103 protein-coding genes and 1 rRNA gene (1 of these 104 cut by a window edge) are annotated in these 113,035 nt (G+C 74.3%); 32 read left to right on the top strand and 72 right to left on the bottom strand.

Features of this window, described 5'->3' with window-relative positions:
- A protein-coding gene (locus AQJ30_RS18335; RefSeq protein ID WP_067235754.1) for an acyl-CoA dehydrogenase family protein crosses the window boundary here: on the bottom strand, nt 1-189 show its 5' end (the start). It extends 963 nt beyond the left edge of the window; 189 of the gene's 1,152 nt are visible here — the first part of the coding sequence; it begins with the start codon at nt 187-189; the stop codon falls past the left edge of the window.
- Nucleotides 190-292: 103 nt separating this feature from the next.
- Here AQJ30_RS18335 and AQJ30_RS18330 point away from each other — a divergent pair, with 103 nt between their 5' ends.
- From AQJ30_RS18330 to AQJ30_RS18320, 3 genes are all read left to right on the top strand, one after another.
- Nucleotides 293-934: a TetR/AcrR family transcriptional regulator gene (locus tag AQJ30_RS18330; protein WP_067235752.1), complete on the top strand. Its 642-nt coding sequence runs from the start codon at nt 293-295 to the stop codon at nt 932-934.
- A 94-nt stretch (nt 935-1,028) separates the two neighbouring features.
- Complete coding sequence (locus AQJ30_RS18325; RefSeq protein WP_067235075.1) at nt 1,029-1,739, top strand: ArsR/SmtB family transcription factor; 711 nt, start codon at nt 1,029-1,031, stop codon at nt 1,737-1,739.
- Nucleotides 1,740-1,975: 236 nt separating this feature from the next.
- Entirely contained in the window at nt 1,976-2,908 is a 933-nt protein-coding gene (locus AQJ30_RS18320; protein WP_067235070.1) for a DMT family transporter, read from the top strand.
- A 6-nt stretch (nt 2,909-2,914) separates the two neighbouring features.
- Here the strand turns inward: AQJ30_RS18320 and AQJ30_RS18315 are convergent, their stop codons facing one another.
- From AQJ30_RS18315 to AQJ30_RS18270, 10 genes are all read right to left on the bottom strand, one after another.
- Nucleotides 2,915-3,997 carry a Zn-dependent alcohol dehydrogenase gene (locus AQJ30_RS18315; protein ID WP_067235069.1) on the bottom strand — a complete coding sequence of 361 codons (1,083 nt, stop codon included), beginning with the start codon at nt 3,995-3,997 and terminating at the stop codon, nt 2,915-2,917.
- Between the two features lie 15 nt (nt 3,998-4,012).
- Nucleotides 4,013-5,401 carry an aldehyde dehydrogenase family protein gene (locus tag AQJ30_RS18310; protein ID WP_067235067.1) on the bottom strand — a complete coding sequence of 463 codons (1,389 nt, stop codon included), beginning with the start codon at nt 5,399-5,401 and terminating at the stop codon, nt 4,013-4,015.
- Between the two features lie 100 nt (nt 5,402-5,501).
- Entirely contained in the window at nt 5,502-6,839 is a 1,338-nt protein-coding gene (locus AQJ30_RS18305; protein ID WP_067235066.1) for an ABC transporter ATP-binding protein, read from the bottom strand.
- Nucleotides 6,840-7,067: 228 nt separating this feature from the next.
- Nucleotides 7,068-7,988 (bottom strand): class F sortase, encoded by a 921-nt coding sequence (locus AQJ30_RS38740; protein ID WP_079084134.1) that lies wholly within the window; start codon nt 7,986-7,988, stop codon nt 7,068-7,070.
- The gene (locus AQJ30_RS18295; protein WP_067235065.1) at nt 7,975-8,628 is read right to left on the bottom strand and encodes a hypothetical protein; all 654 of its coding nucleotides are present in this window, start codon (nt 8,626-8,628) and stop codon (nt 7,975-7,977) included. Before AQJ30_RS18295 ends, AQJ30_RS38740 begins: the two co-directional genes overlap by 14 nt.
- A gap of 102 nt (nt 8,629-8,730) precedes the next feature.
- Nucleotides 8,731-9,963, bottom strand: coding sequence for an MFS transporter (locus tag AQJ30_RS18290; protein WP_067235063.1), 1,233 nt, complete (start codon nt 9,961-9,963; stop codon nt 8,731-8,733).
- A gap of 67 nt (nt 9,964-10,030) precedes the next feature.
- Nucleotides 10,031-11,479, bottom strand: coding sequence for a CitMHS family transporter (locus tag AQJ30_RS18285; protein WP_067235062.1), 1,449 nt, complete (start codon nt 11,477-11,479; stop codon nt 10,031-10,033).
- A gap of 124 nt (nt 11,480-11,603) precedes the next feature.
- Nucleotides 11,604-13,868, bottom strand: coding sequence for a molybdopterin oxidoreductase family protein (locus tag AQJ30_RS18280; protein ID WP_067235059.1), 2,265 nt, complete (start codon nt 13,866-13,868; stop codon nt 11,604-11,606).
- A 195-nt stretch (nt 13,869-14,063) separates the two neighbouring features.
- A complete protein-coding gene (locus AQJ30_RS18275) occupies nt 14,064-14,699 on the bottom strand; it encodes a TetR/AcrR family transcriptional regulator (protein ID WP_067235057.1) in 636 nt (211 codons plus the stop codon).
- Entirely contained in the window at nt 14,696-15,274 is a 579-nt protein-coding gene (locus AQJ30_RS18270; RefSeq protein WP_067235055.1) for a hypothetical protein, read from the bottom strand. The genes AQJ30_RS18275 and AQJ30_RS18270 overlap by 4 nt, the downstream gene beginning before the upstream one ends.
- Nucleotides 15,275-15,440: 166 nt before the next feature.
- On the opposite strand from AQJ30_RS18270, the gene hmgA reads away from it, so the two are divergent.
- From hmgA to AQJ30_RS18250, 4 genes are all read left to right on the top strand, one after another.
- The gene (gene hmgA / locus AQJ30_RS18265) at nt 15,441-16,802 is read left to right on the top strand and encodes a homogentisate 1,2-dioxygenase (protein ID WP_067235047.1); all 1,362 of its coding nucleotides are present in this window, start codon (nt 15,441-15,443) and stop codon (nt 16,800-16,802) included.
- Between the two features lie 49 nt (nt 16,803-16,851).
- Nucleotides 16,852-17,598 carry a GntR family transcriptional regulator gene (locus tag AQJ30_RS18260; RefSeq protein ID WP_067235044.1) on the top strand — a complete coding sequence of 249 codons (747 nt, stop codon included), beginning with the start codon at nt 16,852-16,854 and terminating at the stop codon, nt 17,596-17,598.
- Between the two features lie 71 nt (nt 17,599-17,669).
- Nucleotides 17,670-18,821 carry a type ISP restriction/modification enzyme gene (locus tag AQJ30_RS18255; RefSeq protein WP_067235041.1) on the top strand — a complete coding sequence of 384 codons (1,152 nt, stop codon included), beginning with the start codon at nt 17,670-17,672 and terminating at the stop codon, nt 18,819-18,821.
- Nucleotides 18,822-18,879: 58 nt separating this feature from the next.
- A complete protein-coding gene (locus AQJ30_RS18250) occupies nt 18,880-20,142 on the top strand; it encodes a CaiB/BaiF CoA transferase family protein (RefSeq protein ID WP_245726985.1) in 1,263 nt (420 codons plus the stop codon).
- A gap of 10 nt (nt 20,143-20,152) precedes the next feature.
- On the opposite strand, the gene AQJ30_RS18245 is transcribed toward AQJ30_RS18250, so the two are convergent.
- The 3 genes from AQJ30_RS18245 to AQJ30_RS18235 form a co-directional block, all read right to left on the bottom strand.
- Complete coding sequence (locus AQJ30_RS18245; protein ID WP_067235038.1) at nt 20,153-20,428, bottom strand: hypothetical protein; 276 nt, start codon at nt 20,426-20,428, stop codon at nt 20,153-20,155.
- A gap of 126 nt (nt 20,429-20,554) precedes the next feature.
- Nucleotides 20,555-21,364 carry an anti-sigma factor gene (locus AQJ30_RS18240; protein ID WP_067235036.1) on the bottom strand — a complete coding sequence of 270 codons (810 nt, stop codon included), beginning with the start codon at nt 21,362-21,364 and terminating at the stop codon, nt 20,555-20,557.
- The gene (locus tag AQJ30_RS18235; protein WP_067235035.1) at nt 21,361-21,903 is read right to left on the bottom strand and encodes a sigma-70 family RNA polymerase sigma factor; all 543 of its coding nucleotides are present in this window, start codon (nt 21,901-21,903) and stop codon (nt 21,361-21,363) included. The genes AQJ30_RS18240 and AQJ30_RS18235 overlap by 4 nt, the downstream gene beginning before the upstream one ends.
- A gap of 207 nt (nt 21,904-22,110) precedes the next feature.
- Between AQJ30_RS18235 and AQJ30_RS18230 the strand changes: the two genes are divergently transcribed.
- The 4 genes from AQJ30_RS18230 to AQJ30_RS18215 all read left to right on the top strand — a co-directional run bounded on the left by AQJ30_RS18230 (nt 22,111) and on the right by AQJ30_RS18215 (nt 28,945).
- Complete coding sequence (locus AQJ30_RS18230) at nt 22,111-23,625, top strand: DUF4331 domain-containing protein (RefSeq protein WP_079084133.1); 1,515 nt, start codon at nt 22,111-22,113, stop codon at nt 23,623-23,625.
- A gap of 356 nt (nt 23,626-23,981) precedes the next feature.
- Nucleotides 23,982-25,532 (top strand): tetratricopeptide repeat protein, encoded by a 1,551-nt coding sequence (locus AQJ30_RS18225; protein WP_425424155.1) that lies wholly within the window; start codon nt 23,982-23,984, stop codon nt 25,530-25,532.
- A complete protein-coding gene (locus AQJ30_RS18220; protein WP_067235030.1) occupies nt 25,529-27,190 on the top strand; it encodes a nickel transporter in 1,662 nt (553 codons plus the stop codon). Before AQJ30_RS18225 ends, AQJ30_RS18220 begins: the two co-directional genes overlap by 4 nt.
- A 15-nt stretch (nt 27,191-27,205) precedes the next feature.
- The gene (locus AQJ30_RS18215) at nt 27,206-28,945 is read left to right on the top strand and encodes a serine/threonine-protein kinase (protein ID WP_079084132.1); all 1,740 of its coding nucleotides are present in this window, start codon (nt 27,206-27,208) and stop codon (nt 28,943-28,945) included.
- On the opposite strand, the gene AQJ30_RS18210 is transcribed toward AQJ30_RS18215, so the two are convergent.
- On the bottom strand, nt 28,915-29,721 hold the full coding sequence (locus AQJ30_RS18210) for an SGNH/GDSL hydrolase family protein (RefSeq protein WP_067235028.1): 807 nt from the start codon (nt 29,719-29,721) through the stop codon (nt 28,915-28,917). The two genes, AQJ30_RS18215 and AQJ30_RS18210, sit on opposite strands and share 31 nt — an antisense overlap.
- Nucleotides 29,722-29,930: 209 nt before the next feature.
- Between AQJ30_RS18210 and AQJ30_RS18205 the strand changes: the two genes are divergently transcribed.
- Both AQJ30_RS18205 and AQJ30_RS18200 read left to right on the top strand, forming a co-directional pair.
- Nucleotides 29,931-31,025: a DUF5925 domain-containing protein gene (locus AQJ30_RS18205; RefSeq protein ID WP_067235747.1), complete on the top strand. Its 1,095-nt coding sequence runs from the start codon at nt 29,931-29,933 to the stop codon at nt 31,023-31,025.
- Between the two features lie 16 nt (nt 31,026-31,041).
- Complete coding sequence (locus AQJ30_RS18200) at nt 31,042-31,809, top strand: DUF72 domain-containing protein (RefSeq protein WP_067235025.1); 768 nt, start codon at nt 31,042-31,044, stop codon at nt 31,807-31,809.
- 44 nt (nt 31,810-31,853) lie between these two features.
- Here AQJ30_RS18200 and AQJ30_RS18195 read toward each other — a convergent pair whose 3' ends face one another.
- Nucleotides 31,854-32,225, bottom strand: coding sequence for a GntR family transcriptional regulator (locus tag AQJ30_RS18195; RefSeq protein ID WP_067235022.1), 372 nt, complete (start codon nt 32,223-32,225; stop codon nt 31,854-31,856).
- A gap of 71 nt (nt 32,226-32,296) precedes the next feature.
- Here AQJ30_RS18195 and AQJ30_RS18190 point away from each other — a divergent pair, with 71 nt between their 5' ends.
- Together AQJ30_RS18190 and AQJ30_RS18185 are read left to right on the top strand one after the other, a co-directional pair.
- Entirely contained in the window at nt 32,297-33,226 is a 930-nt protein-coding gene (locus AQJ30_RS18190) for a GNAT family N-acetyltransferase (RefSeq protein ID WP_067235019.1), read from the top strand.
- Nucleotides 33,207-33,707, top strand: a complete 501-nt coding sequence (locus AQJ30_RS18185) for a ribonuclease FAU-1 family protein (protein WP_067235017.1) — start codon at nt 33,207-33,209, stop codon at nt 33,705-33,707. Before AQJ30_RS18190 ends, AQJ30_RS18185 begins: the two co-directional genes overlap by 20 nt.
- A gap of 25 nt (nt 33,708-33,732) precedes the next feature.
- On the opposite strand, the gene AQJ30_RS18180 is transcribed toward AQJ30_RS18185, so the two are convergent.
- A complete protein-coding gene (locus tag AQJ30_RS18180; RefSeq protein WP_067235015.1) occupies nt 33,733-34,347 on the bottom strand; it encodes a class I SAM-dependent methyltransferase in 615 nt (204 codons plus the stop codon).
- Between the two features lie 139 nt (nt 34,348-34,486).
- Here AQJ30_RS18180 and AQJ30_RS39835 point away from each other — a divergent pair, with 139 nt between their 5' ends.
- Complete coding sequence (locus AQJ30_RS39835) at nt 34,487-34,621, top strand: hypothetical protein (RefSeq protein ID WP_107119619.1); 135 nt, start codon at nt 34,487-34,489, stop codon at nt 34,619-34,621.
- A 15-nt stretch (nt 34,622-34,636) separates the two neighbouring features.
- Here AQJ30_RS39835 and AQJ30_RS18175 read toward each other — a convergent pair whose 3' ends face one another.
- Entirely contained in the window at nt 34,637-35,086 is a 450-nt protein-coding gene (locus AQJ30_RS18175; protein ID WP_067235013.1) for a GNAT family N-acetyltransferase, read from the bottom strand.
- A 168-nt stretch (nt 35,087-35,254) separates the two neighbouring features.
- Here AQJ30_RS18175 and AQJ30_RS18170 point away from each other — a divergent pair, with 168 nt between their 5' ends.
- Nucleotides 35,255-36,352: a lytic polysaccharide monooxygenase auxiliary activity family 9 protein gene (locus AQJ30_RS18170; protein WP_067235010.1), complete on the top strand. Its 1,098-nt coding sequence runs from the start codon at nt 35,255-35,257 to the stop codon at nt 36,350-36,352.
- A gap of 123 nt (nt 36,353-36,475) precedes the next feature.
- On the opposite strand, the gene AQJ30_RS18165 is transcribed toward AQJ30_RS18170, so the two are convergent.
- Nucleotides 36,476-37,339: an esterase/lipase family protein gene (locus AQJ30_RS18165; protein ID WP_067235009.1), complete on the bottom strand. Its 864-nt coding sequence runs from the start codon at nt 37,337-37,339 to the stop codon at nt 36,476-36,478.
- A gap of 200 nt (nt 37,340-37,539) precedes the next feature.
- Nucleotides 37,540-37,986 carry a MarR family winged helix-turn-helix transcriptional regulator gene (locus AQJ30_RS18160; RefSeq protein ID WP_067235005.1) on the bottom strand — a complete coding sequence of 149 codons (447 nt, stop codon included), beginning with the start codon at nt 37,984-37,986 and terminating at the stop codon, nt 37,540-37,542.
- Nucleotides 37,987-38,079: 93 nt separating this feature from the next.
- Between AQJ30_RS18160 and AQJ30_RS18155 the strand changes: the two genes are divergently transcribed.
- Nucleotides 38,080-38,454 carry a cupin domain-containing protein gene (locus AQJ30_RS18155; RefSeq protein ID WP_067235004.1) on the top strand — a complete coding sequence of 125 codons (375 nt, stop codon included), beginning with the start codon at nt 38,080-38,082 and terminating at the stop codon, nt 38,452-38,454.
- A 47-nt stretch (nt 38,455-38,501) separates the two neighbouring features.
- Here AQJ30_RS18155 and AQJ30_RS18150 read toward each other — a convergent pair whose 3' ends face one another.
- Entirely contained in the window at nt 38,502-39,476 is a 975-nt protein-coding gene (locus AQJ30_RS18150; protein ID WP_067235002.1) for a DNA polymerase Y family protein, read from the bottom strand.
- Nucleotides 39,473-43,114, bottom strand: a complete 3,642-nt coding sequence (locus AQJ30_RS18145; RefSeq protein WP_067235000.1) for a DNA polymerase III subunit alpha — start codon at nt 43,112-43,114, stop codon at nt 39,473-39,475. Before AQJ30_RS18145 ends, AQJ30_RS18150 begins: the two co-directional genes overlap by 4 nt.
- A 154-nt stretch (nt 43,115-43,268) precedes the next feature.
- Here AQJ30_RS18145 and AQJ30_RS18140 point away from each other — a divergent pair, with 154 nt between their 5' ends.
- Nucleotides 43,269-44,351 carry a DUF3533 domain-containing protein gene (locus AQJ30_RS18140; protein WP_067234997.1) on the top strand — a complete coding sequence of 361 codons (1,083 nt, stop codon included), beginning with the start codon at nt 43,269-43,271 and terminating at the stop codon, nt 44,349-44,351.
- 1 nt (nt 44,352) lies between these two features.
- On the opposite strand, the gene AQJ30_RS18135 is transcribed toward AQJ30_RS18140, so the two are convergent.
- The 7 genes from AQJ30_RS18135 to AQJ30_RS18105 form a co-directional block, all read right to left on the bottom strand.
- Entirely contained in the window at nt 44,353-45,153 is an 801-nt protein-coding gene (locus tag AQJ30_RS18135) for a slipin family protein (RefSeq protein WP_067234991.1), read from the bottom strand.
- Nucleotides 45,154-45,320: 167 nt separating this feature from the next.
- Nucleotides 45,321-46,223 carry a S1 family peptidase gene (locus AQJ30_RS18130; protein WP_067234989.1) on the bottom strand — a complete coding sequence of 301 codons (903 nt, stop codon included), beginning with the start codon at nt 46,221-46,223 and terminating at the stop codon, nt 45,321-45,323.
- 245 nt (nt 46,224-46,468) lie between these two features.
- Complete coding sequence (locus tag AQJ30_RS18125) at nt 46,469-47,251, bottom strand: DUF1684 domain-containing protein (protein ID WP_067234987.1); 783 nt, start codon at nt 47,249-47,251, stop codon at nt 46,469-46,471.
- A gap of 125 nt (nt 47,252-47,376) precedes the next feature.
- Nucleotides 47,377-48,216 carry an LLM class flavin-dependent oxidoreductase gene (locus AQJ30_RS18120; RefSeq protein WP_079084131.1) on the bottom strand — a complete coding sequence of 280 codons (840 nt, stop codon included), beginning with the start codon at nt 48,214-48,216 and terminating at the stop codon, nt 47,377-47,379.
- 2 nt (nt 48,217-48,218) lie between these two features.
- Nucleotides 48,219-48,980, bottom strand: a complete 762-nt coding sequence (locus AQJ30_RS18115) for an amino acid ABC transporter ATP-binding protein (protein ID WP_067234986.1) — start codon at nt 48,978-48,980, stop codon at nt 48,219-48,221.
- A 36-nt stretch (nt 48,981-49,016) separates the two neighbouring features.
- Nucleotides 49,017-50,780, bottom strand: a complete 1,764-nt coding sequence (locus AQJ30_RS18110; protein WP_067234984.1) for an FAD/NAD(P)-binding protein — start codon at nt 50,778-50,780, stop codon at nt 49,017-49,019.
- Nucleotides 50,777-51,640 carry an amino acid ABC transporter permease gene (locus AQJ30_RS18105; RefSeq protein WP_067234981.1) on the bottom strand — a complete coding sequence of 288 codons (864 nt, stop codon included), beginning with the start codon at nt 51,638-51,640 and terminating at the stop codon, nt 50,777-50,779. Before AQJ30_RS18105 ends, AQJ30_RS18110 begins: the two co-directional genes overlap by 4 nt.
- 518 nt (nt 51,641-52,158) lie before the next feature.
- Between AQJ30_RS18105 and AQJ30_RS18100 the strand changes: the two genes are divergently transcribed.
- Nucleotides 52,159-53,115, top strand: a complete 957-nt coding sequence (locus tag AQJ30_RS18100) for an ABC transporter substrate-binding protein (protein ID WP_067234980.1) — start codon at nt 52,159-52,161, stop codon at nt 53,113-53,115.
- A 34-nt stretch (nt 53,116-53,149) separates the two neighbouring features.
- Here AQJ30_RS18100 and AQJ30_RS18095 read toward each other — a convergent pair whose 3' ends face one another.
- Nucleotides 53,150-54,355 carry a DUF5685 family protein gene (locus AQJ30_RS18095; RefSeq protein ID WP_067234977.1) on the bottom strand — a complete coding sequence of 402 codons (1,206 nt, stop codon included), beginning with the start codon at nt 54,353-54,355 and terminating at the stop codon, nt 53,150-53,152.
- A 323-nt stretch (nt 54,356-54,678) separates the two neighbouring features.
- Here AQJ30_RS18095 and AQJ30_RS18090 point away from each other — a divergent pair, with 323 nt between their 5' ends.
- Complete coding sequence (locus AQJ30_RS18090; RefSeq protein ID WP_067234976.1) at nt 54,679-55,116, top strand: cell division protein SepF; 438 nt, start codon at nt 54,679-54,681, stop codon at nt 55,114-55,116.
- 37 nt (nt 55,117-55,153) lie between these two features.
- Here AQJ30_RS18090 and AQJ30_RS18085 read toward each other — a convergent pair whose 3' ends face one another.
- Nucleotides 55,154-56,347, bottom strand: a complete 1,194-nt coding sequence (locus AQJ30_RS18085; RefSeq protein ID WP_067234969.1) for an acyl-CoA dehydrogenase family protein — start codon at nt 56,345-56,347, stop codon at nt 55,154-55,156.
- A 211-nt stretch (nt 56,348-56,558) separates the two neighbouring features.
- Nucleotides 56,559-58,166, bottom strand: a complete 1,608-nt coding sequence (locus tag AQJ30_RS18080) for an MFS transporter (protein WP_067234966.1) — start codon at nt 58,164-58,166, stop codon at nt 56,559-56,561.
- Between the two features lie 300 nt (nt 58,167-58,466).
- Between AQJ30_RS18080 and AQJ30_RS18075 the strand changes: the two genes are divergently transcribed.
- Entirely contained in the window at nt 58,467-59,612 is a 1,146-nt protein-coding gene (locus tag AQJ30_RS18075) for a mannosyltransferase family protein (RefSeq protein ID WP_067234964.1), read from the top strand.
- A 205-nt stretch (nt 59,613-59,817) separates the two neighbouring features.
- Nucleotides 59,818-60,852, top strand: coding sequence for a phosphatase PAP2 family protein (locus AQJ30_RS18070; RefSeq protein ID WP_067234962.1), 1,035 nt, complete (start codon nt 59,818-59,820; stop codon nt 60,850-60,852).
- Between the two features lie 119 nt (nt 60,853-60,971).
- On the opposite strand, the gene AQJ30_RS18065 is transcribed toward AQJ30_RS18070, so the two are convergent.
- From AQJ30_RS18065 to AQJ30_RS18055, 3 genes are all read right to left on the bottom strand, one after another.
- Complete coding sequence (locus tag AQJ30_RS18065; protein ID WP_067234961.1) at nt 60,972-61,187, bottom strand: I78 family peptidase inhibitor; 216 nt, start codon at nt 61,185-61,187, stop codon at nt 60,972-60,974.
- Nucleotides 61,188-61,556: 369 nt separating this feature from the next.
- Nucleotides 61,557-62,561 (bottom strand): helix-turn-helix transcriptional regulator, encoded by a 1,005-nt coding sequence (locus AQJ30_RS18060; RefSeq protein WP_067234959.1) that lies wholly within the window; start codon nt 62,559-62,561, stop codon nt 61,557-61,559.
- 128 nt (nt 62,562-62,689) lie between these two features.
- Nucleotides 62,690-63,412, bottom strand: coding sequence for a LysM peptidoglycan-binding domain-containing protein (locus AQJ30_RS18055; RefSeq protein ID WP_067235742.1), 723 nt, complete (start codon nt 63,410-63,412; stop codon nt 62,690-62,692).
- 518 nt (nt 63,413-63,930) lie between these two features.
- Between AQJ30_RS18055 and AQJ30_RS18050 the strand changes: the two genes are divergently transcribed.
- The gene (locus AQJ30_RS18050) at nt 63,931-64,713 is read left to right on the top strand and encodes a hypothetical protein (protein ID WP_067234957.1); all 783 of its coding nucleotides are present in this window, start codon (nt 63,931-63,933) and stop codon (nt 64,711-64,713) included.
- Nucleotides 64,714-64,780: 67 nt separating this feature from the next.
- Nucleotides 64,781-65,203 (top strand): hypothetical protein, encoded by a 423-nt coding sequence (locus AQJ30_RS18045; RefSeq protein ID WP_067234956.1) that lies wholly within the window; start codon nt 64,781-64,783, stop codon nt 65,201-65,203.
- A gap of 109 nt (nt 65,204-65,312) precedes the next feature.
- Here the strand turns inward: AQJ30_RS18045 and der are convergent, their stop codons facing one another.
- From der to aroH, 5 genes are all read right to left on the bottom strand, one after another.
- Nucleotides 65,313-66,794 carry a ribosome biogenesis GTPase Der gene (gene der / locus AQJ30_RS18040; protein WP_067234953.1) on the bottom strand — a complete coding sequence of 494 codons (1,482 nt, stop codon included), beginning with the start codon at nt 66,792-66,794 and terminating at the stop codon, nt 65,313-65,315.
- An 83-nt stretch (nt 66,795-66,877) separates the two neighbouring features.
- On the bottom strand, nt 66,878-67,465 hold the full coding sequence (locus AQJ30_RS18035; RefSeq protein WP_079084153.1) for a lysophospholipid acyltransferase family protein: 588 nt from the start codon (nt 67,463-67,465) through the stop codon (nt 66,878-66,880).
- Between the two features lie 62 nt (nt 67,466-67,527).
- Entirely contained in the window at nt 67,528-68,217 is a 690-nt protein-coding gene (gene cmk, locus AQJ30_RS18030; protein ID WP_067234949.1) for a (d)CMP kinase, read from the bottom strand.
- 113 nt (nt 68,218-68,330) lie between these two features.
- The gene (locus AQJ30_RS18025) at nt 68,331-69,416 is read right to left on the bottom strand and encodes a prephenate dehydrogenase (RefSeq protein WP_067234946.1); all 1,086 of its coding nucleotides are present in this window, start codon (nt 69,414-69,416) and stop codon (nt 68,331-68,333) included.
- Complete coding sequence (gene aroH, locus AQJ30_RS18020; RefSeq protein WP_067234944.1) at nt 69,413-69,775, bottom strand: chorismate mutase; 363 nt, start codon at nt 69,773-69,775, stop codon at nt 69,413-69,415. Before aroH ends, AQJ30_RS18025 begins: the two co-directional genes overlap by 4 nt.
- A 425-nt stretch (nt 69,776-70,200) precedes the next feature.
- Here aroH and AQJ30_RS40130 point away from each other — a divergent pair, with 425 nt between their 5' ends.
- Nucleotides 70,201-70,455 carry a Rieske (2Fe-2S) protein gene (locus AQJ30_RS40130; protein ID WP_425424152.1) on the top strand — a complete coding sequence of 85 codons (255 nt, stop codon included), beginning with the start codon at nt 70,201-70,203 and terminating at the stop codon, nt 70,453-70,455.
- A 26-nt stretch (nt 70,456-70,481) separates the two neighbouring features.
- Here AQJ30_RS40130 and AQJ30_RS18010 read toward each other — a convergent pair whose 3' ends face one another.
- The 11 genes from AQJ30_RS18010 to AQJ30_RS17960 all read right to left on the bottom strand — a co-directional run bounded on the left by AQJ30_RS18010 (nt 70,482) and on the right by AQJ30_RS17960 (nt 83,376).
- Entirely contained in the window at nt 70,482-71,507 is a 1,026-nt protein-coding gene (locus AQJ30_RS18010) for an ADP-ribosylglycohydrolase family protein (RefSeq protein ID WP_067234939.1), read from the bottom strand.
- Nucleotides 71,504-72,268, bottom strand: a complete 765-nt coding sequence (locus tag AQJ30_RS18005) for an NUDIX hydrolase (RefSeq protein ID WP_245726983.1) — start codon at nt 72,266-72,268, stop codon at nt 71,504-71,506. Before AQJ30_RS18005 ends, AQJ30_RS18010 begins: the two co-directional genes overlap by 4 nt.
- 60 nt (nt 72,269-72,328) lie before the next feature.
- The gene (locus tag AQJ30_RS18000; RefSeq protein WP_067234936.1) at nt 72,329-73,450 is read right to left on the bottom strand and encodes a pseudouridine synthase; all 1,122 of its coding nucleotides are present in this window, start codon (nt 73,448-73,450) and stop codon (nt 72,329-72,331) included.
- A 12-nt stretch (nt 73,451-73,462) separates the two neighbouring features.
- Nucleotides 73,463-74,125: an SMC-Scp complex subunit ScpB gene (scpB, locus tag AQJ30_RS17995; protein WP_067234934.1), complete on the bottom strand. Its 663-nt coding sequence runs from the start codon at nt 74,123-74,125 to the stop codon at nt 73,463-73,465.
- Complete coding sequence (locus tag AQJ30_RS17990; protein WP_067234932.1) at nt 74,122-75,231, bottom strand: segregation and condensation protein A; 1,110 nt, start codon at nt 75,229-75,231, stop codon at nt 74,122-74,124. The genes scpB and AQJ30_RS17990 overlap by 4 nt, the downstream gene beginning before the upstream one ends.
- 18 nt (nt 75,232-75,249) lie before the next feature.
- Nucleotides 75,250-75,846, bottom strand: a complete 597-nt coding sequence (locus tag AQJ30_RS17985) for a hypothetical protein (protein ID WP_079084130.1) — start codon at nt 75,844-75,846, stop codon at nt 75,250-75,252.
- Complete coding sequence (locus AQJ30_RS17980; protein WP_079084129.1) at nt 75,831-76,967, bottom strand: ParA family protein; 1,137 nt, start codon at nt 76,965-76,967, stop codon at nt 75,831-75,833. Before AQJ30_RS17980 ends, AQJ30_RS17985 begins: the two co-directional genes overlap by 16 nt.
- A 401-nt stretch (nt 76,968-77,368) precedes the next feature.
- Complete coding sequence (gene ald / locus AQJ30_RS17975) at nt 77,369-78,493, bottom strand: alanine dehydrogenase (protein WP_067234926.1); 1,125 nt, start codon at nt 78,491-78,493, stop codon at nt 77,369-77,371.
- 134 nt (nt 78,494-78,627) lie between these two features.
- Nucleotides 78,628-80,712 (bottom strand): tetratricopeptide repeat protein, encoded by a 2,085-nt coding sequence (locus AQJ30_RS17970; RefSeq protein WP_067234924.1) that lies wholly within the window; start codon nt 80,710-80,712, stop codon nt 78,628-78,630.
- A 257-nt stretch (nt 80,713-80,969) separates the two neighbouring features.
- On the bottom strand, nt 80,970-81,596 hold the full coding sequence (locus AQJ30_RS17965) for an NUDIX domain-containing protein (protein WP_067234922.1): 627 nt from the start codon (nt 81,594-81,596) through the stop codon (nt 80,970-80,972).
- A 91-nt stretch (nt 81,597-81,687) separates the two neighbouring features.
- Nucleotides 81,688-83,376, bottom strand: coding sequence for a CTP synthase (locus AQJ30_RS17960; protein ID WP_067234920.1), 1,689 nt, complete (start codon nt 83,374-83,376; stop codon nt 81,688-81,690).
- 496 nt (nt 83,377-83,872) lie between these two features.
- On the opposite strand from AQJ30_RS17960, the gene AQJ30_RS17955 reads away from it, so the two are divergent.
- Both AQJ30_RS17955 and AQJ30_RS17950 read left to right on the top strand, forming a co-directional pair.
- Nucleotides 83,873-85,675 carry a glycoside hydrolase family 15 protein gene (locus AQJ30_RS17955; protein ID WP_067234919.1) on the top strand — a complete coding sequence of 601 codons (1,803 nt, stop codon included), beginning with the start codon at nt 83,873-83,875 and terminating at the stop codon, nt 85,673-85,675.
- Between the two features lie 152 nt (nt 85,676-85,827).
- Nucleotides 85,828-87,471 (top strand): PucR family transcriptional regulator, encoded by a 1,644-nt coding sequence (locus AQJ30_RS17950; RefSeq protein ID WP_067234917.1) that lies wholly within the window; start codon nt 85,828-85,830, stop codon nt 87,469-87,471.
- 15 nt (nt 87,472-87,486) lie between these two features.
- On the opposite strand, the gene AQJ30_RS17945 is transcribed toward AQJ30_RS17950, so the two are convergent.
- From AQJ30_RS17945 to AQJ30_RS17905, 9 genes are all read right to left on the bottom strand, one after another.
- Nucleotides 87,487-88,623, bottom strand: coding sequence for a glycosyltransferase family 4 protein (locus AQJ30_RS17945; RefSeq protein WP_067234915.1), 1,137 nt, complete (start codon nt 88,621-88,623; stop codon nt 87,487-87,489).
- Between the two features lie 406 nt (nt 88,624-89,029).
- The gene (locus AQJ30_RS17940) at nt 89,030-90,058 is read right to left on the bottom strand and encodes an ACP S-malonyltransferase (RefSeq protein ID WP_079084128.1); all 1,029 of its coding nucleotides are present in this window, start codon (nt 90,056-90,058) and stop codon (nt 89,030-89,032) included.
- Nucleotides 90,059-90,247: 189 nt separating this feature from the next.
- Nucleotides 90,248-91,009, bottom strand: a complete 762-nt coding sequence (locus tag AQJ30_RS17935; protein WP_067234914.1) for an alpha/beta hydrolase — start codon at nt 91,007-91,009, stop codon at nt 90,248-90,250.
- Nucleotides 91,006-92,343 (bottom strand): beta-ketoacyl-[acyl-carrier-protein] synthase family protein, encoded by a 1,338-nt coding sequence (locus AQJ30_RS17930; protein WP_067234912.1) that lies wholly within the window; start codon nt 92,341-92,343, stop codon nt 91,006-91,008. The genes AQJ30_RS17935 and AQJ30_RS17930 overlap by 4 nt, the downstream gene beginning before the upstream one ends.
- Nucleotides 92,340-93,680, bottom strand: a complete 1,341-nt coding sequence (locus AQJ30_RS17925; protein WP_067234910.1) for a beta-ketoacyl synthase N-terminal-like domain-containing protein — start codon at nt 93,678-93,680, stop codon at nt 92,340-92,342. The genes AQJ30_RS17930 and AQJ30_RS17925 overlap by 4 nt, the downstream gene beginning before the upstream one ends.
- Nucleotides 93,670-94,476 carry an SDR family NAD(P)-dependent oxidoreductase gene (locus tag AQJ30_RS17920; RefSeq protein WP_067234908.1) on the bottom strand — a complete coding sequence of 269 codons (807 nt, stop codon included), beginning with the start codon at nt 94,474-94,476 and terminating at the stop codon, nt 93,670-93,672. The genes AQJ30_RS17925 and AQJ30_RS17920 overlap by 11 nt, the downstream gene beginning before the upstream one ends.
- On the bottom strand, nt 94,473-94,946 hold the full coding sequence (locus AQJ30_RS17915) for a MaoC family dehydratase (protein WP_067234906.1): 474 nt from the start codon (nt 94,944-94,946) through the stop codon (nt 94,473-94,475). The genes AQJ30_RS17920 and AQJ30_RS17915 overlap by 4 nt, the downstream gene beginning before the upstream one ends.
- Nucleotides 94,947-94,986: 40 nt before the next feature.
- Entirely contained in the window at nt 94,987-95,757 is a 771-nt protein-coding gene (locus AQJ30_RS17910) for an SDR family NAD(P)-dependent oxidoreductase (RefSeq protein ID WP_067234904.1), read from the bottom strand.
- Entirely contained in the window at nt 95,750-96,019 is a 270-nt protein-coding gene (locus AQJ30_RS17905) for a phosphopantetheine-binding protein (protein WP_067234896.1), read from the bottom strand. The genes AQJ30_RS17910 and AQJ30_RS17905 overlap by 8 nt, the downstream gene beginning before the upstream one ends.
- A gap of 349 nt (nt 96,020-96,368) precedes the next feature.
- On the opposite strand from AQJ30_RS17905, the gene AQJ30_RS17900 reads away from it, so the two are divergent.
- A complete protein-coding gene (locus AQJ30_RS17900) occupies nt 96,369-96,983 on the top strand; it encodes a helix-turn-helix domain-containing protein (RefSeq protein ID WP_159052342.1) in 615 nt (204 codons plus the stop codon).
- Between the two features lie 201 nt (nt 96,984-97,184).
- On the opposite strand, the gene AQJ30_RS17895 is transcribed toward AQJ30_RS17900, so the two are convergent.
- Nucleotides 97,185-98,513: an alpha-amylase family protein gene (locus tag AQJ30_RS17895; protein ID WP_067234875.1), complete on the bottom strand. Its 1,329-nt coding sequence runs from the start codon at nt 98,511-98,513 to the stop codon at nt 97,185-97,187.
- An 11-nt stretch (nt 98,514-98,524) separates the two neighbouring features.
- The gene (locus tag AQJ30_RS17890; protein WP_067235736.1) at nt 98,525-99,010 is read right to left on the bottom strand and encodes a MarR family winged helix-turn-helix transcriptional regulator; all 486 of its coding nucleotides are present in this window, start codon (nt 99,008-99,010) and stop codon (nt 98,525-98,527) included.
- Nucleotides 99,011-99,103: 93 nt separating this feature from the next.
- Here AQJ30_RS17890 and AQJ30_RS39830 point away from each other — a divergent pair, with 93 nt between their 5' ends.
- A complete protein-coding gene (locus AQJ30_RS39830) occupies nt 99,104-100,705 on the top strand; it encodes an FUSC family protein (RefSeq protein ID WP_067234860.1) in 1,602 nt (533 codons plus the stop codon).
- 117 nt (nt 100,706-100,822) lie between these two features.
- On the opposite strand, the gene recN is transcribed toward AQJ30_RS39830, so the two are convergent.
- The 4 genes from recN to AQJ30_RS17865 all read right to left on the bottom strand — a co-directional run bounded on the left by recN (nt 100,823) and on the right by AQJ30_RS17865 (nt 104,674).
- Nucleotides 100,823-102,550: a DNA repair protein RecN gene (gene recN, locus AQJ30_RS17880; RefSeq protein WP_067235733.1), complete on the bottom strand. Its 1,728-nt coding sequence runs from the start codon at nt 102,548-102,550 to the stop codon at nt 100,823-100,825.
- A 120-nt stretch (nt 102,551-102,670) separates the two neighbouring features.
- Nucleotides 102,671-103,576: an NAD kinase gene (locus tag AQJ30_RS17875; RefSeq protein WP_067234859.1), complete on the bottom strand. Its 906-nt coding sequence runs from the start codon at nt 103,574-103,576 to the stop codon at nt 102,671-102,673.
- On the bottom strand, nt 103,573-104,388 hold the full coding sequence (locus tag AQJ30_RS17870) for a TlyA family RNA methyltransferase (RefSeq protein ID WP_067234857.1): 816 nt from the start codon (nt 104,386-104,388) through the stop codon (nt 103,573-103,575). The genes AQJ30_RS17875 and AQJ30_RS17870 overlap by 4 nt, the downstream gene beginning before the upstream one ends.
- A gap of 7 nt (nt 104,389-104,395) precedes the next feature.
- Complete coding sequence (locus tag AQJ30_RS17865; protein WP_067234855.1) at nt 104,396-104,674, bottom strand: hypothetical protein; 279 nt, start codon at nt 104,672-104,674, stop codon at nt 104,396-104,398.
- 42 nt (nt 104,675-104,716) lie between these two features.
- Here AQJ30_RS17865 and AQJ30_RS17860 point away from each other — a divergent pair, with 42 nt between their 5' ends.
- Nucleotides 104,717-105,064, top strand: a complete 348-nt coding sequence (locus AQJ30_RS17860; RefSeq protein ID WP_067234854.1) for an SCP2 sterol-binding domain-containing protein — start codon at nt 104,717-104,719, stop codon at nt 105,062-105,064.
- 6 nt (nt 105,065-105,070) lie between these two features.
- Here AQJ30_RS17860 and AQJ30_RS17855 read toward each other — a convergent pair whose 3' ends face one another.
- From AQJ30_RS17855 to AQJ30_RS17840, 4 genes are all read right to left on the bottom strand, one after another.
- Entirely contained in the window at nt 105,071-105,937 is an 867-nt protein-coding gene (locus AQJ30_RS17855) for an ABC transporter ATP-binding protein (RefSeq protein WP_079084126.1), read from the bottom strand.
- Nucleotides 105,934-107,007, bottom strand: coding sequence for a FecCD family ABC transporter permease (locus AQJ30_RS17850; RefSeq protein ID WP_391881981.1), 1,074 nt, complete (start codon nt 107,005-107,007; stop codon nt 105,934-105,936). Before AQJ30_RS17850 ends, AQJ30_RS17855 begins: the two co-directional genes overlap by 4 nt.
- Nucleotides 107,004-108,047: a FecCD family ABC transporter permease gene (locus AQJ30_RS17845; RefSeq protein ID WP_067234850.1), complete on the bottom strand. Its 1,044-nt coding sequence runs from the start codon at nt 108,045-108,047 to the stop codon at nt 107,004-107,006. The genes AQJ30_RS17850 and AQJ30_RS17845 overlap by 4 nt, the downstream gene beginning before the upstream one ends.
- A gap of 105 nt (nt 108,048-108,152) precedes the next feature.
- Entirely contained in the window at nt 108,153-109,181 is a 1,029-nt protein-coding gene (locus AQJ30_RS17840) for an HAD-IIA family hydrolase (RefSeq protein ID WP_067234848.1), read from the bottom strand.
- A 71-nt stretch (nt 109,182-109,252) separates the two neighbouring features.
- Here AQJ30_RS17840 and AQJ30_RS17835 point away from each other — a divergent pair, with 71 nt between their 5' ends.
- On the top strand, nt 109,253-110,542 hold the full coding sequence (locus AQJ30_RS17835; protein ID WP_067234846.1) for a DUF1015 family protein: 1,290 nt from the start codon (nt 109,253-109,255) through the stop codon (nt 110,540-110,542).
- 85 nt (nt 110,543-110,627) lie between these two features.
- Here the strand turns inward: AQJ30_RS17835 and AQJ30_RS17830 are convergent, their stop codons facing one another.
- Together AQJ30_RS17830 and rrf are read right to left on the bottom strand one after the other, a co-directional pair.
- Nucleotides 110,628-111,488, bottom strand: a complete 861-nt coding sequence (locus tag AQJ30_RS17830) for a tetratricopeptide repeat protein (RefSeq protein ID WP_211279015.1) — start codon at nt 111,486-111,488, stop codon at nt 110,628-110,630.
- Nucleotides 111,489-112,835: 1,347 nt separating this feature from the next.
- Nucleotides 112,836-112,952, bottom strand: a 5S ribosomal RNA gene (gene rrf, locus AQJ30_RS17820).
- Nucleotides 112,953-113,035: the final 83 nt, after the last annotated feature.

Below are 113,035 nucleotides of genomic sequence, written 5' to 3'. Positions count from 1 at the left end.
GCCCGAGCCGCCGTACTCCTCGTCGATCGTCAGGCCGAGGAAGCCGACCTCGCCGAGCTTCTTCACGATCGACCGGTCGACGTCCTCCGCCCGGTCCCAGGCGAGGGCGTGCGGGGCGACCTCGCGTTCCACGAAGTCCCGGGCGAGCTGCCGCACGGCGGTCTGCTCCTCGCTGAGCTCCAGGTTCACCACGAGATCACCCCACAGATGTCGGACCGGACGCCGGACCTTGAAAACCGTACCTTTAAATTAGCACTGCTAGTTTCCGGTGTGCAGCCCTACTATGTGCGCCATGGCCCGACCGCGCAAGCCCTTGCTGAGCACCGACCGGATCGTCGAGACGGCCCGGGAACTCGTGGACGCGGAGGGGCTGGCGGCCGTCTCCACCCGGCGGCTCGCCGCCGAGCTCGGGGTGAGCGGGCCCTCGCTGTACAACCACTTCCGCACCAAGGACGAGATCCTGGAGGCGGTCGCGGACTCGGTCAGCGCGCAGGTCGACCTGTCGATGTTCGAGGACGGCCGGGACTGGCGGACCGCGCTGCACGACTGGGCCGTCTCCTACCGCAGCGCGCTGCGCGACCACCCCAACATCGTCCCGGTGCTCGCGCGCGGCCCCGGGCGGCGCCCGGCCGCGCTGCGGCTCGCCGACGCCGTGTACGGGGCGATGGTCGACGCGGGCTGGCCGGCCGCGCAGGCGACCTCCATCGGGGCGCTGATGCGGTACTTCATCATGGGCTCCGCGCTCGGCTCGTTCGCCGGGGGCTTCGTGGAGGACCCGAGCGCCTACGACCCCGCCGACTACCCGCACCTCGGGCAGGCCCACCTCCTCGCCGAGCAGCAGGAGAAGATCGACGAGCGGGCCTTCGAGACGGGGCTGACCGCGCTGCTGGACGGGCTCGCGGCGCAGTACGAGCAGGTCGCGCGGGGGCGGTGAGGCCGGCCGCGTCCCGCGGGGCTCGTGGGGTCGGCCGCGTGCCGGTGCGCACGCTTCGGTGGGCGCCGAAGTGTCCGTGCGCGATGCTGGGCCCATGACCACCAGGGACCCCAGGGCGCCGGGACTCGCCGCGCTCGCCGGGCTGATCGCCGACGGGACGCGGGCCGCGTGCCTGCTCGCGCTGCTGGACGGGCGGGCCTGGACGGCGGGTGAGCTGGCCCGGCACGCGGGCGTCGCCGCCTCCACGCTCAGCGAGCACCTGAGCCGGCTCGTCGCCGGCGGGCTGCTCGCCGAGGAGCGGCAGGGGCGGCACCGCTACGTGCGGCTCGCCGACGCACGTGTCGCCCAGCTCGTGGAGGACCTGGCCGCGCAGGTCGCGCCCGGGGCGGCGGTCCGGCCGCGGACGCTGCGCGCGGCGAGCGCCGGGTCGGCGATGGCGCGGGGCCGCACCTGCTACGACCACCTCGCCGGGCGGCTCGGCATCGCGGTGACCGACGCGCTCACCGAGCGGGGGCTGTTGCGGCAGGACACGGGGTTCGCGCTGACGGACGCGGGGGTGGAGTGGTTCGGGCGGGCGGGCATCGCGCTGGACCGGACCGGGCGGCGGCCGCTGGCCCGCGGGTGCCTCGACTGGACGGAGCGGCGGCCGCACCTGGCGGGGGTGGCGGGGGCGGCGCTGTGCCGGCACGTGCTGGAGGTGGGGTGGTGCGTGCGGGTGGGGTCGGAGCGGGCGGTCGTGGTGACGGCGGCCGGGGAGCGGGGGCTGGGGGCGTTGTTGGGGTTGTCGGTCGAGGGGTTGCGGTGAGGAGGGGTGGGGGTGCGAGGTGTGGTGGCGGGTCGTCGGGTGCGGGTGCGTGGGGGCTGGTCGCGCAGTTCCCCGCGCCCCTGGGGTGGGTCGGCCTCAGCCCTGTCGCACACGACCCCGCGCCCCTGGGGTGGGTCGACTTCAGCCCTGTCGCGCAGGACTCCGCGCCCCTGCTCCGTCCTTCTTGTCCGATGTCCGCCGGGATCGAGGCGTTCCGATGTCTACCCTTCGGGAGCATGATGCGCAGCCAGTCCGATCGGGCCCGGGTCCTCGCGGCGGGGGCCGCCTGTGTCACCGTCGTGGCCTGGGCCTCCGCCTTCGTGTCGATCCGGAGTGCGGGCGGTGCCTACTCCCCCGGTGCGCTGGCGCTCGGCAGGCTGGTGTCGGGGGCCGCGGTGCTGGGCGTGCTGTGGGCCGTGCGGCGGGAAGGGCTGCCGCCGAGGTCCGCGTGGCGGGGCGTCCTGCTGTCCGGGGTGCTGTGGTTCGGTTTCTACATGGTCGCCCTCAACTGGGGCGAGCAGCAGGTCGACGCGGGGACGGCCGCGCTGGTGGTGAACGTCGGACCGCTGCTGATCGCCCTGCTCGGGGCCCGGCTGCTCGGCGACCCGATGCCGCCGCGGCTGCTGGCGGGGATGGCCGTGTCGTTCGCCGGGGCGGTGACCGTCGGGCTGTCGATGTCGAGCGGGGGCGGGTCCTCCGTGTTCGGCGTGGTGCTGTGCCTGCTGGCCGCCGTCGCCTACGCGTCCGGTGTGGTGGCGCAGAAGCCCGCCCTGGCGACGGCGAGCGCCCTGCAGGTGACGACGTTCGGGTGCCTGGTCGGGGCCGTGGCCTGTCTGCCGTTCGCCGGGCAACTGGTGCACGAAGCGGCGAAGGCGCCGGTGTCCGCCACCCTCAACATGGTCTACCTGGGCGTCTTCCCCACCGCCCTCGCCTTCACCACGTGGGCCTACGCCCTGGCGCGCACCACGGCCGCCCGGATGGGTGCGACCACCTATGCCGTGCCGGCCCTCGTCGTGCTGATGTCGTGGCTGGCGCTGGGCGAGGTGCCCGGGGTGCTCACGCTGGCGGGCGGGGCGCTGTGCCTGGCGGGTGTGGCGGTGTCCCGGTCGCGGCGTCGGACGCGGGAGCGGGCCGCGGCGCCGGAGCCGCGGCCCGAGAAGGTCACGTGAGCGACGTCAGAAGACGACCAGGGCCCTGCCGCCCTTGCCCGCGAGCATGTGGTCGAACGCCGTGGGGATGTCGTCCAGGGTGATGCGCTCGGTGACCAGTGAGGCCAGGTCCAGGCGGCCCTCGCGGATGTGGGTGGCCAGGACCGGGAGGTCGGCGGCCGGGTCGGAGTTGCCGTAGACGCAGCCGGAGAGGGTGCGGCCCCAGTGGAAGAGTTCCAGGGCGTTGAAGGTGACCTGCTGGTCGGTGCCGCCGATCCCGACGACCGTGGTGCGGCCGCCGCGCCGGGTGGACTCCCAGGCGGTGCGGATGGTGACGGCGCGGCCCACGCACTCCACGGCGACGTCGACGCCCTGCTTGCCGGTGAGGGCGCGGATCTCGCGGGCGGTGTCGGAGGAGGCCACGAGGTAGTCCGTGGCGCCGGCCGCCCGGGCCAGTTCCTCCTTCTCCGGGGAGACGTCGACGGCGACGATCTTGGAGGCGCCCGCGATCCGGGCGGCCTGGAGGGCCGCGAGGCCGACCCCGCCGACACCGAAGACGGCCACCGTCTCGCCCTCGCGGACCCGCGCCGAGTGGTGGACGGCGCCGTAGCCGGTGAGGACGGCGCAGCCGAGGAGGGCCGCGTCGGTGAGGGGGATGCCCTCGGGCAGGGGCAGGAGGCAGGAGACGGGGACGACGGTCTCCTCGGCGAACGCGGCCACGTTGAGGCCGGGGTGGAGGTCGGTGCCGTCCACGGTCCGGGCGTACACGTCGGCGGCGCCGCTGAGCGCGTTGGCGCACAGCCAGACCTCGCCGAGGCCGCAGGCGTGGCAGCGGCCACAGGAGGGCGCCCAGTTGAGGACGACCCCGTCGCCCGGGGCGAAGCCGGTGACGCCCTCGCCGACGGCGACGACGGTGCCCGCGCCCTCGTGCCCGAGGACGGCCGGGACGGGCACCTTCAGGGTGCCGTTGGCCAGTGAGAGGTCGGAGTGGCAGACCCCGGCGGCGGCCAGGCGGACCCGGACCCGGCCGGGGCCCGGTGCGGGCAGCTCGATCCGGGTGACGTCCAGCGGGGCGCCGATGGCGGGCAGGACGGCGGCACGTACGGCCATGTCTGGTGGACTCCCTTAAAACTGGAGGGACTTGGTCTGCAGGTACTCGGCGAGCCCGTGGGCCCCGAGTTCCCGGCCGACGCCCGACTGCTTGTACCCGCCGAAGGGCGCGAGGGGGTTGAAGCGGCCGCCGTTGACGTCGACCTGCCCGGTGTCCATGCGGCGGGCGAAGGCCACGGCCTCGGCATCGTCACCGGCCCAGACCGCGCCGGCGAGGCCGTAGACCGTGCCGTTGGCGATGCGCAGGGCGTCCTCCTCGTCCTCGTAGCGCAGGACGGACAGGACGGGGCCGAAGATCTCCTCCTGGGCGATCGTCATCTCCGGGGTGACGTCGGCGAAGACGGTGGGGCTGACGAAGTAGCCGCGCTCGCGCGGGGGTTCGGCGCCGCCCGCGACGAGCCGGGCGCCCTCGGCGACACCCTTCTCGATGTAACCGCGCACCCGGGCCTGCTGCTTGGCGTTGACCAGCGGGCCGATGCGGTCGCCGTACTTGGCGGCGGCCGTGCGCGCCAGCTCGACCGCCTCGTCGTACTGGTCGCGGTGGACCAGCATACGGGTCCAGGCGCTGCACGTCTGGCCGGAGTTGGACATCACGTTGGCGACGCCGACGTTGACCGCCTTGGCGAGGTCGGCGCTCGGCAGGATGACGTTGGCGGACTTGCCGCCGAGTTCCAGCGCGACCTTCTTGATCGCGGCGCCCGCGGTCGCGGCGATGGTCCGGCCGACGGCCGTGGAGCCGGTGAAGCTGACCAGGTCCACCCCGGGGTGCTCGGCGAGGGCCTGTCCGGCGACCGGGCCGAGGCCGGTGACCAGGTTGAACACGCCGGCCGGCACCCCGGCGTCGTGGACGCACTCGGCGAAGAGCTGGGCGACCAGCGGGGTGTCCTCGGCGGGCTTGAGGACGACCGTGCAGCCGGCCGCGAGGGCGGGGGCGACCTTCGCGACGACCTGGTGGAGCGGGTAGTTCCAGGGCGTGATGGCGGCGACCACGCCCACCGGCTCGTGGAAGACGGTCGAGTTGCCGACCTTCTCCTCGAAGGCGTGGCGGGCGGCCAGGTCGGCGTAGGAGCCCGCGACGGCGATCGGGACGGCCGCGTGGACCGCCTGGGAGAAGGCCAGGGGCGCGCCGAGTTCGGCGGTGACCGTCTCGGCGATCTCGCCCTTGCGGGCCGCCAGCGCGTCCCGCAGCGCGGACAGCCGGGCGGCCCGTTCGGCGGGGGCGGTGGCCGCCCAGCCGGGCAGGGCGGCGCGGGCGGCCCGTACGGCCGCGTCGACGTCCTCGGCGCCGGCCGCCGGGACCCGGGCGATCACCTGCTCGTCCACGGGGTCGACGACGTCGATCACCTCCCCGCTCAGCGCCGGGCGCCAGGCGCCGTCGAGGTAGATGCCGTCGTGTGCCTTCATCGCGTTCCCTCCGGGCGGTCCTCGTCGTCCGACCCCAAACTAGCGGTGTTAGTTTTCTGGCACCAGGGGTGACCGGGGCGCGGACGGGCACGCGTCCGCATCACTCTTCCAGATCGGGGAGCCTCGCGGGGGTGGGGCAGATGCGCTCGCCGTGCTGGTCGAAGACGAACAGGTGGGCGACGTCGACCAGCAGCGGCACCTGCATGCCGTGGCGCAGGTCCAGGTCGGGTGTGGTGCGCACCACCAGGTCGCCGGGGAGCCGGACGTCGGCGGCGGCCGGGGCCGGGTCCGGCTCGGGGGGCTCGTCCAGGACCACCACGGGGCCGGCCCGCAGGCTGCCCGCGCGCTCGCGCAGCCGGTCCAGCACCGAACCGTCGCGGCGCCGTCGGCGGGACGGCCGCGACGCCGGCCGGGGCGCCTCCAGCTCGGGGACGACGGCGGGGCGCGAGCCGGTGTTGAAGTGGACCAGTGCCTCGTGGCCCTGGAACTCCACGTGCTCGACCAGCCCGGTGATCAGCGTCTCGCCGGGCCGCGCGGTGGAGGCTTCGGCGATGCGGACGGCCTCCGAGCGCAGGCCGACGATCACCTCCCGGCCCTGCTGCACGCGCAGCAGCTTGTGGTCGACCGACAGCGGCTCGGGCAGCCGCAGCGCCTGCTTGCCGAGGCTGATGGTCATGGCGCCGTCGAGCGGGGCGCGGACCACGCCGCGCAGCAGGTTGATGCGGGGGGTGCCGATGAAGGCGGCGACGAAGATGTTGCGCGGCAGGGCGTAGACCTCGCGGGGGCTGCCGACCTGCTGCAGGACGCCGCCGCGCAGGACCGCCACCCGGTGGCCGAGGGACATGGCCTCGGCCTGGTCGTGGGTGACGTAGACCGTGGTGACGCCGAGGTCCCGGGTGAGGTGGGCGATCTCGGCGCGCAGGTGGTTGCGCAGCTTGGCGTCCAGGTTGGACAGCGGCTCGTCCATCAGGAAGGCCGAGGGGTGGCGGGCGATGGCCCGGCCCATGGCGACGCGCTGCCGTTCCCCGCCGGAGAGCTGGGCCGGGAACCGGTCGAGCAGGTCCTCGATGCCGAGCATGCGGGCGGTGGCGTCCACCCGGGGGGCCGGGTCGGCGCCGGGGGCCTCGATGCGCAGCGGGAAGCCGATGTTGTCCCGGCTGCTCATGGAGGGGTACAGCGCGAAGTTCTGGAAGACCATCGCCATGTCACGGGCGGACGGCAGCAGTTCGTTGGCGGATTCGCCGTCCAGCAGCAGTTCGCCCTCGGTGATCTCCTCGAGGCCGGCGATCATGCGCAGGACGGTCGACTTGCCGCAGCCGGAGGGGCCCAGCAGGACCAGGAACTCCCCGGGTTCGATGTGCAGGGTGAGCCGGTCCACCACGCGGACGCCCTTGGCGTAGACCTTGCTCACGTCGTGCAGAGAGATGGCGCGTGTCATGAGAGTCGTCCCCGATCCAAACGACAGACCCTTGGTGCTCCGCGGTCTGGGCCGCCCCGTGCGGGTCGTACGAGGCGTACGAGTCACGGAAGTTAACGGACTGTGCGCGGCCGGGGAAGAGACGGGACGAGGAATCGGGCGGTCCCGTCCGAGGGATGAGAAAGCGGACGCCCGGGTTCTGCCGTGCCGGGGCGGTGGGGGCGGTGCGGGACCGTCCCCACCGTCCGGTCATCTGACGGCGGTCAGGTGGGCGAACACCACCACGTTGCTGGTGTAGCCGGTGCGCCGGGTGAACAGGCCCCCGCAGGTGATCACCCGCAGTTCGGCCCGCTCGGACGCGCCGTAGACCTCCTTGTCGGGGAACCCGGACTTGTCGAACACCCGCACCCGGTCCACCGTGTAGACGGCCGTACGCCCGTCCGCGCGCCCGACCTCGATGTGGTTGCCGGGCTTCACCTCGGCCAGTGCGGCGAAGACGGCGGGGCCCGTCCGGGTGTCGCGGTGGCCGACGGCGATGGCGGTGCCCGGTTCGCCGGGTGTGGGACCGGCCCGGTACCAGCCGACGAGCTTGGGCCGGTCGACCGGCGGGGTCGACAGCTGCCGGTGGTCGTCGAGCCGCAGGCCGATGACGGGCGCCCGGATGCCCAGTGCGGGGACGCCGAAGGTGGTCGGCCGGGAGGCGGGCAGCGGGGTCGCGGGGGGCTTGCCCGCGGCCTTGGCGTCCGTCCGCCCCGTGCCGCCCGCCGTGCGGCCGCCCGCCGCGCTGCCGGACGGGGCGGGGCGGGACGGGGCGGCGGACCCGGCGCTCGCGCCGGTCCCGGGCCGGGACGCGGACGGGACCGGGGAGGGGCTCGCCGACCCGGCCGGGGAGCGGCTCGCCGCGGCGCCCCGCGTGGGGGTCGGCGCGCCGCTCCGGGTGGGTGTCGCGCCGCCGCCCTCGCCGTCGGTCTTCCCGGGGAGCGGGTCCCCGCGGGCGTCGGTGCGGCCGGGGGCGGCCGCGGCGGCCGCCCGCTGGGGCGCGGACGGCCGGTCGTCACCCCCGCACCGCACCCCCACCGTCACCAGGACGACCGTCAGGACGGCCGTCCTGGTGAGGCGGTAGGCACGCGTCCGGTGCCACGGCCTGCGTCTGCGCCTAGGCCGCACCATGGGTGCGCCGGCGCGTCTTGCGGACGTACAGGGCGGCGCCGACCGCTACGACACCGACACCCGCCGCGGCGGCCACCGGGCTGTAGGCGGCCGCCGTGTCGACGAGGCCGCCACCGCCCGCGTGCACCCCGCCCTTGGGGCCGTCCTGCTCGCCCTGGCCCCAGCCCGCGTCGCCCTGCTTGTCCTGGATCTCCCCGGGGCCCTGCTCGCCCTCGCGCTTGCCGTCGTGGCAGTTGACCCGGAAGACCTTCTCCTTGGGGACGCCCGCGACGATCCACGTGATCTTGTACTGGCCGTCGGCCAGCCCCAGCGGGTCGGTGTGCCCGGCGCCGCCCGCGAGCGGGATGGTGCCGGTGACGGTGGCGGCGGTGGGCAGCGGGGGCTGCGCGAGGATCGTGTAGGCGATGGTGGGCAGCGTGTCGAAGTTGACCGCGTCCAGGTAGAAGCGGCAGACCAGCGGGTCGTCCTTGGAGACGCCGAAGGGGACGTGCTCCCGGTGGACCCGGATGTCGCCGGCCTCGCCCTGGGCGACGGCGGCGGGGGCCGCGAGGAACGTCGCACCGGAGGCCGTGAGGGCGGTGAGGAGGACGGCGGCACCGACGCGGGAGCCGTGCGGGCGGGGAAGTGTCAGGGTGGGCATGCATTCCTCCGAGTCAGGACGATTTTCATACAAATCGCTCTTTCGCCTCGGACTCTCTGCCATGCACCCCCGCGCGTCGCGGCAGCGACACACGGCACGCCGTCAGATATCGCTCGTGCGGCGCAGTCCAGGCCGCCGGCGCCCCTCCCCCGCCCCGTCCGGCCGCGGGACGGCCCCCGGTGCGCGCAGCGCCACCCCCGCCGACAGGAGCAGCAGTGCCCCGAGCAGCACGAACGGCGCCGCCACACCCGCGAGACCGGCGACCAGGCCCGCGCCCGCGGGGGCCGCGACCTGCCCGAGCCGGTTTCCGGTCAAGCGCAGCGCGAGGGCGGTCGAGCGGGCGGCCTCGGGCGCGGCCCGCACGACCGTCGTCATCGACAACGGCTGCCCCACCCCCAGGCAGAAGCCCAGCACCGCGAGCATCGCGCCCAGGGCCCACACCGGCACGGGCAGCGCGACGCCCGCGCACAGCAGGGCCGCCAGGGCGCAGGTCACCACCAGCAGCGCGGTGCGGCCCAGCAGCCGCAGCAGGGGGGTCAGCACCAGGCGGCAGGCGATCGAGGCCGCCGCCCGCACGCTCAGCAGGACGCCGACCACCGACGGGGCGATGCCCCGGTGCTCGCCGACCACCGCCAGGTAGGCGGTGAGGACGTCCGTCGCGGACAGCACCGACAGGCTCACCAGGATGCCCGCGGGCACGCCCCGGGTGCGCAGGATGCGCCCCACCGGGACCCGACTCCCGCCTCCAGTGCGGGACTTGGCCGCCGCCTCGTCCTCGATGCGCCACAGCGAGGTGAACGCCGCCGCCGCGCCGGCCCCCGCGACCAGCAGGGCGAGCGCGCTGCCGCCCGCCCGGTCCGGCCCGCCGATCAGCGCGCCCGCCGCGACCGGGCCGGCCAGCTGCCCGAGGGAGGCGCCGATGGTGAAGTACCCGAAGTTGCGGTCCTGTTCGTGCGGCGCGGACTGCCGCGCGACCAGCGATTGGGCACCGATCACGAAGCAGAGGTGGCCCAGGCCCATCACCCCGCTCCACAGGGCCATCGTGGCGAGGGAGCCGGCGAGGCCGCTGAGCGCGCAGCCGCCCGCGACGAGGACCACGCCCAGCGGCAGCAGGGGCGCGCACCGGCCGTGGTCGGTGCGCCGGCCCAGCGGGACCGCCGCGAACAGCGGGAACAGGGCGTAGACACCGGCGATGACGCCGACCGCCCGCTCGTCGGCACCCAGCGCGAGCGCCCGGTAGGAGACGGCGGGCCGGGCCATCGAGACCGCCCCCTGCGCGCAGCCGAAGGCGATGACGAGGCGGAGCAGCCAGCCGCGGTTCCCACCGGGCGCCATGGTTCTTCCTCCGTGGGGTGGTCTCCGTGGGGTGGTCCAAGGAGTCCGGGGCTGTTCGGGAGGCGCGTCAGACGATGCCGAACAGCACGGCCGCGCCGAGCACCACGAGCGAGGTCAGCGCCGCCCACTTCACCACGAACCGGGTGTGGTCGCCGAACTCGACCTTGGCCATGCCGACCAGGACGTAGACGGCCGGGACGAGCGGGCTGGACATGTGCAGCGGCTGGCCGACGATCGAGGCACGGGCCACCTCGACGGCGGGGACGCCGTGCGCCTGGCCCGCCTCGGCCAGCACCGGCAGGATGCCGAAGTAGAAGCCGTCGTTGGACATGAAGTACGTCAGCGGGATGCTCAGCACGCCGGTCACCACGGCCATGTGCGGTCCGAGACCGGCGGGGATGTTGTCGACCAGCCACGTCGCCATGTGGTCGACCATGCCGGTGCCCTGGAGGACGCCGGTGAAGACGGCGGCGGCGAAGACCATGCCGGAGACGTTGAGCACGTTCTCGGCGTGCGCGGCGATGCGGGCCTTCTGGTCGGGCATGTGCGGGTAGTTGACGGTCAGGGCGAGCGCGGCGCCGAGCAGGAACAGCACCGGGATCGGCAGCCACTCCATGATCATGGCGGTGAGCAGCGCGACGGTGAGCACGGCGTTGAACCAGTACAACCGGGGGCGCAGGGTGGCGCGGTGGGGGTCGAGGCCCTGGAAGGCGTCGTCCTCCGGCTGCCCGGACTCGTCGGACCCGTCGGCCGGGTGCGCGCCGGGGCCGGAGCCCGCGGCGGGGCCACCTGCACCGGAGCCCTTCGCGGTACCGCCGGCGCCGGACCCGGCACCGACCAGCACCGTCTCCGTCACCGGCTCCTGCTCCGTCTCCTCCACCAGGACGTCGTCCAGCGTCAGCACGCCGAGCCGCGTGCGCTCGCGGCGGCCGAGGACGTACGAGAGCGCGAGGACGAACAGCAGGCCCATGGCGAGGGCGGGGATCATCGGCACGAAGATGTCACCGGCGTCGAGCTTGAGCGCGGTGGCGGCGCGGGCGGTCGGGCCGCCCCACGGGAGCGTGTTCATCACGCCGTTGGCCATGGCGGCGACGCCCGTCATCACCACCAGGCTCATCTTCAGGCGCTTGTACAGCGGGTACATCGCCGAGACGGTGATCATGAAGGTGGTGGAGCCGTCGCCGTCCAGGGAGACGATCGCGGCGAGCACCGCGGTGCCGACCACGATCCGCAGCGGGTCGGCCCTGCAGAACTTCAGGATGCCCCGTACGACCGGGTCGAAGAGGCCGACGTCGATCATCACACCGAAGTAGACGATCGCGAACATGAGCATCGCCGCGGTCGGGGCGAGCCCGGTGACGCCGTCGAGGACGTAGTCACCGAGCCGGGCGCCCTTGCCGACGAACACGCAGAAGAGCGCGGGTATGAGCACGAGCGCCGCGATCGGCGACATCTTCTTCAGCATGATCAGGACCAGGAAGGTCGCGATCATGGCGAAGCCGAGGAGGGTCAGCATGAGTGGATACCTAACGTTCGCCCTTGAACATCCCACCTGGGGGTCGGCGGTGCGTTGACGTTAGGACCCGTCGTCCAGCGTCAGCAAGACGTCGACGTGCGAGCAATAAGCGCAAAACCGCTGGTCACGGCTTTGTGCTGCTCAGCGCGCCGACCTTTTCGGCCACCGGGACCACCTCGACCGGGAAGCCGTTGAGGACCGCGTTGCCCGACAGCGGGTCCAGCAGGCTGCCGTCGAGGAGCTGGTTGACGTTGACGCCGGGGTCGGTGGAGGCGTGGCCGAGCCGGGTGCCGGGGCGGTCGTGGCCCCAGCCGTGCGGCAGGCTCACCACCCCGGGCCGCACGTCCTCGGTGACCTCCGCGGGGGCGGTCACCTCTCCCCCGGCGCCCCGGACGCGCACCGGCTGCCCGTCGCGCACGCCGAGCCGCGCGGCGTCGTCGGGGTGGACGTGCAGGGTGCAGCGGTTCGAACCGCCGGTCAGGGCCGGGACGTTGTGCAGCCAGCTGTTGTTGGAGCGCAGGTGGCGGCGGCCGACGAGGACCAGCGCGGCGGGGCTCGCGGTGAGGGCCTGCCGCAGCCGGGGCAGGTCGGCGGCGATCGGCTCCGGCAGCAGCTCGACCTTGCCGCTGACGGTCCTCAAGGGCTGGGGCAGGCGCGGGCGCAGCGGTCCGAGGTCGATGCCGTGCGGGTGCTCCAGCAGCCGGGCGAGGGTCAGTCCGTCCGGCCGTGCGCCGAAGCCGTCGCCGTAGGGGCCGAGGCGCAGCATCAGGTCGAGCCGGCGCTCGGGGCCGTCCTCGCCGGTGAGCGCGGCGGCGAGCTCCTTCGGGTCGCGGCCGTGGACCGGGGAGTGCGGGTCCTGGACGGCCCGGCCGAGGGTCTGGGCGACGACCGTGTCGTCGACGGCCGCGGGGTCGGCGCCGTGCAGGCCGGTGACGGCCAGGACCAGCCGGGCCATGATCTCGGTCTCGGCCATGCGGCCGGGCGCGAGCGGGACGGCGGGGCGGTTGTAGCGGACCTGGTGGCGCACCGCGAGGGTGTTGAACGCGAAGTCGTGGTGCGGGGCCTGCGAGGGCGGCGGCGGGGGCAGCACGACGTGGGCGTGGCGGGAGGTCTCGTTGAGGTACGGGTCGACGCTGACCATGAACTCCAGGGAGTCCAGGGCCTTGTCGAGCCGGTCGCCGTCGGGCGCGGACAGCACCGGGTTGGCGGCGACGGCGATCAGGGCACGGATCGGCTCGCCCTCCTCGGTCGCGGTGTCGATCTCCTCGGCGAGGGCGGACAGCGGCAACTCGCCCTTGGCCTCGGGGTGCCGGCTGACCCGGGAGTGCCAGCGGCCGAGGGCGAAGCCGCGGCCGGGTCCCGCGGGCCGCGGGGTGCGGTCGGTGGCGGCCTGCGGGAAGAGCGCGCCGCCGGGCCGGTCGAGGTTGCCGGTGAGGATGTTGAGCACGTCCACGAGCCAGCTGGCGAGCGTGCCGTGCGGCACGGTGCAGCTGCCGATGCGGCCGTAGACGGCGGCGGTGGGCGCGGCGGCGAGTTCGCGGGCCAGGGCCCGGACGGTGTCCGCGTCGACGTCGCAGGCGGCGGCCACGCCCTCGGGGGTGAAGTCCCGCAGGGCGGCGCGGAGTTCGTCGAGGCCCTGGACGTGCGGCGCCAGCTCGCCCAGCCGTACCAGGTCCTCGTCGAACAGCACGTGGGCCATGGCGGCGAGCAGCAGCGCGTCGGCGCCGGGGCGGATGGTGACGTGCCGGTCGGCGAGGCGCGCGGTGCGGGTGCGGCGCGGGTCGATCACGGTGAGGGTGCCGCCGCGGGCCCGGAGCGCCTTGAGCCGGCCGGGGAAGTCGGGCGCGGTGCACAGACTGCCGTTGGACTCCAGCGGGTTGGCGCCGATCAGGAGCAGGTGGTCGGTGCGGTCGAGGTCCGGTACCGGGATGGCGTTGGCGTCGCCGAACAGCAGGCCGCTGGAGACGTGCTTGGGCATCTGGTCGAGCGTGGAGGCGGTGAACAGGCTGCGGGTGCCGAGGCCGGCGAGCAGCACCGGCGGGTAGAGGGCACCGGCCACGGTGTGGACGTTGGGGTTGCCGAGGACCACGCCGACGGCGTGCGGCCCGTGCCGTTCGACGACCGGGCGCAATCCGGCGGCGACGGCGTCGAACGCCTCCTGCCAGGTCGCCTCCCGCAGCTCGCCGTCCCGCCGGACGAGGGGGCCGCCCAGCCGGTCGGGGTCCCCGTCGACGGCGGGGAAGGCGGCGCCCTTGGGGCACAGGAAGCCCTTGCTGAAGACGTCCTCGCGGTCGCCCCGGGCACCGGTGACCCGGCTCCCCTCGACGGTCAGGGTCAGCCCGCAGGTGGCCTCGCACAGGGGGCAGATTCGCAGGGCGGTGCGGGACACGGGTCCTCCCGGTGGGGCGCGACGACGGTGGGCGCTACGGCGGTTACGGCGGGCACGGTGGTCGCGGCGGGCACGACGACCGGGGCCGGGCGCCCGCGGCGGCGGAACCGGCGTCGGCGCCTGGCGCGAGCATACCGACCGGTATGCATGGGCGACAGCCCCCCGGCGCCGGGCCTGCGCGGGCCCGGCGTCCGGTCAGCCTTCCGCCCGCGGGCCCTCCAGCGCGCCCTCCAGGTACGCCCGCAGCAGCGCCCGCATCTCCGCGATGACCTTCTCGTCGCCCTCCGGGTCCATGCGGAAGGCCAGGTGGATGAGGGTGTCGGCGGTCTCCACGGCGACCAGGAAGGTGCGGCGCAGGTCGTCGTCGACCGCGCGGTCGAGGTAGCCGGAGAGCAGGGCGGCGAGACGGTCGGCGACCCGGGTGTTGGGCTCGGCCTGGCGGGAGCCGACCGGGATCTGGTTGCCGAAGTCCACCAGGGAGAAGCCGGGCGCGGTGCGCTTCATCGCCAGGTACTCGTCGAGCACCGCGTCCATCGCGGCCCGCCAGTCCGCGCCGCCGGACGCCGTCAGCCGTTCGGTGACCCGCTCCGACCAGTGCTCCAGGTTGCGCTGGGCCAGCGCGTCGGCCATCTGCCGCTTGTTGCCGAAGAAGCGGTAGACCGAGCCGATCGGGACACCGGCGCGCTGGGCCACGGCACGGGTGCTCAGGTCGTCGTAGCCGACCTCGTCGAGCAGGGCGGCGCAGGCGTCCAGGATCCGGGTCAGGCGTTCGGCGCTGCGTCGCTGCACGGGGGCGCGACGCAGGGGGGTCGCTGGGGGCACGGCGTTCATGATGCCGGTCCGCCGGGCGCCGGCGCACCCTGTCCCGACGCGGTGATGTCCGCCGTCCGCTCCACCGGCTTGCCGTCCACCGCCCAGCCCGTGCCGTCGTCGGCGTAGAGCCGTGCGGTGACGTGGTGGGTGCCGTGCGGGAGGTAGCCGGCCGGGATGCGGTGGGCGGGGGTGCGCAGGTCGGCGACCGGGGCGTGGTCCACGTAGAGGCGGGCGAAGCCGCGGCCGGCGACGGCGCGGGCGGGGGTGCCCGGCGGCGAGAGGCGGAAGTGGCGCAGGGTCAGCCGGACGTCCCAGCTGCCGTCGGTGTCCGGCTGCACCTCGATGCCGACCTCGGGCGCCCGGGCGCCGTCGACCTGGCGGTAGTGCCGGCCGTCCTCGTCGGTGTCCTCCAGGACCTTGCCGACGGGCGCGGTGGACTCGCCGGCCCCCTGGCTCCCGGGGCTCGGCCGGCTTCCTCGGCTCTCCTGGCGGCCCTGCTGGTCGGTGTGCCCACCGGAGTCGCAGCCCACGGATCCGGTCAGGAGCAGGACACAGACCGCGAGCGCGGCGGGGAGGGCGCGCGTCCACGACATGCGGGCGAGCCTAGAACACGGGTCCGACAGCCCGGATCCGCCTGAAGTCGGGTTCTCGGCGGCCGGTGATCGTCCTCGCAGAGGAGGAGGGCGGCGGCCCTTGCGCGCCGGAAATCGCAATCCTATGGTGTGGCACAGGAATCGGATCGCAAGGGAGCGAGCGACGATGAGCGATGGGGGCACCCCCGGCGCGGGCGGGCCGGAGCACGGGGACGCGCGCAAGGCCGCCGAGGGGCTGACGTACCTGTCCGGCTTCGGCAACGAGCACTCCTCCGAGGCGGTGCCCGGCGCCCTGCCCGAGGGCCGCAACTCGCCGCAGCGCGCCCCGCTCGGGCTGTACGCGGAGCAGCTGAGCGGCACGGCGTTCACCGAGCCGCGGGCGCACAACCGCCGCTCGTGGCTGTACCGCATCCGGCCCTCCGCGGCGCACCCGGCGTTCACCCGCACCGGCAACGGCGCGCTGCGCACGGCGCCGTTCACCGAGACGGTGCCGGACCCCAACCGGCTGCGCTGGGACCCGATGCCCGAACCGCCGCGCGGCACCGACTTCCTGGCCGGCCTGTGGACCCTCGGCGGCAACGGCGACGTCACCCAGCGCACCGGCATGGCCGTGCACCTGTACCACGCCGACACCTCGATGGAGCGCGTCTTCAGCGACGCCGACGGCGAGCTGCTGATCGTCCCCGAGCGCGGCGGGCTGCTGCTGCGCACCGAGTTCGGCCTGCTGCACGCCGAACCGGGCCACGTGGCGCTGGTCCCGCGCGGGGTCCGCTTCCGGGTGGAGCTGCTGGACGCGACGGCCCGCGGCTACGTGTGCGAGAACTACGGCGCCCCGTTCCGCCTGCCCGACCTCGGCCCGATCGGCGCCAACGGCCTCGCCAACCCGCGGGACTTCCACGCGCCGGTCGCCGCGTACGAGGACGTCGAGGGGCCGGTGGAGGTGGTCAACAAGTACTGCGGCAACCTCTGGACGGCCACCTACGAGCACTCGCCGCTGGACGTCGTCGCCTGGCACGGCAACCACGTGCCGTACGTGTACGACCTGCACCGCTTCAACGTCATCGGGACGATCTCGTACGACCACCCGGACCCGTCGATCTTCACGGTGCTGACCTCGCCGTCGGACACCCCGGGGCTGGCCGGCGTCGACTTCGTGGTGTTCGCGCCGCGCTGGCTGGTCGGCGAGGACACCTTCCGGCCGCCGTACTTCCACCGCAACGTGATGAGCGAGTACATGGGGCTGGTCGAGGGCGCCTACGACGCGAAGACCGCCGGGAAGGGCGGGTTCGTGCCCGGCGGCGGCTCGCTGCACACCATGATGTCGGCGCACGGCCCGGACCGGGAGACCTTCGACCGGGCGAGCGCGGCCGAGCTGCGGCCGCAGAAGGTCGACGACGGGCTGGCGTTCATGTTCGAGACGCGCTGGCCGATCACCCTCACCGGGCAGGCGGCCGGCGCCGACCACCTCCAGCCGCGCTACGACGACGTCTGGCAGGGCCTGGAGCGGCACTTCCGCCCGGGGCCGTAGGGGGTGTCTGCCGCTTGCGCCGGGGATGCGCTCCCGGTACGGATGGCCCGTGACCTCCTTCGCCCCGGACTCGATCGTCCTGAACCGCAAGCTGCCGCTCTGGTACCAGGTGTCGCAGTCGCTGCGCGCCTCGATACTCGGGCGCTCGCCCCAGGACCCGCTGCGGCTGCCCACCGAGGAGCAGCTGGCGGAGCACTACGGGGTGAGCGTGCTGACCATGCGCCAGGCGCTGAAGGAGCTGGAGGACGAGGGGCTGATCTCCCGGCACCGCCGCCGGGGCACCTTCATCGAGCCGGACGCGCGGCGCGGGGCCCCGGTCCGCCTCCTCGGCTCGGTCGACGCGATCGTGGCCCAGCAGTCCGGCATGGTCACGACCCTGCTGGGCCACGGCACCGCCCCGCTGCCGCCCGAGATCGCCGAGTACTACCCGGACCTGGCCGAGGCGGCGACGTACCACCGGCTGCGCGGCGACGAGAAGACCGGCGAGCCGACCAACCACGCCCGCAACTGGGTGCGTCCCGAACTCGCCGGCCGCATCGACCCGGAGGACCTGCTGCGCTGGCCGATGACCAAGGTGCTGCGGGACGTCGTCGGGGCGGACATCGGCCGGATCACGGACACGGTCGAGGCCCGGCTCGCCGACCCGGAGACGGCCCGGCTGCTCGCGGTGCCGCTGCTGAGCCCGATCCTGCACTACACGGGCGTGACGTACGACGCGGACGGCCGGGTGCTGGACGTGGTCGTCATCCACTACCGGGGGGACCGGTTCTCCTTCACGGTGACGCTGGAGGCGTGACCCGGGCCGCCGCCGCGGGCGGTCGTGGAGTGCTCCCGCGCCCCGCCGGGGGCGGGGCCCCCTGCCGTACGATGCGGTGCGTGACGCACGACGACGCTCCGCTGCTCGCGGACCTCATGCCGTGGTCCGTCGCACCGCCGCGGCTCGGCCGGGGCTGGCCGGCGGCCCCCGACGCGGCGTCCCTGAGGGCCCGTTGGGACGCCCTGCTGAAGGCCGCCGGACCCGACCGCGCGGCGCTGTTCGAGCCGACCCGCTCCCGCACGCTCCACTCGGCGGTGGGACAGCTGCCGGGCCGGTCCACCGGCACCGAACCCCTCGCGCGGGCCACCGGCCCCTGTCCGGAGCCGGTACGGGTGCTGCTCGCCCCCTTCGACGAGCAGTGGCTGATCCCCGACCACCGGCTGATCGACACCGCCCGGCCGGAGTTGTGGCGGGTGGCCGACGACCGGCAGGTGTTCCTGGTGGAGCACGGCGACGCGCTGCTCGCCACCTCGCACCTGCCGCTGCTGCGGCCCGGCCGGGTACACCCGCTGTACCGGCGGCCCGGCGGCTCCGAACCCAACCTGGCGCCGGGCCTGCTGGACCACCTCACCGCGCGCCTCGGGCGGCGGCCCGACCCGGCGGACGTGCCGGCCTGGATCCTCGCCACGGCCCGCCCCGGCTCGCCCCGCCGCGTGCCGCTCACCGCCGATGCCGAGGTGTGGGCCGCGGGCGTCGCCCTCGGCCACCGCGTCCTGTGGCTGATGCGCCGCGACGGCGACCGCCCCCGGCTGCCGGGCGGCCGCCGCCCCTACGTCCGCGCCCCGCTCCCGCCGCGCCCGGCGACCGTGCGCTACGACCGCGAGGAGGAGGCCCTGTACCTCGACGAGGGCCGCATCTCCCCGGTGCCGCCCGAGGCGTGGGACCACGAGACGGGCGGGGTGCGGGTCCTCGAGCAGTGGCTGGCCGCCCGGACGGCACCGGCGCCCGCCGGCACCCTGGCCGCGCTCCGGCCGTCGGCCTGGCCGCAGCACTGGACGTCCGAACTGCTGGAGCTGATCACGGTCCTGGCCCTGCTGGCCGAACTGCGCCCGCAGGTGGCGGAGATCGAGGTGACCGACCCGGTCACGGCCGCGGAGCTGACGGCGGCCGGCGTCCTGCCCGTCCCGGAGCGGGCCCACCGCCCGGCGTCGGTCCTGGACCACCAGGAGGAAGGCCCGGCGGGCCAGTTCACCCTGCTGTGAGGGGGGCCGGGCGGACCGCTGCTGACAAACGCCCCGGCCGGGGGCCATGATCCACCCCATGGACACCGACACCCCCGCCGACGAGCCGTTCGCCCAGGCCCACACACACGCCTCCGCCGGGTCCGGCCCCGCCACGGAGCCGCTGCCCCTGGAGGGCATCACCGTCGTCGCCGTCGAGCAGGCGGTGGCGGCCCCCTTCGCCACCCGGCAGCTCGCCGACCTCGGCGCGCGGGTCGTCAAGGTGGAGCGCATCGACGGCGGCGACTTCGCGCGGGGCTACGACACCGCCGCGGGCGGCCTGGCCTCGCACTTCGTGTGGTGCAACCGCGGCAAGGAGTCCGTCGCGCTGGACCTGAAGGACCCGCGCGGCCTCGCCGTCGTCCGGCGGCTCGTCGCGGGCGCGGACGTGTTCGTGCAGAACCTCGCCCAGGGCGCGGCGGCCCGGCTCGGCCTGGACGCGGCCACGCTGTGCGCGGCCCACCCGCGGCTGGTCGCCGTCGACATCTCCGGCTACGGCCCGTCGGGCCCGTACGCGCACAAGCGGGCGTACGACATGCTCGTGCAGTGCGAGGCGGGTCTGGTGTCGGTGACCGGGACGCCGGAGCAGCCGGTGAAGGCGGGCATCCCGGCGGCGGACATCGCGGCGGCCATGTACGCCTTCTCGGGGGTGCTGGCGGCGCTGGTGCGGCGCGGAGTGACCGGGCGGGGCGGCCCGGTGGAGGTGTCGATGCTGGACGCGCTCACGGAGTGGATGGGCCACCCCCTGCACCACACGATGCACGGGGGCGCCGCCCCGGCGCGCACCGGCCTCGCGCACGCGGTGATCGCGCCCTACGACGCCTACCCCACCGCGGACGGCGGGCGGGTGCTGCTGTCGGTGCAGAACGACCGGGAGTGGCGGCGGCTGGCGGAACAGGTGCTGGAGCGGCCCGAGGCCGGGACGGACCCGGCGTTCGCGACCAACGCGGCGCGGGTGGCCCACCGGGAGCGCACCGACGCCCTGGTGGGCCGGGCGCTGGGCGCGCTCGGCACCGACGAGGCGCTGGCGCGGCTGGAGGGCGCGGGCATCGCGTGCGCGCGCCTGCGGGACCTGCACGAGGTGGCGGAGCACCCGCAGCTCGCGGCCCGTGAGCGGTGGCGACGGGTGGGGACGCCGGTCGGGCCGCTGCGGGCACTCCTGCCACCGATCACCTTGCCGGGTGGGCGGGCACGGATGGGTGACGTGCCCGCGCTCGGGGAGCACACCGGAGCGGTGCTGCGCGCCGTGGGGATGACGGACGACGAGATCGCAGCACTGCGCCGGGACGGCGTGGCCGCCTGAGCGCGGGCGGTCAGTGCCGGTGGCCGCCGAACAGCGAGCGACGCAGTCGGCGCAGCGGGGCGAACAGTGAGACGCGGCTCACCCTCCTGCCCCGGTCGCTGCGCTGGTGCGGCCGGTCGCGTGCGGTCAGTTCCCGCATCAGTGACGTCGCCTCGAGGGTCTCCCGCTGCGGTATGGCGGGCCCCGCGAGCACCGAGAGGTGGCGGTCGAGCCGCGAGCTGGTCGCGCTGCTCCCGCAGGTGATCGCAGGGACCCTCGCCCTGCTGTGCATCGTTATCTGTTCCATGTCACTCCCCACCCGTACGAGTCCACCCGGCCCGGGCAGGTTAACCCTATCGCTCCCCGGGGGCACGCGTGTATCACGGTCCCAGGATTCACCTTCCCCGCAAGGGGGTTGACGACTCCTTTCCGGTCACTCTCCGAATCCAACCGATTCCAGGGCGAGTTGGACAACTGGCTGGCTGGTGGGCTGTGGTGATCCCCCGTCGGGTTCGACGGTCACAGCGAGTGAGGTGGCCGAGGTGTCGAGACCGGTCGCGACCAAGGGCGTGTCGCCCTCGAACAGGCCCAGGGAACGGGGCGGCGCGGCGGGGCGCATCAGCCACAGCTGGTGCACCTTGCCGCCCGGCAGGGCGCCGTACCCGCTCAGCGTGACGACCGCCCGGCCCTCCGACGCGGAGGCGATCACGCCGATGCCGCGGCCCTGCGCGTCGCGGCCGGCCGTCGCGCGGGCGTCCGGGGCGGCCAGAACGTGGGCGATCTCACGTGCCCGGGCCTGGGCCGCATCCAGGTCGTCCCGGGTGCGGTCCGCCTGTACGGCGAAGAGCGAGGCGACCACCAGGGCCGCGGCGGCGGTCGCCGTGGCGAACGGCACGAACAGCGGGCGGGACCGGGCGGCGCGGGCGCGCGGCGGCGGCTGCGTCCCCCAGACGTGCGGCGGGAGTTGGGGCGCGCGCTCGCGCACCGGTGCGGCGGACTCCTGCGGGGTGACCCGTACGGCGGCGAGCACCCGGTCGCGCAGCGCGGCCGGCGGCGGCGCGGCCGTCGACCAGGCGAGCCGGACGGCGTCCTCGGACAGCGCCCGCACCTCGGCGGCGCACCGCTCGCAGGCCCGCAGGTGGCGTTCGAAGCGGCGCCGCTCGTCGGGTTCGAGGGCGTCCAGCGCGTAGGGCGCGGCCAGCGAGTGCAGGTCCTCGCGGCGCAGTCGGCCGAGCAGGCTCATGCGGCACCTCCCAGGCAGTTGCGCAGCCGCGTGAGTCCGTCGCGCATCCGCGTCTTGACGGTGCCCAGCGGCAGCGAGAGCCGCTCGGCCACTTCACGGTACGTATAGCCGTCGTAGTAGGCGAGGGTGACGGACTGCCGTTGCAGGGCGGTCAGCCGGTCCAGGCAGCGGCGCACCCGCTCCCGCTCCAGGCCCGCCTCGACCTCCTCGGTGACGTGGTCGAAGGCGGGGTGGTGGGCCCGCTGGGCCTCGCGCTGCTCGCGTTCGCCGGCCGCGCGGGCGCTGCGCACCCGGTCGACGGCGCGGCGGTGGGCGACGGTGAGGACCCAGGACAGGGCGCTGCCCCGGCCGGGGTCGTAGCGGCCGGCGGTGCGCCAGCACTCCAGCAGCACCTCCTGGGCCACCTCCTCCGACTGCGCCGGGTCGCGCACCACGCGGCGCACGAGGCCGAACACCGGCCCGGACACCAGTGCGTAGAGCCGCTCGAACGCCGTGTGGTCACCTCCCGCCACGAGCACCAGGAGCTCGTCCGCCTCCATGCGGTCCCCCTCTCCGCGGCCGCATCCGGCCCGTCCCGTCACACCAGGCATTCGCAACGCACACACCTCCGGACGGTGTTACGGATCGGCGGCCCCGAAAAGCGGGTCGGAGGCGGCCGGGAAAAAATTTTCCGAGCCGACCAATCCGCTCCCGCCGCCCCTCCGAATGCCCGGTCAGACAGGCAAGTCGGCTCTGAGGACGGACCCATGACACCTATATCCAGGAGCGGCACGGGACGCGCGGGCGTCGCGACCCTCATCTGCGGGGCGCTGGCCGCCGGGACGCTCGCAGCAGCCGGCGTGGCCACGCTGGCCCCCGGGGAGGCGGCCGCCTCCAGCCACCGGGAGGCCCCGCTGATCTCGGGGACCCCGCAGTACGACAACACGGACCTCTACGCGTTCGTCAGCCCGGACCACCCGGACACCACGACGATCGTCGCGAACTGGATCCCGTTCGAGGAGCCCGCGGGCGGCCCGAACTTCTTCCCGTTCGCCGAGGACGCGCAGTACGACATCCACGTCGACAACAACGGCGACGCCCAGGGCGACCTGCTGTTCCGCTACACGTTCAAGACGCACGTGAAGAACAAGAAGACGTTTCTGTACAACACCGGGGCGGTCGAGAGCCTGGACGACCCGGACCTCAACGTGACGCAGACCTACGACCTCGAACTGGTCAAGCTGAAGGGCCGCAAGGAGGTGCACCGCACCAAGCTCGCGGACGACGTGCCGGTGGCGCCGTCGAACGTCGGCAAGGCGTCCATGCCGGACTACCGCAAGCTGCGCGACCAGGCGGTGTACCACCTCCCCAACGGCGCCAAGTCCTTCGCCGGCCAGGCCGACGACCCGTTCTTCCTGGACCTGCGGGTGTTCGACCTGCTGTACGGGGGTGACCTCTCCGAGGTCGGCAACGACACCCTCAAGGGCTACAACGTCAACTCGATCGCCCTGCAGCTGCCGACGGACCTGATCACCGAGTCGTCGCACCAGCCGGTGGTGGGCATCTGGTCCACCACCCAGCGCAGGAACGCGCAGGGCTACTACACGCAGGTCTCTCGCCTGGGCAACCCGTTGGTCAACGAGGTCGTCAACCCGCTGAAGGACAAGGACACGTTCAACGCGTCCACGCCCCGGGACGACGCGCGGTTCCTGAAGAACGTCACCAACCCCGAGCTGCCCAAGCTCATCGAGGCGATTTACAAGATCAAGGCCCCGACCGAGCCGCGCAACGACCTCGTCGACGTGTTCCTCAAGGGCGTCAAGGGCCTCAACCAGCCGCCGTACGTGACGCCGGCCGAGGAACTGCGCCTGAACACCTCCGTCAAGCCGACGATGCACCCCAAGCGGCTCGGCGTCCTCGACGGCGACAACGCGGGCTTCCCCAACGGCCGCCGGCTCACCGACGACGTGATCGACGCCTCGCTCCAGGTCGTCGAGGGCGAACTGGTCGGTTCGAAGAACGACTTGGGCGACGCCGTCGACAAGAACGACAAGGACTTCGAGAAGTCCTTCCCCTACGTCGCCCTGCCGACCGAGGGTTCGCGCGGCTCGACCGCCAAGACCGACGCCGCCGTCCGCAGCCAGCTCGGCGACGCCCTCACCGGCTCCTCCACCTCGGACACCCCGCTGATCGCCGCGTCCGCCGGTGCCGGAGCGGCGGGCATCCTCCTCGTCGGCGGCGGCCTGCTGTGGTGGCGCCGTACGCGGGGCCGCGCGTACTAGACCGCACCCCGGGGCCGGTCCCGACCGGCCCCCGCGAACCGGGCCGGGGAGCCTCCTGCACCTCCCCGGCCCCTCGTCCGGCGCGGCCCGCGCGATCCTCCATCCCCCACGGCGCGGGCCGCGCCACCGAGCGACTGCAGGCAGGCAAGGCAGATCCAGGAGAGGGCGGAGAGGGCATGGCCCCCGAGATGAACGACGGCGGGACGCACTCCGGGCGACGACCGGTACGGCCGACCGCTGCGGACGCCACGGACGTCGCGGACGCCGCGACGGAGGGGGCGCCGACAGCGGCACCCGCACCCGGGGCGGACGCTGGTGCGACGGAGCGCGGGGCGGACGCCGACGTGGAGACGCCCATGGTGGCAGGGACGGAGGGGATGGACGAGACGGACGGGACGGACACCGGCGCCAACACGCCGCCCGCGCAGGTGAGTCACCCCGGGCCGGACCCAGCCCCGGCGCCCGACGCCCCCGCTGTCGATCCGCGGGTCGCCGCCGTGCGGCGGGTCGGGGCCGCGGGGCGGCGGTGGCGGGCCGTGCAGCTCGGTGCCTGTGCCGCCCTGCTGGCCGTGGCGATGACCGCCGGGGCCGTCGCGGTCGGGGCCCTGCGGGACGGCGGGGGCCGGGCCGTGGCCACGTCGGCGGCCGTGTCGCCGGGGCTGCTCGCCGGCGGCGACCTGGACGCCGGGGTCACCTCGCTCCAGGCCCACCTGCGCACCCAGCCACGGGACTTCGGCAGCTGGGCCACCCTCGGGCTCGCCTACGTCGAGCAGGCCCGCACCCAGGGCGACCCCTCCCGGTACCCGCAGGCCCGCAAGGCGTTCGACACCTCCCTCTCCCTGCGCGCCGACAACGACCAGGCGCTCGCCGGCCTGGCCGCCCTCGCCGCCGCCCGGCACGACTTCCGGGGCGCCCTGACCGACGCCGACCGGGCCCTGGAGCGGAACCCCTACAACGAGCGCGCCCTGTGCACCCGCATCGACGCCCTCGTCGAACTCGGCCGCTACGCCGACGCGTCGAAGGCGGCCGGGACCGCCGACGCCCGTCGCCCCGGCATCCCGGTGTTCACCCGCTACGCCTACGCGCACGAGCTGCGCGGGGACGTCACCACCGCCCGCCGCGTCCTCACCCAGGCGCTCGACGGGGCCACCGGCCCCGGCGACATCGCCTACGTCGCCACCCAGCTCGGCCAACTCGCCTGGAACCAGGGCGACTACCCCACCGCCCTCGCCCACTACGCCCGCGCCCTCGCCGCCGACGACGGCTACCTGCCCGCGCTGGAGGGCCGCGCCCGCGCCCAGGCGGCGAGCGGCCGGCGGGAGGAAGCCGTCAAGGGGCTGGAGGCGGTCGTCGCCCGGTACCCGCTGCCCGGCCCGCTGGTGGCCCTCGGGGAGCTGTACGAGGCCCGTGGCGCGGCCGGTGACGCGGACCGGGCCCGCGACCAGTACGCGCTGGTCGACGCCTGGACCGACCTCGCCCGCGCCAACGGCGTCGACGTCGACCTGGACACCGCCCTGGCCGCCGCCGACCACGGCGACCGGGCGGCCGCCCTGCGCGCCGCCCGCGCCGAGTGGGCGCGCCGCCACACCGTGCACACCGCCGACGCCCTCGCCTGGGCACTCCACGTCAACGGCCGCGACGCCGAGGCCCTCGGGTACGCCCGGCAGGCAACGGCCACCGGGTACCGCAACGCGGGTTTCCTGTACCACCTCGGCATGATCGAGCGCGCCACCGGCCACGCCGCCGCGGCCCGCACCCACCTCACCGCCGCACTGGAGCTGAACCCGGGCTTCTCCCCGCTGGGCGCCCGCACGGCCCGCTCCACCCTGACCGCACTGACCGCACTGACCGCACTGACCGCACCGCCGGCGCACACGGCGCCCCGGACGACGGAGGGCGGCCGGTGACCCCCCGCCGCTTCCTCGCCTCGGCCGCGGCCGTCCTCCTGACCGGGTGCGCGCTCGCACTCGTCCCGCCCACCACCGCGAGCGCGCACCCCCTCGGCAACTTCACCGTCAACCGCTACGACGGCCTCGTCGCCGCCCCCGGCACGCTCCGCGTCGACCACGTGGAGGACCTCGCCGAGATCCCCGCCACCCAGGCACGGCCCGACATCCGGCGGCTCGGGATGAGCGCCTGGGCGGGGCAGCGGTGCGCCACGGCCGCCTCCGGCAGCCGCCTCACCGTGGACGGCCGCACCGTCCGCCTGACGGCCACGGCCGCGCGGGCCGTCGTACGCCCCGGGCAGGCCGGGCTGGACACCCTGCGCGTGGAGTGCCGGCTCACCACGCCGCTGCCCCTGGACGCCCCCGTCGCCCTGGCCTTCCACAGCGCGGGCGCCACCACCGGGCCCGGCTGGCGGGAGATCACCGCGCGGGGCGACCGGACGACGCTCACCGCCAGTGACGTACCGACGTCCTCCGTGTCGCACGAACTCACCCGCTACCCGAAGGAGTTGCTCTCCTCACCCGCCGACACCGCGACCGCCGCGCTGCGCGTGCGGCCCGGCGGGCCCGCCCTGGTGGAGGACGGGCGTGACGCGCCCGCCGCGTCCGTGCTGCCCCGGGGCGCCGACCGCTGGACCCGGGCGCTCGACGGCCTCGTGGCCCGCCACGACCTGACGGTGGGCTTCGCCGCCCTGGCCCTCGTCATCGCGGTGGGCCTGGGCGCGCTGCACGCGCTCGCGCCGGGCCACGGCAAGACCCTGATGGCCGCGACGGCGGCGGCCCGCGGCGGCCGGGCCCGCTTCCGGGACGTCCTGCCGCTGGCCGCGTCGGTGACCGTGACCCACACCCTCGGCGTGGTCGCCCTGGGCCTCCTCGTCACCGCGGGCTCGGCCGCGGCCCCCTCGGTGATCGCCTGGCTCGGCCTGGCCAGCGGCGCGCTGGTCCTGCTGGCCGGCGCCGGCCTCGTCCGCCGCGCCTGGCGCAACCGGGGCACCGGACACGGCCCTTCGCACACCCACGACCACCCGCACCCCCACGACCACCCGCACCCCCACGAGCCGGAGCACACGCCGGCGCCCGCTCCCGCCCCCTCCCCCGCACCCCGCGCCCTCGCCCTGGCGGGCGCGCCCACCGGACTCCCCCACCGACCCGCCCCCACGCCCCCGCACCCCCACGACCCCAGCGAACACCCGCACGCGCACCCCGACCCGCACCCGCACCCCCACACCCACACCCACACCCACGGCGGGGTCACCCACTCCCACCCCACCGCCCCCACCCTCCGCGGCACGCTGCTCCTCGGGTTCGCCGGGGGGCTGGTGCCCAGTCCGTCCGCGGTCGTCGTGCTGGTCGGCGCGGCGGCGCTCGGGCACGCGTGGTTCGGGCTGCTGCTCGTCGTGGCGTACGGCGTCGGGCTCGCGCTCACGCTCACCGCGGCGGGGTTCGCGGTGGTCCGCCTCGGCGGGGGTGTGACCCGGTTCCTGGACCGGCACCCGCGCCGTACGGCCCACCCGCTGGTCACGGCCGTGCGCCGCGGCGCACCGCTGTGGTCGGCGCTCGTGGTCGTGGCCCTCGGGGCCGGACTGGTGTTCAAGGGGGCGGCATCCGTACTCGGTTGAGCTACTTTGGGGAGGATGGCGCGGGGGCGCGAAGAGGGGGCGGCCGTGTCCGAAGCACCGGGCAGTGAGCGTCTGGTCGCCGGCCGGTACCGGCTGGTGTCCCCGCTCGGCGAGGGCGGCATGGGCACGGTGTGGCGGGCCCGCGACGAGGTACTGCACCGCGAGGTGGCCGTCAAGGAGGTGCGCGCGCCCGCCGGGCTGCCGGCCTCGGACGTGGAACGGATGTACACCCGGCTGGAGCGCGAGGCGTGGGCGGCGGCCCGGGTGGCGCACCGCAACGTGGTGACGGTGTACGACGTGGCCACCGAGGACGGGCGGCCCTGGATCGTCATGGAGCTGGTGCGCGGCATCTCCCTGGCCGAAGTGCTGGACGCCGAGGGGCCGTTGTCGCCGCGGCGGGCCGCGTACATCGGCGCCGAGGTGCTGGCCGCGCTGCGCGCCGCGCACGCGGCGGGGGTGCTGCACCGGGACGTGAAGCCGGCCAACGTGCTGCTGTCGAACGATGACCGGGTCGTCCTCACCGACTTCGGCATCGCGACCGTCGAGGGGAGTTCCGCGCTGACGATGACCGGGGAGGTCATCGGCTCCCCGGAGTTCCTCGCGCCGGAGCGGGCGCTGGGGCGGACCCCGGGCCCCGAGTCGGACCTGTGGTCGCTCGGCGTGCTGCTGTACGCGGCGGTGGAGGGCGCCTCCCCGTTCCGGCAGCACACCCCGCTGAGCACCCTGCGGGCGATCGTCGACGAGCAGTTGCCCGCGCCGCGGCGGGCCGGACCGCTGGCGCCGGTGATCGAAGGGCTGCTGCGCAAGGACCCCGCCGAGCGGCTGACGGCCGAGGCGGCGGAGCGGGACCTGCGGGTCGTCGCGGCGGGCGGTGCCCCCACGCGGTCCGGGACGGTACGGGCCGACGCCCTGTGGGCCGCGCCGCTCCCGCCCACGGCACGCACCGAGCCGGTGCGCGAGCGGGGGCCCGCGGCGTACACGGCCCCCTCGGTGCCCGCCTGCACGGACCCGGTGGACGGCGAGGACGACTCCCGCCGGGAGCGGCGTTCGGCGGCGGTGCTGATCGTGGGGGTGCTCGCCCTCGCGCTGGCCGTGGCCGGGCTGACGTACGCGCTGCTGCACGGCGACGACGGCTCACGGACGGGCGGGACGACCGGCTCGACCGGGCGGACGGGTCCGGCCCCGGCGACCGGCACGAGGAGCACGGGGGAGGGGGAGCAGCCGAGCCCCTCGCCGAGCGGGTTGTCCACCGGCGCCGGCGCTCCGCAGTCCGTCGCGGTGGTGGTCACCGGCGCGCACACCGACTACTCCGGGAGCTGTCCGCCCGCGGACGAGCGGGCGCCCGCCTTCACGGCGACGATCACGGTGGGTCGGCTGCCGGCCGAGGTCGACTACCGCTGGGTGACCCGCGACGGGCGGGTCCTGGCGGACGGCTGGAGGACGCTCCGGTTCCGGGAGGGCGACGACCGGTCGCAGCAGGACCGGGTGGTCGTGACCACCGGGGCGCGCGAGGGGACGTACCGCGACGCGGTGCGGGTGGAGGTGCGCGAGCCCCGGCGGGTGACCTCGAACGAGGTGCCGGTCTCGCTGACGTGCGAGACGGAGACCCCGTCGGACGGGGCCTCCCCTTCTGCTTCGGGTTCTGCTTCTGGTTCCGCTTCGGCATCCCCCGCGGGTTCAGCTGCGGGCTCTGCTGCGGGTGCCGCCGCGGGTTCTGCTCCGGATCAGTCGTTGGCGTTGAGCACGGGGAGGTAGCCGCCCGACTGGCCGGCCGCGGTGGGGTGGTAGGACTCGCCGATGTTGAGCCAGTTCACGCTGTGCAGCCAGGAGTCGCCGGAGCAGATCTCGTGGCCGGTGAAGGTGGAGCGCACGTCGCCGAAGACGAAGCCGTGGGCGGCGGCACGGCCGGCGACCGTGCTGTCGAGGTAGTCGGACGCGTCGTTGATGGCCTTGCGCTTGGTCTCCGACAGTCCGATGCAGGTGGTGCCGAGCTGGTAGAAGCGGGGGTAGCCGAGCACGACCACGTGGGCGTTGGGGGCCTTGGAGCTGATCGCCGAGTAGACGGTGTCGAGCTTGCCGGGCAGCGTCGACGCGACGTACGCCCGGGCGGTGTTGATGCGGGAGATGCAGGTGCTGTCGGAGCTGGTCACGCAGGTGGTCATGACGTCGGCGAAACCGGCGTCGTTGCCGCCGATGCTGATCGAGACCAGGCCGGTGGAGGTGGAGAGCCCGCCGAGCTGACTCGCCAGAACTTCATCCGTTCGGGCGCCCGAGCAGGCCGCGAACGTGAACGAGGAGGGTGCGTGGGCGGCGTTCCAGAGGTAGGGGTACGCCTTGGTGCTGCGCTTGCAGTCGCCGCTGGAGCTGATGTAGCTGCCCGCGCCGACGCCGGACGAGTAGGAGTCGCCGAGGGCCACGTAGCCGCCGGTGGCGGCGAGTTGGGATGCCTGTGCCGTGAGGGCGCCGGTGAGGGTGGCGCCGGCGGCGAGGAGGACGGAGCTGACGAATGCCGCGATTCGGGAACGTCTCATGGAACCTCCCTTTAGCAGGATCTCTGCTCACAACTTTGGTAGCAGCTACGCGTGTTGACAGGAAGTGTCCATGCCAAAAAACATGTTGACCGATCATCAGATGACTACACGTCAGTCGGCATAGTCGGCATGTCAGGACGAAGCCGACACACCGTACGGACCGTGGAAACCGGGTGCACACGGGGCCCGCGTGCCCGATCATGGGCGGCATGTCTGCGCACCCACACGACGCTCTGCCGATCCGGCTCAACGTCGACGACTCCGACTCGCCGTCCGACGTCGTCGACGCGCTGTTCCTCGGCCGCTTCGCGACGGGCGAGCAGCCGTTCTCGCACGCGGTGAACATCGACCGGGTGCGCTCCGGCGCGACCCTGCTGCCACCCGACGCCCGGGTGCTGCGCGTCGCGCGCGACGACGACCGCAGCGCCACCCTCGCCGAGGGCGACGGCTGGACGCTGCTGATCTCCCGCTGGAGCCGCGGCGCCGACGTCACGGTGACCGCGACCAGCGCCGAACTGGCCGCGAAGGTGCTGGACCAGGCCACCGACGGCGCGACGGACGAGCCCGAACCGCAGCCGGAGAACGTGACGATGGGCTTCTGGTACGTCTCCCCGCGCCGGGGCCCGCACCGCACGACCCGTCAGATCTCCGCCGGCACCTGGGACGAGGTGCGGGAGAACTACACCGCGCCCGTGGCCGACGCGATGGACCGGCTGATGGCGACCACCCCCGAGGACATCGCCGGGCGGCTGCTCCTGCTGCACGGCCCGCCGGGCACCGGCAAGACCTCCGCGCTGCGCACCCTGGCCCGCTCCTGGCGGGAGTGGTGCCAGGTGGACTGCGTGCTGGACCCGGAGCGGCTGTTCAGCGACGTCGGCTACCTGATGGACATCGCCATCGGCGAGGACGACTCCACCGGCAAGGGCCGCTGGCGGCTGCTGCTCCTGGAGGACTGCGACGAGCTGATCCGCGGCGAGGCGAAGCACACCGCGGGCCAGGCGCTGTCCCGGCTGCTGAACCTCACCGACGGCCTGCTCGGCCAGGGGCGCAACGTCCTGGTCGGCGTCACCACCAACGAGGACCTGGAACGCCTGCACCCGGCCGTGGTCCGGCCCGGCCGCTGCCTGGCGCGCATCGAGGTCGGCCGGCTCACCCAGGCGGAGGCCGTGCGCTGGCTGGGCACGGAGGAGGGCGTCGGCCGCGAGGGCGCGACGCTGGCGGAGCTGTACGCGCTGCGCCGGGGCACCTCCCCGACGTCGCTGCCCGAACCGCGGGGCGGCGCGGACGCGGGCCTGTACCTGTAGGTGCTTTCATGGGGCCATGCCCCTGTTCGTCGGCACCTCCGGTTGGCAGTACAAGGACTGGAAGGGCGTGCTGTACCCGCCGGAGGTGCCCACGCGGCTCTGGCTGGAGGAGTACGCGACGCACTTCGCCACGGTCGAGATCAACAACGCCTTCTACCGGCTGCCCTCGCGGGAGACCTTCGCGTCCTGGGCCGGGCGGGTCCCGCCGGACTTCGTGGTCGCGGTCAAGGCGAGCCGCTACCTGACCCACATCAAGCGGCTGAAGGACCCCGAGGAGCCGGTGGAGCGCCTGATGACCCACGCGGCGGGGCTCGGCCCCCGCCTCGGCCCGGTCCTGCTCCAGCTCCCGCCCACGCTCCAGGCGGACCCCGCCCTGCTGGACCGGTGCCTGTCCCGCTTCCCGGCGGGCACCCGGGTGGCCGTGGAGCCCCGGCACGCGTCCTGGTGGACCCCGGCCGTCCGCTCGGTCCTGGAGGCCCGGGGCGCGGCCCTGTGCTGGGCGGACGCCCGCGCCCGCCCGGCGACCCCGCTGTGGCGCACCACCGACTGGGGCTACGTCCGCTTCCACGAGGGCCTGGCCCGGCCCTGGCCGCACTACGGGCGCCGGTCCCTGGAGACCTGGCTGGACCGCATCGCCACGACCTGGTCCGCCGGGGCCGACGTCCACGCCTACTTCAACAACGACCCCGGCGGCGCGGCGATCCACAACGCCCACACGTTCGCGCGGGCGGCGCGGAGGGCGGGGCTGCACCCGACGCGAGTGGAGTTCACCCCGACCGCCTGACTCACCTCTGGCTCAGCGCACTTCACCGTGGGCCACGGAGGACCTCACTCCCCGTAGGCGGCCCGCAGGGCGTCGCGGACGGCCGCGAGGGCCGCCTGCCCGTCCAGGCCCAGGCGGCGGGCCCGGTCGGCGTACGCCTGGGCGGCCGCGGCCAGTTCGCGCTCCGCGGCCTGGCCCGCGGCGGCGACGTACGTGCCGTTGCGGCCCCGCGTCTCGATCACCCCGTCCGCCTCCAGCGCCCGGTACGCCTTCGCGACGGTGTTCACCGCCAGCCCCAGCGACTCGGCCAGCCCCCGCACCGTCGGCAGCCGGTAGCCCACCGGCAGCGCCCCGGAGCGCGCCTGTGCGGAGATCTGCGCGCGCACCTGCTCGTACGGCGGGGCGGCACCCTCATCGATGTCGATCTTCAAGGTCACGCAGCGATTGTCCCGCACCGGGCCGGAAATTCGGAGGCGGCCGGACGCGGGCGGACGTAGCGTGCGCTCCCATGAACGTCATCGTGCGGGACCTGCGTCCCGGCGTGCGCAGCGACGCGGAGGGGTTCACCGACGTGCGGCGGCTGGTCCTGCCGTACCTGCTCGCCACGCCCGAGTCCGTGCTCCACGACCTCGCCCACGCCCACCCGGACGCCCGGGTGCGCCGGCTGGTCGCCGAGGAGGACGGCGAGATCATCGGCACCGCGCAGGTGGGTGTCGCCCACGACAGTCCCGAGCCGGGCGTGGGCTCCGTCAACGTGTGCGTGCACCCCGAGCGGCGCCACCGCGGGGCGGGCACGCTGCTGGTGCGCGCGGGCGAGGAGCACCTGGCCGCGCACGGCGTGCGCACGGTGTACTCCTGGGTCCTGGACGAGCCGGGGCACCGGGAGTTCGCGCAGCGGCAGGGCTACCGGGCGAGCCGTCCCGCCCGCTTCCTGCGCCTGGACCTGGCCCGTACCCCGCTGCCGCCGCTGCCGGACCCGCCGGCCGGCGTGGAGCTGCGCACCGCGGCCGACTTCGCCGACGACCCGCGCCCGCTGTTCCGGCTGGACGCGGAGTGCGTGCAGGACGAACCGAGCGACGTGGACGCCGAGTTCGCCGACTACGAGGCGTGGGTCGAGGAGTACTTCCGGCACCCGATGCTGGACCCGGAGCTGACCTCGGTCGCCGTGGCCGACGGCCGCGCGGTCGCCTTCAGCGTGGCCCACACCGACGGACGCACGCAGTACCAGACGGCGATGACGGGCACCGCCCGCGCCTTCCGCGGCCGGGGCCTGGCCAAGCTGGCGAAGGGCCACTCCCTCCACCGGGCCCGCGCGGCCGGGTACACGCAGGCGTACACGGGCAACGACGCGGAGAACGGGCCGATGCTCGCGATCAACCGGTGGTTCGGCTACGAGGTCTGCGCGACGGAGGTACGGCATGTCCGCGAACTCGCCTGAGGGCGCCCGCACGCTGGACGTCATCCTGGTCAAGGCCGGGCGGACGAAGATCCGGTACGCGGCGGAGCTGCTGCACGACGACGGCACGCGCCTCGCGGTCCGCGCCCCCTGGGCCGGTGACGGGGTGCGCGACTTCGGCTTCGTGCGCTTCGAGGCCGGGGACGTGTTCACCGAGTACTACTGGCGCGACCGCTGGTACTCCGTGAAGGAGGTCAGGGACGGGTCGGGCACCCTCAAGGGCTGGTACTGCGACATCACGCGTCCGGCCGTGCTGACCGGCACGGACCTGGTCGTGGAGGACCTGGACCTGGACCTGTGGCGGTCGGCCGACGGCAGCGACGTACGGCGGCTGGACGAGGACGAGTTCGAGGAGAGCGGCCTCGCCGACCGCGACCCGGCGGCCGCGGCCGCCGCACGGGCGGCCCTGGCCGAACTGGAGGCCCGCGCCCTGGAGGGCGGCTTCGAGGCGCTCCTGCGCTGACGGACACGGACCGCTCACCGCTCGCTCACACCGCCCCCAGCACCGCGTACCGCTCGTCCGTCACGGCCCTCCCCCACAGCCGCGCGTCGTCCGACAGCCGCTCCACGCGCGCGTGGTCCACGAGCGGGGCCAGCAGGGCGGTGAGGCGGTCCGCGGGGACGCCGACCGGGTCGACCGTCCCCCACACGCCCTCCACCAGCACGAACCGGCCCCCGGGGCGCAGCAGTGCCCGCCAGTGGCGCAGGACGCGGGCCGGGTCGGGCAGCGTCCACAGCACGTGCCGGACGAGGACGACGTCGAAGCGCCGCTCCCCGACCGGGGGCGCCGCCGCGTCACCGCGCAGGAACACGGCGTCACGCCCGGCGAGCTTGGCGCGGGCGAGGCCGAGCATGTGGGCGGAGCCGTCGACCCCGGTGACGCGGTGGCCCTGTTCGGCCGCGAGGAGCGACAGGCTGCCGGTGCCGCAGCCGACGTCCAGTACGTCGGCAGGGCGTCCGGGGAGCCAGGCGCGCAGCCGGTCGGCCCAGGCCGCGCGCACCTCGGGGTCGCGCAGGCCGTGGTCGGGCTCGTCGTCGAAGGCGGCGGCCGCCGCGTCCCAGTCGACACGCCCCGTCGTCGTGGTGTCACCCTCGTCCGTCATGACCCGAGAGTGACACCCGCCACTGACAGCGCGATGGTGACCGGCGCCACTGACAGCGCACGGACCGATGAGGAACCCTCCCCGCACGGGTCTACCCCGTGAGACCACGGAACCCGGTAGGCCCTCGAAGGAGGCAGCCATGCGCCGCGACCTCGTGCAGAAGCCCCTGAAGAAGACCGACTCCCGCCGCCTGCGCGACGAGGCCGACGAGCGCCCCGCCGGCCGCCCGGAGATCCGCAAGGACGTCGCGCGCACCTGGTGGCCCGACGGGTGAGCGCCCCGTGAGTGCTCAGACCAGCGGCTTGCGGTAGTGCAGGCGGGCGTACGGCCCCTCGGTGCGCCGCTCGACCACCTCGTAGCCGAACCGGGGGTAGATCTTCTGGTTCTCCCACATCAGCGCGTTCGTGTAGAGCCTGATCTCGGGCAGGCCGCGCGCACGCGCGTGTGCCTCCACCCACTCCAGCAGCCGCCGTCCCACGCCCCGGCCGTGCGCGTCGGGGTGGACGGCGATGCTGTCGAGGAAGAGGTGGTCCGCACGGGCCTCGACGACCACCAGGCCGACCACGGGCCGTCCGGTGACGAACACCTTGCCCGCGGCCACGTCCGCCGCGTGGTCCGCCTCCATGGGCACGGGCCGCACCCCGATGCGTGCCACGTAGGGCTGGTAGGCGGCGTCGGTCACGGCCCGCACGGCCGGGACGTCGGCGGCGACGGCGGGCCGGATGTCGTCGTTCGTCATGCCGCGCACGGTACCTACCTCAGCGCAGTCCCAACACTCCCTTAACGGCACCATAAGGATCTCCTCCACCGGCCCCGAGCAGGCGATTTCCCGGCCGCCCGGGGCTAGTTTGCTGATCGCCCCCACGGGATCCAGCCCGGTTTCCAGGACCGTTCCGAGGAGTTCCGCATGTCCGCCCGCCGCCGTACGACCGCCGCCGCGATCGCCCTCACGGGTGTCGCCCCGCTCGCCCTGACCGCGCTGTGCGCCTCCCCCGCCTCGGCGCACGGCTCGATGGGCGACCCGGTCAGCCGGGTCGCCCAGTGCTACGCGGAGGGCCCGGAGAGCCCGAAGTCGGCCGCGTGCCGGGCGGCGGTCGCGGCGGGCGGCACCCAGGCGCTGTACGACTGGAACGGCATCCGCATCGGCGACGCGAACGGGCGGCACCAGCAGCTGATCCCGGACGGGAAGCTGTGCAGCGCGAACAGCGAGGAGTTCAAGGGCCTGGACCTGGCCCGGGCCGACTGGCCGGCGACCGGCGTGCGGGCCGGCGCGTACACCTTCAAGTACCGCGTGACCGCCCCGCACCGGGGCACCTTCAAGGTCTACCTCACCAAGCCGGGGTACGACGCGACGAAGCCGCTCGCCTGGTCCGACCTGGACCTGGAGCACCCGGTGGCCACGGCCACGAACCCGGTCGCGGCGGGCGGCTTCTACACCTTCTCCGGCACGCTCCCCCAGCGCTCCGGCCGCCAGCTGCTGTACGCGGTGTGGCAGCGCTCGGACAGCCCGGAGGCGTTCTACTCGTGCTCGGACGTGACGTTCGGCGGGGCGGCGGCGGGCGGGTCCGCCGAGGCGCCCTCGCAGGAGCAGATCGACGCCGGTGCCGACAAGTCGACGATCGAGCACCACGGCCACGGCGACGACGACGCGACCACGACGACGGACCCGACACCGCGCGAGGACAGCGGCGCCGGCAGCGGCACGGACGGCGGCACGGACGGCGGATCCGGCAACGGCACGGACAGCGGTGCGGGCGCCGACGGCAGCGGCAGCGGCACCGGTGACGACAGCGGCGCGGCGGGCGCTGACGCGGCGACGGCGGCCCCCGCGGCTCCGGCCGACGCCAACGCGCCCCAGCCGGCCGGTGCGTCGCGCAGCCTGGCCGAGACCGGTGGCGACAGCAGCACGACGTACCTCGCGATCGGCGGCGCGGGCGCCCTGGCCCTCGGCGCGGCGGCGCTGTTCGCGTCGGTGCGGCGACGGGCGGTGGGCGGCCGCCGCTGAGCGGCGGACACGACTCCGGGGTCCGGCCGGCGGCTCAGGCGGGCCGGACCCCGGCGGGCGTCACCCGGGCGCCCGCACGGCGGGCCGGGCTCGGCCAGGGCTCAGCAGGGGGTCGGCACGGGCTCAGCTGAAGACCGACGCGCAGGTGGTGGCGGTGGCGTGGGCCGGGTCGAGGGCGTTGGCGACCTCGTGGAAGGCGACCCGGTCGAGCAGGCCGATCGCCAGGTGCTCGGACAGGTCGAGCGGGCACAGGTCCTGGAGCAGGACGTTGTGGACGTCGGAGCCGCTGAGGTACTGGCTCCGCCAGGGGGTGACCACCTCGTCGTACTGGCTGGCGATGACCGTGTAGCGCACGCCCGGGACGGTGTCGCCGCCCGCGTTGAGCTTGGTCAGGAAGGCGGAGCCGACGATCTGGTCGGCGAGGCCGGGTGTGGTGGCCTTGAGCAGGTCCTCGGCGCCGGGGAAGTACGGCAGCAGGTTGGTCAGGCCGCTGAGGGTCGTGCCGTGGTTGTCGGGGGCGATGCCGACGAGGGCGTTCACCTTGGCGGCGCCGCCGAGGAACTTGAGGTAGTAGCGCGGCATCATGCCGCCCTGCGAGTGGCCGACGAGGTCGGCCTCGGCGGCTCCGGTGGCGGAGAGCACCTTGTCGACGAACACGGACAGCTGCGCGGCCGACCGGTCGATCGGGCCGAGGCCGTGGAAGAGCGGGACGCCGTCGAGCTGCCCGTAGTCGAGGGAGAAGACGCAGTAGCCGCGGCTCGTCAGGTAGGGCGCGAGGCCCAGCCAGTTGTCGACGGAGTTGCCGAGGGTGCCGTGGACGAGGACGACGGGGCGGGGGTGTGCGGCGGAGGGCTTGCAGGAGTAGTCGTTCCAGCCGCTGGAGGGAGCGGTGGCGGCCTGGGCGGTGCCGGCGGCGGGGAGGGTGGCGACCGCGGCGGTCAGGACGAGCGCGGCGAGGGGTCTGAGCAGTCTCTTCCAGGGCAGCATCGGGTGATCTCCTTGCGGCTCAAGGGGGATGCGATGGTGGGGTGCCCTGTGATCCGGATCACGGGATGCTGTTCACTCGTCAAGTTACGGGCGAGTAGCCCACGCGTGAAGTTACGCGTCGGTAAAACTTCCGGCGATGAGCAGGCAAGCCGTGAAGTCCGGTGAACTACCGGGAACTTCCGTGAAGTCCTGATACTCCGTCACCAAGCGGGACGAATGGGTCCCCCGGGAGCGATCCGCGCCAACCGGGCACCCAAAGCGCCGACTTCACCCTCCCCGAGCGTGCGGACCCAGTCCCCCACCACCTCGGCGGCCGCCTCCTCGGCCGCCGAGGTGCACGCCCACCCCCGCTCGGTCAGCACGATCAACCGGGCCCGCGCGTCGCCGGGGTGCGGCCGCCGCTCGGCGTACCCCTTGCGCACGATCTCCTCGACCAGCTGACTGGCCGCCTGCTTGGTCACCCCGAGGTGCGCGGCGAGGTCGGTGACGGTGGCGCCGCCGGGCGCGAGGCGCGCGAAGGCGAAGCCGTGGGCGGGCCGCAGGTCGGCGAAGCCGCGGGCCACGACCCCCTCCTGGATGCGCTGGGTGAGGTCACCGGCCACCGCGAGCAGGGCGGCGGACAGGGCCATGGCGTCGGAGTTCTGCACACGGACATTGAAACACCCTTGACGCATTGGTCAAGCTGCTTGACGATATGGACAAGCAGCTTGACCAATTGCCCTCTCCGAAGGAGATCCGCCATGCCCGTCGTCCGCTCGTCCGAGGCCGTCACCCACGAGGTCCACGGCGCCCGTTTCGTCTCGTACGCCAGTCCGCTGTCCGGGAGCAGGGAGCTGTGCGCCTGGCGGGGGGAGATCCCGGCGGGCACCCGGGCCCCCGCGCACACGGTCTCCCGGGAGGAGGTCTTCCACCTGCTCGTCGGCGAGCTGCTGATGACCCTGGACGGCCGCACCGAGCGGATCGGCGCCGGGGACACGGTGATCGTGCACGCCGGCACGACCCTCGCCGTGGAGAACCCCACCGACCACACCGCGCTGTCCTGGGTCACCACCTCGGTCGGCCTGGAGGCCGAACTGGCCGACGGCACCCGCCTGGTGCCGCCGTGGGCCAACTGACGGCACGGACCGGCCGGTCCGCCCGGCCGGCGCGCGCCCCGCGCGGCTCACGCGGCCAGCGACCCCGGTATCACCGCGCGCGGCCCGAACTTCGCGCGGGCGCGGTCGGCGACCTCCTCGATGCGGCGGACCTTCTCGTCGACCGGGTCGAAGGTGAGCTGGTGGGCCGCCCGGTCGGCGGGGGCGAGCCCCTCGGCGCGCAGGGCCAGCACGCGGACCCGGGCCCGCTGGAGACCCAGCGCCTCGTACAGCCCGTAGGCCGTCTTGGTCAGGTCCGCCGAGTGCGCGGTCGGTTCGCTGAGGGTGCGGCTGCGGGTGGTGGCGGACCGGTCGGCGTAGCGCACGGTGAGGGTGAGCGTGCGGCAGACCTTCTCCACGGCGCGCAGCCGGGTGCCGATCTCCTCGGCGGCCGAGAGCAGGGCGCGGCGGTGCCGGTCCGGGTCCAGCTCGTCGCGCTCGAAGGGGCGTTCGGTGACCAGGGAGCGGGAGATCCCGTTGGGGACGACCCGGCCGCGGTCGATGCCGTTGGCCTTCTCGCGCAGTTCGCGGCCCGCCTTCGCGCCGATCAGGCGCTGGAGCGTGGACAGCGGCGCGGCGGCGACCCGGCCGAGGGTGTCCAGGCCGTACTCGTCCAGGGTGCGGGCGGTCGCGGGCCCGACGCCGGGCAGCGCGGCGACCGGCCGGCCGGCGAGGAACTCCGCGATGCCGTCCGGGTCCCCGGGCACCGCGCGGGTCAGTCCGGGCCGGGCGTCGCGCAGCGCCATGCGGGCCAGCAGCGGACCCGGGCCGGCGCCGATCGCGCAGTCCACGCCGTGCAGGGCGAGGGCGCGCACCCGGATCACCGAGGCCAGTTCGACGGCGGTGCGGCCGAAGTAGCGTTCGGCGCCCCGCAGGTCGGCCAGTGCCGTGTCCGGTGGCAGCGCCTCGACGACGGGGGTGAACTCCTCGAGCAGTCCGAGCAGCCCCGGCAGGGCCGCCTCGTACATCGGCGGCAGCTGGAAACGTACGCAGAGGATGGTCATCCCGCACTCCCCGGACTCTGGTGCCACAACTTCCTTCCCACCGCGGGCCCTTCGCCCGCGGGGCGCAGATCCGCCCAGGGGTGCATCTCGTACCCCGTGGACATGCGGATCTTCCGTTCCTCCATCGGGTCGCGCGCCGCGGAGCCCGCGGGCGCCGGCCGGCCGTCCGAACCGGCGAGGCGGGCCCGGGCCGCGCCCTCGCCGTCGGCCGGCGGGGCGCCGTCGACGGCGGCGGGCGTCCGCGCCAGCCGGGCCGCGACCTCGTCGAGGCCGCCCTCGGCGCGCAGTTCGATCAGGTCGGCGAGGTTCCAGGCGGCCGCGCCCACGACGCTGAAGCTGCGCGGCCCGCGCCGCTGGACCACTCCGCGCACCAGCAGCAGCCAGGAGTGGAAGACGGTGTGCGCGCAGGTGTCGTGGGAGTCGTCGAAGAAGGCGAGGTCGACCAGGCCGGTGCCGTCGTCCAGGGTGGTGAAGATGACCCGCCTGCCGGAGCGGATCGGCGGGGTCTGGGTGGCCGCCTTGGCGCCCGCGACCAGCACGGTCTCCCCGTTCCGCACCTCGCGCAGCCGGCGCGCGGAGACGACGCCCAGCTCGGTGAGGAACTCCCGGTGGTCGTCCATCAGGTTGCGCGAGGCGTCCATGGAGAGCACGCCGAGCTCGGCGCTGAGCCGCTCCGCGGAGGACAGGTCCGGCAGCCCGGCCGACGCGGTCCTGCGTCCCCCGGCCAGCGGGAGCTGCTCGCCGCCCCCGCTGCGGGTGCCCCGGTGCAGCTCGGTCAGGTGCAGTTGCAGGTCGCGCCGGTTGGCGCCGAACGCGTCCAGCGCGCCGACCTGGGCGAGCCGTGCGGCGATCGGCCGGCTCGGGCGGGCCCGCTCCCAGAAGTCCAGCAGCGAGGCGTACGGCCGGCCCTCGGCGATCCGCGCGGCCTCCGCCTCGCTGATGCCGTGCACGTCGGAGAGGGCGAGCCGCAGTCCCCACACCCCGCCGGACCCCTCCGGCCGCCCGGATCCCCCGGCTTCCCCGGCTTCCCCGGCTTCCCCGGCTTCCTTGGATTCCTTGGATTCCTTGGATTCAGACACCAGTTCGATCTGGTGGGTGACGCCGGACGCGTTCACGTCCAGCGGCAGGATCGGCACCCCGCGCCGCCTGGCGTCCGCGAGCAGCAGCCGCTTGGGGTACATCCCCGGGTCGTGGGTGAGCAGCCCGGCGTAGAAGGCGGCCGGGTGGTGGGCCTTCAGCCACGCCGACTGGTACGTCGGGACGGCGAAGGCCACCGCGTGCGCCTTGCAGAAGCCGTAGCTGCCGAACGCCTCGACGATCTCCCAGGTCCGCCGAATCGTTTCCGCGTCGTAGCCGCGGGCCGCCGCGTGCTGGGCGAACCAGATCTTGATCCGGGCCTGCGACCCGGGGTCGGACAGCCCGCGCCGGACCCGGTCGGCCTCGCCGCGCCCGCAGCCGGTCATGATCGCCACGATGTCGATGACCTGCTCGTGGAAGACCACGACCCCGTACGTGCCCTTCAGCGGCTCCTCCAGGTCGGGGTGCGGGTAGCGGACCGGGGCCCGTCCGTGCCGCGCCTCGATGAACGGCCGCACCATGTCGGCGGCGACCGGGCCGGGCCGGAACAGCGAGATGTCGACGACCAGGTCGTGGAAGCCGGCCGGCTGCAGGCGCCCCACCAGGTCGCGCTGGCCCGGTGACTCGATCTGGAAGCAGCCCAGCGTCTCGGTGGAGCGGATGAGCCGGTACGTCTCCGGGTCGCCGGGCGGCACCCCGTCCAGGTCGACCTCCTCGCCCGTGGCCCGTGCCACCTCCGCGACCGCGTGCGCCATCGCCGACTGCATCCGCACGCCCAGCACGTCCAGCTTGAGCAGCCCGAGGTCCTCCACGTCGTCCTTGTCGAACTGGGACATGGGGAAACCCTCACCGCTGGTCGGCACCACCGGCGTACGGGACAGCAGGGAGGCGTCGGACAGCAGCACCCCGCACGGGTGCATGGCGACCCCGCGCGGCAGGGCGTCGAGGGCCTCGACCAGCTCCCACAGCCTGCCGTACCGGTCCCGTTCCCCGGCCAGCCGCTTCAGCTCGGGCAGTTCGTCCAGGGCCGCGCGGGCGTCGCGGGCGCGGACGTGCGGGAAGGACTTGGCGATGCGGTCGATGTCCGCCGGGTCCAGGGACAGGGCGGCGCCGACGTCGCGGATCGCGTGGCGGACGCGGTACGTCTCCGGCATCGCGACCGTCGCGACCCGCTCGGTGCCGAACCGGCCGATGATCGCGCGGTAGACCTCGAGCCGGCGCGCGGACTCCACGTCGATGTCGATGTCGGGCAGCACGACGCGCTCCTTGGACAGGAAGCGCTCCATCAGCAGCCCGTGCTCGACCGGGTCGGCGTGGGCGATGCCCAGGAGGTGGTTGACCAGGGAGCCGGCGCCGGACCCGCGCGCGGCGACCCGGATGCCCATGTCCCGCACGTCGTCCACCACTTGGGCGACCGTCAGGAAGTAGGAGGCGAAGCCGTGGTGGGCGATGATGTCCAGCTCGTGGTGCATCCGCTCCCAGTAGGCGCGGCGGCCGGTGTAGCCGCGCCGCACCATCCCGGCGACGGCCCGGGAGGCGAGCGTCCGCTGTGCGGTGCGCCGGCCCGCGCCGACCAGGTGCGCCTCGGGGAAGTGGACGCTGCCCATGCCGAGGTCGTCCTCGGGGTCGACGCGGCAGGCGGCGGCCGTCGCCGCGGTCTGCTCCAGCAGCCGGTGGGCGGCCTCGCGCCGGAAGCCCGCGGCCGCCACGATCCGCTCGGCCGCGTGCAGCATGGCCTCCGGGTCCTTGAGCCAGGCCTCCCCGGAGTCCAGCTCCTTGGTGGGGTCGATGGGCACCAGCCGCCGGGCGGCGTCCAGCACGTCGGCGACCGGGCCCTGGCCGGGGTCGGCGTAGCGGACGGCGTTGCTGAGCACGGGCCGGACCCGCTGCTCGGCGGCGAAGCCGACGGTACGGGCGGCCAGGCGCAGCGAGCCGGGCCCGGTGCCCTCGCGCCCGTGCCAGACGGCCTCCAGGCGCAGGGCGTCGCCGTAGACCTCGCGCCAGGGGGCGAGGAGCCGCGCGGCGCGGTCGGGGCGGCCCGCGGCGAGGGCGCGGCCGACGTCGGAGCCGGGGCCGAGCAGTACGGTCAGCCCCTCGGCGTGGTTGTCGGCCCAGGTCAGCAGGGGGGTGCCGGCCGTGGGACCGCCCGGTCCGGGCGGCGTGGCCGGTGCCGCGGGTCCGGCGCCCGCGTGGGCCGCCGAGACGAGCCGGCACAGGTCGGCCCAGCCCCGGGCGCCGTCCCGGGCCAGGAAGGTGACCCGGGGGGTCGACTCGTCGACGAAGGCACCGCCGCGCACGGGGGTACGGCGCCGGCCGCGCTCCTGGGTGCGCCCGGGCGGCTCCGGCGGGGCCACCGCGAGGTCCACCCCGAAGAGCGGCCGGACGCCCGCCCCGGCGGCGGCCTTGGCGAAGCGGACCGCCCCGGCGACGGTGTCGCGGTCGGTCAGGGCGAGGGCGTCCATGCCCCGCTCGGCGGCGCGCTCGGCCAGCCGCTCGGGGTGCGAGGCGCCGTGGCGCAGGGAGAACCCGGAGACGGTGTGCAGATGCGTGAAACCCGGCACACGCACCTCCCGCACTCGTGAGCCCCACACGGCTCTCGAACATCAGTTCCAAACTCGCCCACCTCCACCATAGACCATTTCTCGAACATGCGTACGACAACCGTTCGGGCGCCCCCCACCTGCGGAAACGCCCGTCCCCCGGGACCGTGGGGGCATGACACAGACCTCCTTCCTCGACGAGGTGAAGGACGCGGTCACGCCGCGCGCCACGCTGCTGGTCCTCGGCGTGGTGGCGCTCTCGCTGCTGTTCATCACGTCCTACGTGGGCGCCCTGCACGACCCGAAGCTCAAGGACGTGCCCTTCGGGGTGGCCGCCCCCGGGGCCGCCGCGCAGCGGACGGTGGCCCGGCTGGAGCGGCTGCCCGGGACCCCGCTGGACCCGCGCACGGTGGCCGACGCGGCGACGGCCCGGCAGCAGGTCCGGGACCGCACGCTCTACGGCGCCCTGGTCGCGGGGCCGGCCGGCGGCAGCGACACCCTGCTGGTGGCCACCGGCGGCGGCAAGGTGCTCGCCGCCGCCCTGGAGGGCCTCGTCGGCGGCCTGGAGAAGGCCCAGGGCCGCACGGTGCGCACGGTGGACGTGGCTCCGGCCGAGGCCCGGGACGCCAACGGCCTGTCGTCCTTCTACGTGACCGTCGGCTGGTGCGTGGGCGGCTACCTGTGCGCCTCCATCATGGTGGTCAGCACGGGCGCCGCCCGCTCCACCCCGCGGCGCGCGGTGATCCGGCTCGGCACGATGGCCCTGGTCGGGATCGTCGCCGGCCTGGGCGGCGCGCTGATCGTCGGCCCGGTCCTGGGCGCGCTGCCCGGCAGCTTCGCCGCGCTGTGGGGGCTGGGCGCGCTGATCGTCTTCGCGGTGGGCGCGGCCACGCTCGCCCTCCAGGGGCTGTGCGGACTCGCCGGCATCGGCCTGGCCATCCTGCTCGTGGTGATCCTCGGCAACCCGAGCGCGGGCGGCGCGCTGCCCCCGCCGATGCTGCCGCCGTTCTGGCGGGCCATCGGCCCGGCGCTGCCCCCGGGCGCGGGCACCTGGACGGCCCGCTCGATCGCCTACTTCCGGGGCAACGCCGTCACCGGCCCCCTGCTGGTGCTGTCGGCGTGGGCGGTCGCCGGCACCCTGATCACCCTGCTGGCGTCCCGCCTGCGCACCGGCGGGACGGCCCCGCGGACCCCCCGCCCGGCCGGCGGCCCACCGGGCGGCGGGACGGCGGACGGCGGGACCACGGACGCCCGGTAGCTCACGCCCCCCGCTCGGGCGGCGCGGGGTTCACCGGCAGCTGCTGCTGGGCCCGCTCCAGGAACCGCAGCAGCTCCACCGGGAAGGGGAGCACCAGGGTGGAGTTCTTCTCGGCGGCCACCGCGACCACCGTCTGGAGCAGCCTGAGCTGCAGCGCGGCCGGCTGCTCGGACATCTCCTTGGCCGCCTCGGCGAGCTTCTTGGACGCCTGGAGCTCGGCGTCGGCGTTGATGACCCGGGCCCGGCGCTCCCGGTCGGCCTCGGCCTGGCGGGCCATGGACCGCTTCATGGTCTCGGGCAGCGAGACGTCCTTGATCTCGACCCGGTCGATGGTCACGCCCCACTCCACGGCCGGGCTGTCGATCATCAGCTCCAGTCCCTGGTTGAGCTTCTCCCGGTTGGACAGCAGGTCGTCCAGTTCGCTCTTGCCGATGATCGAGCGCAGCGAGGTCTGCGCCATCTGCGAGACCGCGAACCGGTAGTCCTCCACCTTCACCACCGCGTCGGCCGGCGAGGTCACCCGGAAGTAGACGACGGCGTCGACCCGCACGGTCACGTTGTCCCGGGTGATGCCCTCCTGCGCGGGCACCGGCATGGTGACGATCTGCAGGCTCACCCTGCGCAGCTTGTCGACGCCGGGGATCACCAGCGTCAGCCCCGGCCCGCGCACGCCGTCGCGCAGCCGGCCGAGCCGGAAGACCACGCCCCGCTCGTACTGCTTGACGACCCGTGCCGCCGCCGTCACGTACACCCCGCCGGCGCACACCAGCGCCGCTCCCGCCGCCACCAGTTCCTCGACCATGTCGGCCCCCAGGGTCCGCAGTGGGTCCCGGGCGGCCCGCGCCCGGTACCCCGACGGTAACCCCGTACCGCGGGCAAGGGGGAGCCCCCGCACGACGGTTGGCGTGCGGGGGCTCCCCGGGTCGCGGTGCCCACCGGTCCGGCCGGTGTGCCAGGACGCGCTCCCGGTCAGTACACGTGCAGCCCGTAGGCGTTGAGCGCCTCGGTCACCGGCTGGAAGAAGGTCGTCCCGCCGGAGGAGCAGTTGCCGCTGCCGCCCGAGGTCAGGCCGTAGGCGATGCCGCTGTTGGAGTACAGCGGGCCGCCGGAGTCGCCGGGCTCGGCGCAGACCGTGGTCTGGATCAGGCCGTAGACGACGTCGCCGCCGCCGTAGTTGACCGTCGCGTTCAGCGCGGTGACCCGGCCGCTGTGGATGCCGGTGGTCGAGCCGCGGCGGTAGACCGTGGTGCCCACGGAGGGCGTGGCCGCGCTGGTGATGTCGACGCTGCCCACGGTGCCCGACTTGGTGACCGAGGAGTTCGTGTAGCGCACGAGCCCGTAGTCGTTGGTCGGGAAGCTGGAGCCGGCGGTGGAGCCGAGCGTGGTCGAGTGGGACGAGTTCGACCACCAGGTGCCCGCGCCGTCGGTGCAGTGACCGGCGGTCAGGAAGTAGTAGTTGCCGCTGTTGTCCTGGACGTTGAAGCCGAGGGAGCAGCGCCAGCTGCTCGCGTAGATGGCGTCGCCGCCGGAGATCAGCTTCTGGAACTTGCCCGCGGTCCGCTTGATCGTCAGCGCACCGGAGTTGGCGCCGGCCTGCTCCTTGATCTTCGCGATCTCGGACTGGGAGACCGTGCTGTCGACGGTGACGACGACCCGGTTGGTCTTGCTGTCGACGACCCAGGCGGTGCCCGGGACGTCGGCCTGGAGCACCGAGGAGCTGGCGCTCTTGAGCTGGGTGGTGCTGAAGGTGGTGGCGTCCGCCGCGGTCGCGTTGGGGATCGCGATCGCGGCCGCGGCCACGAGTCCGGTGGAGACGGCGATCAGCCGGGTCCGTCTCGTGATGCCGCTGGTGGTGGTGCGCTTGATCCTCACGTTTCGTTCCCTCCCAGGGGAAGTCGGGGGCCCGCGTGGGGTCGGGGCCCGTGAGGCGCAGCCAGGGTCCGCCGGGGCGTCCGGATTCCGAACACGCCGTGGCCCTGACAAGCGCTGAGGGGGAGTATTCGGCCGAACGGCCGGTCGGCGCAAGGGTGCCTTTCAGCCGTCAACCTTTGCTCTGCCTTTGCGTGTTGGACACCCACCGGCCGCCACCGACCGGCCCCGGCCCCGGGTGACCGGCCTCAGAGCAGGTGGCGCTCCCCTGCGGCGACCGCGACCGGCAGCGTGTTGCCGGGCGGCGGGAACGGGCACAGGAAGTGGTCCGCGAAGGCGCACGGAGGCAGTTGGGCGCGGTTGAAGTCCACCGTCGTACGCCCCTCGGCGTCGGGCGCCCCCGGGTACAGGAACCGGAAGCGGAAACTCCCGTCGCCGCTGGTCGCATCGGCGAACACCGCCCACAGCGAGCCGTCGCCCTGCACGCTCACCCCGAGCGTGAACTCCTGCCCGTCCAGCGCGAACGTCACCTCCCCGCCGAGCCCGAGCCCCCGCTCGCGCCCGTCGGCGTTCGGCACCCGCACGGTGCGGTCCTCGCCGTACGGGGTGAACCGCCCGGGCACCGCCCAGCGCTCCTGGTACGGCGTGGCCGCGATGCCCCGGAAGGCGCGCCGGGCCCCGGCGTCCGGGTCGTGGACGCGCACGCCCCAGAGCCCCTCGCGCACCAGCACGAGCAGGCGCCGCTCCCCGTGCCCGACCCGGACCGCGTCCACCGGTCCGGCGTCGGCCGTCAGACGAACCCCGCCGGTGAACGGCTCGCCGTCCAGGGTCAGTCCGTCGGCCGGGTCGGCGGTGAGCACCACCGCGTCCTCTTCGGCCACCCACACCCCGGGGATGTCCGGAATTCGCCCCTCCGGATGGTCGTCGAGCCAGTGCGTGCCGGTGACCGCCAGCGGCCCGTAGGGCGCCGTCACCGCCTCCACGCGCTGCTCGTGCCACTGCTTCCACGCGTCGGGCGCGTCCGTCGTCATCCGACCGGCCTTTCTCGAAAGGGCTGCGAAAAGGATCTGTGAGGGATCCGTGAGAGTGATCTGTGTGAGGGATCCGGAAAAGGGACCCAGAAGAAGGGATCCGGAAAAAGGGATCGCCAGGGCGATCAGTGCGGCGTCGGCACGAGGGGCCGCAGGCCCAGGTGCTCCCGCAGCGTGCTGCCGGGGTAGAACGTGCGGAACAGCCCGCGGTGCTGGAGCAGCGCCACCGTGCCGTTGACCAGCCGCTCCAGATCGCGGCGCGGCGCGACGGGCACACAGTGGAAGCCGTCGACGGCCCCGTCCTTGTGCCACACGGCGATCAGCTCGGCCAGGTCGACGGGGCCGCCCCGGTACAGCGGGCCGTGCACGGTCGGCCGGGGGCCGCCCCCGCCGTGCCCGGGCTCGGCGGCGTACTCCCCGTCGCCGAGGTCCACCAGGAGCCCGGCCAGCACCCGCAGCCCGTCCGGGTCCCGGCCCAGGCCTGCGGCCCGCTCCCGCAGTTCGTCGCGCACGATCCCGGCCTGCACGGCGTCCGCCACCCGGACCACCGCCACGTCGGCGTACCGGGCGGCGGCGGCCCGGGCCCCGGGCGCGGTGGCGTCGACGACCCGCACGGGCGGGGCGGGCGCGCTCCCACCGCCGCCGGCCCCGGGCCGCGGGGGCGTCCCCCGCGCGCCCCCGTCGGCCCACACCCCGGTCCGTCCCCGGTGCGCCGGGTCGACGTCCGCGACGCCCTCCCCCGGCACCGGGACGACCCCGATGCGCCGGGTCGTGGCCAGCACCCGCGCCGCCAGCCCGGGCGGTGTGCCGTCGCCGGCCAGGGTCACGAAGTCCAGCCCGCCGCGCTCGGCGAGCCGCACCAGCTCGACCTGGGCGTCGGCGTCGTCCGCCCCGGCGGGATCGACGGCCGCGGAGTCGACGGCGGCGGCCAGGTGCAGCAGTCCCCGGCCGAAGGAGGTGCCCATGCTCACAGCACCTTCGACAGGAACGCCCGGGTGCGCTCCTCCCGCGGGGCGTCCAGCACCTGGCCCGGGGGACCCTGCTCCACGATCCGCCCGTCGGCCATGAACACCACGGTGTCGGCGACCTCCCGGGCGAACCCGATCTCGTGCGTGACGACGATCATCGTGGTGCCCTGGCGGGCCAGGTCCCGTATGACGTCGAGGACTTCGCCGACCAGCTCGGGGTCGAGCGCGGAGGTCGGCTCGTCGAACAGCAGCAGCTTCGGCTCCAGCGCGAGGGCCCGCGCGATGGCCACGCGCTGCTGCTGCCCCCCGGAGAGCTGTTTCGGGTAGGCGTCGGCCTTGTCGGCGAGCCCGACCCGCTCCAGCAGCCGGCGCGCGTCCCGGACGGCCTGCTCCCGGGGCCGCTTCAGCGCCGACACCGGCGCCTCGACGACGTTCTCCACCACGGTGAGGTGCGGGAAGAGGTGGAAGTTCTGGAACACGAAGCCGATGCGGGTGCGCTGCTTGAGCACCTCGCGCTCGGGCAGTTCGTGCAGCCGGCCGCCCACCCGCCGGTAGCCGATGAGCGTGCCGTCGACGCTGACCGCGCCGCGGTCCACCTTCTCCAGGTGGTTGATGGTGCGCAGCAGCGTCGACTTGCCCGAGCCGGAGGGCCCGAGGACGACGGTCACCTCCCCGGCGCGCACCGACAGGTCGATGCCCTTCAGGACCTCCAGCGGGCCGAAGCTCTTGTGGACCGACCTGATGTCGACCATGACGCTCATGAGTGAGTCCCCTTGACTGGCGGATGAGTGGGCGGGTCAGGCGGCGGCGTCGAGGCCGAGCTCCCGCAGGAGGGTGAGGGCGGCGCGCGCGGTGGCGTCGTTCTGCCGGAACGCGGGGCCCCCGGTGCGCGGCCGGGTGAACGCGCCGGGCGCGCGGACCTCGGTGTGCGGCCCGAGCGCGAACCGCCGCGGATGCGGCCGGCCGGCCGGGTCGAGGATCCGCCCGTCGACGGGGTCCACCCGCAGCAGCCCGTCCGGGGTCTCCCCCACCCCCTCGGCGTGCAGGGCGCGCAGCAGCGGGTCCCGCGCCCGCGCGACCGTCGGCTCGGGCAGCCGCGCCTCGACCAGCGCCCGCGCCTCGACGTGGAACCCGGGCACGGTCGGACTGGACGCCCGGAACACCCCGTCCTCGGCGTGGACGGTCATGTCGGCGCCGACGAACCGCAGCAGCCCCGCCCGGGACAGCGCGAGCATCTGCCGCAGCCGGGGGCCGGGCGGCCCGGAGGCCATGTAGTTGAAGAAGCCGTGCCAGGACGTGCCCACGTCGCCGAGCCGCACGAGCTGCCCGTACACGGAGAGCAGGCCGAGGAACACGGCCAGGTCGGCGCTGTGCCCGGGGTCGTGGCGCCGGGTCAGGTCCCCCTCGATGTACTGCCGCAGCCCGTCCTGGAGTTCCTCGTGACCGGCGTACCGCACGCCCTGCAGCGGCCGGTCGAGCGCGGCCAGGTCGAGCCGGTCGGCGGGCTCGGGGACGGCCGCCGCGGCGAGCGCGGCCCGCTCTTCGGGGCCGGTGGTGGCCGCGTACTTCTCCTCGAAGTCGGTCCAGGCGACCGTCGTGCGCTCGGGGTGCGCGGTGAACAGCCGGTGGTAGTGGGCGAAGCCCAGCTCCTTCTCCACCAGCGGCCACACGTCCCGCCGGAACTCGAACCCGCCGGGCCGGGCGAGCAGTTCCTCGATCTCCGGGGGCCCGAAGAAGCGCGGCAGCGGCGGCCGTTCACCGTCCAGGCCGTAGCCGATCTTCGAGTGGTACGGCACTCCGCGCCGCGATCCGACGTACAGCACCGGTTCGCGTCCGGAGGGCACGTAGGTGTCGCCCTCGTGGCGTCCGCCGCGGCCCTCGGTGAGCAGCACCATCAGGTCGACGAAGGCGAGCCCGAAGCCGCGCACCAGCACGGGTTCGCCGGGCCGCAGGCCGGACAGGTCGCTGTCGGCGGTGAAGTCGGGCGGCAGGTGGGTGAGCCCGTGGGTGCGGGCGTACGCCGCCAGCTCCCGCTGCTCGTCGTCGGGTTCGGCGTCGAGGTGGCCGAGGGCGAGCACCACCAGGTCGGCGGTCAGCGGCTCGGTGAGCCCCTCCAGCCAGACCTGCTGGCGTCCCCCGCGCGGCCCGCTCACCCGCACCGCGCGCCGCGGGTGGTGGTGGACGGTGATGCCCGGGGGCAGGGCGGCGACGGCCTGCTCGTGCACCCAGCCCAGGTAGGCGCCCTGGACGCGGCGGCCGGCGAAGGTGCGGCCGTCGATGCCGGCCCACTCGTGCAGGGTGGGCCCGGGGCGCACGGGTCCGTCCATGGCCACCGTCTCGTCGGTGAACATGGTGACGTCCTCGGCGTGCGAGTTCATCCACAGCAGGGGGGACTGGGCCTGGCGCCAGATGCGTCCGGCGCCCGGCGGGTGCGGGTCGACGAGGTGGATGTCGAGGTCCGAACCGGCGTACAGCTCGGGCGCGTTGGCGGCCATGCGCTCGATCAGGCCGGTCGCGCGCGGGCCGGCCCCGACGATCACCAGGGAGGGGCTCGGGCTCATCGGGCGGCCCCCGTACCGCGCGCGTAGCGCTTCTCGACGTAGTACTGGCCGACGCTCAGCACCGAGGTGACGACGGTGTACCAAAGGGTGGCGACCATCAGCAGCGGGATGACCTGGTAGGTGCGGTGGTAGACGAGCTGCACCGAGAACAGCAGGTCCTGTACGGCGATGACGCTGACGATGGAGGTGCCCTTGAGGGTGCCGATCAGCATGTTCCCGGCCGGCGGCACGATGGCCCGCATGGCCTGCGGCAGCACGATGCGCCACCAGCGGCGCCACCGGCTGAGCCCGAGCGCCTGCGCGGCCTCGATCTGGCCCCGGTCGACGGAGAGGATCCCGCCGCGCACCACTTCGGCGGCGTAGGCGGCCTCGTGCAGGGTGAGCCCGATGATCGCCACCGCGATGGGCGTGAACAGGTCCACGGTCCGCACCCCGAACAGGTGCGGGTACAGCGCGCCGATGTTGAACCACAGCAGCAGCTGCACCAGGATCGGGATCGACCGGAACAGCCAGACGTACCCCCAACTCACCGCGCGCAGCACGGGGTTGGCGGACAGCCGGGCGGCGGCGAGCAGCGTGCCGAGGGCGAAGCCGAGCACCATCACCACGACGGTCAGCCAGAGTGTGAGCCACAGTCCGCGCAGCACGGAGTCGGTGGTGAAGTAGTCGGCGACGACGCCCCACTGGAACGCCCGGTTGCGCAGGACGGAGGTGACGGCGAGCCCGAGCAGCACGAGCACGGCGGCGGCCGCGGTCCACTGCCCGTAACGGCGCTGCGGGACGATCGGCAGCTCGTCGGCGTGGACCGGCGGGTCGTCCGGGGCGGCGGGGGCCTTGGCGAGGGTGGTGTCGGAGGACATGGGAAGGCTCCGTGGGTCGGTGGTCCCTCCCGCCTCGGCCGAGCCGGGACCGGGGGACGAACACGGTGGTGCCTTCACACGGGCGGCGCGCGGGGCGCCGTGCGGCCGAGCCCCTCAGCAGGGCCGCGCCTCGACTGTACGGGCCGATTTCCCCTCGCTGTCAAGGGTGTCCAGACTGTGAGCAGTACGTCTCATGTCGGTTGACGCGGAACCGGGGACCTGTTCCACTTGCCCCATGCATCCGCAGCAGTGGCTGGTCACCCGCTCCCACATCGACTTCGGTCGTGTGTGGTCCTGTTCCTGTTGAGCGACCCCCTGCTGCCCTGATCCCGGTGGTGCCGTCCCCCTACCCGGGGACGTCCCCGTCCTGATCCCGGGCGCCTCCCGCGTTCTCCCGTACGCGTTCCTTCCTTCTCCGCTCTTCTCCGCACCCTCGCTTCTCCCTCTTCGCCTTCACACGCGCACCCCCTCACTCCGCGCTTCCCTTCCTCTTGCCGTTCGTAGGAGACACGCCCACGATGCGCACGCCCTCGCACACCCCTTCCCGCCTGCTCGCGTCCTTCGCCCTGATCACGTCCGCCACCGTCCTGGTGACGGCCTGCGGTTCGGGCTCGGACGACTCCGGATCCGGCAGCACCGCCCAGGCCGCCGCCGGATCCGACGGCATCCCCACCACGGACGTGGTGTCCGGCGTCCGGAAGGACGAGGCGGCGGCCAAGCTCCTGCCGCCCGGGGTGACCAGCCTGACCGTCGGCACGAGCGTCGGCAGCACCCCGCCCGGCACCTCCTACCTGGAGGACGGCAAGACCCTGGTGGGCCAGGACGTCGACTTCACCAACGCGGTCGCCAAGGTGCTCGGGGTCGGGGTCGACCAGCAGCAGGCGAGCTTCGAGGCGATCCTGCCCGCCCTGGACAGCGGCAAGTACGACGTCGGCGTCAGCAACTTCGGCGTCACCACCGAACGCCTGAAGACCATCGACTTCGTCACCTACATCAACGACGGCCAGGGCTTCGCCACCCGCAAGGACAGCAAGCTGGCGAAGGTCACGGACCTCGCGCAGCTGTGCGGGCTGAACGTCGCGACCGGCGCCGGCACCACGTTCGAGGCCACCCTGGAGAAGAACGCGCACCTGTGCACCGACGCCGGGAAGAAGGCGTACAAGGTGCAGACGTACAGCGAGTCCAGCGCCGTGTGGTCCTCGCTCCAGCAGGGCCGCAGCGACGTGGTGATGTCCACCATCAACGGCCTGCGCTACGCCGTCGCCCACCAGGACGGCCTGAAGTTCCTCAACGAGTTCCACCGCCTGGACGTGGGCTTCGCCTTCAAGAAGGGCACCAAGCTGGCGCCCGCCTTCCAGGCGGCGGTCGACAAGCTCATCGCGGACGGCACGTACGCGAAGATCCTGAAGAAGTGGGGGACGACCGGCTCGGCGATCGCCACGTCGCAGATCAGCCCCCCGGAGCTGAAGAACTAGCGCACGTCCCGCGCCTGCGGCCGCTGACGCCGGGTCAGCAGTCGCAGGCGCAGCACTCGCAGCACGAGCAGGCCTCACAGCACGAGCAGGCCTCGCAGCAGGAGCAGTCGCAGTCACCGCAGCCGCTGCACCAGCCCTCGCGCTTCCTGCGCGACCAGGGACCCTCGAACTCGTCGGCGCAGCACACCCGGCAGGTGCAGCACAGCCCGATCGCCGCCGCGCAGCCCGCCCAGAAACCCCGCTGGGCGGGCGGCTGCGGCCCGCCCCCGAAGGGGTGGCCCCCACCCTGGTACGGGTGGTGCGGGTCGTACGGCGCACTCGGCCCCTGGGGTGCGTACGGTCCCTGCGGCGGGCCGAAGGCGGCCTCGGGCCCGTGCCCGCAGGACGTGGCGCCGAAGGCCCGGTCCACCGAGCGCCGCAGTTCGTGCGCGAGCAGCAGGTGCGCCAGCCGGCCGTCGGTGAACTCCGCGTCGCGCAGGGCGAGCCGGATGCCGTGCAGCGCGTCGTCGGCGAGCCGGCGGGCCTCGGCCCGGGAGGTGCCGGTGGCGGTGAGCGGGTTCCAGGCGCCGGCCGCGGCGTCGGCCGGCTGGTCCTCGACGGCGTCCAGCAGGTGGGCGAGCCGCCCGAAGAGCCGCCCCACCTCGGCGAGCGGTACGGCGTTGCCGGGCCGGCCGGCCAGGACCGCGGTGTGCGCGAAGGCGGCCGCCGTGGCGGTCTCGGTGGGTTCGGTGACCGTCAGCAGCGGGGTGCCGGGCCCGGCGAGCGCCTCGATGCCGACCTGCCGGTCCACCGCGTCGACCAGGACGGCGGTGTCGAACCCGACGGCCGAGCCGCCGCGTTCCCCCGCACGCCCCCAGCCGGCCGCGACCCGGCGCGCGGCGAGCGCCACCGGCCTCCGGGCCAGCAGGCCGTCGCCGTCGGCGACGTGGTCGCGCACCTTGGCCGAGGCGAGCACCAGGGAGACGGCGGCCGCGAGCCGCGCGCCCCCGCCCTGGGCGACGGACTGGGTGCGCATCCCGCGCAGCGGGCACGGGCCGGCCGTGCGCCGGGCGCCGGGCGCGCGCTCGGCCTGAGCCTCCGTCAGGACCGAGATGAGCAGCCCGTCGTAGTTGGTGACGACCCGCGCGAACTGGCCGTGGTCACGGCGCAGGGCGAGGCAGAGCCCGCACAGGTGCGCCATCCACTGGGTGGCGAGGCCCTCACCGAGCCGGTGACGGCAGGGCCGGACGATTCCGAACACGATGATCCCCCGTAACGCTTACGACATCGAGCTGCCGCATGCTATCGACCGATCGTCGTTCCGGGAGCGCCGCGGAACGGGCATCCCCGTTCACTCCTCCGCAGCACGTCTCACCCGTCCGCCGCAGACAATCATATTTCACTCTCAGTCAGCAGCGGTTTACTTCGGAGCCCTTGGGATACGCGGCCTCTCGACGGATCTGCTGTGCACCAGTACCGTCACAAACCCCCCGCGCGGCGTCTATCCACTTGGCGCGACATCCGCATCATGGACGACCATGGGGTGCGGAAAGGAACAGAAGACCGCTGTGAGAGGAGGCGTCCATGGGATCGGTGCGCAAGGCGAGTGCCTGGCTTGGCCTCGTCGACGACAACGATGACGAGCGTTACTACGACGACGACTACTCCGAGGGGACCGACTCCGGGGACGCCTGGGTGACCGACCCCCGGGTGAAGGTCGCCTCGGACACGGCCGAGGAGAAGGGCCGCCGGATCGGCACGGTCACCCCGGACAGCTTCCGGGACGCCCGGGTGATCGGCGAGCTGTTCCGCGAGGGCGTGCCCGTCATCATGAACCTCACGGCCATGGAGGCGGCCGACGCCAAGCGCGTCGTCGACTTCGCGGCCGGGCTCATCTTCGGCCTGCGGGGATCGATCGAGCGCGTCTCCACGCGCGTGTTCCTGCTGACCCCCGCCCACACCGAGATCGTCAACGGCGACCCGGCCGGGCACCGCGCGGACGGTTTCTTCAACCAGAGCTGAGGCAGGGCCGCCCACCGGCCCTGCCCCCGCCCGGGGTTCACCGGAAGGCGTCGAGCCCGGTGAGCGCCTTGCCCAGCACCAGCTGGTGCATCTCGACGGTGCCCTCGTAGGTGAGCACCGACTCGAGGTTGGTCGCGTGCCGCATCACGGGGTACTCCAGCGAGATCCCGTTGGCACCGAGGATCGTCCGCGCCGTACGGCAGATGTCGATGGCCTCGCGGACGTTGTTGAGCTTGCCGAAGCTGACCTGCTCGGGACGCAGGCGGCCGGCGTCCATGCGCCGCCCCAGGTGGTGGGCGAGCAGGATCCCCTTGTGCAGTTCGACCGCCATGTCCGCGAGTTTGGCCTGGGTGAGCTGGAAGCCCCCGATGGGCCGGCCGAACTGCTCGCGCGACTTGGCGTAGTCGACCGCGGCCTCGAAACTCGACCGGGCCGCCCCCATCGCCCCCCACACGATGCCGTAGCGGGCGTGCGAGAGACAGCTGAGCGGGCCCTTGAGCCCGACGACCTCCGGGAGCACGGCGTCGGCGGGCAGGCGTACGTCGTCCAGCACGAGTTCGCTGGTGACGGAGGCCCGCAGGGACCACTTGTGCTTGATCTCGGGGGCGGAGAAGCCGGGGGTGTCGGTGGGCACCGCGAACCCGCGGATGCCGTCCTCGGTCTGCGCCCAGACGACGGCGACGCCCGCGACCGATCCGTTGGTGATCCACATCTTGCGGCCGTTGAGCACCCAGTCGCCGCCGTCGCGCTTGGCGTGGGTGCGCATCGAGGCCGGGTCGGAGCCGTGGTCGGGCTCGGTCAGCCCGAAGCAGCCGATCACCTCGCCGGCGGCCATGCGGGGCAGCCAGTGCCGCTTCTGCTCCTCGCTGCCGAAGCGGTGGATCGCGTACATGGCGAGGGAGCCCTGCACCGAGACCAGGGAACGGATGCCGGAGTCGGCGGCCTCCAGTTCCAGGCAGGCGAGCCCGTACTGCACCGCGCTCGCGCCCGCGCAGCCGTAGCCCTCCAGGGACATGCCGAGGGCGCCGATCCCGCCGAGCTCGCGGGCGAGCTCCTTGATGCCGGGCAGCTCGCCGCTCTCGAACCACTCGGCCACGTACGGCAGGACCCGCTCGGCCGCCCACCGGCGCACGGTGTCGCGCACCGCGAGGTCCTCGGGCTCGAGCAGGTCGTCGATCCCGAGGGGGTCCGCGGGGTCGAACGGGGGCAGCGAGCGGGAAGTCGAGGCCATCAGGCACCCCTCCGAAAAACTAGCACCGCTAACCAATAAGAACCGCCCCTGACGTTACGACCCCCACGACCCGACGTCCAGGCATACCCCGTTCGGGTGAACCTTCCGGCAGCCGGATCCGTCAGCCGCCGACGGTGGGCGACCACGGCGGGCAACGGTCACCGCTCTGCCCCACCCGCACGGGTGGTGCGTGGGTGGGAGAACAAGGCGGTCACACCGACACCCTCTGGTCCTCGGGGGACCTCGGCACCGGGAGACCGGCCCCCGGCGCAGCCCCCTCGCACTGCATCACCCGCGGCAACCGCAACGCCGCCACCGCCCCCAGCAACAGCAACCCCGCACTCACCAGCAACGTGACGTGCAGCCCGTGCACGAAGCTGTCCACCGCGGCCCGCCGCAGCGCCGCACCCCCCGGGCCACCCAGCCGACCCGCCACCTCGTACGCCTCCCCCAGCGAATGCCCTGCCGCCGAGGACGCCCCGGCCGGAACCCCCGGCACCGACGCCAGCCCGGGCGCGTACGCCGCGTTCATCACGCTGCCCAGCAGGGCGATCCCCAGCCCCGCGCCCAGCTGGTACGACGTCTCCCCGATCGCCGCCGCACCCCCGGCCTGCTCGGCCGGCGCCTCGCTCAGCATCGACTCGTACGCCGCGAACAACGTCGTCTCCAGCCCGAACCCGAGCAGCACGAACCCGAACAGCAGCAGCCCCGTGTCGTCCGTCTCGCCCATCGCCGTGAGCACCACCACGGCCGCCGCGGTGAGGCAGAACCCCCCGCACACCATCCGCCGCGGCCCGAACCGCCGCAGCGCCCGCGCCCCGAGCAGCCCCGCGGCCATCGCCGCGAAGGTCAGCGGCAGCAGCCGCAGCCCGGTCTGCAGCGGCGACAGCCCCAGCACCAGCTGGAGGTACTGCGCGGCGATCAGCTCCAGCCCCACCAGCGCGAGCATCGCCAGCACGATGCACCCCACCGCCGTGCTGAACGCCGGCCGCGCGAACATCCTGAGGTCCACCAGCGGCTGCGCCTGCCGCCGCTGCCGTCGTACGAACAGCGCCACCAGCACCGCGCCGACCAGCAGCGGCACGAGCGTCGCCGGGCTCCCCGCCGCCTCGTCCCCGCCGAGCCGCTTCACCCCGAAGACCACGCCGAACAGCCCGACGGCGGCCATCAGCGCGCCGACGACGTCCCACGGCCCGTCCCCCGCACCGCGCGACTCGGGCAGCAGCAGCCGTCCGACCGGCAGGCTGACCAGCATCAGCGGGATGTTGACCAGGAACACCGAGCCCCACCAGAAGTGCTCCAGCAGGAAGCCGCCCAGCAGCGGCCCCACCGCCGCGCCGACCGCGGCCACCGCGCTCCAGATGCCGATGGCGAGCGCCCGTTCCCGGCGGTCGGGGAAGACCTGGCGCAGGATCGACAGCGTCGCGGGCATGATCATCGCGCCGCCGACGCCGAGCAGCGCCCGCGCGACGATCAGCACCTGGGCGTCCGGGGCGAGGGCCGCGAGGGCGGAGGCCACGCCGAACAGCGCGTAGCCGAGGAGCAGGATCCGTCTGCGGCCGACCTTGTCGCCGAGCGTGCCGAACAGGATGAGCAGCGAGGCGCAGACGAGCGGGTAGGTGTCGACGATCCAGAGCAGTTCTATCGCGCCGGGCTTGAGGTCCTCGGTGACGGCGGGCACGGCGACGTGCAGCACCGTGGCGTCGACGGCGACCAGCAGCAGGCTGACGCACAGCACCACGAGGACGACCCAGCGGTTGGCACCGGCCCCGGCCGCCCGACGGCGCAGCGCTGCGGCGGCCGTGGTCGTCCCGGACATGTACGTACCTCCCAGGTGTTCCCCTGTCGTCGGCGGGCTCGCGGGGTGGGGACGCCCCGTGGCTCGGCCGGGGAGGAGCGGTGGTCCCCGGCCCGCGCGGACGAACGGCAGGTGAAGGCAGCGTACGCGAGTCGGCGCCGAGGTCACGTGGCGGACCTCTCAGACTCCGCGGGCGGCGGTGTGGTGTGCGCCACTTCCCCGACGCCTCCCCGGCGCCGTTCCGGGGCCCGCCCGCCCCTCCCCGGGCGGTCCGCACGAGGGGCGGAACCGGCCGGTCGCGGGGCGTCGATAATCGAGCCCGTGACCGATCTCGACACGCGCGTGGCCCCGCCGAGCGCCCCCACGACGCTCCGGGCCGCTCCGGCGCTCCTCGGGTACGCCGCCGTACGGGCCCTGGGCCTGCTGGTGCTGGCCCTGTGGAGCGCCGCGCGCGACACAAGCGCGTACCGACTGCTCACCGCCCGGTGGGACGCCCTCTGGTACGTGCGCGTGGCCGAGCTGGGCTACGGCTACGAGGTGCGCCTGCCGAACGGCGACGTCCACTCCAACCTGGCGTTCTTCCCGCTGCTCCCCTGGCTTGAGCGGCTGCTGCACGCGACGACCCCGCTGTCCTACGCCGACGCCGGCTTCACCGTCTCGCTCCTGGCCTCGCTCGCGGCGGCCTGGGGGATCTTCGCGGTCGCGGACCTGCTGTACGGCCGTCGGGCCGGGGTGTGCGCCGTCCTGCTGTGGGCGGTCCTGCCGGTCGGGATCGTGCAGTCGATGGCGTACAGCGAGTCGCTGTTCACGGCGCTGGCCGCCTGGTCGCTGTACGCGGTGCTGACCGGCCGCTGGGTGACGGCGGGCGCCCTGGCCGCGCTGTGCGGCCTGACCCGCCCGGTCGGCCTGGCGGTCGTGGCGGCCGTGTGGGCGGCGGGCCTGTTCCCGCGCGGCGGGCGTGCCCCGGGTGTCGCGCGCCGGGCCGTCGGCCTCGTCCTGGCCCCGCTCGGCACGGCGGGCTACGTCCTGTGGGTCGGGCACCGCACGGGCCGGGGCCCCTTCGGCTACCTCGACGTCCAGGCCGGCTGGCGCAACGGCTTCGACGGCGGGCGGGCGTTCGCCGGCTTCGTCGCCGACAAGTTCACGTCGTTCCCGGGCGCGCTCGCCGGTCTCGGCCTGGTCGCGGGAGTGGCGGCGCTGGTCCTGCTGTACGTCGCCGGTGTGCGGCAGCGCCAGCCGCTCGCACTGCTGGTGTACACGGGCGTCGTGCTCGCGCTGGCGCTGTGCGCGTCGAGCTACTTCGGCTCCAAGCCGCGGCTGCTCCTGCCGGCGTTCCCGCTGCTCTTCCCGCTCGCCCGCGCCCTGGCCCGGCTGCGGACGCGCGGGGCGGCACTGGTCACGGTGGGTGCGGCGGTGGCCTCGGCGGTGTACGGAGCGTGGTGGCTGAACGGGTCCGGTCCCCCGTGAATTCCGGGCCGACCTGCGTTTAACACCTCTTGACATCCCCCGCAACCCGAGCCGGAATGATCAAAGGAAATAAAGGGAAGCACATTCTGCGACCGTCATTCCTCAAGAATTAACCGGCTGCCTGAGAGCAATCCCACATCACATCGTCATCACAAACCCGTGGATTCGACGGAGATGCGAGCTCACTCGCTGTAACGTCGATTGGGTGCGTACCGAACGGAACCTCACCCGTCTGGACCGGGTGTTCGCCAGGCTCGACCGCGAGCCGGAACGCCCGGCCCACCTCGATGTGCCGAGGATGAGCCGGCACCGGGTCGCGCTGCTGTCCGCGACCCTGGGCTTCTACCTGGCGATCGTGTGGCTCGTGGTGACGACGTCCTGGCTGGTCCGCCTCGACTGGCAGGTCATGTTCTTCCGGCCGTACCAGCAGTGGTCGGGCATCCACTGGTTCGTCGACTACTACGTGGTCCTCGGCCAGCGCGGTCCGACCGCCGTGATGGTGGCCGCCTGGCTCGGCTGGCGTTCCTGGCGCCAGCACACCCTGCGCCCGCTGCTCACCCTGGGCGCCTCCCTGCTGCTGCTGAACGTCACGGTCGGCGCCGCGAAGATCGGCATGGGCCGGCTGGGCCCGCACTACGCGACCACGATCGGCTCGAACGAGATGGGTCTGGGCGGCGATATATTTCCCAGCGGCCACACCGCCAACGCGGTCGTGACCTGGGGCATCCTCGCCTATCTGGCCTCCACCCCGCGGGCCCGCCGCTGGCTGTCCGCGCTGTCCGCGGTCACCTCGCTCGGCGTCGGCCTGGCCACCGTCTACCTCGGTACGCACTGGCTGAGCGACGTGCTGCTCGGCTGGGCCGCGGGCCTGCTGGTGCTGCTGGCGCTGCCCTGGTGCGAGCCGGTCATCGCCCGCGCCGAGGACGGCCTGCTGGACCTGCGCGACCGCTGGCGCTCCCGCCGCCCCGTCCCGGTCCCGGCGCCCACCGCCCCCGTCCCCGTCCAGGTCCCGCTCGCCGCCCGCCCGGCCGCGTCGCAGGACGACGAGGCCGCGGCCGCCCGGGATGCGGTCACCGCGGCCCGGGCTCCCCGGCCGCCCGCGTACCTGGCCCCGGGCCCGCACGGCGGCCGCTCGGAGCGCACCCCGGTCACCCCCGTCGGCAGCCGGCGCCCGCCGCACGCGGACCGTCTGCCGCGCGGTACGGCGGCCTCGGCGACCCGGCCCCTGGCGGGCGGCTGACCGGCCGCAGGAGCGGCGGAGCCCACCGGTACGCACAGCCCGGGCCCCGCAGCGAAGGCCCCGGTTCCTCGCGAGGAACCGGGGCCTTCGTCGTACGACGGGCGGGGCGGGGTGCCGGGTCAGCCCTTCCAGGCGCGGCCCACCCGGCCGTCGCGGACCTCGAAGTTCAGCCGGCCCACGCGGTACTCCATGGTGATGATCGCCCCGGGCGGCAGGGTGCGCACCGTCGTCCACCCCCGTTCGCGCGCGAGCCGTTCGGCGCGCTCGGCCTCCAGGCCGACGTAGGCGTCCGTGCTGTCGTGGGGCTCCGCCGGGGGCGTGGGAATGGGTGCCATACGGCCACGCTAGGCCGCCGGGCCCGGAGCCGGAAGCCCGCGCCGGTGCCGCCGGACCCCGCGCGCCCCTCCTGTCACACTTCTGTCACAGCGTGCCGATCCTGGTTTGACCGCGTTCCGTCACTCCGAACGGCAACTCGGCGCACCGCCGGCCCCTATTCGAACGTAATTCCCCGGGGGCCGGAACCGCTTCTCGAATAACGCGCGGGTGCCTTGCCGGAGAACCCCCGGTAACCCGACGCTTTACCTTCCGGGCGGTCTCCGGACACGCCTGTGGGCGGAAGCCGACGGCGCATGAGAAATACACGGCTTCCGCACATCGTCTCCGTATGCCCCCGGCGCAGCGCGCCACACCTGCCGGCCCGTCCTCTAGGGGGTCCCCTCCGCCGGGGGCGGACCGGACGCCCCCTCGGACCGGGCCAGGGCGTCGTCGAGCCGGTCCCGGGTCCGCCGCAGCGCCTCGGTCAGCCCGGGCGGATCCAGCACCTCGAAGGGGAAGCCCATCATCACCACGTGGATCACCATCACGTCGAGGCTGCCCGCCCCGGTGCGCAGCAGACAGGCGTCCGGTCCGTCGGCCCGCAGCGTCCCGGCGGACGGGGAGATCCGCTCGGCGGCCCGCTCCAGCGGCACCAGCAGCCGGACGGTGGCGTGCTCGGCGTACACGCGCGTGGAGACCCCTTCGGCGACGTACGCGGCGAGGTCCTCGGCCGGCGGCTCGCGCGGCTCGAAGCGCGGTCCGTGCGGCGGCTTCGGGGTGATGCGGTCCACCCGGAAGGTCCGCCAGCCGGCGCGCTCGACGTCCCAGGCCACCAGGTACCAGCGGCGCTCGCTGCACACCAGGCGGTGCGGTTCGACGGTACGGCGGGTCGCGGTGCCGTCCGCGCCGGTGTAGGCGAAGCGCAGCCGCTCGGCGTCCCGGCACAGGTGGGCGAGCTCGGTGAGCACGGCCGGGTCGACGGCGGCCGGCTGCGCCGCGCGCGCCATCGGCACGGTGAACTCGGTGAGCGCGCCCACCCGGCGGCGCAGCCGGTGCGGCAGCACCTGCTCCAGTTTCGCCAGCGCCCGCACCGAGCTCTCACCGATGCCCTCGACGGCCTGCCCGGCGGCGGTGCGCAGCCCGACGGCCACGGCGACGGCCTCGTCGTCGTCCAGCAGCAGCGGCGGGAGCTCGGCACCGGGGCCCAGCTGGTAGCCGCCGCCGGTGCCTGGGCTCGCGTGCACGGGGTAGCCCAGCTCGCGCAGCCGCTCCACGTCCCGCCGCACGGTGCGTGGCGTGACCCGGAGCCGCTGCGCGAGTTCGGCGCCGGACCACTCCCGGTGGGCCTGGAGCAGGGAGAGCAGACGCAGCAGTCGGGCGGAGGTCTCCAGCATGGGGCGAGTCTGCCAGCCGGTCCCGGGCGGGCGGTGGGCGCCCGTGGCCGGGTGCGGGCCGGCCCCGCCTGGTCGACGGACCGGGCAGGGCCGGCGCACGGCGGTGCGTGCGTACCGGGGCGTCCGGCTCAGAAGAGGAGCCGCTGGCCGGGCACGATCAGATCGGGGTCGCCGCCGACGACGGCCTGGTTGGCGGCGTACAGGCGTTGCCAGGTGGTGCCGTTGGCGGCGGCGATGGTGCTCAGCGTGTCGCCCTGGCGGACGGTGTAGTCACCGCGGGAGGCGCCGCGCGAGGCGGGCACGGCGGACCGCTCGGCGGCCTGGGCGCCCTTGTGCGTCGTGGTGTTCTTGCGCGTCCCGCTCTGCGACGGGGCACCGTTCTGCCGCGTGTGGTGCTCCCCGGAGCCCTTCGACGTCTTCGTGGAGGAGCCCGACCCGGTGGACGCCGTCCCGGCGGGTGCGCCGCCGGACGCGCCGGCCCGTGCCGAGCAGACCGGCCAGGCGCCCCAGCCCTGGGCGCCCTGGACCTTGGTGGCGACGGCGATCTGCTGGTCCCTGGTGGCCCCGTCGGCCGTCGCGGCGTAGGCGGTGCCGCCGTACGCGCGCCAGGTGGAGGCGGAGAACTGCAGCCCGCCGTAGTAGCCGTTGCCGGTGTTGATGTGCCAGTTGCCGCCGCTCTCGCACTGGGCGATGCGGTCCCACACCCCGCCGTCCGCCGCGTCGGCGCTGCCGGTCGCGGCCAGCACTCCCAGCGGGGCGAGCAGCGCCGCCCCGGCGAGGACCGCCGCGGTGCGCGTCGTGCTGCCGGTGGCGCGGGTGTTCTCGCGGGTGGTATCGGCACACTCGGACATGTACATCCCTCTCTGCTGACCCGGGCTTCCCCCCGAACGGGGCGCGCCGACCGCACAGGGAAGGCGGTCGCCGTGCTCCGTCCCGTCCGCCGGCGGTGGTGCTGCGCGTGTCTTGCTCTGCGCGGCCGGTGGACGTACCCGAGCGGTGCTCGTTGCACACGGCGGAGCAATCTAGGGATGCTGACGGGTCGTTATCAACCAATTCCCCGTTTCCGCAGGCCAGTTCAGGGTTACCGGGGGTAGCAATTCGATCATGCCAGGCGCTCTGCCCCTGATCGTCCCGACATGTCGGGCCTCAACTCGGGCAAACTGTGAGTCAGTTCACGGAACCACTGGTCGTGACCTCCACGTGATCTGACAGGGAGTGTCCTGTTCCGTTCGCTCCGTGACCGAGCGCGTCCGAGGGTCCCATTCCGTTCGCCGTACCGCGTGACTCCCGCCACAGGTCGCCCGTTGTCTTCTTCATGGGCCGGGGAGCCACCCGGCCCGTCACCGCACCGCATCCGAGGGAGCCACCCGTGCCGCGCATGCTCGACGTCAGCGACGAGGTACGCGCCGAGATCGGCGACGAAGAAGCCGACCGGCTGCTCGCCGGAGAGAACGCCCCGGGCAGTTACGACTGCACGTCCTGCCGCACCCCGGGCGACTCCGAGCACGAGCGCACCAGCACCGTCCTGTTCATCGGGGACGAGACCGCCGTCCTCGCCTTCGCCCACGCCACCTGTCTGCCCTCCCAGGTCGTCCAGGTCACCGAGGAACAACTGCGGGGCGCCGTACGGTCCATCGGCGGCGACGGCGCCGACCTGGAGCCGGAGAAGGTCGTGCCCGAGCAGGCCGTGCTCGGCGTGACCAGCGGACTCGTGCTGATCGCGGGCGAGTTGCACCCCGCGCTGGTCGTCGAGCCGACCGCGCCGATCGTCCGGCCGGGCGCGACCGGCACCGGCGACGACTTCCTGCCGCTGCTCATCGAGCAGGGCTTCCTGCCGGTCACCGAGCTGACCGAGGCGCCGCCGGTCCGGCACGGGTGGTCGGTGCTGGTGGCGATGGGACAGCTGCACGCCGTGCTCCAGCCCGGTCCCGACGGCGGCCAGCCGGTGGCCTGGTGGCAGGCGCACCACCCGCTCCAGGTGACCGAGGGCTGGCGGACCGCCGCCAACAAGCACCAGCAGGTGCTGATGTTCGCGGCACCGGTGGGCTCGATCGGGCGCCAGCCGCGCGAGGACCTGCTGCGCGACGCGCTCGACAAGGCCGCGGCCAACGGCCGGCTGGTCGCCGCGGCGCTGCCCCTGGCGGGCACGTGACCCGCTTCCCCCGCAGGTGAGGGGCCGGGTACCGCATCCCTTCCCGCGGCCGGTCGTTTGGACTTACGTGCACGCATACGACTCCCCCCGCCGCCCGTCCCTCCCGTCGATCCCCTCCGCCCGACCGGGTCAGGACTCCTCCGGCGGGCCCTCGGCCACGCCGATCTACGACGCGCTCTACGCGGAGTACGTCAGGTCCTTCCGCGCGCTGCCGGGTGACCGCAGCGGGGAGGAGGAGCTGGGCTTCACCGCCTTCGGGAACGGGAGCCTCCCGCACGGCACGGACCCGTACGACGAGGCCCCCCGGCCCGGGTCGTTCAGCAGCTCCTACGGCGCCTACAGTGCGGGGGCGCAGAGCGCCCGCCGGGGCCTCGGGCAGCAGGCGCCGGGCGGCTGGCAGCGGGTCGGGACGCTCGGCCAGCAGCACGCGCACACCGGGATGACCCCCGTACCGTCGGCGCTCCCGCCGGCACCGCGCCGGGGCTACTGACGGCGCGGCACCCCGGACACCCCGCACCGACGACGAAGGGGCGGCCCCCACGGGCCGCCCCTTCGTCGTCGCCGGGCCCGGCCGGTGGCCCGGCCGGGCGCTCAGCCGGTCACTTCTTCTTCGCGCCGCGCTTCTCGCGCACCCGCACCGAGATGTGGATCGGGGTGCCCTCGAAGCCGAACTCCTCGCGCAGCCGCCGCTCGATGAAGCGCCGGTAGCCCGCCTCGATGAAGCCGGAGGCGAACAGCACGAACCGCGGCGGCTTGGTGCCGGCCTGCGTGCCGAACAGGATCCGCGGCTGCTTGCCGCCCCGGACCGGGTGCGGGTGGGCCGAGACCAGCTCGCCGAGGAAGGCGTTCAGCCGGCCGGTCGGCACCCGGGTCTCCCAGCCGGCCAGGGCCGTCTCGATCGCCGGGACCAGCTTCTCCATGTGCCGGCCGGTGCGCGCCGAGACGTTCACGCGCGGGGCCCAGGCGATCTGGCCCAGCTCCGTCTCGATCTCCCGCTCCAGGTAGTAGCGGCGCTCCTCGTCGAGGGTGTCCCACTTGTTGAGGGCGAGGACGATCGCGCGGCCCGCCTCGACCGCCATGGTGACGATCCGCTGGTCCTGCACCGAGATGTTGTCGGAGGCGTCGATCAGGATGACCGCCACCTCGGCCTTCTCGACGGCGGCCGCGGTGCGCAGCGAGGCGTAGTAGTCGGCGCCCTGCTGGAGGTGGACCCGCTTGCGGATGCCGGCCGTGTCGACGAACTTCCAGGTCTTGCCGCCGAGTTCGATCAGCTCGTCGACCGGGTCGCGGGTGGTGCCCGCGAGTTCGTTGACGACGACGCGCTCCTCGCCGGCCACCTTGTTCAGCAGCGAGGACTTGCCGACGTTCGGGCGGCCGATCAGGGCGACGCGGCGCGGGCCGCCGAGGGCGGTGCCGAAGCTCTGCTCCGGGGCCTCGGGCAGCGCCTCCAGGACGGCGTCGAGCATGTCGCCGGTGCCGCGGCCGTGCAGCGCGGAGACGGGGTGCGGCTCGCCGAGGCCGAGATTCCACAGGTAGGCCGCGTCGGCCTCGCCGCTCGGGCCGTCCACCTTGTTGGCGCACAGCACGACCGGCTTGCCGGCCTTGCGCAGCAGCCGGACGACGGCCTCGTCGGTGTCGGTGGCGCCGACCTTGGCGTCCACGACGAAGACGACGGCGTCGGCGGCGTCGATCGCGTACTCGGCCTGGGCGGCCACGGAGGCGTCGATGCCGAGGACGTCCTGCTCCCAGCCGCCGGTGTCGACGACCTTGAAGCGGCGGCCCGCCCACTCGGCCTCGTAGGTCACGCGGTCGCGGGTGACGCCCGGCTTGTCCTCGACGACGGCCTCGCGGCGTCCGATGATCCGGTTGACGAGGGTCGACTTGCCGACATTGGGCCGACCGACGACGGCGAGGACGGGCAGCGGGCCGTGGCCCGCCTCCTCGATGGCGCCCTCGACGTCCTCGACGTCGAAGCCCTCTTCCGCGGCGAGCTCCATGAACTGCGCGTACTCGGCGTCGCCGAGAGCCCCGTGGTCGTACTCGTGCTCAGCCGAGTCGCCGGGCTGGTTCTGGTCGTTCATGAAGTGCGTACCTCGTCGTTCCTTCGTGGTGATCGGTGGACCGGCCGGGGTGTGTGCCCGGGTGATCCACTACTCAGTGTCGCCTAGCGCCCGGTGAGGCGCCTGGCGTGGTGCAGGTGCTCCCCGAGCTGCTTCTGGATGCGTTCGGTGGCCTCGTCGAGGGCCTTGCGGGTGCGCCGCCCGGAGCCGTCGCCCGCCTGGAACGGGTCGCCGAAGACCACGTCGACCCGGCTGCGCAGCGGGGGCAGCGCCTTGACCAACCGTCCGCCGCGCCCGGAACTTCCCAGCACGGCCACGGGCACGATCGGCGCCCCGCTGCGCACGGCGAAGTAGGCCAGCCCGGCGCGCAGCGAGGCGAAGTCGCCCTCGCCGCGGGTGCCCTCGGGGAAGATCCCGAGGACGCCGCCGCCCTCCAGCACCGCCAGTGCCCGGCTGATCGCCGTGCGGTCGGCGGTGGAGCGGTCGACCTCGACCTGGCCGATGGCGGTCAGGAAGCGGTCGAGCGGGCCCACGAACACCTCCTTCTTGATCAGGAAGTGGGTGGGCCGGGGCGCGACGCCCATGACCATGGGTCCGTCGATGTTGTGGGAGTGGTTGACGGCGAGGATCACCGGGCCGGTGGCGGGCACCCGCCAGGCGCCGAGCACCCGCGGCTTCCACAGCCCGTACATGAGGCCGACGCCGATGCGCCGCCCGACCTCTGCGCCCCGCTCCGAGGGCAGGGAGGGTCCGCTCACTTCCCGGCCCGCTTCTCCTCGACGAGGGTCACCACGCACTCGACGACCTGGTCCAGGGTGAGCTCGGTGGTGTCGACCTCGACGGCGTCGTCCGCCTTGGCGAGCGGGGACGTCGTGCGGCTGGAGTCGATGCGGTCCCGCGCGACGAGCGCCTCCTGGGTGGCCTTCACGTCGGTGCCCCGGCCCAGCTCGCCGCTGCGGCGCGCGGCCCGGGCCTCCGGGGAGGCCGTGAGGAAGACCTTCAGGTCGGCGTCGGGCAGCACCGTCGTGCCGATGTCCCGGCCCTCGACGACGATGCCCCGCTCGGCGCCGGCCGCTGCGGACCGCTGGAGCTCGGTGATCCGGGCCCGCACCTCGGGCACCGCGCTGACCAGGCTGACCTTGGAGGTGACCTCCTGGGTGCGGATGGGGCCCGCCACGTCGACGCCGTCCACGGTGATCGTCGGGCCGGCCGGGTCGGTGCCCGAGATGATCTCCGGCTTGCCGGCCGCGGCGGCCACGGCGTGCGGGTCCTCGACGTCGATCCCGTTGGTCACCATCCACCAGGTGATCGCCCGGTACTGGGCCCCGGTGTCGAGGTAGCTCAGGCCGAGCTGCGTGGCCACGGCCTTCGACGTGCTCGACTTGCCCGTGCCGGCGGGGCCGTCGATGGCGACAATCACGGGCTGGGCGGCGCCGTTTTCCACGGGGGGACACCTTCCTGGTGCGAGGTGGTGAGCGGGTGCGGGACGCGAGGGCACCCCGCACCAGGTTACCGGGCGCGCGGACCCCTCCTTCCAGCCCCGGGTGGGCTCCCGGCCTACTGCCGCAGCGCCCAGCCCCGCTCCCGCAGCGCCGCGGACAGCAGCAGGGCGGCCTTCGGCTCCACCATGAGCTGCACCAGTCCGGCCTGCCGGCCCGTGGCGTGCTCGATCCGCACGTCCTCGATGTTGACCCCGGCCGCCCCCGCGTCCGCGAAGATGCGGGCCAGCTGCCCCGGCTGGTCGTCGATGAGCACCACGACGGCCTCGTACGCCCGCGGCGCCGAGCCGTGCTTGCCGGGCACCCGGACCTGGCCGGCGTTGCCGCGCCGCAGCACGTCCGCGATCCCGGCGGCGCCCTCGCCCCGCTTGTCCTCGTCGGAGGACTGCAGCGCGCGCAGCGCCCGCACGGTCCCGTCCAGGTCGGCGGCGACGTCGGAGAGCAGGTCGGCGACCGGCCCCGGGTTCGCGGAGAGGATGTCGATCCACATCCGGGGATCGGACGCCGCGATCCGGGTCACGTCCCGGATGCCCCCGCCGCACAGCCGTACCGCCGACTCCTCGGCGTGCTCCAGGCGGGCGGCGACCAGGCTGGAGACCAGGTGGGGCATGTGCGAGACGAGGGCGACGGCACGGTCGTGGGCGTCGGCGTCCATCACGACCGGGACGGCCCGGCAGTGCGAGACCAGCTCCAGCGCCAGGTTGAGCACCTCGGTGTCGGTGTCCCGGGTGGGGGTGAGCACCCAGGGGCGCCCCTCGAACAGGTCCGCGGTCGCGGCCAGCGGGCCGGACTTCTCCCGGCCCGACATCGGGTGGGTGCCGATGTACGCCGACAGGTCCAGGCCCCGCGCCTCCAGCTCCCGGCGGGGGCCGCCCTTGACGCTGGCGACGTCCAGGTAGCCGCGGGCCACGCCCCGCGTCATGGCGTCGGCGAGCAGAGACGCCACGTGGGCGGGTGGCGCGGCCACGACCGCGAGGTCGACGGGGCCGGCGGGCGGCTCCTCGGTGCCGGCGCCGAGCGCGGCGGCCGTGCGGGCCTGCTCGGGGTCGTGGTCGTCGAGGTGGACGACGACCCCGCGCTGGGCGAGGGCCAGGGCGACGGACGTGCCGATCAGCCCGGTCCCGATGACGAGTGCGGTCCTCACTGGGCGATGTCCTTGCGCAGGGCGGCCGCGGCGCCGAGGTAGACGTGGGCGACGTCGGAGCGCGGCCGGTCCGACTCGACGTGGGCGAGGATGCGCACCACCCGGGGCATGGCGCCCTCGATGTCGAGTTCCTGGGCGCAGATCAGCGGGACGTCGACGATGCCGATCTTGCGGGCGGCGGCCGCCGGGAAGTCGCTGTGCAGGTCGGGGGTGGCGGTGAACCAGATGCTGATCAGGTCGTCGGCGGTCAGGCCGTTGCGCTCCAGGACCGCGGTGAGCAGCGCGCCGACCTGCTCGTCCATGTGCCCGGCCTCGTCCCGCTCCAGCTGGACGGCTCCCCGGACCGCTCGTACCGCCACGATGCTGCTCCTTGCTGACGTGCTGATCGCTTCGCGTAGTCCAGCGTAGTCAGCCACCGGCCGCCGGGCGCGGGCCGCCCGCCCGGTGAGACGGCCGGGACGCCCCGCCGGACACTTAGGGAGGGAATGAACCCGTACGCCCCCTTTACGTCGGATACGGCGTCCGCTTCGATGGTGGCGCGCCCGGCCTGGTCCGGTTCCTGGTTCTCCCGATCCCCGGAGTGACGACATGACCCACCCCGCTCCCCGCCGCACGGTCCTCCTCGTCACCGGCGCGGCGGCCCTGGCCGCCGGGTGCGGCGGCCCTGGCCGCCGGGTGCGGCGGCGGGTCCGGCGGCGACGGCTCGTCCGGGGGCGCGTCCGAGGGGACGCCCTCGGCGGGTGCCTCCGGCGGCCGTGAGCTGGCGAAGACGTCCGACATCCCGGTGGGCGGCGGCAAGGTCTTCGCGGACCGCAAGGTCGTGGTCACCCAGCCCGCCCAGGGCGAGTTCAAGGCGTTCTCGGCGATCTGCACCCACCAGGGCTGCACGGTGGCCACGGTCGCCGGCGGCACCATCAACTGCCCTTGCCACGGGAGTGAGTTCCGCATCGAGGACGGCTCGGTGGCCCGTGGCCCGGCGTCCCGGCCGCTGCCGGCGGAGCGGATCACCGTCCAGGGCGACTCGATCGAGCCGGCCTGAGCGCACCGCCGGAGGGCGGGCCCGGCTCAGGCGTCCCAGAGGGCGCCGAGGGTCACCAGTTCGCTGCCGTGCTCGATGCGGTCCGCCCACGCGGTGGGCCAGGCCCCGGCACCGGCGTAGGCACCCGCGAAGGCGCCCGCGAGACAGGCGATCGAGTCGGAGTCGCCCGAGGAGCAGGCCGCGCGGCGCAGCGCGGTCACCGGCTCGTCGGGGAAGAGCAAGAAGCACAGCAGGCCGGTGGCCAGCGCCTCCTCGGCGATCCAGCCCTCCCCCGTGGCCCGGCACGGGTCCTCCTCGGGGTCGGGGCTGCGCAGCGCCGCCTCCAGGCGGTCCAGGACGCGCAGGCACTCGTCCCAGCCGCGCCCGATGAAGTGCTCGGGGGTGGGGTCCTGGGCCCGGGTCCACAGGTCGCCGAGCCAGTCGTGGTGGTAGCGGCCGCGGTTGTCCCGGGCGTACGCGCGCAGGGCGTCGACCAGGCCGCCCGGCGCGGTGCCCCGGGCGAGCAGCCGCACGGCGTGCGCGGTCAGGTCGGAGGCGGCGAGCGCGGTCGGGTGGCCGTGGGTGAGCCCGGACTGGAGCTGGGCGGCGCCGGCGCGCTGGTCGTCGCTCAGCCCCGGCACGATGCCGACCGGGGCCACCCGCATGTTGGCGCCGCAGCCCTTGGAGCCGATCTGGCTGGCGTCCTGCCAGGCGCGGCCCTCCTCCTTGAGCAGGGAACACGCGGTGAGGCAGGTGCGCCCGGGGGCGCGGTTGTTGTCCGGGGACTCGTACCACTTCACGAACTCCTCGCGCAGCGGCCCCTCCAGACCGCGGGGACCGAGCACGCCCCGGTCCATGGCGGTGCGCAGCGCACGGGCGACCGAGAGGGTCATCTGGGTGTCGTCGGAGACGAACGCCTTCCCCGGCAGCTCCATCTCCCGCCAGGGACCGCACTTGGCGATGATCGACGGCACATCGTTGAACTCGGTCGGGAACCCGAGGGCGTCGCCCAGGGCGAGCCCCAGCAGGGTTCCCGTGGCGGCGCGCTGGTCGCCGAGGGTCGCGTCGGTCATGTCGTACGTCCTTCCCGTTGCGGTCGGAGGAGGGGCGGGTGGAGGGTCGCGGCGGGTCCCGCGCGGTAGAGCGCGGCCGGTTTGCCGCGGCCGCCGGTCAGCCGCGCGCCGCCCGGTACGGGGGCGACGAAGCCGGGCGCGGCGAGCACCTTGCGCCGGAAGTTGGGGCGGTCCAGGGGGGTGCCCCACACCGCCTCGTAGACCTGCTGGAGCTCGCCGAGCGTGAACTCGGGCGGGCAGAAGGCGGTGGCGGCACAGGTGTTCTCCAGCCGGTCGCCGATCCGGGTCCGGGCGTCGGCCAGGATCCGGTCGTGGTCGAAGGCCAGCTCGCGGGCTTCGTCGTACGGGACCCAGCGGGCCTGGGCCGCGTCGCCGCCGCCGTGCGCCTCGGGGGCGTCGGGGAGCAGCGCGGTGAACGCGACGGACACGACGCGCATCCGGGGGTCGCGGCCGGGCTCGCTGTAGGTGCGCAGCTGCTCCAGGCGCAGTCCGGACACGTCGGCGAGGCCGGTCTCCTCGGCGAGTTCGCGGCGGGCGGCATCCTCGGCGGACTCGTCGGGCAGCAGGAAGCCGCCGGGCAGGGCCCAGCGGCCGGCGTAGGGCTCCTGGCCCCGCTCGACGAGGAGCACGTGCAGCGTGCCCCCGCGCAGGGTCAGGACGGCGAGGTCGACGGTGACCGCGAAGGGCTCGTGGGCGTACTTGTCGTAGGTGCCGTGCCCGTCGTGCTCTTCGCGCGGGAGTTCACCGCCCACCCCGTCCACCCCCTTTTAATAGTCAGGTCGACTATAAAAGGGGGTGGGGGTCGCCCACAAGGCGGATGTCTACAGGTCGACTTCCTTCATCAGCATGCCGACCTCGGTGTTGGACAGCCGTCGCAGCCAGCCCGACTTCTGGTCGCCGAGGGTGATCGGGCCGAAGGCGACCCGGACCAGCTTGTCGACCGGGAACCCGGCCTCGGCCAGCATCCGCCGCACGATGTGCTTGCGCCCCTCGTGCAGGGTGACCTCGACGAGGTAGTTCTTGCCGGTCTGCTCGACCACTCGGAAGTGGTCCGCGCGCGCGTAGCCGTCCTCCAGCTGGATGCCGTCCTTGAGCTGCTTGCCCAGGTCGCGCGGGATCGGGCCGACGATGTGCGCGAGGTAGGTCTTGCGCACGCCGTACTTCGGGTGGGTCAGGCGGTGCGCCAGCTCACCGTGGTTGGTGAGCAGGATGACGCCCTCGGTCTCGGTGTCCAGGCGCCCCACGTGGAAGAGCCGGGTCTCCCGGTTGGTGACGTAGTCGCCGAGGCACTGCCGCCCGTCGGGGTCCTCCATGGTGGAGACCACACCGGCCGGCTTGTTCAGCGAGAAGAACTGGTACGACTGCGTGGCGACGGTCAGTCCGTCGACGCGCACCTCGTCCTTCTCCGGGTCGACGCGCTTGCCCTGCTCCAGGACGATCTCGCCGTTGACCTCGACGCGGGCCTGCTCGATCAGCTCCTCGCAGGCACGCCGGGAACCGTAGCCCGCGCGGGCGAGGACCTTCTGCAGCCGCTCGCCCTCCTGCTCCGCGCCCGGGAAGGTCTTCGGGGGCCGCACGTCCTTCTTGCCCGCGTACCGCTCGCGGTTGCGCTCCTCGGCGCGGGCGTCGTACTCACGGGAACTCGCCGGAGCGGTACGGCCGCGCCCGGTACCCTGCCCCTGCCGGGGGCCGCCCTTGGCGCCACCGCGCGCCGAGGCGCCGCGGCCCGACTTCGGGCCGTCCTGCGTGGCGCCCGGGCCCACGTCGTAGCGCCGCTCCTCCGGGCGCGGCTTCTTCGGCCGGCCGCCCTGCTTGTCGTCGCGGGCGTTGCCGGCGCCGCGGTAGTTGCCGCGCCCGCCGCTGCTCCCGCCGCGGCCGCCGCTGTTGCCACCACGGCTCCCGCCGTTGTTTCCGCTGCTGTTCCTGCCGCTGCTGCTTCGCATCAAAAGTTCCGTCTAGTCGTCTGCGTCCTCGGCGTCCGGCGCATCGGGTGCGTCCGGATCGAACGACGGCACGCCTTCCTGGGTCTCGGCCTCGATCGCCTCGGCCTCCGGGAGGAAGGGCGCGAGCTCCGGGAGTTCGTCCAGGCCGCGCAGGCCCATCCGCTCCAGGAAGTAGGTCGTCGTCCTGTACAGGATCGCACCTGTTTCGGGTTCCGCGCCCGCCTCCTCGACCAGACCGCGCTGCAGGAGGGTGCGCATCACGCCGTCGCAGTTGACCCCGCGCACCGCCGAGACCCTGCTGCGACTGACCGGCTGGCGGTACGCCACCACCGCGAGCGTCTCCAGCGCGGCCTGGGTGAGCCGGGCCGTCTGACCGTCCAGCACCAGCCGTTCAACGGCGGGCGCGTAGGAGGCCCGGGTGTAGAAGCGCCAGCCGCCGGCGACGAAGCGCAGCTCGAAACCGCGGCCCTGCACGGTGTACTCGTCGGCCAGCTCGCGCAGCGCGTCGGCGATCTGCCGCCGGGGCCGCTCCAGGATCCTGGCCAGGTGCTCCTCGGTCGCGGGCTCGTCCACGACCATGAGGACGGCCTCCAGGGCCGGCTTGAGGTCGAGGCCGGCCACGGTGCGCGAGCCGGCCGGGGCCCCTTCGGCCGTACCGGTGGTGTCCCCGCTCATGCCTCCTCCTCCCGCTCCGGCGGCTCGGGCGGCCGGTCGAACTCGTCCGTCACCCGCGGTGTCCCGTCCCCGTCACCGCCGGTCCAGCGCACCAGCAGGTCGCCGAGGGCGGTCTCCTGGTCGAGGGCGACGGCCTTCTCCCGGTACAGCTCCAGCAGCGCCAGGAACCGGGCCACCACGGTCAGGGTGTCGTCGGTGTCCTCGACCAGCGCGCGGAAGCTGGCCTCGCCGAGCTCGCGCAACCGCGCCACGACCACCTGGGCCTGCTCCTGCACGCTGACCAGCGGGGCGTGGATGTGGTCGACGTAGACCTGCGGCTTGGGCCTGGGCTGCATCGCCTTGACCGCGAGCCGGGCGAAGCCCTCGGGGCCGATGCTGATGACCACCTCGGGCAGCAGCTCGGCGAGGTGCGGTTCCAGGCCGACCGTGCGCGGCCAGCGGCGGGCCTCCTCGTCGAGCCGCGCGGTGAAGATGTCGGCGATCCGTTTGTACGCACGGTACTGCAGCAGCCGGGCGAACAGCAGGTCGCGGGCCTCCAGCAGGGCCAGGTCGCCCTCGTCCTCCACCTCGGCGGCGGGCAGCAGCCGGGCCGCCTTCAGGTCGAGCAGGGTCGCGGCGACGACCAGGAACTCGGTCATCCGGTCCAGGTCCCAGTCCGGGCCCATCGCCCGGATGTGCGCCATGAACTCGTCGGTCACCTTGGACAGCGCGACCTCGGTGACGTCCAGCTTGTGCTTGGAGATCAGCTGGAGCAGCAGGTCGAAGGGCCCCTCGAAGTTGGCGAGCCGCACCGTGAAGACGCCGTCGGGGGGCTCGGGAGCGTCGGCGGGCGGGGCGGGCTCAGCCGCCGCCGGCGGCCCGGCGACGGGCTCCGCGACGGGTTCGGCCACCGGCGCGGCGACACGGTGCGCCACCGGCTCCACGGTGGGCCGGGCGACCGGCTCACGGGTCGGCTCCACAACCGGCTCCACGACCGGCTCCGCCACCGGCTCGGCGGTCGGCCCAGCGGCCGGTTCGGGGGTCGGCCCCACCCCCGGTCCCCGGCCCAGCGCACGCCGGCGGCCGCCGGGTGCACCGGGGCCGCGGGGAGGGTCGTTCGAGGTCATCGCCCCCGCAGGCTACCGCTACCGCCCGCGCAGCCGTCGTACGAGGATGCTGGCGTCCCCGCGGGTCTCCAGGTCGGCGAGGACCACGGCGACCGCCTCGCGGACGATCCGGCCGCGGTCGACGGCCAGCCCGTGCTCGCCCCGGAGCACCAGACGGGCGTGCTCGAGGTCCATCAGCTCCTCGGCGGAGACGTACACGGTGATCTTCTCGTCGTGCCGCTCGCGGCCGCTGGGCCGTCGTGCCGCCGCCCGTCCCCGCTTGCGCGGCGCCGCGTCCGCGGCCCCGGCAGAACCTTCCTGCGCCGCAGTGCGCCGTCCCGAGCGGTCCCCGGCGCCCCGGCTGCGGGACTCCCCGCCCTCGGGGTCCGCGTCGGCCGCGACGTGCTCCGCGCCCTCGCCGCCCTGTGCCGGCACGGACGGCGGGGCGTCCCCGTCGCCGGGGGCCGGCGCTGCCGACCCGTTGGCCGCGGGCGCGACCGCCGCGTCGCCGTCCGCGGCGGGACCCGGCACGCGGGCCTCGCCGCCCGGACGCCGGGGCGTGGACGGCTGGAGCGCCGTTCCCCCTGTCGTGCGGAAGAGTTCGTCGGCCCCCGGCAGACTCACTCGGCGTGACACCGGGCGAGCACCTCCCTGGCGAGCTGGCGGTAGGCGGCGGCGCCGACGGAGTTGGAGGCGTAGGTGGTGATCGGCTCACCGGCGACCGTCGTCTCCGGGAAGCGGACCGTGCGCCCGATGACCGTGTGGTAGACGTGGTCGTCGAACGCCTCGACGACGCGCGCGAGCACCTCGCGGCTGTGCACGGTGCGCGAGTCGTACATCGTGGCCAGGATGCCGTCGAGCTCCAGCTCCGGGTTGAGCCGCTCCTGGACCTTCTCGATGGTCTCGGTGAGCAGCGCGACACCGCGCAGGGCGAAGAACTCGCACTCCAGCGGGACGATCACCTTGTGGGCGGCGGTGAGCGCGTTCACCGTCAGCAGGCCGAGCGAGGGCTGGCAGTCGATGACGATGTAGTCGTAGTCGGACATCAGCGGCTTGAGCGCGCGCTGCAGCGTCGACTCCCGGGCCACCTCGCTGACCAGCTGGACCTCGGCGGCCGACAGGTCGATGTTGCTCGGCAGCAGGTCCATGTTGGGGACCGCGGTCTTCAGCAGGACCTCGTCGGCCGACATGCCCCGCTCCATGAGCAGGTTGTAGACCGTGAGGTCGAGCTCCATCGGGTTGACACCGAGACCGACCGACAGCGCGCCCTGCGGGTCGAAGTCCACGAGCAGCACCCGCCGGCCGTACTCCGCGAGCGCGGCACCCAGGTTGATGGTCGACGTGGTCTTGCCGACGCCGCCCTTCTGGTTGCACATCGCGATGATCGTCGCGGGGCCGTGGTCGGTCAGCGGGCCCGGGATCGGGAAGTACGGCAGCGGGCGTCCGGTCGGCCCGATGCGCTCACGGCGCTGGCGGGCCGCGTCGGGCGCGAGCGTGGCCGCGTACTCCGGGTCCGGCTCGTACTCGGCGTCGGGGTCGTAGAAGTGCCCTTCGGGCAGTTCGTCGTAGTCGGCGAAGTGGTTGCGGGGCGCGCCACTTCCGTCGCCGGCCATGGCGTTCACGTGATGACCGTCCATGCTCTGGGGTGCTGACAGAGCCGTGTGGGGGCTGTTCTGGCTCTGGTGGGCTGCGAAGGTTCGGACAGCGACGGAGCCGACAGCCTCGACGCCCGCGGGACCCTGGTCCCGTGCAGGCATTCCTGGTTGACCACCCCCGGGAGAAAATGTCGACTCATTCACAAGTCGTCTTACCTCCTTGGTGACCAGGAAACTTCTAGACAGGTCAGCGTGGCACCATGCCGACGATTGGCGACTCTATGGCGTGTCGGGCGTCCGCAGCAACACAATCCGCCGGACCCGGCCCGATGTGTCGGCAATGAAACATCCCGCTGTCAAGGGCGTACGGCCGTCGCACAGCAGGTTCCACCGGTGTGCGAATCGGTCGAAGGGTTGCGTTCGAGGCGAGTTGACCGAGAATCGCAAAGTGACCATACACACATCCGGCCGGACCTTGTGGGGCAAGGTCCGGCCGGTCGCGTGTCGTTGACCACCTGTGTTGACGAATCGCCTTTTACCCGGGGACGACTTGATCCCGTCGGTCAGCCGAGCAGGGAGTCCAGCTCCACGTGCTCCAGGCCGTGCGCCTCGGCGACCTCCCGGTAAACGACCTTGCCGTCATGGGTGTTGAGGCCCTTGGCCAGCGCGGGGTCGCGGCGCAGCGCGTCCACCCAGCCCTGGTTGGCGAGTTCGACGATGTAGGGCAGGGTCGCGTTGGTCAGCGCGTAGGTGGAGGTGTTGGGCACCGCGCCGGGCATGTTGGCGACGCAGTAGAAGACCGACTCGTGGACCGTGAAGGTCGGCTCGGCGTGGGTGGTGGGACGGGAGTCCTCGAAGCAGCCGCCCTGGTCGATCGCGATGTCGACAAGGACACTTCCCGGCTTCATCCGGGACACCAGCTCGTTGGTGACCAGCTTCGGGGCCTTGGCGCCGGGGATCAGCACCGCGCCGATCACCAGGTCGGCCTCCAGGCAGGCCTTCTCGAGCTCGAAGGAGTTGGAGACGACGGTCTGGATCTTCGTCCCGAAGATCTTGTCGGCCTCCTTGAGCTTGTTGATGTCCCGGTCGAGCAGGGTGACGTGGAAGCCCATGCCGATGGCGATCTGCGCGGCGTTCCAGCCGGAGACGCCGCCACCGATGACGACCGCCTTGGCGGCCAGCACGCCCGGGACGCCGCCGGGCAGCACACCGCGGCCGCCGTTGGCGCGCATCAGCTGGTAGGCGCCGACCTGGGGGGCGAGCCGGCCCGCGACCTCGGACATCGGGGCGAGCAGGGGCAGGGCGCGGCTGGGCAGCTCGACCGTCTCGTAGGCGATCGCGGTGGTGCCGGACTCGATGAGCGCGTCCGTGCACTCCTTGGAGGCGGCCAGGTGCAGGTAGGTGAAGAGGGTCTGGTCCTTGCGGAGGCGGTGGTACTCCTCGGCGATCGGCTCCTTGACCTTCAGCAGCAGGTCGGCGGCGGCCCAGACCTCGTCGGCGGTCTCCAGGATCTGGGCGCCGGCGGCGACGTACTCCTCGTTGGTGATCGACGAGCCGACGCCGGCGTTGCGCTCGACGACGACCTGGTGGCCGTGGCGCACCAGCTCGTGCACACCGGCGGGGGTGATGGCCACCCGGAACTCGTTGTTCTTGACCTCGCGGGGGATGCCGACCTTCACGTCGATCACGGTCCTTGGCTCAGAGGGTGTGGGGCATGGCAGGGCATACCCGGCCGCAGAGGGCATACCGGGATGCATCGCAGGAGAATGTGCGACAGAGCCAGTCTAATGAAGGTGTTCCCGCTGTCTAGCCTTCCTTTGCATCAATCTTCAGCGGGTGTACTGCGGATTTCGCAGGCGTTAGCAGCGTGTTCCGGCTGGTCCTGCCGCTCGGACCCCTCCGGCGGCCCCCCGGTCTCGGGTGCCTCCTCCCCCAGGATGCGCTCGGCGGCCGCGCGGTGCAGGTGGGCGGCGGCCGGGTCGCCGAGGTGCTCCAGGGTGTCGGCGAGCCGCAGGTTCAGCGCCGCCTGGAGCCGGTGGTCCCCGGCCCGGCGGGCCGCCTCCACCGCCTCGCGGCAGGTGCGCAGCGACTCCTCGGGCCGGCCCGCGTACTCTTGAACACGCGCGATTTCACTGACCGCTCGGGCCTGCGCGGCCAGGTCGCCCAGCTTGCGGTGGGCGGCGGCCGCGGCCCGCCAGTTGCGCAGCGCCTCGCCGTAGCGGGCGGCGTAGGTGTGGGCGGTGGCGATCCGGCCGTAAAGGCGGGCGGCGTCCGCGCGCTCGTCGCGGGCCAGCCGCTCGCCGAGGGCCCGGCCGAACCAGTCGGCGGCCCGGTCGTAGTCCCCGAGCTCCAGGTGCGCGCCGCCTACGGATTCCATCGCGCGGCCGGTCGCGTACGGGTCGTTCGCCTCGCGTCCGGCGTCCAGCGCGGCCCGGTAGCGCACCAGGGCGGCCCGGGTGCGGCCGGTGCGGGCGTCGACGTCGGCCAGGTTCAGCAGGGCGGCGGCCCGCTCCCGGGGCAGGTCGCGGCGCTCCGCCACGTCCAGGACCAGCCGGTGGACTTCGTACAGGTCGGGCGCCGCGGCCTGGGTGCCGAAGTGGGCGACCATCGCCCGCACCAGCTGGGACATCAGCCGCCGGGCCAGGGTGTCCAGGTCCCCCTCCTGGACGGCGAGCCGGGCGCAGGCGAGCAGGGCGGGCCGGCTCAGGTCCAGCCACTGGGCGGCGGCCCGGGCGCCGGGGAAGCGCAGGGCCCGGGGCAGCCCCTGGAGCTTCTCGCGGGCCTGGGGGCTGTCGGTCTCGGTGGTGGCGCGGCAGGACTGCAGCAGCCGGACGGTCCGCTCCAGCATCCGGGCACGGGCCAGCTGGAGCTCGGCCGGCCGGTCGTGCGCCTCGACGGCGGCCCGCAGCAGGGGGTGCAGGCAGCCCGGCACCTCGTACTGCGGCAGCGGGGAGTCGGCCGCGCGCAGCAGGCCGAGGGCGGTCAGGTCGTCCAGCGTGGTGCGCGCGGCGCCGATCGAGCAGCCGGCCAGCGCGGAGGCGGTGTGCGGGTCGACCAGGCCGGCCGGGGCGAGGCTGAGCAGGCGCAGTATCCGGGCGGCGGGCGCGGGCAGCCCGGCGTGGACCAGCCCGAAGACCCGGCCGAGCGGGGTGCCCTCGTCGCCCTCGGCGTGCAGGTGCTTGGCGAGGTCGGCCACGGCCGACGTGGGCCGGGCGGCGAGCCAGCCCCCGGCCAGCAGCAGGGTGGCGGGCTGGCCCTGGCAGGCCTCGACCAGGCCCTCGGCGGCGTACGGGTCGACGGTCACCCGGACCGAGCCGGTGTACCGGGTGAGCAGTTCCAGGCCCGACTTGGTGTCCAGGCCGCCCAGGGTGCAGGGGCGCACGTCGGAGATGCCGGTGAGGGGGCCGGCCGAGACGGCGACGACCAGGCAGTCGGGGGTGTCCGGCAGCAGGGCGTCGACCTGGTCGGCGCCGGCCGCGTCGTCCAGCAGGAGCAGGGCGCGCCGTTCGGCGAGGGCGCCGCGCAGGGCCGCGGCGAGGTCGTCCTCGCCGGCGCCGGGCGGGGCCGGCTCGTCCAGGGCGGTCAGCAGGTCGCGGGCCACCCGGGCGACGGGGACGGGGGTGCCGTCGGGCTCGCTGAGCCGGGCGCGCAGCACCCCGTCCGGGTACCGGTCCGCGACCCGGCGGGCCAGTTCCCCGGCGAGGGCGGTGCGTCCGGATCCGGGGCGGCCCGCGATGAGCAGCACGCGCGCGCGGGGCGCCTTGCGCCCGGAGATGGTGTCCAGTCCGGCCCGCTCGATGTCGGCGAGCAGTTCCTTCAACTCCCGGGTGCGGCCCAGGAAGTGGCCCTCAGCCGACGGTTGTCCCGACAGCTTGGCGCCGTCCGTGTCCACCGTCTGATCCGTCACGGGCCACACTCCCGTCCCATCGCACGCCTGGGGCCCGCCGGGACTCCGGTTCGGGCGTTTCCAGAGCCTAGTTCACGCTCTGCGACGATCCGGGCCGTGCACGGCGGTGACGGGGCGGGACTCCCCTGATCGGATCAAAAGATCGTAGGACCGACACGCGCCAGCGCGGTGTGCGCGGGCGCGTGTCGGTCCTCGGACCCCGGCGGGGACTAGGGGGTGTCTTGTCGGCGAGCCCGGCCTGACCGACAAGACACCCCCTATGCCTCGAACGGGCGGGCCGGCCAGGGGGCCTCCGCCGGGCGCAGGACGTCCAGGCCGTCCCCGCCGCGGGCGGCGACCAGGGACAGCACGCCGACGACGAGGCAGTTGTTGTGCAGCTCCCCCGCCAGCACACCCCGGACCAGCTCGTCGACCGGCACGCGCGCGTGCTGGAGGTCGGTCTCCTCGTGCTCGGCCGTGAACCGCTCGCCCTGGGCCTCGGACAGCCCGCGGGCCAGGAAGATCCGCACGGACTCGTCGCAGCCGCCGGGAGTGGTGTACACGTCGGTCAGCACCCGCCAGTCCTCGGCCTTGACGTGCGCCTCCTCGTACAGCTCGCGCTGGGCGGCGTGCAGCGGGTTCTCGCCGGGCACGTCCAGCAGGCCGGCCGGGATCTCCCACAGCTTCTGGCGCACCGGGTGGCGGTACTGCTTGATCAGCAGCACCCGGTCGTCGTCGTCCAGCGCGAGGATGGCGACCGAGCCCGGGTGGACCTGGTAGTCGCGGCGGGCCACGGAGCCGTCGGGCATGACCACCTCGTCCGTGCGGACGGAGGTCTTGGCGCCCCGGAAGGGGGTCTCGGAGGACCGGATCTCCCACTCCTCGGGGGTGTCCTTGATCGTCATGCCTGCCCTTTCACCTGCGTGACCTGCGGAAAACAAAACCGGGGTGCGTACCCGTGAAGGTATGCACCCCGGCCACCGTACAACTGATGTGTTACTTCGACTCTTCCCCGGCGTCCTGGGCCCGCCTGCGCTCCACGGCGGCCTTGACGAGGCCGGCGAACAGCGGGTGCGGGCGGGTCGGCCGCGAGCGCAGCTCCGGGTGCGCCTGGGTGGCGACCAGGTAGGGGTGCACCTCGCGCGGGTACTCGACGTACTCGACGAGCTTGCCGTCCGGCGAGGTGCCGGAGAACAGGACGCCCGCCTTCTTCTCCAGCTCCCCGCGGTAGGCGTTGTTCACCTCGTAGCGGTGCCGGTGCCGCTCCTCGACGTACTCCTTGTCGTCGTACACCTCGCGCACGATCGAGCCCTCGGCCAGCTTGGCCGGGTACATGCCCAGCCGCATCGTGCCGCCCATGTCGCCCTCACCGGCGACGATGTCCATCTGCTCGGCCATGGTGGAGATGACCGGGTGCCCGGTGGCGGGGTCGAACTCGGTGGAGTTGGCGTCGGCGATGCCGGCCAGGTTGCGCGCGGCCTCGATCACGATGCACTGCAGGCCGAGGCAGAGGCCGAGCAGCGGCACCTGGTGCTCACGGGCGTAGCGGATGGCGCCGACCTTGCCGTTGACACCGCGCTCGCCGAAACCGCCGGGGATGCAGATGCCGTCGACGTCGCCGAGCTGGGCGGCGGCGCCGGCCGGGGTCTTGCAGTCGTCGGAGGTGACCCACTTGATCTTCACGCGGGCCTTGTTGGCGAAGCCGCCCGCGCGCAGCGCCTCGGTGACCGAGAGGTAGGCGTCGGGCAGGTCGATGTACTTGCCGACCAACGCGAGGGTGACCTCGTCCGTGGGGTTGTGGACGCGGTCGAGCAGGTCGTCCCAGGTCGTCCAGTCCACGTCGCGGAACGGCAGGTCCAGCTTGCGGACCACGTACGCGTCCAGGCCCTCGCCGTGCACGGTCTTCGGGATGTCGTAGATCGAGCGGGCGTCCGGGCAGGCCACCACGGCGGCCTCGTCGACGTCGCACATCAGCGAGATCTTGCGCTTGATCGCGGTCGGCACCTCGCGGTCGCAGCGCAGCACGATGGCGTCCGGCTGGATGCCGATGTTGCGCAGCGCGGCGACGGAGTGCTGGGTCGGCTTGGTCTTCAGCTCGCCCGAGGGGCCGATGTACGGCAGGAGCGAGATGTGCACCACGAAGACGTTGTCGCGGCCGACCTCGTGGCGGACCTGGCGGACGGTCTCCAGGAACGGCAGGGACTCGATGTCGCCGACCGTGCCGCCGACCTCGGTGATGACGACGTCGACCTCGTCGGTCGCCATGCGCCGGATGCGGTGCTTGATCTCGTTGGTGATGTGCGGGATGACCTGCACGGTGTCACCGAGGTACTCGCCGCGGCGCTCCTTGGCGATCACCGTCGAGTAGACCTGGCCTGTAGTGACATTGGCGGAGCCGTCCAGGTCCCGGTCGAGGAAGCGCTCGTAGTGTCCGATGTCGAGGTCGGTCTCTGCTCCGTCGTTGGTGACGAACACCTCACCGTGCTGGAAGGGGTTCATCGTGCCCGGGTCGACGTTCAGGTACGGGTCCAGCTTCTGCATGACCACGCGCAGGCCCCGGGCCTTGAGCAGCATGCCGAGGCTGGAGGCCGTCAGACCCTTGCCGAGGGAGGAGGCGACACCCCCGGTGACGAAGATGTGCTTGGTCGTCGTGGCTGGGCTGGTGCGGAAGGCAGCGGGCGGCATGGCCAAGAGGGGGCTCCCGTGGTCGCGGTCTGGGGTGGCGGTTCGGGGGCTTTCTCACCCACCGGCTCACGGGCTACCAGGGTATCAGCGCCGACGGGTGATGGCTCCCGGCCACGCTGCGCACACGGGCCGCCACGTGCGGTTCCCCGGGCGGGGGGCGCGGCACGGGCCGGACACCGGTCCCTCACCCGGTGCTCACCCGTTCGGCCCACACGGGTTGCCCGGAGCGGCACGCAGATCATCTACGTGCGTCGTATTCTGCTCGGACACTCGCTGCCGAGCACGGCCGGACACACGGCACCACCCCCGCCCGTCACCACCGGAACCCCAAGAGCTCGTCAGTTGGTTGAGCGGAGATCGTCGTTTTGCCCTCCGGGCGGAGCGGCTGCTTTGCTTCACCGCTCAACAACGCAGTGATCCAACCTGTTTACCCCCCTTGACCGCACTAGCGACAGCCCCGCTTTGGGGTGACGTGGCCGTTCGACTGGAGTTGCACGTGGCCGGGCGCATCGAAGACTACGCACTCATCGGAGACATGCAGACCGCTGCTCTCGTCTGCCGTGACGGGACGGTGGACTGGCTGTGCCTGCCCCGCTTCGACTCGCACGCGGTCTTCGCCGGACTGCTGGGCACGGAGGAGCACGGCTTCTGGCGGCTGGGTCCCGCCCACGCCCCCGACGCCGAGCCGCCCACCGCGGCCCGGCGGGGCTACCGCGGCGACTCGCTGATCCTGGAGTCCGAGTGGGACACCCCGCGCGGCACGGTCCGGGTGACCGATTTCATGCCGCCGCGGGACGGCGCCCCGCAGCTGATCCGCATCGTGGAGGGCGTCTCGGGCCGCGTCCCGATGCGCTCGGCGCTGCGCATGCGGTTCTCCTACGGCCGGGTCGTCCCCTGGGTCCACAAGCACGAGGGCCGCACGGTGGCCATGGCGGGCCCGGACTCGGTGTGGTTCGACACCAGCGCGGAGACCTACGGCAAGCAGCTGACCACGTACGCCGACTTCACCGTCGCGCCCGGTGACCGGATCGCGTTCACCATCTCGTGGCAGCCCTCGCACAAGGAGCCGCCGGCGCTGCCGGAGCCGGAGCAGTCGCTGGAGGCGACGGAGGACTTCTGGCGCGAGTGGGTGGAGCACTGTACGTACCACGGTCCGTACCGCGAGGCGGTGATCCGCTCCCTGATCACGCTCAAGGCGCTCACCTACGGGCCCACCGGCGGCATCGTCGCGGCCCCCACGACCTCGCTGCCCGAGGACATCGGCGGCGTGCGCAACTGGGACTACCGCTACACCTGGCTGCGGGACGCGGCGATCACGCTGTCCTCGCTGCTGCGCACCGGCTACCGCGAGGAGGCCCGCGCCTGGCGCGAGTGGCTGCTGCGGGCGGTCGCCGGCGACCCGGAGAACCTGCAGATCATGTACGGCATCGCCGGCGAGCGCGAGCTCGGCGAGGCGGAGCTGGACTGGCTGCCGGGCTACGAGAACTCCGCGCCGGTCCGCGTCGGCAACGGCGCCGCCCACCAGCTCCAGCTGGACGTCTACGGCGAGGTCACCGAGGCGCTGCATCTCGGCCACATGACGGGCCTGGCCCGCAACGACTACGCCTCGCTGCTCCAGCTGAAGCTGATCCGCTACCTCGAGGACCACTGGCAGGAGCCGGACGAGGGCATCTGGGAGGTGCGCGGCCCGCGCCGCCACTTCGTGCACTCCAAGGTGATGGCCTGGGTCGCGGTGGACCGCACGATCAAGCTGATCGAGTCCGGTGACGCGGACGGCCCGCTGGAGAAGTGGCGCGAGCTGCGCGACGACATCCACCGGGACGTGTGCGAGAAGGGCTACGACAAGGAGCGCAACACCTTCACGCAGTCCTACGGCTCCAAGGAGCTGGACGCCTCGCTGCTGCTGATCCCGCAGATGGGCTTCCTGCCGCCGGACGACAAGCGGGTGATCGGCACCATCGAGGCGATCCAGCGCGAGCTGTCCACCCCGGACGGCTTCATCCTGCGCTACCCCACCCAGGGCGACGACGAGGGCGTCGACGGCCTCCCCGGCGACGAGGGGGCGTTCCTCGCCTGCTCGTTCTGGATGGCGGACGACCTGGCGATGATCGGCCGCGTCGACGAGGCGCGCAGGCTGTTCGAGAAGCTGCTGTCGCTGCGCAACGACCTGGGGCTGCTCGCCGAGGAGTGGGACCCGCGCCTCAAGCGCCAGGTGGGCAACTTCCCGCAGGCGTTCAGCCACGTCCCGCTGATCGACACGGCCCTGCGCCTGACGGCGTCGGGGGCGTACGGCGGCTGACGGACACGGCGGTCGAGGGCGTCCCCGCACCGCGCGGGGGCGCACCGCCGTCCACCGGTGGGTGCCCCCGTGCCCGGGCGGAGGCGCCCCGGAGACGTCCCCGGGGCGTCCGAGGATGTCCCCGGGGCGTTCGCGCAGGTAGCGTCCGCTGCATGGACAGCCGTACCGACCAGCGATTCGACGGCCGGGGCGCCGGCATCACCGTGCAGCGGGCCCTGGAGCTGCCCGGGCTGCGCAGCGGGCTCCCGGAGGTGTTGGCGGGCGCCGACCGGCTGGGGCGCACGGTGCGCTGGGTGCACGCGGGCGAGGTGCCCAACATCGCCTCCCTGCTCAAGGGCGGCGAGCTGCTGCTGACCACCGGCTACGGCCTGGGCACCCGGCCGGCCGAGCAGCGCGCGTTCGTGCGGACCCTGGCCGAGCGGGGCATCGCCGCGCTGGTGGTCGAGCTGGGGCCACGGTTCGCGCGCCTGCCGGCGTCCCTGGTGGAGACGGCCCGCTCGACCGGGCTGCCGCTGGTCCAGCTGCACCGCGAGGTGCCGTTCGTCACGGTCACCGAGGAGATCCACACCGAGATCGTCAACGGCCACTACGCCCTGCTCCAGCAGGCCGAGGAGGTCCACCGGCGCTGCACGCAGGCCCTCCTGGGCGGCGGCGGGGTCCCGCAGGTCCTCGCCATCCTGGCCGACTTCGGCGGCAACCCGGTCTTCCTGGAGACCCCCGACGGGCAGTTGCTGTACGCGGCCGGGGCCGGGCCGCGGGGCACGGACCCGCTCCAGGTGTGGGAGGGGCTGCGCGGCCCCCACAAGGACGCGCCGCCGCTGTCCGGCTCGGTGCTGGTGGACGTGCCCGGGGGCGGTCCCGGGACGGGCTCGGTGCGCGCCCGGCTGGTGCTGCTGCCGGTGTGCGCCCCGCTGGCCCCGGTGCACCGGATGGCGGCCGAGCGGGCGGCCGGGATCCTCGCGGTGGTCCTCATGCAGGCCCGCCAGGAGGAGGAGCTGGCGGCCCGGGGCCGCGGGGACTTCCTGACCGACCTTGCGGAGGGCCGGATCACCGCGGAGGACGCCCCGGCGCAGGCCCGGGTGCTGGGCTTCAAGCCGGGCGCCGGCCCCCTGCTGCCGGTGGTCATGCGGCTGGGCGACGCGCTGTCCCCGGGCGGTGGCTGGGCCGTGCTGGCCCGGGCGGTGGCGGAGGAGCTGGCCTCGGTGGGCGTGCCGGTGCTGCTGGGCGTGCGCCCGGTGGAGGGCCGGGTGCCGCTGCTGCTCGGCCTGCGCTCGGAGTCGGAGCGGGCGGCGGTCGCCGACCGGGTCGCGGCGGCGCTGCGGGCCGGGGTGGAACGGGCCGGGATGCAGCGGCCGGGTGCGGCACCGCCGGTGGTGGTGGTCGGGGTGGCGGGCGGCTGGGCGGCGGCCTCCGCGGGCCTGCGGCACGCGGCGGAGACGGCGACGGCCGCCCAGGGCCTGTCGGACCGGCCCTGGTACGACGCCCGCCGCCTGGACATCGACCTGCTGCTGTGGCGGCTGCGCGACCACCCGGACCTCGCGGCCTTCGTGGACCGCGCGATCGGCCCGGTCCGCGACCACGACGCCCGCTCCCGGCCGCCGTTGCTGCCGACGCTGGAGACCTACCTCGCCCACGCGGGCCGCAAGGCGGAGACGGCGCGCGAACTGCACCTGAACCGGCAGACGCTCTACAACCGCCTCGCCCGCATCGGCGAGTTGCTGGGCACCGACCTGGACGACCCGCAGACCGTCCTGGCGCTGAGCCTGGCCCTGCGGGCCCGCCGGCACGTGCCGTGACCGGCCGCGGGACCGTCAGGCCAGCGGGCGGGGCTGGGTCAACTCGTCGTAGACGCTGAGGACCTGGCCGACCGTGTCCTCCTCGGTCGGCCAGGTGGCCGCCTGGCGGGCCCCCGACTCCCGCAGTCGCGCCCGCCGTTCGGGGTCGTCGAGGAGGCGGGTCACCGCGTCGGCCAGGGCCTTGGCGTCGCCCGGCGGGACCAGTTCGGCGGCGTCGCCGACGAGTTCGCGGACGGCGCCGGTGCGGGCCGCGACGAGGGGCACGCCCGCGTGCAGGGCTTCCTGGGCCAGGACCGGGCGGGCCTCGCCGGTGCCGGGCAGCAGGGCCAGGTCGGCGGCGGCGATGAGGTCGCCCACGTCCTGGCGCAGCCCCAGCAACGTGACGGGCAGCCCCTCGTCCTCGATGCGCCGCTGCAGCACGGGCCGCAGCGGGCCCTCCCCCGCGATCGCGACCATGGGCACCGGGTCCCGGCGGCACCACGCGTGCGTGGCGTCCAGCAGGACGTCGAAGCCGCGGGGGCGGTCCAGGGAGCCGACGGCGAGCAGCAACGGGCGTCCGGTCGCGCCGACTTCGGCACGTGCCTTGGGCCGCCCGGGGTCCGCGTCGTCGGGCGGCGCGGCCGGGCGGGGCCGGGGCAGCGCGACGGCGGCGAGCCGGGCGTCGCGGGCCCCCGTGCGCCGGGCCCGGTCGACCAGCGCGGAGGACGTGCCGAGCACCACGGTGGCCGTCCTCGCCACCCGCCGCTCCAGCATCCGCAGCAGGTGCGCGCGGGCGCCCTCGGCGTGGGCCCGGTCGTGCCAGGTGACGACCAGCGGGGTGTCCCGGCCGCTGAGCGCGAGCACCGCCCGGAAGGAGGCGTGCAGGCCGTGCGCGTGCACCAGGTCGGCGCCCGCGCAGGCCGTGCGCAGGGCCGCCACCGACGCCGGGTCGCTGCTGCGCGGCACGGGGACGTGCTCGGCGCCGGCGCCCGTGAAGTCGTAGGTGTGATCGGCCTCGGAGGGGGCGCACACCGTCACCCGCACGCCCCGCGCGACGAGCCCCGAGGTCAGGGAGCGCACGTGGGCGCTGCTGCCGGCGTTGCCGCCGCCCAGCACCTGCACGGTGCGCAGCGGCGACTGGCCGTGCGGTGAGGGCGTGCTCACGGGGCTCACGTGGCCGGGGCTCCTGGGTCGGGTCGGACGGTCACGAAGAAACGTACAGAAGGATCGGGCGCGGGGGTGTACGGCTCCGGTCCCTCCCCGTTCTCCTGCCAAGGATGCCAGCCCGTACGGCCGTTGCGGGACGCCGCACGCCCCGGCGTCGGGCCTCCCGGGCGCCCATGTCACCCACACGGGTGAGGGCGTGCGGTTACGGCCGAACGGCGGGGCGGAGTGCGCGCGGCGGCGCGGTGGGGGTGGGTGCGTGCGTCCAAGGGCGCGTGAGTCCGGGGGCGCGTGAGTCCGGGGAGCGTGTGCGTCCGGGGAGCGTGTGCGTCCGGGGGGCGTGTGCGTCCGGGGGGCGTGTGCGTCCGGGGGGCGTGTGCGTCCGGGGGCGCGTGCGTCCGGGGGCGCGTGCGCCTCAGCACCAGCCCGTGGCGACCACGCCCGCGAGCTGGGCGGGGGTGGCGGCCGAGCGGGCGGGGACGTCCGGGGTCAGCAGGCGGCGGGCGAGGCCCGTGAGGGCGCTTCCGGGGCCCAGTTCGACCAGGTGCGGCCGGCCGCCCGTCAGGGTGTGCAGGGCCGTCATGGAGTCCGACCAGCGCACGGGTTCGAGGAGTTGGCGGCGCAGCAGGTCGCGCCAGAGCGCCGGGGCCTCGCCGTGATGGGGCCGGCCGTCGACGTTGGCCACGACCGGGCAGCGCCCGGGGGCGAGGGGCGTGGCGGCCAGGGCCCGGGTGAGCCGGGGCAGGGCCGCCGCCATCAGCGGGCTGTGGAAGGCCCCGCCGACCCGGAGGGGCAGCGCCCGGGCGCCCGCGTCGACGGCGTGCGCGGTGAGCGCCGCCACGGCGTGCGGACGGCCCGACACCACCACCTGGCCCGGGCCGTTGACGTTGGCCACCCAGACCTCGGCCGGGCCGGTGGCGCCCCGGGCGTCGACGAGGGCCGCGGCGGTGCGCGCCATGTCCGGGCCGACCAGGACGGCCATGGTGCCGGGCACCAGCCGGGCCGCCTCGGCCATGGCCGCGCCGCGCTCGGCGACCAGCCGGACCGCGTCCCGCGGGGTGAGGACCCCGGCGGCGGTCAGGGCGGCGTACTCGCCCAGGCTGTGTCCCGCGCAGACGGCCGGCGCGAGGTCGCCGACGGCGGAGCGCAGCGCGTCGAGCAGCACCATCTCCAGGGTGAAGGTGGCGAGTTGGGCGTTGTCGGTCCGGGTGAGCCGCTCGGCGTCGGCGTGCAGGAGCAGTTCGCCCAGGTCGCGCCCGGCGGCTTCGGAGAGGTCCTCCACGACCGCCCAGTGCGCGGTGTCGCGCCAGGGGGCGCCCATGCCGGGGCGCTGGGCGCCCTGCCCGGGGAAGAGCAGGGCGAGCCCGGCGCCGGGGGCCGGCGCGGGGGACGGTGCGGGAGGGGCCGCCGCCCGGGAGGAGGGAGGTGGAGCCGGCGTGGGCATGGGTGCGGTCCCTTTCTGCGGAGAGGGGGCGCCGTGGGGTGGTCGTGGGCCCCTGCGGAGCACCCGAGCTGTCGTCGTGGGCCCCTGCGGGGACCCCGAAGGGGGCGGGTCGTCGTCGGCCCCTGCGGGGCGTCCCGGGCAGGTGGTCCAAGTCCCTGCGGGGCGCCCCGCGGGCCGTCTCCCGCGCCGTCAGCCCGCCCGGGCCGACGGCTCCGGGTCCGGGGCCCGGGGGACCGGTGTCGCCAGCACCTCGGTGAGGAAGCGGGGCAGGGACGCCCGTACGCCCGCGAACGCCTCGTGGCCGCCGGGGTAGCGCTGCCAGGTCACCGGGTGGCCCCAGGAGGTGAGCAGGTCGCGCAGTCCCGCGCCGTTGCCCTCGGGGACGATCCAGTCGCGCGCCCCGTGACCGATCCACACCGGCAGCCGGGCGTTGGCCGGTGCCGGCCGGCCCCCGGGGAGCAGCGCGGTGAGGTCCGGCGGCAGGAAGGGCGCGTACAGGGCCGCACCGGCGAGCGGTTCGGTGTGCCGCAGGGACAGCGTCACGGCGACCGTGGCCCCCTGGGAGAACCCGGCGACCACCGTCCGCGCGGCCCCGACCCGCTCGGTCTCCTGGCGCAGCAGGACGGTGAGCGGGCGGAGCACCGCGAGCAGGCCCGGGGTGTCGATGCGGTCCGGCGTGAACAGGTTCTGCGGGAACCAGCACGGCACCGGGAGCCCGGTCAGCAGACTCGGTGCCTCGACGGGCGCGCGCGGGAACACCCCGCGCACGCCCGCCGCGGCGAGCCCCAGCCGGTCGGCCACCGCCGCCAGGTCGGCGGGGCCCTGGCCGACGCCGTGCAGCCACACCACGGTGGCCCGGTGCGGTCCGGCCGGCTCGATCACCTCGCGCTCCAGCCGGCGGACCGGCCCGCCGCCGTCGCCCTGCGGCCCGCCGCGCCCCGCCGCGCTCATCCGAGGGACGCGGCGCGGCGGGGCGCGGCGGGCCGGCGCAGGAACATCGACGCGTACTGGCCGCCGAACCCGAAGGAGTTCTTCAGCAGGCCCGCGACCGGCCGCTCGACGGGGGTCAGCGAGGTCCGCACGTCGCACGCCGGGTCCGGTTCGGTGCAGGTCGGCACGGGCGGGACGACCCCGCGGCACAGGGTGAGCGCGGAGGCCGCCGTCTCCACGACCCCGGAGGCGGCCGACCCGTGCCCGGTCAGCGACTTGACGGCGCTGACCGGCAGTTCGGCCATCCGCTCGCCGAACACCCGGTGCAGGGCGCGGGCCTCGGTCACGTCGTTGAGCCGGGTCGAGGTGCCGTGCGCGTTGACCACGTCGACGTCCTCGGGCCGTGCTCCGGCCTCGGCGAGGGCCGTGCGCATGACGCGCTCGACCATCTCCACCCGGGGCGCCGTCATGTGGCTGGTGTCCACGGCCAGCCCCCAGCCGCCGATGACGGCGTGGTGCTCGTCCACCCCGCGCCCGGCGGCGTGCTCGGCGGTCTCCAGAATCAGGGCGCCCGCGGACTCGTTGATGACCATGCCGGTGCGCCGCCGGTCGAAGGGCATCGAGGACAGCGCCGGGTCGCCCTTCCAGCGCGACAGCGCCATCAACTGCCCGTACTGCGAGAGCACGTACGGCGTGTTGCGGGACACGGCGGCGGACACCACCGCGTACCGCGCGCGTCCCGACCGCAGGAGCCGCGCCGCCTCCGCGAGGGCCCGCAGTCCCCCGGCGCAGGTGGCCTCCAGCCGCACCGGCACCACCGCGGTGCCCAGCCGCTCGGCGATCTCCGCGGGGTAGGCGGACAGGTCGCGCGCCTCCAGCGGCAGGTTCCTGGTGCGCAGGTGGGCCAGGACGGCCGCGGGGTCGTCGCCGACGGTGTCGTACCGTTCGCCGAGGTCCGCCATGTGGGTGATGTAGTCCTGCGGGTCGGACCCCGTGGGGCCCGGCCAGACCCGGGCGTACACCAGGGCGGCGGGGCCGGCCGCGGCGGGCCGGGCGTCCAGGCGGGCGTCGGTGAGGGCCTCCTCGACGGCCGCGTGCATGAGGGTGTCGCCCCAGGACCTGCCGGGCGCGCCGTGGTCGGCGGCGACCTTCTCCCGCACCTCCGGCGGGATCAGCCCGGCCGTCCAGCCGCAGGGCAGACCGGTGGTGTCCATCCGCTCCTCCCGGACGATGCCCGAGCGGCCCTCCAGGTTGGCGGCCCAGAAGGACGGCACGTCACCACCCACGGGGGTGACGACCCCCATGCCGGTGATGACGATGTCCTCCAGGGCGTCGTGCGCGTGCGCCTCGCTCATCGGTGTGCCTCCCCGTGGTCCGTGGTGGGCCCCTGTGCCCCGGTGAGCACCAGGGCGCCCGCCGCGGTCGCCCGCCGGCCCTGGGTGAGCGCCGTCAGCAGGACCGTCGCGGGCGCCGGGAGGGGCAGCGTGCGTCCGACCACCGGCGAGAGGTCGCCGAGGCCGGGGTCGGGGCGGTCGAGCAGGCCGACCGGGGGCAGTTCGGCCCGGGTCAGGCTCTCGACGGCCAGCGCGGTGTCGATGAGCGCCGAACACTCGAACGCGTTGCCGATGGTGCCCTTGGAGCCGGTGACGGGCAGGCCGCCCGCGCGCGGCAGCACGGTCAGCGCCTCCAGCCGGTCCAGCGCGACGGAGCCCGCCCCGTGCGCCCACCAGGCGGTCGGCGCGGTCCCGGGCGCGTCGAGCACGGCGTCCACGGCGAGGGCGGCGGCCGTGGCCAGGTCCGCCGCGGCCAGCACCTCGCAGCCGTGCAGCCACGCCAGGACGGGGCCGGAGACCTTGTCGGCGCGTTCCAGCAGGACGGCCGCCGCGCCCTGTCCGGCGAGCGTGCCGGAGCGGTCCGCGTCGAAGGGCCCGCTGCCGGCGGTGGCGCGGGTGCCGAGCGGTTCGTCCTGGTCGACGGCGGCCAGGCCGGTCACGGTCAGCGGTGCGCCGACGCCGACCACCAGGACCCGGTCGAGTTCGCCGGTGCGGATCAGCCGGGCGGCCAGGGCGAGCGCCCCGGTGCCGCCGGCGGCCGTCTCGCCGTACGCCGCGACGTTGGAGCCGCGGAAGCCGCTCGCCATGGAGACGAACTGGCCGAGCTGGGAGGGGATGCCGCGGATGTAGGAGTAGTCGGGGACCTCGTCGTGCAGGAACTTCGCGAGCGGCCGGGGGTCGTGGCGGTACTTGGAGGCCAACCGCGGCATGACGTCGCTGAGTTCGTCGCCGCTGCTGGCGACAGCCATCACGGTGCCGCCGCGCACGTCCTCGTCCTCGCCGGGGATCCCGGCCCGCGCCAGGGCCTGGCGGGCGGCGGCGACCGCCCACCGGGCCGACTGGTTGGCGTACTTGCCCGCATTGGCCCAGGACCGGCCCTCGGGCCAGTCGACCTCGGTGCCGTCCACGACGGCGGTGGGCCAGGGCAGGCCCGGGGCCGCTCCGTCGCCGCCGGGCAGTTCGAAGAAGCTCTTGCCCGCCGCCATGGCCTCCCACAGGCGGGCGACTCCCAGGCCGGCGGCGGAGATCACCCCGGTGCCGGTGACGGCTATGTCGGACGGCGGGCTCGCGGTGGCCGTGTCGGACCGCGGGCTCGCGGTGGCCGGGTCGGACGGCGTGCCGGTCGGGTCACTCGCCACGGCCGCCCCCGCCGCCTATGCCGCCCCACAGGCGGTAGCCGCCGTCGACGGTGATGGTCTGCCCGGCGATCCAGGACGCCTCCTCCAGGCACAGCAGGGCGACCACGTCGGCGCTGTTCTCCGGGGTGGTCATGCGCTCGCCCGGCCAGGGGGAGATGGCGAGTTCCTTGGCGACGCCGTGCTTGAAGTCGGGCCGCACCTTGAACACCCCGGTCTGCACGAGGCCGGGCCGCACGCAGTTGGCGACGATGCCGTACGGCGCGAGCTCGTAGGAGAGGTAGTCGGTCAGCGCCTCCAGCCCCGCCTTGGCCGCGGCGAACAGCCCGGCGCGCGGGATGATGCGCGTGGTCGTGGAGTTGGTGATGGTGATGAAGCGGGCGCCCTCGCGTTCGCGCATCAGCGGCAGCGCGTGCTTGGCGAGCAGCCAGGTGGCCCGGGAGTTGGTGTCCTGCACGAACTGCCAGTCGCCGAGCGAGGCGTCGGTGAGCCGGGAGAACTTGGTCGCGGCGGCGTTCTGGACCAGGATGTGCAGGTCGTGGTGGATCTCGCCGATCTCCGCGATCAGCTCTTCGATCTGCGCCGGGTCGCCTAGGTCGGCGCGGTGCAGGGTCACCTCGGTGCCCTGCTCGCCCAGTTCGGCGGCGAGTTCCTTGGCCGGGCGCTCCCGGTCGACGTAGTTGATGGCCAGGGTGGCGCCCCAGGCGGCCAGTTTGCGGCTGATGCCGGCGCCGATGCCCCGTGATCCGCCGGTCACCAGCGCGACCCGGCCCTTCAGCGGCTGGTACTGCTCTGTCATCGGTGCACCCCTCCCGTGGTGGCGGGCCGCTCGGCCCTGCGCAGCAGGACGACGCTCATCCGTCCGATGGCGTACGTCCGGTCGTTGTCGTCGAAGACCCGTCGGGTCGTCTCGATCAGCCCGAGCCGGTCGTCGATCTCCGAGGCCCGGTCGGTGCTCGTGGTGAACCAGAACGGTGTGTCGGGGTAGAGCGGGCGCACGAAGTCCCAGCTGAGCCTGCGCATCCCGACGATCGCGGCCGGCGAGCCGTGCTGGACGACCCAGCCGGAGGTGATCGAATGGATGAATCCGCCGGGCACGATCCGCCGCCGGCGGTCGGTGCCCTGGGCGAAGTCGTCGCTGTCGTGGACCGGGTGCTTCTCCCCCATCAGGTCCAGGAGCCGGTCGAGCAGCGCGCTGTCGAAGACGACGGGCCCGAACCGGCGCACCGGTGCGGCGGCCAGGTCCTCCCAGTACTTCACGGCCCCCACGGCCGCACCCCCTCGTGGTCGTGGTGCTCCGCCGGGCCGGTCACCGTGACCGCCGTGCGGCGCCGCCGCGCGTGACCATGCGGCCGCCGTCGACGGTGAAGGTCTGGCCCTGGATGTAGTCGGCCTCGTCGCCGGCCAGGAAGGCGACCAGTCCGCCGATGTCCTCGGGCAGGCCCCAGCGGGTGCCGTCCGCGTCGGAGCCGAGCCGGTCGGCCACCGCGGCGGTCATCTCGGTGCGCACCTTGCCCGGTGCCACGCAGTTGACCCGGATGCCCTTGCGGCCCACCTCCACGGCCAGTGCCCGGGTGAGGGCCTCGATGCCGCCCTTGGACGCGGCGTAGGCGCTCTGGCCGGGCCCGGGGGTGCGCGCCGAGTTGGAGGAGATGTTGATGATGCGCCCCCACTGCTGGTCCAGCATGACCGGCAGGACGGCCCTGCTGGTCAGGAAGGGCCCGGTGAGGTTGGTGCGCAGCACCCGCTCCCAGCGGACGGTGGAGGTCAGGGCGAGCAACTGGTCGTCGATGACGGCCGCGTTGTTGACGAGGACGTGCAGGGCGCCGTCCTGGGCGGTGACCCGCTCGACCAGCCGCTCCACGGCCGCCTCGTCGCCGACGTCGGCCTGGTGCAGGGTGGCCCGGCCGCCGTTCGCCTCGATCTGCTTGACCACGCCGCGCCCGGCGTCGAGCGCGCGGTGGCACACCACGTGCACGGTGAGGCCGTCCGCGGCGAGCCGTACGGCGATCGCGGCGCCGATGCCGCGCGAGCCGCCGGTCACCACGGCCACCCGGGCGGGTGCGGCCGGCTCAGGCACGGCCGGCGCCCTCGACGGCGGCGGCGATCGAGGCGACGCTGCGGTGGTGCTCGTCGGCCTCGGCGCTCCAGGCGTCGAGATCGAACTCGGTGCCGAAGTGACGGTTGATGCGGCGGGCCAGCTGCAGCAGGTCGAGGGAGTCGAGGCCGAGGTCCTCGACGACGGACTGCTGCGGCTCGACGCTCTGGTCGGCGATGCCCGGCTTGACTTCCTTCAGCAGGTCGATGATGTCGTCGAGCGTGGCGTTGGGTGCCGTGGTCATCGGTTCCTCCGGGAGGGATCGGCGATACCGGCCGGATTAGCCGGCCGTCGCAATCCATGCCAACAGAGGGGTGATCGGAACCGCAACGCGTTGATCACGAAAAACGCCGGACACGTCGTGGGAAGTCGATCCGCACCGGCGACAAAAGACCTCGCCGGTCCACGGAATATGTTCCTCCGAATCTCGGACAGGATGAATCAGCCAGCCCGGCCGGAACAATCAGGGCAGCGGCCAAGGTAAAATAAGGTAAACCTTTCTTGACCGCCCATCACCGCACTTCATAAGCTTGATCGGCGTCACACATCCCTTCGATGAAACGACCCAATTCTCGACGCCCAGGGGGGAAGTCGTGGGACGCAGTGAAACGCCGGTCCCGCAGTCCGCAGAGTTCTACGAATTAGCCGAGTGGCTCCGTTCACAGCGCCGCAGATCCGGTCTGACCTACCGGAGGATGGCGCAGCTGATCGAGCAGAACCGTATCGCCGAACCAGGGTGTTCGCCCGTCACCCTGCTGCGCGCCGACCGGGGCACCCTGCTGCCACGCCGGCAGGTCGTCGAGGCGTACGCGCAGGTCTGCGGCGCCTCGCTCCGGGAGGCGCGGCAGCAGTGGGGGCGGGCGGCCCGCCGGGCCGACCCGGACCGGGGAGGCCCCGGGCAGGTGTCGGCCCTCGCACCGTCCGGCCGCAGGCTGGAATTCGTCTACCATCCTGCCCACCTCCTGGAAGCCATGCACCGGGTGCGCCTGGCGGCCGGCCAGCCGTCCCTGCGGGAATTGCAGAAGCGGGCCCGCGAACTGGGCACCACTCCACTGCCGCGCAGCACGGTCGCCGACGTGCTCGCGGGTCTGCGGATGCCCTCGGAGGACCTCCTCGTCGCCTATGTGCGGGCCTGCGGGGAACAGGGCAGCCTCATTCCCCACTGGCGTCACGCCTGGGCCCGCGCCCAGGGCGCCGGGCTGCCCTGACCGCGCTTTTCCCGTCGTCCGGTCGAGCGACGCTTTTTCCCGGGACCGGAAGGAAAGAGGAGGGCCGGTCGGACACCGCGCCATTCCGATGCGGAAGATGCGGAGCCTTCGCATTCCCGGCCGCACGGTTTTCCCGCACCGCCTTTTCCGCGAGGGCCGATGACGTTCCTCGCGGAAAAGGCGGGACACCGCATCCGGAAATTACCCCGGGATTCCCGGGGCAGTCGCCACGCACCAGCCGAAGGCCGGCAGGGACACCGTCCCGGACCCGGCGTCCACGTCACCGTCCCCCGCGCCGCGCGTCCACGGCGCGGCGGGCACCGCCCCCGTCGCGGGCGCCGCGCCGAAGTTCAGCGCGACGGCCACCGCCGCCCCGCTCCCGGGGCCGGCGGCGGGGTCGGTGAGGGTGTAGGTGAGCACGGTGTTGTTCAGCGTGTGCACCTGCGTCTGCGCCCGCACCAGCCAGGCGTTGCGCCGCCGCAGCCCGACCAGCGTCTGGTGCAGCCGCTGCACGGACAGCCGGTCGTCGCCCAGCTCCTCTGGGCGGGCCGGGAACGCCGGCCGGACGGCGTCGTCGCCGCCCACCCGCTCCTCCTTGACGCCCTGCCAGGCGCGCTCGTCCCCGGCGTACACCGACGGGATCCCGCCGACCGTGAACAGCACCGCCAGCGCGTGCGCGAGGTGCCGGGGTTCGTGCAGCCGGCTGGCGATCCGGGTCACGTCGTGGTTGCCGACGAACGTCTGCGGCGGGAACGTGTCGAGCAGGGCGTTGTGGCGTTTGAACGCCCAGGCCAGCTCGTGCGGGTTGGTGTCGTTGAGCGAACTCCACACCGCCTTCCACAGTTCGTACTGGGTGACCGAGTCGAGCCCGCCCTCCGTGACGTACGCCGTGTAGTCGCCGTGGATGACCTCGCCGCTGAACCACGCCTGCGGGTGCCGGGCCCGCACCCGGTCGGTGACGGTCCGCCAGAAGGGCCGCGGCACGGCGTACGCGGCGTCGAGGCGCCAGCCGGCCACCCCGCGGTCCAGCCAGTGCTCCATCACCGCGGCCACGTGGTCGGCGACTTCGGGGTTCTCGTGGTTGAGGGCGACCAGGTGCCGGTGCCCCTCGAAGGTGCGGAAGTCGTCCCCTTCGGGCACGAACCAGTCCGCGTACGGCGACGCGGCACCGCGCCGCACCACGTCCTGGAAGGGCCCGAAGGACCGGCCGACGTGGTTGAAGACGCCGTCCAGCAAGACCCGCACCCCGCGCTCGGCGGCCCGCTCGACCAGCTCGGTCAGGTCCTCCTCGGTGCCGAGCCGGGGGTCGACGCGGAAGTGGTCGGTGGTGTCGTAGCCGTGGGTCTCGGCGGCGAACACCGGGCCGAGGGCCAGGCCGTTGCAGCCCAGCGCGAGGAGGTGGTCGAGCCAGTCGGCCAGCACCGGCAGGCGGTGGCGCGGCGGCTCGCCCGGGGGCAGGGCGGCGCGCTCGGCTCCGAGGAAGCCGAGGGGGTAGACGTGCCACCAGATGGCGTGGTCGGACCAGGGCACGGAAGCCTCCGTCAACGGGGTCGGGACGGGCGGTCGGAGCGTCCGCCCGGTGAGTCGGCGAGACGGTTCATCAGACGGGCGGCGAGCAGCAGCACCTGTTGCTCGGTCTCGGTGAGCCCGGCGAGGGCCCGGTCCAGCCAGATGTCGCGCTGGGCCATGTCGCGGGCGAGCGCCCGGCGGCCCTCGTCGGTGAGGTGCAGGACCCGCTGCCGCCCGTCCCGGGTGTCCCGGCTGCGGCTGATCAGGCCGTCGTCCTCCAGTTCGGCGAAGACCCGGGTGAGGGACTGCGGCTGCTGGTGGTCGGCGGCGGCGAGCGCGCCCGCCGACATCGGCCCGTTGCGGCGCAGGTGCGCCAGCACACTGCCCTTGTTGAGGCTCAGCCCGTCCTCGGGCCGCTCCGCGCTCAGCCGCCGGGCGAGCCGGACGACGCCCTGCCGGATCTCCGCGACACCGTCGTCGAGGCCCGACGACGGCTCGGTCCGCTCTGGTCGCTCCACCGTCACCTTGTTAAGGTAACACTCACTATTTCGCGACGGGCAATCGATATCTCCCCGTTCACGCGCACCTTACGTCGGCGGTGATCCTACGTAATGCTTACTTTCCCGAGGTCGCTGCGCCGGGCACTCCACTTCGACCCCGACGGCCGGCACCTGCGCGCGACCGCCGTCACCATGGCCACCGTCCTCGGCACCTACGGCTGGGCGCTGCTCGTCGAGCACCGGCCCGGCCTGCACGCCGACAGCTTGGTCCAGGCGGTCGTGGTGGCCTCGGCGCTCGGCCGGGTGCAGCGCGCCTTCGACCGCACCGACCGGGCGGTGGCCTGCCTGGTGCTGCCCTGCGCCGCGGCCGGCGGGACGGAGCTGGGCACCCTGATCCGGCAGCACCCCGACGTAGGGGACGCCCTGTTCGTGCTGGGCATGACCGCGGCCATCGCCGTCCGCCGGTTCGGCACGCGCGCGACCCGCGCGGGCACCCTCGTCGTGCTGCCGCTCGTCGCGGTGCTGGTGGTGCCGGCCGGAGTGGTGCCCACGGACGGACACGCCCGGGCCGGCTGGGCGGCGCTGACCGCCCTGTTCGCGGTCGTCTGGGGAACCCTGCTGACCTGGGCGGCGCACCGCACGGGCGTCCTCCCCCGGCCCCCGGCCGCCTGGGTGGTCCGGGACCCGGCGCCCGCCCGGCCCGGCCTGTCGCCCAGCACCCGGATGGCCCTGCAGATGGCGGCCGCCCTCACCGCCGCGTTCGTCGTCGGCCGCACCGTGTGGCCCGACCACTGGGCATGGGTCGTCCTCAGCGCCCACCTGGTGTGCAGCGGCGCGCGCAGCCGCGGGGACGTGCTGGTGAAGGGGGCCTGGCGGACCCTGGGCGCCGCGGCCGGCACCCTGGCCGGGGGCGCCCTGTCGGGCACCTTCGGACCGCGCTCGGACACCGCCGTCGTGCTGATCTTCGCCGTGCTGGCCGTCGCCACCTGGCTGCGCGAGCTGAGCTACGCGTACTGGGCGGCCTGCGTCACCGCGGTGCTCTGCCTGCTGTACGACTGGTTCGGCCAGGACCCCGGCAACCTGCTGCGGACCCGGCTGGCCGGGATCGCGGTGGGCGCGCTGATCGGCCTGGCCGCGTCCTGGCTGGTGCTGCCGATCCGTACGGCCGCGGTGGCGCGGGCCCGTACCGCGGCCGCGCTGGCGGGCCTGGGCGAACTGCTGGAGGCCGACTGGCGCGACGTACGCGCCGTGCGGCGGGCCCGTGCCCGGTTCGCGCACCGGGTGGACCAGCTGGGCCTGGCGGTGGCCCCCCTGCGGGTCCTGGCCGCCCTCCCGGCTCCCGGCCCGCACCGCGCCTCCCCGGCCCTGGAGGCGTGGTCGGCGCTCCAGGGCTGCGCGGGTCCGGCCGACGCGCTGACCGACGCCGTCGTGGCGGCCCCGGCGGACCTGCCCGGCGATCCGGTGGTGACCGGGCGGCGCGCCCGCGCCGCGGCCCACGCCCTCGCCGTACGCCGGGCGATCGGCCGCCGTCCCCCGCCGGCGGACGGTCCCCCGGCCGACGCCCCGGAACTCCCGGACACGCCGGCCGTTCCGGGGCCGGCCGTGCGCACCGCCCTCGAGGCGCTGACCGCGCTCGACACCCGGCTGGACGCCCTGGCCCGGCTGTACCCACCGCGGCACGCCCCGTCCGCGGCGACCGCCACGGCGCCCTGAGACCGACTCGCCGCGTCCTGAGATCGGGTCACCGCGCCCTGAGACCGAAGACACACCGCGCCCTGAGACCGACCCACCACGCCCTGGGACCGGGTCACCCCGGTCCCGCGGCGGGCGTCACCCGTCCGCGCGCGCCGTCGCCAGCAGTTCCTCGGCGTGGGCGCGGGCCGTCTCCGAGTCCTCCTGGCCGGCGAGCATCCGGGACAGCTCGCGGATACGGTCCTCGCCCTCCAGGACCTTCACGCCCGAGCGGGTCACGGACCCGTCGTTGGTCTTCTCGACCAGCAGCTGCCGGTCCGCGAAGGCCGCGACCTGCGGGAGGTGGGTGACCACCACGACCTGCGCGGTCCTCGCCAGCCGCGCGAGGCGGCGCCCGATCTCCACGGCCGCCTTGCCGCCGACCCCGGCGTCCACCTCGTCGAACAGGTACGTGGGCACCGGGTCGGTCCCGGCGAACACCACCTCGACGGCCAGCATGACGCGCGAGAGCTCACCGCCCGAGGCGCCCTTGGCGATCGGCCGGGCCGGCGCTCCCGGGTGGGGTGCGAGGAGCAGCTCCACCTCGTCGGCGCCCGCCGGCCCGTACGCCACCGTGCGCCCGCCGACCGCGACGCCCTCCGGGTCCTCGGTCTGGCGGATCTCGAAGGACACGCGCGCGTGGGGCATGGCCAGGGAGGCCAGCTCCTCGGTCACGGCGGCCGCGAACCGCTCGGCGGCCTCGCCGCGCGCGTCGGTCAGCGCCTGCGCCAGCCCGCCCAGTTCGGCGCGCAGCGCGTCCCGCTCGGCGGTCAGCTCGTCGATGCGCTCGTCGTCGGAGTCGAGCTCGGTCAGACGGGCGGCACCGCGCTCGGCCCAGGCGAGCACCGCGGCGACACCCTCGTCGGACTCGCCGTACTTGCGGATCAGCCCGGTCAGCGCGGCCCGGCGCTCCTCCACGGCCGCCAGCCGCAGCGGATCGGCGTCCAGGTCGTCGGCGTACCCGGCCAGCTCGCCCGCGACGTCGCCGAGCAGGATGCCGATCTCCCCGATGCGGTCGGCGAGCGCGGCCAGCGCCGGGTCGTGCGAGCGGACGGCCTCCAGGGCGCGCTGGGCGCCCGCGACGAGGGTGGTGGCGTCGATGCCCTCGGGATCCTCGGGATTGCCCGCGAGGGCCGCGTGCGCGACCGTGGCGGCCGACGACAGCGCCTCGGCGTGCCCGAGCCGCTCGGCCTCCTCGGCCAGCTCCACGTCCTCGCCGGCGCGCGGCTCGACGGCCGCGATCTCGTCGAGGCCGAAGCGCAGCAGGTCGGCCTCCTGGGCCCGCTCACGCGCGCGGGTGGTGATCCCCTCCAGCTCGGCGGAGACGGCCCGCAGCCGCCGGTACGCCTCCTGGTACTTGGCGAGCGGCACCGCGACGGCGTCCCCGGCGTACCGGTCGAGCGCCTGCCGCTGGCGGGACAGCTTGAGCAGCCCCTGCTGGTCTGTCTGCCCGTGTACGGCCACCAGCTCGTCGGCCAGCTCGGCCAGCATCCCGACGGGCACGCTGCGCCCGCCCAGGTGCGCCCGCGAACGTCCCTCGGCCGAAACGGTACGGCTGATCAGCAGCGCCCCGTCGTCCAGCTCGGCGCCCGCCTCCTCGGCGCGCACGGCCACCGGGGCGTCCGCGGGCACGGTGATGCGCCCCTCGACGACCGCCTTCTCGGCCCCGATCCGCACGAGCGCGGCGTCCGCGCGTCCGCCGAGGAGCAGCCCGAGGCTGGTGACCACCATGGTCTTGCCCGCGCCCGTCTCACCCGTCACGGCGGTGAAGCCTGGCGACAGCTCGACGACGGCGTCGTCGATGACTCCGAGCGACCGTATCCGCATCTCTTCCAGCACGGTGAAGACCTTACGAGGTCGGGCGGAGGAAGTGCGAGGTGCCCTTGTCACTCGCGCGGGTGGCCCGCCGGGACCGGCACCTCACCGGCCCCGCGGACGGCCCGGTGACTAGTGCGGGGCTCCCCGCCAACCGGACACGGGCAGGGCGAACTTGGCCACCAGCCGGTCCGTGAACGAGGCGTGGTGCAGCCGGGCCAGCCGTACCGGCACGGCGCCGCGCCGCACCTCCACCCGCGCCCCCGGCGGCAGCTCGACGGTCCGCCGCCCGTCGCACCACAGCACGCCCGGCGGGATGTGCGGCAGCACCTCGACGGCCAGCACCGAGTCGGGCGAGGTCACCAGCGGCTTGGCGAACAGCGCGTGCGCGCTGATCGGCACCATCAGCAGCGCCTCCACCTCGGGCCACACCACGGGCCCGCCCGCCGAGAACGCGTACGCGGTGGACCCGGTCGGCGTGGACAGCACGATGCCGTCGCAGCCGAACCCGGTGACCGGCCGCCCGTCGATCTCCAGCACCACTTCCAGCAGCTTCTCGGCGCCGGCCTTCTGCACGGCCGCCTCGTTCAGCGCCCAGTCGGTGTGCACGATGTCGCCGTTGCGGTGCACGACGACGTCGACGGTCATCCGCTCCTCGACGTCGTACGCCCGGGACACCACCCGGTCGACGACCTTGTCCAGGTCGTCGCGCTCGGCCTCGGCGAGGAAGCCGACCCGCCCGAGGTTGACGCCGAGCATCGGCACGCCCGACGCGCGCGCGAACTCCGCGCCGCGCAGCAGCGTCCCGTCACCGCCGAGGACGATCAGCAGCTCGCACCCGTCGAGGCACTGCGGGGTGGCCTCCTTGACGAGTTCCACCTCGGCCGGCAGGGGCAGGTCGCGCGCCTCGTCCTCCAGGACGCGCACCCCGATCCCGGACCGCAGCAGGCCCCCGACCACCAGTTCCGCACTGCGGATGGCGGCGGGCCGGCCCGTGTGGGCCAGCAGGAAAACGGTTCGTGCTCGGTTCTCGGTCACCGCGGCCCCTCCGCCACTGCACGGTCGACGTCGGCCGGGTCCAGAGCGGGTGCCCCGGCTCGCAGCCACAGAAAGTACTCGACGTTGCCCGAGGGGCCCGGCAGCGGGCTCGCCGTGACGCCCCGGACGCCCAGTCCCAGCTCCCACGCCCGCCCGGCCACGCCCCGCACGGCCTCGGCCCGCAGCTGCGGGCTGCGGACCACGCCCCCGCTGCCCAGCCGTTCCTTCCCCACCTCGAACTGCGGCTTGACCATCATCACCAGGTCGGCGTCGGGTCCGGTGCAGCGGGCCAGGGCGGGCAGCACCAGCCCGAGCGGGATGAAGGACAAGTCCCCCACGACAAGATCCACAGGCTTCCCATCGATCGCTTCAAGCGTCAACTCGCGTACGTTCGTACGGTCCTTGACGGTGACGCGTTCATCGCTCTGCAGGGACCAGGCGAGCTGTCCGTACCCCACGTCCACCGCGACCACGTGCGCGGCGCCCGCGCGCAGCAGCACGTCGGTGAAGCCGCCGGTGGACGCGCCGGCGTCCAGCGCGCGCCGGCCCCGCACGACCAGGCCCTGCGGCCCGAAGACCTCCAGGGCCCCGGCGAGCTTGTGGCCGCCGCGCGAGACGTAGTCGGGGTCGCTGTCGTCGGCCGCGACGACGATGGCCACCGCGGTCTCCACCTGGGTGGCGGGCTTGGTCGCGACGGTCCTGCCGACGGTGACCCGTCCGGCGGCGATCAGCTGGCTGGCGTGCTCGCGCGAGCGCGCGAGCTTGCGGCGCACCAGCTCCGCGTCGAGACGGCGACGTGCGACTCCTGCCACGGTCGGTTCAGCTCCTAGGTCCGTACGGCGGTGGGGGGACGGGAGGTCCCGGGCGGGCGTCGAGCGCGGTGAGCGCGTCGCGCAAGCCCCGGTGTACATCCTCGTACACCTCCACGTGCCCGTCCGTGGCGAGGTGGTCGGCGTCGCCCAGCCGTTCGAGGTGGGCGTCGACCTCGGCGTGGCCGGTGGGGGTGCGGGGCACGCCGAGCGGGGCGGGGGCGGCCGGGTCGTCGTCGGGCTCGGCCTGCGGGGCCGCTTCCTCCCAGGGGCTCTCCGTGTCGCTCATGCCCAGACGCTACCGCGAAGCGCTGCGGTACCGTCGTGCCCGATGGCGACGATCGAGGAGTGCCGTGCCGCACTCGAGAAGCTCTCGGACAGCATGGGCCGGGCCGAGGGGGACGTCCGCGCGGCCGCCGCGCTGGACCGCTCGGTGAGCTGCCACGTCACCGACCTGGACACCACGTTCCTGGGCCGCATGACGGGCGGCCGGATCCGGGTCGACGACACCGTGCCGGGGCCGCCCCGGGAGAAGGCCGAGATCCGGCTGTCGATGACCGGCGACGACCTGGTCGCCCTGGTCGACGGCCGGCTGCACTTCGCCAAGGCGTGGGGCTCGGGCCGGGTGTCGCTGCACGCGGGCCTGCGCGACCTGCTCGTCCTCAGGAAGCTGCTGTAGCCGCCCTCACAAAGCCTCCGTGGCCGGCACGCGCGCGCGTGCCCTGCGGGCCGCCGGTACGACCAGCGGTGTGCCCGTCTCCGGGTCGTCGATGACCTGGCAGCGCAGGTGGAACACCTCCTCGACCAGCTCCGCGGTGACCACCTCGCCGGGCGTGCCCTGGGCGACGACCCGGCCGGCCTTGAGGGCCACCAGGTGGGTGGCGTACCGGGCGGCGTGGTTGAGGTCGTGCAGCACGGCGACCAGCGTCCGCCCCTGCTCCTCGTGCAGCTCGGCGCACAGGTCGAGCACGTCGATCTGGTGCTGGATGTCGAGGTACGTCGTCGGCTCGTCGAGGAGCAGCAGCGGGGTCTGCTGGGCGAGCGCCATGGCGATCCACACGCGCTGGCGCTGGCCGCCGGACAGCTCGTCGACGTACCGCTCGGCCAGCTCGGCCACCCCGGTCTGCCGCATCGACTCGCGCACCACCCGCTCGTCCTCGGCGGACCACTGGCGCAGCAGGCCCTGGTGCGGGTAGCGGCCGCGGCCGACCAGGTCGGCGACGGTGATCCCGTCGGGCGCGATGGAGGACTGCGGCAGCAGGCCCAGGGTGCGGGCGACCTGCTTGGCCGGCAGGGACTGGATGGCCTGTCCGTCCAGCAGCACCCGGCCGCGGCTCGGCTTGAGCATCCGTGACAGGGCCCGCAGGAGCGTCGACTTGCCGCACGCGTTGGGGCCGACGATCACCGTGAAGGAGTGGTCGGGGATCTCCACCGACAGCTGCTCGGCGATCACCCGCTGGTCGTAGGCGAGGGTGACGTTCTCGGCGGACAGGCGGTTCACGGTGCTCCTTCGGTCGATGCGCCCGCGGTCGGGGCCGGCGGGGGCGCTCATATCCGGCCCGCCCTGCGCTCGGTGACCAGCAGCCACAGCAGGTAGACCCCGCCGAGCACGCCGGTGACCACGCCCACGGGCAGCTGCCCGTCGCCGAACAGCCGCTGGGAGGCCCAGTCGGCGACGAGCAGCAGGGCGGCGCCCATGCACAGGGACGGCACGAGGTTGGGTCCCGGCGAGCGGGTCAGGCGCCGGGCGAGTTGCGGCGCGGTGAGCGCCACGAAGCTGACGGGGCCCGCGGCGGCGGTGGCGGCCGCGGTCAGCAGGACGGCGCACACCATCAGCAGCATCCGCACCCGCTCGACGCGCACGCCCAGGGCGTGGGAGACGTCGTCGCCCATCTCCATCATGCGCAGCCCGCGCGCGTTGGCGAGGACCAGCGGGACCAGCACGCAGAACAGCACGAGCAGCGGCCAGACCTGCTTCCAGTCCCGCCCGTCGAGCGTGCCGGTCATCCACACCAGGGCCCGCGCCGCGTCGACGAAGTCGGCCTTGGTCATCAGGTAGCCGTTGACCGCGGTGGCCATCGCGGACACGCCGATGCCGACGAGCACCAGCCGGTAGCCGTGCACCCCGCGTTTCCAGGCCAGCAGGTAGATGGCCGCGCCGGTCACCAGGCCGCCCACCAGCGCGCCCACGGTGACCGCGTCGGCGTCCCCGGAGAACAGCACGATGACGACGAGCGCCCCGGCGGTCGCGCCCTGCCCGAGCCCGAGCACGTCGGGACTGCCGAGCGGGTTGCGCGAGACGGCCTGGAACAGAGCCCCGCCCAGGCCCAGCGAGGCGCCGACGAGCAGGCCGACGAGGACCCGGGGCAGCCGCAGCTCGTTGACGATGAACTCCTGGCCCGGGTCGCCGTTGCCGAGGAGCGTCCTGAGGACGTCACCGGGCGGGATCGGGTAGTCGCCGGTGCCGATCAGCGCGACCCCCGCGCCGAGCGCGGCGAGCAGCAGCAGGACGACGACCACCAGGGCCCGCGGATCCAGCCGGACGGACAGCCCGCCCGGGGTGCGCAGCGCACGCGGCCCGCGCCGGCCGGGACCCTGGTCCGCCTTCACTTCGGTCGTCACAGCTGCGCCGTCCTCCGCCGTCGTACGAGAAAGATGAAGACCGGGCCGCCGATGATCGCGGTGATGATCCCGACCTGGACCTCGGAGGGCCGGGCCACGACCCGGCCGATCACGTCCGAGCCGAGCAGCAGCACGGGCGACAGCACGGCGGCGTACGGCAGGATCCAGCGCAGGTCGGGCCCGGTGAACGAGCGCACGACGTGCGGCACCATCAGCCCGACGAACACGATGGGCCCGCACGCGGCGGTCGCCGCCCCGCACAGCACGGTGGCGGCCAGCATCGACAGCGCCCGGGTGCGGTTGAGGTGGGCGCCGAGGGACCGGGCGGTGTCGTCGCCCATCTCCATCGCGTTCAGCGGCCGGGCGAGGGCGAGCGCGAGGACCGTGCCCGCCACCAGGAACGGCAGCACCTGCTCGATCGTGGAGTCGGTCGCGGAGGACAGCGAACCCACCGTCCAGAACCGCATCTTGGCGAGCGCCGCGCCGTTGGTGATCATCACGGCCTGGAGGTAGCCGTACAGCGCGGCGCTGATCGCCGTGCCCGCCAGCGCGAGCCGTACCGGTGTGGCGCCCCGGCTGCCGCCGAGGAACCAGACCAGCGCGCCCACCGCGGCCGCGCCCAGGAAGGCGAACCACACGTACCCGCTCAGGCTCGTGACGCCGAAGAAGGTGATGGCGGTGACGACCGCGGCGGACGCGCCGGCGTTGATGCCGAGCAGCCCCGGATCGGCCAGCGGATTGCGGGTGAGCGCCTGGAGCACGGCTCCGGCGAGCCCGAGGGCGGCACCGGCGAGCAGCCCGAGCAGGGTGCGGGCCAGCCGCTCGTCGACGACGACGTCGCCGTACGTCCCCGAGGACGCGAACAGCCCGTGCCACACCTGGGCGACGGACAGCTCCTTGGCCCCGACGGCGATGCTCGCCACGGCGACGACGGCCAGGACACCCAGGGAGACGAGCAGTCCGACGGCACGGACCGCCCGCCGGGCCGGGGGCGCGGGAGCCGGCTCCGCGCGCTGTTCGGGAACACTGTCGACCAACACGCAGTTAGGTTAGCCTACCCTGCCAAGACCCCTCGATCCCCGGCCCGGACCCGCCCGCCCGCGCGAAGCCGTCCCACCACCGCACACGGGTCCCCCGACGGTCCCTCACATCCCCAGCCGCGCCAGCGCCTTCTCCGCGTCCAGGGTGCAGGAGCCGTCCCCGGCGGACGTCCAGGCCGCCGCGCACAGCGCCCGCAGCCCGTCCGGGCCGTCGCCGTCCCCCTCCAGCCGCAGGCGCTCGCCGTCCGCCGAGGCGGTCCACCCGCCGCAGCGGAAGCCCCCGTCGGCCTCCTCGACGTCCGGCTGCCCGGTGAGCAGCCCGCGCAGGTCCCGGTCCACGAACGTCGGCCGGTGCCGCGGCGGCGCCGCCAGCAGCTGCGCGCCGTCCGTCACCCCGGTCAGCACCAGCAGCGAGTCCACCTCGCCGTTGAACGCGCCCTCGATGTCCGTGTCCAGCCGGTCACCGACCACCAGCGGCCGCTCGGCGCCGGTGCGCAGGATCGTCTCCCGGTGCATCGGCGGCAACGGCTTGCCCGCGACCTGCGGCTCGGCCCCCGTGGCGATCCGCACGACCTCCACCGCCGCACCGTTGCCCGGCGCGATCCCCCGCCCGCTCGGGATCGTCAGGTCCGTGTTGGACGCGAACCACGGCACCCCGCGCGCGACCGCGTACGACGCCTCCGCGAACCGCCCCCACGGCAGGTCGGGACCGCCGAACCCCTGCACCACGGCCGCCGGGTCGTCGTCCGCCGACTCCACCGGCTCCAGCCCCCGCTCGCGCAGCGCCACCCGCAGCCCCTCGCCACCGACCACCAGCACGCGCGCGCCCTGCGGCACCTGCTCACTGATCAGCCGGGCGACCGCCTGCGCCGAGGTGATCACGTCGTCCGCCGCCGCCGGAATGCCCAGCTCGGTCAGGTGCGCGGCCACGGCGTCCGGGGTGCGCAGCGCGTTGTTGGTCACGTACGCGAGGTGCATCCCGCCGTCCCGCGCGGTGGCCAGCGACTCCACGGCGTGCGCGATCGCGCTCCCGCCCGCGTACACCACCCCGTCGAGGTCGAGCAGCGCCGTGTCGTACGCCTCGCTCAGGGCCCGTGCACTGCCCTCGGGCCTCGTCCTGACGCGCTGGCTCATTCCGCATCGCTCCTCGTTCGCTCGCTTTCCCCGATCATCGCGCATGCCACCGACACACGTACGATGCCCTGATGAACACAGCAGGTCACTCGCAGGCGACGGCGCCCCGGGGCCTGGAACTCACCCCGTTCCGAGGCCTGCGCTACGACCCCGACCGGGTCGGCAGCCTGGCGGCCGTCACCTCACCCCCGTACGACGTCGTCGTCCGCCCGGACGGCCTGCACCAGCTCCAGGACGCGGACCCGTACAACATCGTGCGGCTGATCCTCCCCCAGGCCACCACCGCCGGCGAACGCAACGAACAGGCGGCCGGCACCCTGCGCCGCTGGCTCGCCGAGGGCGTCCTGACCGCGGACCCCGAGCCCGCCCTGTACGTCTACGAGCAGCGGCACGCCGACGGCATGCTCCAGCGCGGCCTCATCGGCACCCTGCGCGTCAGCGGCCCCTCCGACGGCGTGGTCCTGCCCCACGAGGACGTCATGCCGCACATCGTCGCCGAACGCGCCGCCCTCATGCGCGCCACCTGCGCGAACCTCGAACCCCTGCTGCTGACCTACCGCGGCGACGCCGACAGCGCAGCGGCCCGCGTCGTGGACGGGGCGACGGAACGGCCCCCGCTGCTGTCCACGACCACCCTGGACGGCTACGGCCACCGCCTGTGGTCGGTCACCGACCCCGCCGACCTGGCGGCCGTCCGGTCGGACCTGGCCCGCCACCAGGCCCTGATCGCCGACGGCCACCACCGCTGGGCGACCTACCGCCGGCTGCGCGCCGAGCACCCCTCGCCCAGCCCCTGGGACGACGGCCTGGTCCTCCTGGTCGACACGGCCCGCTACCCCTTGCGCGTCCGCGCCATCCACCGCCTGCTGCACGGCCTGCCCGTGGCGGACGCCCTGGCCGCCGTCCGCGACCACTTCCGGGTCCGCCGGCTCGACGTGCCCCTGCCCGAGGCCCTGGACGCGCTGGCCGACGCCGCCTGCGCGGGCAACGCCTTCCTGCTCGCCGGGGACGGCGCTTTCCACCTCCTGGACCGGCCCGACCCGGCGCTCCTGGACCGCACCGTCCCCGCCGACCGCCCGGCCGCCTGGCGCACCCTGGACGCGACCGTCCTGCACGCCACGCTCCTCGACCACCTCTGGCACGTCCCCGAGGACGACCCGGCCCGCATCGCCTACATCCACGACACGGCGGCCACGGTCGACAAGGCGGAACGCGACGGCGGTACGGCCGTCCTGCTGCACCCCGTCCGCGAGGAGGTCGTCCGCGACCTGGCCCGCCAGGGCGTCACCATGCCCCGCAAGTCGACGTCCTTCGGCCCGAAGCCGGCGTCGGGGCTGGTGCTGCGCGCGCTGGACCTCTGACGAGGCACACGAAAAAGGGGCGGGCCTCCGGACGTGCGTCCGGGGACCCGCCCCTTGGTCGTGCTCACCCGCGGTTCACGGGGAATCAGCGCTCGCCGCGGCCCTCGTCATCGAGGTCCTTGACGTCCGCGTCATCCGCGTCATCCGCCTCGTCCGCGTCCTCCTCGGCGTCCTCGGCGTCTGCGGCGTCTTCGGCGTCCTGGTCGTCCGAGTCGTGCTCGTCGTCGTCGGCCCGGTGGGCCGCGTCGTCGTCCTGACCGACACCGACAGGCTTCGCCGCCACCGCGTCGGCGTCCGCGCCGTCCGCCGTCTCGTCGAGGGCGTCGACGAACTCCACGCCGTCCAGCTCGGCGAGCCGGTCGGAGGCGTCCGTGCTGCCGTCCCGGTCGGCCTCCACGGCCTTGGCGAACCACTCCCGCGCCTCGCCGTTGCGCCCGGCCGCGAGCAGCGCGTCGCCGTAGGCGTACCGCAGCCGGGCCGTCCACGGCTGGACGGAGTGGGAGGCCAGCTCCGGGCTCTGCAGCGTCACGATGGCCGCGTCCAGCTGCCCCATGTCACGCCGGGCACCGGCCGCGACGAGCCGCATCTCGACCTGACCGGCCTTGTCCAGCTTGTGCACCTCGGGCGCACCGGCCATGTCCAGCGCCTTCTCCGGCCGCCCGAGCCCCCGCTCGCAGTCGGCCATCAACGGCCACAGGTCGACGGTCCCGGTCATCCGCCGCGCGGCCCGGAACTCCGCCAGCGCCTCGGCGTACTTCTGGTTGGCGTACGCCGCGAACCCGGCCGCCTCACGGACGGCGGCGACGCGGGACGCCAGGCGCAGGGCCACCTTGGAGTAGCCGTAGGCACCCTCGGGGTCCTCGTCGATGAGCCGCGCGACCATCACCAGGTTCTTGGCGACGTCCTCGGCGAGCGTCTTGGGCAGGCTCTGGAGCTCCTGCCGCACGTCGTTGTCGATCTCGTCGCCCGTGACGTCCTCGGGGATCGGCAGCCGCTTGATCGGCTCCCGGTCCCGGTCGCGGTCACGGTCACGGTCGTCGCGGAAGCGCCCGCCCCCGCGCCGGTCGTCACCGGGCCGGCCACGGAAGCCGCCACCCGGCCGGCCGCCACGGTCGTCCCGACGGGGCCCACGGCCACCACGGTCGTCCCGCCCACCACGGAACCCACCACCGCGCTCGTCCCGACGGTCATCCCGGCGGTCGTCACGGCGGTCGTCGCTGCGGTACGAGGGACGCTCACCGCGGTCGTCACGACGGAAGGAGGGACGGTCGCCCCGGTCCCCACGGTCGTCACGACGGAAGCCACCGCGATCGTCGCGCCGGTCGTCACGACGGTCATCACGGCGGAACGCGGGACGGTCGCCCCGATCCCCGCGGTCATCGCGACGGAAGGAGGGACGGTCACCCCGGTCCCCACGGTCGTCACGACGGAAGCCACCGCGATCGTCGCGCCGGTCGTCACGACGGTCATCGCGCCGGTCGTCACGGCCGAAGGACGGGCGGTCGTCGCGACGGAACGGAGGACGGTCACCCCGGTCGTCACGCCGGAAGCCACCGCGGTCGTCGCGGCGGTCGTCACGCCGGTCGTCCCGACGGTCGTCACGGCGGAACGCGGGACGGTCGCCCCGGTCCCCACGGTCGTCACGGCGGAAGGAGGGACGCTCTCCCCGGTCGTCACGCCGGAAGCCACCGCGGTCGTCGCGGCGGTCGTCACGGCGGAACGAGGGACGGTCGCCCCGGTCGCCGCGGTCGTCACGGCGGAACCCACCGCGGTCGTCACGACGAGGCTCACGCCGGTCGTCGCGGCGGTCGTCACGGCGATCGTCGCGGCGGTCATCGCGTCGGTCGTCACGGCGGAACGCCGGACGCTCACCACGGTCGTCACGACGCCCGTAGCCACCACGGTCACCGCCGTCACGCCGGTCGTCGCGGCGGAACGCGGGACGGTCGCCGCGGTCGTCACGACGGAACCCACCGCGGTCACGGTCGTTGTCGCGGCGGCCGTAGCCCCCACGGTCGCCTTCACGGCGGTCGTCACGCCGATCGTCGCGGCGGAAGCCACCGCGGTCGTTACCGCCTCGGTCGCCGCCGGCGCGGTCGTTGCGACGGAAGCCACCGCGGTCGTTGCCGCCGCGGTCACCACTGTCCCGTCGCCGCTGGTCGCGCTCCGGTCGGTCGTCGGGAGAGTTGGTGGACATCGGTGACTCCTGTCTTCGGTACCTCAAGCATTGTAAAAACGAAAGGACCCCTGGTCCCAGCTGAACGCTGGTGACCAGGGGTCCTTCCCAAAGATTGTTCGGCGGTGTCCTACTCTCCCACAGGGTCCCCCCTGCAGTACCATCGGCGCTGTAAGGCTTAGCTTCCGGGTTCGAAATGTAACCGGGCGTTTCCCCTACGCTATGACCACCGAAACCCTAATGGTTTCGAGCGAACAAGCACACTATTCTGTTGGCTGTTCTGCTCTGAACCGGCAACTGTTCGTTGCCTCAGAACT

It is taken from the genome of Streptomyces longwoodensis, from assembly GCF_001514125.1.
Classification (GTDB): domain Bacteria; phylum Actinomycetota; class Actinomycetes; order Streptomycetales; family Streptomycetaceae; genus Streptomyces; species Streptomyces longwoodensis.
This window is presented reverse-complemented; position numbering and strand designations above follow the sequence as displayed.

Coding starts and splice junctions, on each gene's coding strand:
- AQJ30_RS18330 (WP_067235752.1), top strand. CDS start 293: ATGGCCCGACCGCGCAAGCCCTTGCTGAGCACCGACCGGATCGTCGAG.
- AQJ30_RS18325 (WP_067235075.1), top strand. CDS start 1,029: ATGACCACCAGGGACCCCAGGGCGCCGGGACTCGCCGCGCTCGCCGGG.
- AQJ30_RS18320 (WP_067235070.1), top strand. CDS start 1,976: ATGATGCGCAGCCAGTCCGATCGGGCCCGGGTCCTCGCGGCGGGGGCC.
- AQJ30_RS18315 (WP_067235069.1), bottom strand. CDS start 3,997: ATGGCCGTACGTGCCGCCGTCCTGCCCGCCATCGGCGCCCCGCTGGAC.
- AQJ30_RS18310 (WP_067235067.1), bottom strand. CDS start 5,401: ATGAAGGCACACGACGGCATCTACCTCGACGGCGCCTGGCGCCCGGCG.
- AQJ30_RS18305 (WP_067235066.1), bottom strand. CDS start 6,839: ATGACACGCGCCATCTCTCTGCACGACGTGAGCAAGGTCTACGCCAAG.
- AQJ30_RS38740 (WP_079084134.1), bottom strand. CDS start 7,988: ATGGTGCGGCCTAGGCGCAGACGCAGGCCGTGGCACCGGACGCGTGCC.
- AQJ30_RS18295 (WP_067235065.1), bottom strand. CDS start 8,628: ATGCCCACCCTGACACTTCCCCGCCCGCACGGCTCCCGCGTCGGTGCC.
- AQJ30_RS18290 (WP_067235063.1), bottom strand. CDS start 9,963: ATGGCGCCCGGTGGGAACCGCGGCTGGCTGCTCCGCCTCGTCATCGCC.
- AQJ30_RS18285 (WP_067235062.1), bottom strand. CDS start 11,479: ATGCTGACCCTCCTCGGCTTCGCCATGATCGCGACCTTCCTGGTCCTG.
- AQJ30_RS18275 (WP_067235057.1), bottom strand. CDS start 14,699: ATGAACGCCGTGCCCCCAGCGACCCCCCTGCGTCGCGCCCCCGTGCAG.
- AQJ30_RS18270 (WP_067235055.1), bottom strand. CDS start 15,274: ATGTCGTGGACGCGCGCCCTCCCCGCCGCGCTCGCGGTCTGTGTCCTG.
- hmgA (WP_067235047.1), top strand. CDS start 15,441: ATGAGCGATGGGGGCACCCCCGGCGCGGGCGGGCCGGAGCACGGGGAC.
- AQJ30_RS18255 (WP_067235041.1), top strand. CDS start 17,670: ATGCGGTGCGTGACGCACGACGACGCTCCGCTGCTCGCGGACCTCATG.
- AQJ30_RS18250 (WP_245726985.1), top strand. CDS start 18,880: ATGGACACCGACACCCCCGCCGACGAGCCGTTCGCCCAGGCCCACACA.
- AQJ30_RS18245 (WP_067235038.1), bottom strand. CDS start 20,428: ATGGAACAGATAACGATGCACAGCAGGGCGAGGGTCCCTGCGATCACC.
- AQJ30_RS18240 (WP_067235036.1), bottom strand. CDS start 21,364: ATGAGCCTGCTCGGCCGACTGCGCCGCGAGGACCTGCACTCGCTGGCC.
- AQJ30_RS18235 (WP_067235035.1), bottom strand. CDS start 21,903: ATGGAGGCGGACGAGCTCCTGGTGCTCGTGGCGGGAGGTGACCACACG.
- AQJ30_RS18230 (WP_079084133.1), top strand. CDS start 22,111: ATGACACCTATATCCAGGAGCGGCACGGGACGCGCGGGCGTCGCGACC.
- AQJ30_RS18225 (WP_425424155.1), top strand. CDS start 23,982: ATGGTGGCAGGGACGGAGGGGATGGACGAGACGGACGGGACGGACACC.
- AQJ30_RS18215 (WP_079084132.1), top strand. CDS start 27,206: ATGGCGCGGGGGCGCGAAGAGGGGGCGGCCGTGTCCGAAGCACCGGGC.
- AQJ30_RS18210 (WP_067235028.1), bottom strand. CDS start 29,721: ATGAGACGTTCCCGAATCGCGGCATTCGTCAGCTCCGTCCTCCTCGCC.
- AQJ30_RS18205 (WP_067235747.1), top strand. CDS start 29,931: ATGTCTGCGCACCCACACGACGCTCTGCCGATCCGGCTCAACGTCGAC.
- AQJ30_RS18200 (WP_067235025.1), top strand. CDS start 31,042: ATGCCCCTGTTCGTCGGCACCTCCGGTTGGCAGTACAAGGACTGGAAG.
- AQJ30_RS18190 (WP_067235019.1), top strand. CDS start 32,297: ATGAACGTCATCGTGCGGGACCTGCGTCCCGGCGTGCGCAGCGACGCG.
- AQJ30_RS18185 (WP_067235017.1), top strand. CDS start 33,207: ATGTCCGCGAACTCGCCTGAGGGCGCCCGCACGCTGGACGTCATCCTG.
- AQJ30_RS18180 (WP_067235015.1), bottom strand. CDS start 34,347: ATGACGGACGAGGGTGACACCACGACGACGGGGCGTGTCGACTGGGAC.
- AQJ30_RS39835 (WP_107119619.1), top strand. CDS start 34,487: ATGCGCCGCGACCTCGTGCAGAAGCCCCTGAAGAAGACCGACTCCCGC.
- AQJ30_RS18175 (WP_067235013.1), bottom strand. CDS start 35,086: ATGACGAACGACGACATCCGGCCCGCCGTCGCCGCCGACGTCCCGGCC.
- AQJ30_RS18170 (WP_067235010.1), top strand. CDS start 35,255: ATGTCCGCCCGCCGCCGTACGACCGCCGCCGCGATCGCCCTCACGGGT.
- AQJ30_RS18165 (WP_067235009.1), bottom strand. CDS start 37,339: ATGCTGCCCTGGAAGAGACTGCTCAGACCCCTCGCCGCGCTCGTCCTG.
- AQJ30_RS18155 (WP_067235004.1), top strand. CDS start 38,080: ATGCCCGTCGTCCGCTCGTCCGAGGCCGTCACCCACGAGGTCCACGGC.
- AQJ30_RS18150 (WP_067235002.1), bottom strand. CDS start 39,476: ATGACCATCCTCTGCGTACGTTTCCAGCTGCCGCCGATGTACGAGGCG.
- AQJ30_RS18140 (WP_067234997.1), top strand. CDS start 43,269: ATGACACAGACCTCCTTCCTCGACGAGGTGAAGGACGCGGTCACGCCG.
- AQJ30_RS18135 (WP_067234991.1), bottom strand. CDS start 45,153: ATGGTCGAGGAACTGGTGGCGGCGGGAGCGGCGCTGGTGTGCGCCGGC.
- AQJ30_RS18125 (WP_067234987.1), bottom strand. CDS start 47,251: ATGACGACGGACGCGCCCGACGCGTGGAAGCAGTGGCACGAGCAGCGC.
- AQJ30_RS18120 (WP_079084131.1), bottom strand. CDS start 48,216: ATGGGCACCTCCTTCGGCCGGGGACTGCTGCACCTGGCCGCCGCCGTC.
- AQJ30_RS18115 (WP_067234986.1), bottom strand. CDS start 48,980: ATGAGCGTCATGGTCGACATCAGGTCGGTCCACAAGAGCTTCGGCCCG.
- AQJ30_RS18110 (WP_067234984.1), bottom strand. CDS start 50,780: ATGAGCCCGAGCCCCTCCCTGGTGATCGTCGGGGCCGGCCCGCGCGCG.
- AQJ30_RS18105 (WP_067234981.1), bottom strand. CDS start 51,640: ATGTCCTCCGACACCACCCTCGCCAAGGCCCCCGCCGCCCCGGACGAC.
- AQJ30_RS18100 (WP_067234980.1), top strand. CDS start 52,159: ATGCGCACGCCCTCGCACACCCCTTCCCGCCTGCTCGCGTCCTTCGCC.
- AQJ30_RS18090 (WP_067234976.1), top strand. CDS start 54,679: ATGGGATCGGTGCGCAAGGCGAGTGCCTGGCTTGGCCTCGTCGACGAC.
- AQJ30_RS18085 (WP_067234969.1), bottom strand. CDS start 56,347: ATGGCCTCGACTTCCCGCTCGCTGCCCCCGTTCGACCCCGCGGACCCC.
- AQJ30_RS18080 (WP_067234966.1), bottom strand. CDS start 58,166: ATGTCCGGGACGACCACGGCCGCCGCAGCGCTGCGCCGTCGGGCGGCC.
- AQJ30_RS18065 (WP_067234961.1), bottom strand. CDS start 61,187: ATGGCACCCATTCCCACGCCCCCGGCGGAGCCCCACGACAGCACGGAC.
- AQJ30_RS18060 (WP_067234959.1), bottom strand. CDS start 62,561: ATGCTGGAGACCTCCGCCCGACTGCTGCGTCTGCTCTCCCTGCTCCAG.
- AQJ30_RS18055 (WP_067235742.1), bottom strand. CDS start 63,412: ATGTCCGAGTGTGCCGATACCACCCGCGAGAACACCCGCGCCACCGGC.
- der (WP_067234953.1), bottom strand. CDS start 66,794: ATGAACGACCAGAACCAGCCCGGCGACTCGGCTGAGCACGAGTACGAC.
- AQJ30_RS18035 (WP_079084153.1), bottom strand. CDS start 67,465: ATGTACGGGCTGTGGAAGCCGCGGGTGCTCGGCGCCTGGCGGGTGCCC.
- AQJ30_RS18010 (WP_067234939.1), bottom strand. CDS start 71,507: ATGACCGACGCGACCCTCGGCGACCAGCGCGCCGCCACGGGAACCCTG.
- AQJ30_RS18000 (WP_067234936.1), bottom strand. CDS start 73,450: ATGCGAAGCAGCAGCGGCAGGAACAGCAGCGGAAACAACGGCGGGAGC.
- scpB (WP_067234934.1), bottom strand. CDS start 74,125: ATGAGCGGGGACACCACCGGTACGGCCGAAGGGGCCCCGGCCGGCTCG.
- AQJ30_RS17990 (WP_067234932.1), bottom strand. CDS start 75,231: ATGACCTCGAACGACCCTCCCCGCGGCCCCGGTGCACCCGGCGGCCGC.
- AQJ30_RS17980 (WP_079084129.1), bottom strand. CDS start 76,967: ATGCCTGCACGGGACCAGGGTCCCGCGGGCGTCGAGGCTGTCGGCTCC.
- AQJ30_RS17965 (WP_067234922.1), bottom strand. CDS start 81,596: ATGACGATCAAGGACACCCCCGAGGAGTGGGAGATCCGGTCCTCCGAG.
- AQJ30_RS17960 (WP_067234920.1), bottom strand. CDS start 83,376: ATGCCGCCCGCTGCCTTCCGCACCAGCCCAGCCACGACGACCAAGCAC.
- AQJ30_RS17950 (WP_067234917.1), top strand. CDS start 85,828: ATGGACAGCCGTACCGACCAGCGATTCGACGGCCGGGGCGCCGGCATC.
- AQJ30_RS17940 (WP_079084128.1), bottom strand. CDS start 90,058: ATGCCCACGCCGGCTCCACCTCCCTCCTCCCGGGCGGCGGCCCCTCCC.
- AQJ30_RS17935 (WP_067234914.1), bottom strand. CDS start 91,009: ATGAGCGCGGCGGGGCGCGGCGGGCCGCAGGGCGACGGCGGCGGGCCG.
- AQJ30_RS17930 (WP_067234912.1), bottom strand. CDS start 92,343: ATGAGCGAGGCGCACGCGCACGACGCCCTGGAGGACATCGTCATCACC.
- AQJ30_RS17920 (WP_067234908.1), bottom strand. CDS start 94,476: ATGACAGAGCAGTACCAGCCGCTGAAGGGCCGGGTCGCGCTGGTGACC.
- AQJ30_RS17905 (WP_067234896.1), bottom strand. CDS start 96,019: ATGACCACGGCACCCAACGCCACGCTCGACGACATCATCGACCTGCTG.
- AQJ30_RS39830 (WP_067234860.1), top strand. CDS start 99,104: ATGCTTACTTTCCCGAGGTCGCTGCGCCGGGCACTCCACTTCGACCCC.
- recN (WP_067235733.1), bottom strand. CDS start 102,550: ATGCGGATACGGTCGCTCGGAGTCATCGACGACGCCGTCGTCGAGCTG.
- AQJ30_RS17865 (WP_067234855.1), bottom strand. CDS start 104,674: ATGAGCGACACGGAGAGCCCCTGGGAGGAAGCGGCCCCGCAGGCCGAG.
- AQJ30_RS17860 (WP_067234854.1), top strand. CDS start 104,717: ATGGCGACGATCGAGGAGTGCCGTGCCGCACTCGAGAAGCTCTCGGAC.
- AQJ30_RS17855 (WP_079084126.1), bottom strand. CDS start 105,937: ATGAGCGCCCCCGCCGGCCCCGACCGCGGGCGCATCGACCGAAGGAGC.
- AQJ30_RS17840 (WP_067234848.1), bottom strand. CDS start 109,181: ATGAGCCAGCGCGTCAGGACGAGGCCCGAGGGCAGTGCACGGGCCCTG.
- AQJ30_RS17835 (WP_067234846.1), top strand. CDS start 109,253: ATGAACACAGCAGGTCACTCGCAGGCGACGGCGCCCCGGGGCCTGGAA.